The organism is Flavobacterium zhairuonense (genome assembly GCF_004352915.1).
GTDB classification, from domain to species: Bacteria; Bacteroidota; Bacteroidia; order Flavobacteriales; family Flavobacteriaceae; genus Flavobacterium; species Flavobacterium zhairuonense.
Map to the genome: position 1 here is coordinate 57,672 of NZ_SJSY01000068.1, position 115,343 is coordinate 173,014.

Sequence of the window (115,343 nt, forward strand, 5' to 3'; positions counted from 1 at the left end):
TAGCATTTGGAATAATTACAGGCCAAAGCCATTGATTAAAATCTCGATAGTCATTTAAAAAAATACCATAAATGACAAAACAGATACAGCCAAACATATTAATAAACCGAATTGTTCTGAGGTTTTTCAGCAAAAAACCTCCAACAATAAAAACCGATGCGAGATAACCAACATATTCTGCCATAGTCTTGATATTTAATTGTTTACAATAAATGTAGCGAAAGCAAATTATATAATCAAGAGTTGGAGCTGAAAATCAGTATTTTAGATTTTGAAGTTTTTTAGGTTTACGACTTGTATGTCGAATTCTTAAAATATGAATATCTTTCTCGGTTATTTTATAAGATATTCGATAATTGTAAATTTCGTAGGCTCGATAATTTACACTGTTGGGAATTTTCATCTCATCCAATTCATAAATTTCCCAATTTGTACTTAAGATTGATACTGAATTATAAATGGTGTCAATTACTTTGTTTGGAACATTTTTGCTTTTAGATTCTTTGAATAAATGGAAATAGATTTTTTCTAGTTGATTTTGACCAAATTATTTTTTTTTCCATTCCTCAATTTTATTTTTAACATCATCATGAGAATAAAAATTGCCTTCTCGAATGTCTTCTTCAGCAACTTTTAATTCTTCATTATATTGTTCTAAATAATCTTTAGGTGAAGTTTTACGGCTGTCTAAAATTGTTTTTAATGCAGATAAAAACATATCGTCATCAATTTTTTCAATTTCAGAAATCAAAATATTTTTAAGTTGAAGAGTGTTCATGATATTATAATTTACTCGAAGTTACAAAACATAATTTAATATGATACCTGAATAAATCTTAAAAATTTCCATGTTTTCTTCTCCGTTTCATTTAAAAAACTCCAGGCAACAATACGGCTGTTTTTTTGGCCTTGCGCCATATCAATAGTTTTGACAGAAACAGCATTTACTTTTTTCAGAGTTTTATAAATAGAAGAAAGATTTTCTTTTTTTGAAACCAATGTAGTAAACCATAAACATTGTGAAGCGTATTTTGCGCTTTCGTAAATCATTTGTGTAATAAATCCGATTTCGCCGCCATTGCACCATAATTCGGCATTTTGGCCACCAAAGTTTAAAACCGGATTTGTACTTCTTTTTTCTTTTGGATTTAAATTCGAAACTTTTCTTGAAGCACTTTTATTTGCTTCTTGTGCCGATGCATGAAATGGCGGATTGCACATGGTGAAAGTGAATTTATCTTCGGGAATAATGATGTTTTTGAAAATAAATCGGGATTCAGTTTGTTGCTGTAAACTGATTGTATCGATTAATTTTGGATTATTTTCTATTATTTTACTGCAGTTTTCAATTGCTTTTTTGTCAATATCTGTTCCAACAAAACTCCAATTGTAAATCGAATTTCCTAATATCGGATAGATCAAATTTGCACCCGTTCCGATATCTAAACCTAAAACCGAATTTCCTTTCGGAATGATTCCGTTGTTCGTTTCTGCCAATAAATCAGCGATATAATGAATGTAATCTGCTCTTCCTGGAATTGGCGGACAAAGATAATGTAAAGGAATATTCCAGTTTTGAATACTATAATAGGTTTGTAAAAGAGCTCTATTTAATGTTTTTACCGCGGATGGATTACTAAAATCTACGGTTTCTATTCCGTGTTTATTTATAGCAACAAAAGCTTTTAATTCAGGACAATTTGAAATTAAGAGTTCAAAATCATATCGCGAACGATGAAGATTTCTTGGATGTAAATTGCTTTTTTCAGAATTGTCGTTTGCTTTCATTTTGATTGATTTCGAATGCAAAGATAGGTATTCCTTTTTTTAGAAATGATTTTAGGAAATTATCCATTAAGGCTATTGCTCAAATCCGTTGTAGTTGACAGTTGTTGTTTTATTTCATACTTGGTGGCTGTACAATTTTCGGTAGATAATTAGATTTTTTGTGTTCGATTAGAACCCGCTTTTCTATTTCTTTAATTTTGAATTTTGGATTTTCAATTTCTGCATTTTCAGATTGTTTCAGTATAATATCTTCTAATTGGTTAAAAATTAAATTAAATGCCTTTGACATATATGGTTCTACAAAACACAATTCTTCGTTGTCGAAAGTAATAAAGTTATAACTTCCCGCATAATGTTTTCCAGCTTCCATTTTAGTTTTAACCAATTGTTTCTTTAAAGAATTTTTACCAATCATTAATGAATTAATTTGATTCATAAGTTCATTTGATAATTGGTACCGGTAAAATTTTAATCCATTGTTACCATTTAAATGAACAGTAACAATCCCGTATTCATTTATTTGTGCATAGTCTGTAACGTTAATTTTTAACGGATTTCCATTTGTTTCGTAATATATTAGTTCAATTCTTTTAAAATTAAGTTTTATTTTCTGTTGGGCACTTAGAATATTAAATGATAAAATAGTTAAGAAAACTATGATTTTTAATTTTAATGATTTCATATAAATCAGTTGTTGTTTGGATTCAGATTTTTTCCACAATAGTTGCTAACGTTGTATTAGCTGTTATCACTCGTATTCTATTCAGCTAATATTTTGTTTAAAATTCGATTAATATTTTTTCTTCCTTTTTCGCTCAATCCGCCATATTTCATATTCGGTGAAAAAGGAATTGATTTTATCATTCCGCAATCTTCTAAACACAACCAAATTTTGCCTATTTCCTTTTCTTCTTTATTATAAAATCTCAAAATATATTCTGAATCGGTAACTTCCCAAGTTGTTTCTGACCAATCAAAATTAACAGGATCATTAAAAAAAGAAATTATTTTTGTTTTACTTGATTCTGATAATGTTTTTGAAGTCAACCGACTTACTAAAAATGTATTTCTAAAAAGTTTTACTTCTGCAACTTCTTCTCTTGGAAAGTTATATTTTTCATTTCCAAAATTCTCTTCAGAGGCTTTTTCTTGCTCTTCAGTTGTTTTGTACATAAAAAACTCAGTAAGTTCTTCTTCCGGTGGGAATGTTGAGTAATATTGTCTTCTGTCGAAAACATCAGAAATAATTGCAAATCCAATTACTGAAATTATAACAATTGTAAATAGTATTTTCTTGATAATTTTCAATTGAAAGTTGCTTTATAAATGAGTGATAACGTTCCGGTACTGCAGTGGATTTGGGACTAAATTAAGCTCATTGTTTGGATTTGACAAATAATAACAAAATACAAATCCAACCAAATTCATATATAAATGGTAATATTTTAATTAAATCAAATTTATAAATAATCTTTTTAGACAATCAGAAAACAAATCAATCAAAACACTCCATCATCAAAAGATCGCCTTCTTGATGCGTGATTGTTACAAGTCCGTCCTGTTCAACCGAATTGCTGCTTCCGGTTCTGTAGCCCATTGTGAGCGTGTCGTTTTGTAATTCGTATTTTAAATTAGTAGAAGAAATACCGTTTACAACGCCAATTGGAATCAGCGAAATTGGAGTTTGCGCCGTGTACCATTTCTCGAATTTTCTAGGCAAAAGAAATATTTTTGAGTGATCATCGAGAATCACAATTTTCAGAGAATCACGATGACGAACAATGTTTGTAAGATTTGTTATGGTATGATCAGCGCGTTTTCCGGTTGCCCAAACAACATTTACTGCTGGAATTCCTCGTTCAACAAGGTAATCGCAAGCTTTTTCAAGATCGGTTTTTTCCTGATCTTCGGTGTGAACTATTTCAATTGGATACTGCGATGTTCTATAAATTTCGGGATCAAAACCTCGATCAAAATCGCCAAGTAGAACATCGACTTTTATGCCTAATTCAATAACTCGTTCAATTGCCGAATCCAGAACAACAACAAGAGGTGACCATTCCAGCAATTGTCCTAATAGTTCACTGCTACAGGCGGCTCCGTTAGCAATTATTAAAGCAGGTTCCTGATCGTCGCGAACTATATGATGTGATGACATACTTGGATTTTTGAATTTGATGCAAAGGTACGGTTAGAATTTTAGATTATAGATCGCAGATTTTAGATTTTTTTAGTTTTGAAATAATCTAAAATCAGAAATCTAAAAGTCTTCTGTGGTAATTTATCTGTCCTAAATGATACGCCAAATGTGTTGAAAGATGCACTAAAAAGAATCCCGTTGTCATTTCTTTTTCGAAAACAATCTGCGGATAAATTGCTTCTAAATCATTTTCTGTTAAAGAATTTAAGGCATTGTTTACGACAATTAATGTCTCTTCGATTTTTTGAATCAATTCTGCTTTTGGAATATCTTTTAAAGAAAATTCTAAAGGACGATTTCTAACATAACCAGTTTTCCCAATTTCTCCACCAATATAAGTATTGATATTCCCGATAAGATGCAGACAAAGATTTCCAGCCGAATTTGAAATGTTTTTGTCAATTTTCCAAAGATTGTTTTCATTTTGATACGATTCGATTTCAATTTTTAATTTGTTGAGATCGCGCTCAAATAATGATTTTAGGGTTTCAATCAGCATGATTTTATTTTTAGTTAAGGTCTGTTTTTTATCGGAATCCAGATTTCTTCTTCAGAATCAGGATCGTCTTTTTTGTATTTTTCATCCATTACGGCAAAATGAGGTCGATCGTCAACAGTATATTCAGAATTTGGGAGCCACTCTGCAAAAATTGTGTGATAGGTTTTATGACCTTCGCTTGCCGGGCCTTTATGAATAAAAACAGCATAGATTCCTGTTGGGATTATTAAAGTCTCCATTTCTTCTGGTATTACAGGAAAGTTTCTGACTTCGACTGCAGCCCATTTTTGAAAAGTCTTGCTGGCATCAAAATTGTCAAAATATCCGTTTGGGAAAACCTCCAGAGAATATAGATTAGCATCGACAGTATTTTTTATTTCCTTTCGTTTTGGCATAAAACTGCTCCATAATTGAAAGGTTTGATTTTCCATAAATGACATTATAATATGTTTGCCGACTAGTTTTTTTTCGGTCAAAATTTTAATTTGGGCTTCCATTTTTGGCGGTTTATTTTATAGTGTATTTTTTGAGATCGGTTTCGCTTAATGAAAAATATCCAAGCGGATAATTATCCTTATTTGTGTTGTTGATGATATTTCCTTTTACAGTTGCGGGAGGTGATTGAAAAGGCCCTCCAACATTGCTTCCCGCAATGCTTACGAGAATATTCATATAGTTGTAGTACTGCTTTGAGATTCCAATATGCGTTATTTCAATTTCATCGCCAGATTTTAATTCGTCATCATCTGAAAGGCTGAAAAATTCATTGCCTTGAAAAAATTTGTCTTCATCAACGTAATAATTGGATTTGATTTTATTCGAATAAACATATTTGTACAAATAGAAATTATCAGCATCTGCAGGATCATTAAAATAAGCCTTGATTTCGATATCTTTTCCAGTAAAACCGCCTTGATTGTTTTGTTCAATATGTGTAATAGGCGCAACAGACATCATGGTCTCGGTGGCTGTGTAAGTTTGCCCGTTTGAGATTACTGTCAGAGTGTATTCTTGATTTAAAGCTGGTTTGAAATTGGTACAGATATAACGACCAGTTTTTGGAACTTCGGTAAAATTAAATTGCTCGTTAGCACTGTTTTTTATATATATTTTAGCGCCAGAAACTGTCGGAATTACATTTTCGAAATAACCAGTTGTAGTGGTCAATTTTATTGTTTGTTGTCTTCCATTTGTACCTTTTTGCCAATTAATTGCGGCTTCAATAACTAATTTTGGAGGCGCAGTATCTAAATCAACATCGACAACTTCTTCACAGGCTGTAAAGAAAATCGAAATAAAAATTATCAGTAATAAAGCAATTTTTTTCATAGCTTTCTTTTTTAACAAAAAGTGATATTTAAAACCTAAAATTATAACTTACCGCAGGAACAATTCCGAAAATTGATGTTTTTACTGCTTCATTATCGCCTGTATCTGTATTTTGTCGGAAATTAATTGAAGCAGCATTTTTGCGATTATATAAATTATAGATACTAAAAACCCATTCTCCTTTCCAGTTTCGGCCTTTGTTTTTTCTTGGAGTCAAAGTAGCCGAAACATCTAAATGATGATAAGCTGGCAAACGATTTTCGTTTCTCAGGCCATAACTAGGAACCGTGATTCCTAAATATTGATATTGTCCGTTCGGGTAAGTGACTGGCATTCCAGATTGTAGTGCAAAGTTAGCACCAAACGACCATTTTTCGTTCAAATTATAAGCCGAAGTTATGGCTAAATTGTGTGTTTTGTCATAAGCTGAACTGTACCATTGGCCATTGTTGATTCCTGTTTCTTCTGGAGTTCTGCCCGGCGTCTGCTGTTCTGATTTTGATAAAGTATAAGAAATCCATCCATTGAATTTCCCTTCGTTTTTCTTTACCATGATTTCCAAACCATAAGCGCGCATTTGCCCGTTTAAAATTACTTGCTCAATGGCATTGTTTGCTATTAGATCAGCGCCATCAATATAATCAAGTCGGTTTTGAATTTCTTTATAATAGGTTTCGACTTCTAAAGAATAAGCGCCGTTTTTGATATTTCTGAAATATCCAACAGCAACCTGATCTGCAATTTGTGGTTTAATGTAATTGTCGCTTGGCATCCAGACATCTAATGGAGTAGGTGATGAGGTGTTTGAAATTAGTTGCAGATATTGCGCCATTCGGTTGTAACTTCCTTTTATAGCTTCTTCATCATTCAATTGATAAGAAACAGAAAAACGAGGTTCTAGATTATTATAATTTTTGATTGATTTGTTCTTGCCGTAATATTCAGTGCCAATGGGTGTCGCTTTTTCGTAAATCTGCATATCAGAATTGAAAATTACCGGATTGTTGTTTTCGTAAAGATTTACATAGGAAGGTCCCAAACGATAAAATAAGCTGTATCGCAATCCGTAAGCAATTGTAATTTTCTTTGACAGCTGATTTTCTGCATCAATATAAATAGAAGGTTCAAAAGCATATTTTTTATCCAATTGATCTGGATTGATTCCTGATTCTGGACTACTTGGTTTAATGGTTCCAGGATTGAATTTGTAATAAATTCCGTTTAAGCCATAGCTCAATTTAAATTTATCTGAGATATAATGTTTGAAATCGTATTTGATATTGTAATTCTGAATTCCCGAGTCCCATTTGAATCCAACGAAATCAAGATCCAAGCCGTAATAGTAATCGCTGTAGATCAACGATAAATTCGAAAATAATTTATCAGAATACAAATGATTCCATCGCAGGTTTAAAGTAGAATTTCCGTAGATATTCGTGAAACTTTTATTTAAACTGAAAACATCTCGCCCAAAATATCCTGATAAATACAAGCTGTTATTGTCATTCAGTTTATAGCTCAATTTGGTGTTCAAATCATAAAAATAAGCCGAATTATCTTTTTGATCCTCAGAAAGCTTTAGGAATAAATGTGCATAAGAAGCTCTTCCTCCAATTAAAAAAGAACCTTTATCTTTCACCAAAGGACCTTCGGCTAAAAGTCTGCTCGAAATCAATCCGATTCCTCCGTTTACATGAAACTCTTTGCTGTTTCCATCTTTTTGATAAATATCCAAAACAGAAGAAGCTCTTCCTCCAAAGCGCGCCGGAATTCCGCCTTTATATAATTTTAAATCTTTGATTGCGTCTGGATTGAAAACCGAGAAAAAGCCAAAAACATGTGAAGAATTAAAAATAGTTGCTTCGTCTAATAAAATCAAATTTTGATCAGCACCGCCACCGCGAACATTAAATCCAGATGCGCCTTCGCCAGCATTTGTAACGCCTGGAAGCAATAAAATAGATTTTAGGACATCGACTTCTCCCAAAACGACAGGCATTTTTTTAATGGTAGCAATGGAGAGCTTATTGGCACTCATTTCGGGAGATTTGATATTTATTTTGCCTTTGTTTTCCTTAATTACAACTTCCTGCAGTTCCTGACCTCCGCCTTCACTTAGGCTGAAATTCATTTTGGTATTTTGATTTAAAAGAACGGTTTGTTGCAATGTTTGATAGCCCACATAACTGATTTCGATTTGATGTTCTCCTTTCGGAATTGTCAGAGAGTAAAATCCGTATTCGTTTGTTGTAGTTCCAATTTTTAAAGAAGGAATATAGATATTTACGGCAATTAAGGTTTCATTGCTTTTGTTGTCTTTTATAGTGCCGCTTAGAGTGAATTTTTCTTGAGAATACGATGTAAACGCAGTTAAAATTAAAAAAATAAATATGCCAATCTTTCGTATAATCATCTTTTTTATTTTGGTTTACATAGTTAAGAATTCTTACTAATATATTAAAACGAATTGGTTGTTAAATGTTAGTTAAGATAAACAAAAAAGACAACCGTTTGAGGTTGTCTTTTTCTATTTATTTAAAGCAGTGCATTTGTAATGCTTTGAAATTATTTGATTTTAGCGATAATAGCGTTGAAAGTTTCGCTAGGACGCATTGCTTTGCTTACTAATTCTGGAGTTGGTTGGTAGTAGCCTCCAATATTTTGAGCTTTTCCTTGAGCACCAATTAATTCAGCATCGATTTTAGCTTCATTAGCTTCAAATTCAGCAGCAATTGGAGTGAAGATAGCTTTCAATTCAGCATCTTTAGTTTGAGCAGCCAAAGCCTGAGCCCAGTAGAATGCTAAATAGAAGTGAGAACCACGGTTATCGATTTGACCTACTTTACGAGCTGGAGATTTATCGTTTGCCAAGAATTTATCGTTTGCCTGATCTAATGTCTCAGATAAAACAATCGCTTTAGAGTTGTCTAAAGTTTGTCCTAAATGCTCTAAAGAAGCACCAAGAGCTAAAAATTCTCCAAGAGAATCCCAACGTAAGTATCCTTCTTCTGTAAATTGCTCAACGTGTTTAGGAGCAGAACCTCCAGCACCAGTTTCGAACAATCCACCACCATTCATTAATGGAACAATAGATAACATTTTTGCAGAAGTTCCAAGTTCTAAAATTGGGAATAAATCTGTTAAGTAGTCACGTAAAACGTTTCCTGTCACAGAGATAGTATCTAAACCTTTGATGATTCTGTCTAAAGTAAATTCAGTTGCAGCAACTGGGTTTAAAATACGGATATCTAAGTTTGTAGTATCGTAGTCTTTAAGGTATTTTTGAACTTTTACGATCAATTCTCTATCGTGTGCTCTGTTTTCATCCAACCAGAAAACAGCAGGAGTACTAGATAAACGAGCTCTGTTTACAGCAAGTTTAACCCAGTCCTGAATAGGTGCGTCTTTTGCTTGACACATTCTGAAAATGTCATTAGCTTCAACGTTTTGTTCCATTAAAACAGTTCCGTTTGCATCAACAACACGAACAACACCGTCAGCTTTCATTTGGAAAGTTTTGTCATGAGATCCGTATTCTTCAGCTTTTTGAGCCATTAATCCAACGTTAGGAACACTTCCCATTGTTTTTGGATCAAAAGCACCGTGTTTTTTACAGAAATCAATAGTTGCAGTATAAACTCCAGCATAAGAACGATCTGGAATAACAGCAAATGTATCTTGCGCTTTTCCTTCTTTGTTCCACATTTGTCCAGAAGTACGGATCATTGCTGGCATAGAAGCATCAACAATTACATCAGATGGAACGTGTAAGTTTGTAATTCCTTTATCAGAATTAACCATTGCTAAAGCAGGACCGTTTGCGATAGCTTGATCAATAGCAGCTTCAACTTCTGCTTGCTCAGGTCTTCCAGCAATTTTAGCATAGATATCGCCTAAACCGTTTCTTGTGTCAACGTTTAATTCAGCGAATAAAGAAGCGTATTTTTTGAAAACATCTGCAAAATATACTTCAACGATAGCGCCAAAGATAATTGGATCAGAAACTTTCATCATTGTAGCTTTTAAGTGTACAGAAAGTAAAACTCCTGCAGCTTTAGCTTCAGCAATTACATCAGCAGCAAAAGCTTTTAATTTGCTTACGCTTAAAACAGAACTGTCGATAATTTCTCCAGCTTTTAATGGAGTACTTGCTTTAAGAACAGTTGTAGTTCCGTCTTTAGCAACGAATTCAATTTTTACATCATTAGCTTCATTTACAGTCAATGATTTTTCACTTCCGTAAAAATCACCGCCTGACATAGAAGCCACTTTAGTTTTTGAGTCAGCAGACCAAGCACCCATTGAGTGAGGGTTTGCTTTTGCAAAGTTTTTAACTGCTCTTGGAGCTCTACGATCAGAGTTTCCTTCACGTAAAACTGGGTTTACAGCAGAACCTAAAACTTTTGCATATTTTGCTTTAATTTCTTTTTCAGTATCATTTTTAGGATCTTCTGGATAATTTGGAACGTTGTATCCATGAGATTGTAATTCAGCAATTGCCGCTTTTAATTGTGGTACAGATGCTGAAATGTTTGGTAATTTGATGATGTTAGCTTCTGGTTGAGTAGCTAATTGACCAAGTTCAGCTAATGCATCTCCTGTTTTTTGAGTATCTGTCAATGATTCAGGAAAGTTTGATAAAATTCTTCCTGCTAAAGAGATGTCTCTTGTTTCAATAGCGATACCTGCTGTCGAAGTAAACGCCTGCACAATTGGTAACAAAGAATAAGTCGCTAATAAGGGCGCCTCATCAGTTAAGGTGTAAAAAATTTTTGAATTCTGTGTCATTTTTTTTTTTTTTTATAATCGTGTCGTCAAAGGGTGACGATATGAAAAGTATAGTCGGCTCAAAACGAGCGGAGCAAATATAATAAAAACAGTCCGAAAACGGTGTAGTTTTGTTTATAAATGGATGAATTATCAGATTGTTATTTCGTGCTTCTTAAATTGTCAAATCGATGATTTTGATATTAAAAAATTACGGTTTTGATATTGGTTTAAATAAAGACATAAAAAAAACTCGTTTCAAATGATATGAAACGAGTTTTTTATAACAATTAGATAAATGATTATCTTCTTTTATCTTTAATCTTAGCTTTTTTACCAGTAAGTTCTCTGAAGTAGAAAATTCTAGCTCTACGTACGTGACCTTTCTTGTTGATTTCAATTTTTTGTAAAGCTGGCAAGTTTACTGGGAAGATACGCTCAACACCAACAGCTCCAGACATTTTACGGATTGTAAAAGTTTCTGTGTTTCCAGAACCTCTTCTTTGAATAACAACTCCTTTGAAAAACTGAGTTCTTGTTTTTTCACCCTCTTTAATTTCGTAGAAAACAGTGATTGTGTCTCCAGCTCCGAAATCTGGGAAATCTTTTTTAGCAACGAATTCGTCTTGAACGAATTTTAATAAATCTGCCATGATAATTTAAATTATAGTTTATTTCGAACAACATTCACGGATCTCGCCAGAGGTTGGTCAAATTCGGGTGCAAATGTAAAAAATAATTATAAATTATGAATTATAAATTGTGAATTATTTTTAGTTCGTTTTGTTTTAAGTTTCAGGTTTCAAGTTGTTGCTATCGAGAGTTTTAACTTGAAACAAAAATAACCTTAAACTTGAAACTAAATTTTAATGCTCTTCCAATAAATCCGGGCGTCTATTTTTAGTATGTTCAAAAGCCATGTCTTCACGCCATTTGTCAATTTTGGCAGCATGACCGCTGGTTAAAACTTCAGGAACTTTCCATCCTTTATAATCGGCGGGTCTTGTGTATATTGGTCCAGATAACAAATTGTCTTGAAAACTGTCTGTCAAAGCTGAGGTTTCATCACTCAAAACTCCTGGAATTAATCGGATTAAGGCGTCAGATAAAACAATAGCGCCCAATTCTCCGCCAGATAAAACATAATCGCCAATTGAAATCTCTTTGGTGATAAAATGATCTCGAACTCTTTGGTCAACACCTTTGTAATGGCCGCATAAAATGATAATGTTTTTGTACATAGACATTTTATTAGCCATTTTTTGATTCAAGGTTTCGCCGTCGGGAGACATATATATGATTTCGTCATATTCGCGCTGACTTTTTAAATGCGTAATACAGTCATCAATTGGCTGAATTGTCATCACCATTCCAGCGCCCCCGCCAAATGGATAATCATCAACACTTTTTTGTCTGTTGGTGCTATAATCACGAAGGTTGTGAAAATGTACTTCAACCAAACCTTTATCAATGGCACGTTTCATAATAGAAGCCTCAAACGGACTTCTTAATAATTCAGGTAAAAGTGTAATAATATCAATTCGCATTTCTCTTTTTCAAAAGTTTGGTTGCAAAGATACAAAGTAAATGCGGAGAAATTTTGAAAAAAGGATATTCAAAATTATTGCTTCGGCATTCTTACAAGTGATCTGGCGTGCTTTTGTTTAAATATCTGTTTTTCAAAACAATAAATAATAATTATATAACATTAAAAAGTTTTTGTGTAAGAAATAATGCTTAATTTTAATTACTATTACATAGTTTTTTTACTGATAAAAGTATTGCCTTAAATCTAAATCACACGCAAATGAAAAATATAATTTTATGTTTTGCTGTAATGCTACTATATGCATGCTCAAGCTCGAAAAATACTGGAGATAAATGGATTGGAATGACTAAACAAAGTCTTATGAAAAGTTGGGGAACTCCAGTGAGGACTTTTGATAATGCTGCAGACGGAGAAATTCTGGTTTATGCAGATCAGGTTTATGAAAAAGGAGAAAATGAAGATTCCAGAATTGCTGGCCCGCTGCATTGGAATTATACATATATGTATGTAGACAAAACAGGAAAAATAACTTCTTTTAGAAATGAAAAACAAAATTACTCTCCTCAATCTATTGATTCTGATAAATTAGCGGGAATGAGTTTGTTGACGGTGAAATAAATATAGTCCCTATGGGACAAAATTTCGCTATCATCCATATTTCTTTTCTACCGATATTTTATTCCTAGCGGAGCATCTTTCGTTTTCTGTTTTTTTTCTGCCGATATTTTGTTCCTAGCGGAACATCTTTCGTTTTCTGTTTTTTTTCTACCGATATTTTGTTCCTAGCGGAACATCTTTTGTTTTCTGTTTCTTTTCTACCGATATTTTGTTCCTAGCGGAACATCTTTCGTTTTCTTTTTTTTTTTTCTACCGATATTTTGTTCCTAGCAGAACATCTTTCGTTTTCTATTTTTTTCTGCCGATATTTTGTTCCTAGCGGAACATCTTTCGTTTTCTATTTTTTTTCTGCCGATATTTTGTTCCTAGCGGAACATCTTTTGTTCAAATCAGACTGATAAAACAATTTGAAAGATAATTCTTTATTTTTTATATTTGCAATGAGATAAATTATTCCGTTAGGAATAAAATATTGGTAGCTAAAATAAATATTTACATTAATGTCCCGTAGGGACTATATAAATGGCAAACACATATACACAAATACATATTCATTTTGTTTTTGCGGTTAAACATAGAAATGCTGTCATACAAATAAATTGGAAGGAAGAATTATATAGATATATCACAGGAATTGTTTAGAATAATAATCACAAACTTTTGGCAATAAATGGTATTTCAGATCATATTCATATTTTAATTGGAATACGACCTGCACAATCGATTTCAGAATTAATGAAAATTGTAAAACAGAATTCATCGAAATGGATAAACGAAAATAAGTTTACAAAGACTCATTTTGAATGGCAGGAAGGATATGGGGCTTTTTCATGCAGTAAATCGCAAATAAAAGCGGTTGTAAATTATATTGAGAATCAAGAATTGCATCATAAAAAGAAATCTTTTAAGGAAGAGTATATAAACTTTCTCGAAAAATTTGAAATTGATTATGAAGAAAAGTTTATTTTTAAAGACTTGATTTAAAAATCTTTTAAGCTAAAACAATGCCTTCTCACCAAATAAAAATTTTTGCCATTATTGGCAGTACCAGAAAAAACTCCAGCAATTTTAAAATTTTAAAACATATTTCTAAAAATATAAAAGAAGAATTTAAAGTTGAAATTTTTGAAGAAATAGATCAATTACCACATTTTAATCCTGATTTAGATCAGGAAACTCCTCCGAAGAAAGTTACTGAGTTCAGAAATAAAATTGCTCAGGCTGACGGCATTTTAATTTGCACACCCGAATATGTCTTCAGTTTGCCTGGAACTTTGAAAAACGCATTGGAATGGTGTGTTTCTACCACTGTTTTTTCGGGAAAAAGAACTGGTTTGATTACGGCTTCGGCATCGGGTGAAATGGCGCACGAACAACTTTTGCTTATTATGAAAACGGTTGAAGCTAAATTTGAAAATTCGGAACAAATCCTGATACAAGGTGTTCGCGGAAAAGTTAATGAGGAAGGGGAAATTGTAAATACAGCTACCGAAGCGGTTCTGGCATCTTTTATACATAATTTTGAAAATCAATTTTTGAACGAATCGTAGCGCGTTTCAATAAAAAGAGTAGATTTACTTTTGGATTTTTTTAAATTAAAATGGTAACAAGAAGAAACTTTATTATAAACACAAGCTTGGCTACAGCCGCAGTTCTAGCCGCTCCATCATTAGCTTTTACTATGAACAAAAAAGAAATTGGATTACAGTTGTACACTTTGCGTGATGAATTGCCAAAGGACGTAAAATCAACTTTAGAGAAAGTCGCAAAGGCAGGTTACTCAACCGTTGAAACGTATGGTTTTTCTATAAAAGATCAATTTTGGGGATTATCGCCAAAAGAATTGAAAAAGATTCTAGACGATAATAATCTAAAGGCGGTAAGCGGACATTATAATTTAGGAAGCTTTTTATACGATGGAAATACGGTTGAACTCGTGGCGGCGATTGAAGCAGCGAAGATCTTAAAGCATGAATTTTTGACTATTCCGTGGGTCGAGGAGCATTTTAGAAAAAGCATTGATAATTATAAAATAATAGCGGCACGTTTAAATGAAGCTGCAAAAATGTGCAAAAAAGCAGGTCTGAAATTAGCGTATCATAATCATGATTTTGAATTTCAAAAACATGATGGTGTTACAGGTTATGAAATTCTACTGAAGGAAACAGATAAAGATTTAGTTTATTTTGAATTGGATTTATATTGGGTCGCACGATCAGGAAATGATTCTTTAAAGCTATTTAGAGAAAATCCGGGCCGTTTTAAGATGTGGCATGTAAAAGATATGGATAAAGTAAATCAGGCACTGAATACTGAAGTTGGTTCAGGACTTGTCGATTTCAAACCTTTGTTTGCAGCAGCAAAACAATCTGGAATGATTCATTTTTTTGTAGAACAGGAAAATAATTATGTGCCAAATGCTTTTGAATCTATAAAAACGAGCTGTGATTTCATTTCTAAAAATATAATTTAATTCGTTGTTGATTTTATGAAGAAACTTTTTTTTCTAGTTTTTGTTATTCTTTGTTCATGCCAATCCAATAAAAAAGAAAATCCCGAATTAAATCTGCCCGAAGATCCATATTTTACGAAAATTAAAGCAAATGACGTAAAGCTTGGTGAACCAGTTTTTGGTGATTGGCTATATTCTCATCCAGAAAAAGGGCAAAGTTTTGAGCAATTCATAAATACAAAACATGTCGTCCCAACAAAAGAAGAAAATATTATTTATTTGCAACCAATAGGAAAATTTGATTCACAACAAGTGAAACAAATTGAATTGGTTCGTCAGTATTTAGAAGTGTTTTTTCAATTGAAGACGAAGGTTTTTAAAGAAGCTTCAAATGATATAATTCCGAAAAATGTGAGAAGAAAAGGCGATCTCGGTCAGGAACAATTTTTGGCAGGTTATATTTTAGACAGTGTTTTAAAGAAAGAGAAACATGAAAAAGGCATCGCTTTGATGGCAATAACAGAAATGGATTTATATCCAAAACCAGAATGGAATTATGTTTTTGGACTTGCATCTTATAGAGATAAAATTGCAGTAAGTTCGATTCACAGATTGTATGATAAAACGTTAGAAGGAGCAGATTTCAGTTTGTGTTTAGAACGATTATTGAAAATTTGTTCTCATGAAATAGGGCACATGTTTGGTTTGCATCATTGCATTGAAGCTGATTGTGTTATGAATGGTACCAATAGTTTGTCTGAAACAGATGAGCATTCGCTTAGATTATGTTCAGTTTGCCAAAGAAAACTAAATTCTGGATTTAAATATGATAATGAAAAAAGGCTGAAAGAGTTGGAGCAATATTTTAAAGAAAATAATTTGGCAGAAGGATTAGCGTTAATGAAAAAAGATATTGATAAAATTAAAAAGAAATAAGAATGGCAACTAGCAAAGAATTTATAAAAGGAGATAATATAGAGTGGGAAGTAGTAGGAGAAGGGATTAAACGCAAAATTTTGGCTTTTGATGACCGAATCATGCTTGTGAATGTTCACTTTGAAAAAGGAGGAATTGGGGTTTTGCACGATCATTATCACTCTCAGGTGACTTATATCGCAAGCGGAAAATTTGATGTAACCATAAGCGGTGTAACACAAACATTAAAAGAAGGAGACAGTTTTTACATTCCGCCTCATGCCGTTCATGGAGTGGTTTGTTTGGAAGAAGGAATGCTTACTGATGTTTTTAGTCCGGTTCGTGAGGATTTTTTAAAAGCATAAAGTCAGTTGAATGTGGTTAGATTTGGTCTGATTTGAGTTAGCTTTTTAAAAATTTATAGATTTTTTAAAGTTTTGCTAAAGATTAGATTGGTATTTTTGCACCATGAATTTATCTAAAACAAATGTCCTTTTTATGGCAGTTTGCACTGGTCTTATAGTTGCAAATCTTTATTACTGCCAACCTTTGATTGTGTTAATTGCCAACGAATTTAAAATTCCCGAAGCAGATGCTGGAACAATAACCTATTTAACTCAGGCAGGTTACGCCGTTGGGTTGTTTTTTATGGTACCGCTAGGAGATAAAATCGAGCGAAAAAAGCAAATTTTAATGACTACTTTTGCTTCTGTAATTGCATTGCTAATTGCGGCTACAGCAAAAAACTTTTTGATTTTGCAAATTGCGTCCTTATTGATCGGAATTACTTCGATTGTCCCGCAACTTATTTTGCCTTTGGCTGCATCATTAAGCACGCACGAACAGCGCGGAAAAGTCATCGGAACAATTATGAGTGGCCTTTTGGTCGGAATTTTGCTTTCGCGAACATTAAGCGGATTTATTGGTCAAGTTTTGGGTTGGAGATCAATGTTTTATATCGCGGCCGGAATTTGTCTTTTGATCTTTTTTGTAATTCAGAGCAAATTTCCAGTTAATAAGCCACAGTTTCAAGGAACTTATGGGCAATTAATTCAATCGCTTTTTACACTTATAAAAACACAGCCTGTTTTGCGTGAAGCAACTGCAATAAATGTTTTCAGCTTTGCTCAGTTTGGCGCTTTCTGGACTACAATGGTTTTATTGCTTTCTGGCGAGCCGTTTGGTTTTAATAGTGCTACAATTGGTTTATTCGGAATTGTAGGCGCTTCTGGAGCTTTGGCTGCGCCTTTGGTTGGAAAAATTGGAGACAAAGGAAATTCAAGAATTGCAGTTGGTTATGGCTGTTTGTTGATTTTAATCAGCTTTTTGATTTTTTATTTTTCGATTGAAAGTGTAATCGGTATTGCAATTGGAATTGTGTTTATTGATATCGGAATCCAAGGTGTTCACATTTCAAATCAAACCCGAGTTTATTCGTTATTGCCAGAAGCCAGAAACCGATTAAATACTGTATTTATGTCGTTCAGCTTTTTAGGAACCGCCGCTGGATCAGCATACGGATTATTGCTTTGGAAACTTGGCGGATGGCATGCTGTTGCAATAGGTTGTATGGTTTTATCGCTAATGTCATTGGCAATTTATGGTCTTACTTATAAATCAAAATCTAAAAAATAGAAAGACAAATTGATAAAAAATTAATTTGTAAATTTGCATTCAAATAAAAAAAATACAACAATGGAAAACGGAATATACGCTAAATTCAACACTAGCAAAGGTTCGATTTTAGTAAAATTGACACATGATTTGACACCAGGAACTGTAGGGAACTTTGTGGCTCTTGCAGAAGGAAATATGGAAAATAAAGTTAAACCTCAAGGGCAAAAATTCTACGATGGATTGAACTTTCACAGAGTAATCGCTGATTTCATGATTCAAGGTGGATGTCCTAAAGGAACTGGAACTGGAGATCCAGGTTATAAATTTGATGACGAATTTGTTTCAAGTTTAAAACACGATCGTCCAGGGGTTTTGTCTATGGCAAACTCAGGTCCTGGAACTAACGGTTCTCAATTTTTTATTACACACGTTCCAACTCCTTGGTTAGACGGAAAACACACTGTTTTTGGACATGTTGTTGAAGGACAAGATATAGTTGATGCAGTTGCTCAAGGCGATGCTTTAGAGTCTGTAGAAATTATCAGAGTTGGTGAAGAAGCTGAAAAATGGAATGCAATCGAAGCTTTTATTTCTTTGAAAGGTGCTCGTATGAAAAGAGAAGCAGCTTTAAAAGCAGAATCTGAAGCAAAAATGGAACAATTAGCAGCAGGTTTTGATAAAACTGAAAGCGGTTTGCGTTATAAAATGATCCAAAAAGGAGAAGGTAAAAAAGCTGAAGCTGGAAAAACAGTTTCTGTTCACTACGAAGGTTCTTTGGAAAACGGAAAAGTTTTTGATTCTTCTTACCCAAGAAAAAAACCAATCGAATTTAAATTAGGAATTGGGCAAGTTATCGAAGGATGGGACGAAGGTATTGCTTTATTGCAAGTTGGAGACAAAGCTCGTTTTGTAATTCCATCTGATTTAGCTTACGGACCATCAGGAGCAGGAGGAGTAATTCCACCACACGCGACATTGATTTTTGACGTTGAATTAATGGACGTAAAATAAGATTTACTAGCAATTTAGTATTGTTTTAAATAATGATCCCATACGCCGCTGCGTATGGGATTTTTTTATATTTACTTAAAATAAAAACAAAATCAAGCGATGAAATCAAAAATCTTAACTTTAACCGCAGCAGTATTAATGCTGGCTTCATGCGGTACAAAAAAAGCTCCAGCGGTCGCTGCAGATGCTCCAGCTACACCAAAGGAGTTGACTCCTGAACTTGCTGCAGGTAAGAGTTTATACGAAAACAATTGTGCGAAATGTCATAAATTGTTCGAACCAACGAAATTTACAAAAGAAGAATGGCAACCAATTTTGGTTCGCATGCAGAAAAAAGCAAAGTTAGATGATACTAATATGGCTTCAATAACAAATTATATTCATTCGCAATTGTAGTAGTTTACGATTGAGAAAAACATAAAAAAAACTATTCAGTATAAGTATTGAATAGTTTTTTTTTGTTTTCAGACAGATATAAAAAAACACCTTCACAATTGGAGGTGTTTAAAAATTCATGAAGCTAATACTTCTGTGTTGTCAACAGCGATTACCTTTAGAGTTTTGATTCCAGCAGGCAATTCCCAATCCACTTGGTCATTTTCCTTGAATCCAATAATGGCAACACTTAAAGGAGCGAGAATTGAAATTTTCGATTGTTTTAAATCGGCAGAAGATGGCAAAACAATCTGTACTTTCATTTGCTTTTGAGCCTTTACATCTTCAATAGTTACAAAAGAATTGATTCTGATTACCGAAGGATCAAGTTCGCTTTCTTTGCTGATTACAGCGCGATCCAATTCCTGCGAAAGTTGATTGGCTTCTTTTGTATTTGTAGAATTCTTGCTTTTTGATATCAATTCTCTTAAAAATTGATATTCTGATTTGCTAAAAGTGGGTGTTGGTTTCATATCTGTTTGAATTTATTATTATACGTGCGAGTGGCTTTTCTTCTTATTTGATAAATAAAGCATTATGCATTAGAACTTTCGTGAAGACTAAATTTCTGAAATGCTTTAAATATGGAAAAACAAAAAAATACCCGACCAAAATTGATTTTTGTCAAAGTAAAAAATGTTTAATGTTGAGGTAAATCCTCCGCCTGAAAGAAGAAAAGTGAAATAGACGGAGGCCTAATTAATAAAGGCCTTACTATGTGAAATAAATACAGCAGAAAGCGGTCTTCTTCTAAAAGAAAACAGCAAAGCAGAAACTGTAAGTATTGTTATAGTGTTCACAATGAGTGATTTTGTTGAATTTACAAAGATAAGAAACTTTTTTTAATAGGTAAAAGCTTTATTTTTATTTGATGGTGTAATTAAAAACAGCTGTTGATTTGATGGAATTAAGTACAAAATTGATAGGTTTGTAAATAAACAATTTTCAGAATGGATTTAACTTGGAACGAATTTGAAAGAACCGATATGCGTGTTGGGACAATTATTGAAGTGAATGATTTCCCCGAAGCTAGAAAGCCTGCTTTTCAATTGACAATTGATTTTGGTTCAGAAATCGGAATTCGAAAATCATCGGCACAAATTACAAAACGATATAAAAAAGAGGATTTAGTAAATCGCCAAATTGTCGCGGTGGTGAATTTTCCGAAGAAACAAATAGGAAAATTTATGAGCGAATGTTTGGTTCTTGGCGCTGTAGGCGAGGAGGGTGATGTTGTTTTATTAGCTCCGGATTTTAAAATAGAAAATGGATTAAGAATTGGCTAACTATAGAAGAATTTACTTGTGATATAAAATAAATAGAGAAATGCGATTTGTAATAACGCAATACACAAATTTAAATCAAGAACAGAATAGCTGGATAATTGCTCTATCTAATGAATTAGAGTCTTTTTTTGAGAATCGTGCTTATGGCGAAGATTTAAAAGAATTGTATTTTGGAGTTATTACTGTAAAGCCTGAGTTTGATCAATTCTTTAAGGCAAGAAGACCTAGATATAGACCGGGTGAGAGAACATCATTTGTTGATGGAATTGAAATAAATTCGAACAATTGTGCAGAACTTGATTGTAAGATTGAATTTGGCAAAATTTCAGAATTAGATAAAGAAGCTTTAGTTGAGCTAGTTTGTGAAGAGATATTAACTGCATCTAATTCTTTAACCCGATTGTCAAAATTAAAAAGATTTGATTTTAAAACTTACCAAAGCGATTTAGAAAATTATTTAATTGAAAAAAAGTATATTAAAGAAAAATAATCTATCAAATATTAGTCTCAATTTTCAGTCTCAGTTCAAAACTGAAAACTGAGACCGTGACTGAATACTTATTTAATTTTCTCGATCAACTGATTCAATATAAGCTGCCCTTCTTCCCAATACTTTAAATCAGAATCAGAATTGATGTGGCCTTGTTCGCCTACGTTTACAAAATCGCTTCCCCATTTTTCAGCAAAATATTTTTTTCTTTCAAAAGAAGCATGCGGATCGTTTTCACTTGCCACAACTATTGACGGAAATGGTAATGTATAAATTGGCATTGGCGAAAAATTTCTAACTTCTTCTGGTGTGTGTTCTGGTGAATCAACATCTGCAGGAGCAACCAACAAAGCGCCAATTATATTTTTATTAGAATTATGTTCTGCCCAATGCAAAACTAAAGAAACAGCCAAACTATGCGCAACTAAAACCGTAGGGCTTTCAAGTTTTGATACTTCTTCGTTTAGACGTGAAATCCAATCTTCGCGAAGCGGCTCGTCCCAATTATCTTGTACAATTCGAATAGAATTTTCGAATTTTTTGTGCCAAAAAGTTTGCCAGTGTTTCTCTCCAGAATCTCCAAGTCCTGGTATAATTAATAGTTGTGTCTCCATTGCCGTGGATTTATATTGTTATTTTTTGGTTTGTTTTTCTTTTAAAATGCGGTTTACTTCATTGACAAGCAATGGGAAACCAGGTTCTGTCATTCCGTGTCCGTAACCGTCAAGTTCATAAAGTTTTGTTTGTGTATGTCCAACAAGTTTCATCATTCTGGCCATGTATGCGTTTTCTTCATAGCGTCCTAACATTTCCAATTCACGATCGCCTGTAATCAATAAAAGAGGCGGAGCATCGGCACGAACATGATATAAAGGGGCAAAAGCATCAATTGTAGGTTGTTTTTCCGGAATTCCATTCTGTCTTCTAATTTCAAAATGCGTAATGCATTGTCCGCTAAACGGAATAAGTCCGGCAATTTTATTGGCGTCAATTCCTTCTTTTTGGAGCCATTTTTTATCCAATCCAGTCATTAAAGCCAGATAACCGCCAGCCGAATGCCCTGAAACGAAAATCTGCGAAGCATCGCCTCCATAATTAGAAATATTGTTAAAAGTCCAGGCTATTGCCACTGCGGCATCTTCAATTGCTTTTTCTGCTTTTACTTTCGGCGAAAGCCTGTAATTAACTCCAATAATAGCGAAACCTTTATTTTTTAAAGCTTCAGGAATTTCTTTGTTTCCGCCTGTCAATCCGCCACCGTGAAACCACACAATTGTTGCAAAGCCTTTAGTGTTTTTTGGATAATAAATATCTAAAACGCATCTTTCGTTGATGTAGCTGTCAGATTTATTTACTGAAGCATTATAATATTGAATATTTGATTTGGTTTCATATTCTGTTTTTTGACCAAACGAAGAAGCAGAAATGAATACGAAAGCAAATAGGAGAATTAATTTTTTCATTTTAAAAATATTGGGTTAATGTTGTCGAACTTAGGCAATTCCAGGAATCTAAAATCTAAAGTCTAAAATCTAAAATAATAAATTAATATATAAAAAAAGTCCAAAATGCTATACAAATTGGACTCGTACTTTTTTTAAAAGTTATCTGGAGACTAAATGTCGTCAAAATCAATATCGGTAAAGCTAGATCTTTGTGTTTCAGCTTTATCAGAACCGTATTCTTTTTTAAAATCTTTTTGGTGTCTTTCAGAGATCACTTCTTCGCCTTTGTGGTTCAAGACGTATGAAGTCATTTCTTCTAGTATTTCGGCAAAAGCACTAAAATCTTCTTTGTACAAATAAATTTTGTGTTTTTTAAAATGAAAAGAACCATCTTCTTCAGTGAATTTTTTACTTTCGGTAATTGTGATATAATAATCGTCAGCTTTTGTAGCTCTCACATCAAAGAAATAAGTTCTTCTTCCTGCGCGTAATACTTTAGAAAAAATCTCTTCTTTTTCTAACATGTCATTTTCTCTCATAATACGTTCTATCATTTTTTGGAATTAATAGTACTCAAAAATCATAAAAAATTATCTATTACACAACAATTAAAGTAATTCTTTTTCCGAAAGTTGTTTTAAATATAACGATGAATAATAACCGTCTTGATTTATTAATTGATTATGAGAACCTTGTTGAATAATTTTGCCATCCTCTAAAATGATAATCTTGTCAGCGTTTTTGGCTGACGATACTCTGTGGCTGACAATTATTGTAGTTTTATTTTTACAAATTTCAAATAAGTTGCTTAAGATGGTTTCCTCTGTTTCAGTATCAACTGCGGAAAGACAATCATCAAAAAGTAAAATTGCAGGATCCTTGATTATGGCTCGTGCAATAGATACACGTTGCTTTTGTCCGCCCGAAAGCGTAATGCCTCGTTCTCCCAAAATAGTGTCGTATTGCTTGTTGAATGCTATGATATTGTCGTGAACCACAGCGTTTTTAGCGGCTTCAATTACTTCTTCGTCAGTAGCATTTTCATTGCCGAATTTGATGTTGTTTTTGATGGTATCCGAGAATAAAAAAGCATCTTGAGGCACAATTCCGATATTGTTTCTGAGGTCGTTTAAATTCAAAGTGCTGATCTCATTTTGGTCAATTGTGATTCTTCCTTCTGTGACGTCATACAAACGAGAAATCAACGACAAAATAGTCGATTTTCCAGAGCCAGTTTTTCCTAAAATAGCTAATGTTTCTCCATTTTTCACTGAAAAAGTTACGTTTTTTAGCGCTTCGATATTGGTGTCTTCATAGGTGTAACTTACATTTTCAAAGGCAATTGAACCATGAATTTCAGATGAATTTGGATTATTGTTTTTAATTTCTGGCTCCAGTTTCAAAAATTCATTCAAACGTTTCTGAGACGCTTCGGCTTCTTGAACCATTGAAGAAACCCAACCTAATGATGCCACTGGCCAAGTCAGCATATTTACATATAATATAAACTCGGCAATAGTTCCAATATTTGGAATGCTTCCATTAATGTACATTACGCCTCCAAAATAAATTACAACCAAGTTACTGATTCCGATTAAAGCAATCATCAAAGGTCCAAAAAGCGATTGTACTTTGGCTAAATCCAAACTTTTCTTTTTGCTTTCATCAGCAAGATCAATCATATTGTTTTGATGCTGATTTTCTAATGAATAGGCTTTTATTACGCGAATTCCCGAGAAAATTTCCTGCGTAAAACTGGAAACTTTTGAAAGATATTGTTGAAAAGTCGTACTACGTTTATTGATTTCAGAACTTAATTTGAAAATGCAATACGATAAAATTGGCAACGGAAGAATTGTGTATAAAGTCAAAAGCGGCGAAACATTATACATATATATAATAACGATCGCAAAACGAATGAATGTATTGATGGTGTACATTACGGCCGGCCCGACATACATACGAACTTTTGAAACGTCTTCAGAAATTCGGTTCATTAAATCTCCAGTTCGGTTTTGTTTGTAGAAATTCTGCGAAAGGATTTCGTATTGTTTGAAAACTTCATTTTTTAAATCAAACTCAATATGACGCGACATTACAATTAAAGTTTGGCGCATTAAAAAGGTCAAGAACCCAGCAACAATGGCACTTCCTATGATTAACAGCACATTATGAATTAAATCTTGTTTGTAAAATTCTCTAATAATGGCTGAATTTTGATCTGCTTCTGAAAGTTTTAGAAATCGCTCAATAACGTCAAATGAATGGCTGACTAATTTTGGAGTAAACAAAAAGAATATTTGTGCGATTATGGTGATTAAAATTCCAAAGGAAAAACTGAATTTATATTTGATGAAATATTTGTTTAAATAGCTTAATTCTTTCATTTTTTTAAGAAATGTGATATTGAATTGATTTAAAATTATGAATTATTATTAATTAAAATTATAATAAAATGCAATTTAATCAAAACAATTATATTGTAAAATTGTTATTTTAAAGATAAAAAATTAGCACATGTGTATTTTTTAATTATGTTTGAGAAGTCTTTTTGACAAATTCATAATTTTAACTAATTAATACTAGCGCTATGGATGCAACTTTCGCAACTGGAAAGGAACTTCAAAAAATGGATCCTGTTTTTGGTCAATTATCTTTTGACGATCACGAACAAATTGTATTTTGCAATGACAAAGATACAGGTTTAAAAGCAATTATTGGTATTCATAATTCGGTTATGGGGCCAGCTTTAGGAGGTACTAGAATGTGGAATTATAACACCGAGTGGGAGGCATTAAACGATGTTTTGCGTCTTTCAAGAGGAATGACTTATAAATCTGCTATTACTGGACTTAATATTGGTGGAGGTAAAGCGGTTATTATTGGTGATGCTAAAACCCAAAAAACGCCTGAATTAATGCGCAAGTTTGGAGAATTTGTTCATTCTTTGAGCGGAAGATATATTACAGCTGAAGATGTTGGAATGGAAACAAAAGACATGGACACTGTAAGAGATGTTACACCTTATGTAACTGGAATTTCTGAAGAGAGAGGCGGATCTGGAAATCCTTCGCCTGTTACAGCTTATGGAGTTTATTTGGGAATGAAAGCAGCAGCTAAAAGCCAATTTGGTTCTGATGTTTTAGATGGCAAAAAAGTTTTGGTTCAAGGAATTGGACACGTAGGTGAGGCTTTAGTTGAATATTTGACTAAAGAAGGAGCACAGGTTACGATTTCTGATATCAACGAAGAAAAATTATATGAGGTAGCTCAAAAATACAACGCAACAATTTATACAGGTGAAGATTTGTACACTGCTGATGTTGATATTTATGCGCCATGTGCAATGGGAGCAATCATCAATGATAATACAGTAAACAAAATTAAAGCTAAAGTTATTGCTGGTGCTGCCAACAATCAATTAGCAGATGAGAATGTTCACGGTGCAAGATTGCAAGAAAGAGGAATTTTATACGCTCCTGATTTCTTGATCAACGCAGGTGGAATTATCAATGTTTATGCTGAATTAGCTCACTATGGCAAACCAGAAATTATGGCTAAAACCGAAAATATCTATAACACTACTTTAGAAATTATTGATTATGCTGTGAAAAACGGAATTACAACGCATAAAGCGGCTCTTACGATTGCTCAAAATCGTATTGATGCAAGAAAATTAGAAAACGCTAAAAAGTAATTTTTTTAGTTTATAGTCTCAGTCCCAGTTTTCAGTTTTTTCTGAAAACTGGGATTTTTTTTGCTTATAGTCATAGTATTCAGTCGTACTTTATTAGTTTTACTGGAATATTTTGACTGAGACTGGATGCTGAGACTGAGACTGAGACTAATTTTGAATTAAACGGAAAACTACGACTCTAAACTGTTACTTTTTTACGAAATAATTTTAAAATAAGCTTCAAAAGTTATACTTTTGCAGACTAATTTTTAAATGTTCTTACAAGGTGGTAAATAGAAGACACATACGCGTTAAAGTAATGCAATCCATTTATGCAATGCATCAAAGCGGTTCTGACAATATGGAAAAAGAAGAGAAATTTCTTTTTTACAGCATTGATAATATTCAGGACTTATACCTTATAATGCTTTCTTCATTGATTGAAATTTGCAAAAAAGAGTCTGTTTTTTTACATCTTTCAAGCAAAAAACATCTTGCAACTGCAGCAGAACGTAATCCTAACGAAAAGTTTGTCAAAAACAAAATTTTTCAACTTCTTGCCGAAAGCAATTCACTAAGCATCGCTCTAGAAACACGTAAAATCAATAATTGGTCATTAAATGATGATTATATCATTTTGCTTTTGAATGATATTAAAGCAAGTGATATTTACAAAAAATACATGACTAACAATGTGAATACATTTGAAGAAGACAGACAATTTATAATTGATTTGTTTGAAAATGTTATTGTTCCGAATGAAAAATTATACGAATATCTTGAAGATGATAAATTAACATGGGTTGATGATATTCCGGTTGTAAACACGCATATCGTTAAACAATTGAAAGCAATCAAAACAGAGGATCCAGATGCTTTTAGAGTTCCGAAATTATACAAAGATGTTGAGGATAAAGATTTTGCAAAAGATTTATTCAGAAGAACTGTTTTGAACGAAGCTGTTTTAGCAAAAGAATACGATGACAAAACACCAAATTGGGACAGTGAGCGTATTGCGGAAATTGATACTATTATCTTGAAAATGGCAATTTGCGAATTTTTGAAATTTCCATCAATTCCTGTAAAAGTAACTCTTAACGAATATTTAGAAATTGCAAAAGAGTATTCTACACCAAAAAGCAGTATTTTTATCAACGGAATTTTAGATAATCTGGTTAAAGAACTTACGGCTAATAAAAAGATGGTTAAAGTAGGACGAGGATTAATGTAAAAATAAATTAATAATCAATAATTATAAAATATAAAAAATGGGAAATTACATGTTGTATCTTCAGCTTGGTCTAATGGGAGTAATTATTTACTTATTTATGTTTCGACCAGCTCAGAGAAAAGCAAAAGCTGAAAAAGAATTCAAAGAATCTTTAAAAGTTGGAGATAAAATTGTTACGGTTGGAGGAATTCATGGAAAAGTAACTGAAATAGCAGAAGCAACAGTTGTAATTGAAACAATGTCAGGAAAATTGAAATTAGATAGATCGTCAATTTCAATTGAAAAAACGGCTGTTTTGAATGCTAAAAAAGCTTAAGGTTTTAAATTGAAAAAAATAGTAAATCCCAAATTCCAAATGGAGTTTGGGATTTTTTTTTTTTTTTTTTTGATTTTAGCTGATTCCCTACACAATCTTGTCATTCCGAGGAACGAGGAATCTTCGCAAGTAGCTCCGCAACGAAAATCGCCAATATTTGTAGAGTTTCTAGTAGAGATTACTTTGCCAGTTCGCTATCGCTCATGTCCTCGTTCCTCGGAATAACAAACTTTAGGAGTAAATTTTGTTGAAGAACAAAAAAGCAAAAACCTTTGTCAAAGTTTTAAACTTTGACAAAGGTTTAGTCTCGTATAGTTTTGGAATTTGGATTTTAAATATTGGAATTTAATCTACCTGTATTTATCATTCAATCCGACATTCGCCAAAATCATCGGAATCACTTTTTCGATTCTTGAAATCTTGGTTTTTTCCTGTTTTGCAGTTTCAATATATTCCAGAAATTCATATTGTTTGTAAGGAGAAAACTTTTGAAATGCCTCTTTTAAAGCAGGATTGTCAGTCATTTCTTTTTCAAGTAGTTCAGAAATAATCGCTTCTTTTTTTGAAGGCTTGATTACTTTTCCTTGTTTTTCATTTTCGATTGCTTCAGCTATATATTCTAAAATGTCTTTTTCGCTAATTTCTTCTTTAGACTTAAATCGCCATTGACGCAAGGATTTTGTTCTGTCTTCCTGAGCATTAATTAATTTCTTTTTTTCATCTTTTAGGAAAACGCCATTAAAAAACCACAAAGCAAAATAATCTTTAAATCCTCCAATACCAACAACATTTTTTTTGTCATAAACGTACACACAGCCACCCCATTTTGTAGTTTCAGTTAAAACTGTTTTGTCAATAATGGTTTTCAGCAGGATCAATTCTTCTTCCCACTGACCGCCATATTTCCACATGCCTTTATTTTCTGCTGTTGGTTCCAATGGTTACTTTTTTTTAGGTTTTTCGTTTGCGTCAAATATTCCTGGAATTGCAGTTAGCTCAGCAATTTTTACAATTACATCAGTAGCTTTTTGGATGCTTTCTGCAGGAACATATTCATATTTTCCATGGAAATTGTGTCCCCCAGCAAAAATATTCGGACAAGGCAATCCCATAAATGATAATTGCGATCCGTCGGTTCCGCCACGAATAGGTTTGATGATTGGTTTGATGTTTAATTCTCTCATCGCTTTTTCTGCAATATCTACAATATATTTTACAGGCAAAACCTTTTCTTTCATATTGTAATATTGATCTTTTACAACAGGAATTACAATATCTTCTCCAAACTTTTTGGCGTATTTTTTATTGAAGCTTTTCGCGATTTTGAAAATAAGTTCTTTTCGTTTTTCGAATTTCTTTTTATTGTGATCGCGAATGATCAGTTCCAAAACAGTTTCTTCGATATTTCCTTTAATATGATGAACGTGAAAAAATCCTTCGTAGCCTTTAGTTTCTTGTGGAGTTTCGCCCTTCGGAAGTTCATTGATAAACTCGTTTGCCAAAAGCATCGAATTGATCATTTTTCCTTTTGCATAGCCTGGATGAACGCTTTTTCCTTTGAAAGTGATTTTAGCTCCAGCGGCATTAAAATTTTCATATTCTAATTCGCCAATTTGACTTCCATCCATTGTATAAGCCCATTGTGCTCCAAATTTTTCAACATCAAAATGATGTGCACCTCGACCAATTTCTTCATCTGGAGTAAAGCCAACTCTGATTTTTCCGTGTTTGATTTCAGGATGCTGAATTAGATATTCCATTGCTGAAACGATTTCGGTAATTCCGGCTTTATCATCGGCTCCTAATAAAGTTGTTCCATCGGTAGTAATGATGGTTTGTCCTTTATATAATAATAAGTCTTTAAAGTAATTTGGAGATAAAACGATGTTTTTCTCAACATTCAAAACAATATCTTTTCCGTCATAATTCTCAACAATCTGTGGTTTTACATTTGCTCCGCTAAAGTCTGGAGAAGTGTCAAAATGCGAAACAAAACCAATTGTAGGAACTTCATGCTCAACATTGCTAGGCAAAGTGGCCATAATATAAGCTTTATCGTCAATTGTAACCTCTTGCATTCCAATGGTTTTTAGTTCTTCGACTAATTTATTGGCAAGATTCCACTGTTTTTCTGTACTTGGTGTTGTTTGAGAATTTGGATCTGATTCAGTATCAATTGTTACATAACTGATAAAACGATCTATAATATGTTGCATTTTGTTGTTTTTTTAGCAAATATAAAAATTTTTAAATGGTATGATTTTAAAATTTTATTTCCAGTTGAGGAATTAAAAAAGGGATTTATAAAAACTTATAAATCCCTTTTTGATTTTGTTGTTATTTGCTTTTAACGCATCTAAAACCGAGATGATTTGCAGCAGAGCGAATTTCGCCTTTTCCTCGAGTTCCAACCATATAGCGGGTGCAATACTGATCTGTGCACAAAAATGATCCGCCTCGATGAACTTTTTTGATTTGAGTTGGATCTGAAGGATCATTGTAAGCATTAGGCCCTTGAGGATTTTTGGCTATTCCTCCGTTTTCAGCAAGAGTTTTGTAATAATCAACGCTGTACCAATCGTTCACCCATTCCCAAACATTTCCGGCCATATCATATAAACCGTATCCATTTGGCGCATATTGTGCGGTTGGCGCAATTCCTTTGAAACCATCTTCGCCTGAATCGCCATCTTTAATTGGGAAATGTCCTTGATAAATGTTGGCTTGAAATTTTCCATTAGGCTTTAATGAATTTCCCCAAGCATAAAGATTGCCGGTTTTTCCACCTCTAGCGGCAAATTCCCATTCCGCTTCAGTTGGAAGTCTTTTTCCGGCCCATTTTGCATAAGCTTCGGCATCTTCATAAGCGATATGTACAACAGGATATTTTTCTCTCCCTTTTATACTGCTTTGCGGTCCTTCTGGATGTCTCCAATCTGTATTTGGTTCGTAACGCCACCATTGAAGAAAATTATTCAGATTTACTGCGCTTGGAGTAGGAGTGAAAATTACTGATCCAGTGACTAAATCTTCTTCATTAGCAGTTGGAAATTCCTCTTTTGTTGGTTTTTGTTCAGCAACCGTCACATATCCAGTTGCTTTTACGAATTTTTCATATTCTTCGTTGGTTACTTCGGTTTGATCCATATAATAACCATCAACATACACACGGTGAATAGGAGCGGCGTCTTTTGTAACGCCTTTTATGCTACATAAACTTTCATCTTCAACATTTGATCCCATAGAAAATTCGCCACCAGGAATCCACACCATACCTTTTGGAGCTTTTCCCGCAGGCTTGTTTTTGTTTTCAACAGTTGGTTTAAATGCAGATGCTTCTGAAGTATTTGGAATTTCGTGGCATTCTGCTGCTGCTATTTCAGCTGGTTTTTCTTTCGGTTTAATCAATTTTGTTACTCCGTAAGCAAGCGAAATTATTGAAATTGTCAATATTCCGAAGATCCAAAATGTTTTATTTTTCATTATAACAGTTTTTTATATGGGTATTGGTGTAAGTGACGTAAAAGTATAAAATTAACTTTAAAGTACAGTAATTTTATAGGATTAATAAAGTTTATTATTCTTTTTCAACAGAAACAACTTCATATTTATTTTTTCCATCAACTTGAACAGGCTGGTAATAGGTTTCACCAAATTTTACATATTTAGCATCTCCAATAGTTACTTCTTCACCTCCTTCAGGCAAATTATCTACCACTGTTCCTGCTGTTGGCGCTACTACTGTATATTTGCCACCGTCTTTTTCGTAGTAAGTTCCTCCGTAGTAATAATTATTTACCGTTCCTGTATTAACAGTTTCAGCTCCACTCGGAATATTGTTTACTGTGCCTCCAACTGGTGCAGGAACAGCTGTATAGCCTCCACTGGTAGAAGAGTACCAAACTCCTTGATCGTAATGGTATTTTTCGTTTTGTACACTAACAATAATTGCTGTAGTCGCTAATGTTGCTACGAAAAATCCCCATGGATGCCAAACTGGTCCCCAATAAAATGGCACGTAAGGACGTGGAAAATAAGGATGATAACAGTTGTATCTGTAGCCACCATATACATAAGGAGGACGAACATAAGGGCGAGGCCCAGGTCTTACAATGGTATTGCGATTATTTCGGACATGAACGCTGTTATTTACGTTAATATTTACATTGTTTCTGTTTCGATTAACGGTATTGCCACTAATATTTCTGTTGCCAGAATTATTAATTCTGTTTCCGTTGTTTTTATTGATGCCATTACCGTTATTATTTCGAATATTTGAAGTAGTTCCACCATTTATTCTGGTGCCGCTATTATTTGCACCCGGACGAGAAACCGCAGGTCTTGTCTGAGCAGAAGGTCTTGATTGCGTTGCTGGTCTCGCTTCTCTGGTAGGTCTTGCTTGTCTCATTTGTCCGCCTCCGCTTCCGCCATGAAGACCACCTCCACCACGAGCACCTCCGCCTCCCGCGCCATGAAAGCCACCTCGTCCTCGTTGTGCAAAACCGTCAACTGAAATCATAAAAAGTGATCCGATGAAAAGGATGCAAATCGTTTTTCTTAATGTAGAGCTTATATTTTTCATTTTCAGAGTTTTAGTTTTATAAAGTTATTAAAAAAAAGAATTCTGCTGTAAAAATTTAACTATAATTCAGTTTGGCTATTTTTGGATTTATAGCGAAATGTCCCACTGAATTCTAAATCGCCAACCTTGCTCTAACGGCAATGTTTTGTCTTGAAAACTAAAATAGCTGACTTCTGAAGTCAGTTTGTTTTTATGACCGTTGAAAAACCAGTTAAAAGCAATAGTGGTTTCTTCCTGAGAGTTTTCTTTGATTGAATCATCGGGTCTGTATCCAGAATGTCTGGCTGCCATTTCTAATTTTTTTGGCCACCATTCAAAAACATTACTAAAGAAATAGCCTGCCTGAACATAATAACCTCTTAATGTTGTAGTCTTGTCGAAGTTTAATTTATCTATAATGTCTTTTGTATGCAATTCGCTCTGCCATGAAAAGCCACGGTACATAAAGGCTGTTTCAATATTCCATTGATTTACACGATATTGTCCGGGTAGTCCATTTTCAAAACCTTCCAAAGATCCTCCTCCTGATTGCGAAAATCGAGTGTAAGGGCTTCGGTTTGTTAAACCTGAAATGGCAATAATTGGAGTAGGTTTTTCGTGAAATTCTAAATCACTGCCTTCAAAGTCAAGAAATCTTCCAAGAAAATTCCATTGAGCGCGTCCAAAATACATCAGATTTCCGTCGTCGTTTGCCGTATTTCCTCTCCCGGTTCCTGTAAGTGCTGCGGCCCAATAATTAAAATCAGCAATTCCGGCGCCTTTTAAATGTCCATAAACTTCGACTCCCATTTGCCTGTCGGCTGTAAAAGGGCGATTGATTAAGGATCGGTCAACTGTTTGCTGTTCGCCACTGCTTATAAAACGTTCACGGGTATATTCTACTTTCCATTGGCCAGCTTTAAAGCTAAGCCATTCCCATTTTTCAACCATCAGCCTAAAATCTAACAAATTAGATTGGCTGAGTTCGTATTCCCAATAATATTTCAACCACGGATGAAAAGCATGTCCACCCACTTTTAATCTAGCTCTATTGATTTTAAAAGTTGTTTTGGTATCTTGACTGTAATCGTCATAAGTTAAAGGATCTGTATCGTTGGGTGTCGAAAATCGAAACTGAAGTCGGCTCTGTAATTGAAAAAGGAATTTATTGTCTTTGGTCCTTAATTCGATTCCTTTGTTTCCATAGCTGACATTAATTAGCTTAGTAGTGTCTTTTTCCTTTTCAAGCTGCGCCATTCCATTTAAACCAATTAAAAGCATTAAGGATGTCAAAATAATTTTTGAAATCGAAATAGTTTTATTTGTTTTATATATCTGCATAATTGGTTTTTAAATCGTTTATTTTCCTCCAAAGTTTTTTGCAATTCCTAAGCCAATCCCCCAGCTGTCATAAGCATTCCATTTTAAATCATAACTAAAAGTTCCAAAAAGCTCCCAGTCTTTTGGCAGTTCATAGCCATATTCAACTCCGGCTCTTGTGAGGAAATAATTTTCTTCTTTTGCAAATTCACCTCCAAAGCCTAATAGGAAACTCCAATGTTCATTTGGTTTATATATTCCCATTAATGCTGGCGCAATTGGATAGCTTCTTTCGACAGTTTCTTTGTCTTCTTCGCTGTCATATACTTTTTCGACTTTATATTTTTCCACTATAAAATCGGTATGAAGACCAATAGCCCATTTTTCATGAAACTGATAAGTATAATCTACTCCCCATGCCGGAAGACTTAAAACTTCGCGATTTCCGTCGTCATCGATGCCTTCGAAAACGTGAACATGATTGATCGAAATGCCTATCTGATGATGCGGACGAAACGTTTTTTCTTCTTTTTCCTGCGAATTGATTTTATTAGAAAAAATAATTGTCAGTGAAAAAATAGCGGTAGAAAAAAAGATTTTTTTAAAATAAATTTTTGTGTAAAACATTGTGATTCATGGTTAATGAAACATTTATTTTAAGATCAAACATTTAAGCAATTATATAGAGAAAGAGGTATTACGGTCAGTTTTACTGTTCACTAAATACCTCTTTTCTTTTTTCTGAATTATTGATTAATCTCTTCCAAGTGCTCTTTTAGCTTCATTGTTTAAGTCAGAGTATTCAATTTTTCCAACGCTTACGCCAACACCAATGATTTCTCCTCCTTTGAAAGTACCTGGAGTTTTGTATTCTTTACTAACAGAATCTCCGCTGTCGAAACCAACACAAAGTCCATCTCCAGCTAGTGTGAATTTTCCAGATTGTGTTCGCATTGGTCCTGAAGCAACTTCTTTTCCGTCGATATAAAGTTTCATTTGACCAAGAGATTCTCCATTTGGACCTGCTTTTTCTCGAATAAATTCCATTCCAAAAACATGTTTTCCTGTTGTAATTGGCACATTTGAAGTGAATTTTTGTTCAGGAGCAATTCCTAAGAAATTGTACACATAATTCAATTTGCCATCTTTTACAAATAAAGTATGTCCTCCAAAACGAGATCCGTGGGCAAAAATTACCCCTGAAGCTTTAGCATCTTTTATATCAACATCGGCAAGAATTTTATAAGAACGGCCACGTACATTTACAGCTACACCTTCAGGTACTGGAGAAGTTCGTGGATAATATTTGTAAAGATCGCGAGGTGGTTCAGAAGAAGGTCTTTCTATACCCAAAACTTCAATTGCAGAACGATCATCTAGTGGTAATACAAGGTTTTTGGCTGCTTCGTCATTCCAATCTTTAATTAATTCTTTTAATTTATCTGGATATTTTTTAGCTAAATTATTTACTTCTGCTCGATCAATATCAGTGTTGTATAATTCCCATTCATCTTTGTCAAAGTTTCCTTTTCCAACTAATGGAGTATGTAGGGCAACAGCCTTCCATCCATCTTTCCATAAAGCTCGGCTTCCTAGCATAGCAAAATACTGAATGTGTTTTTGAGTTTTTGTATCAGGTGTGGCATCAAAAGTATAACGCATGGAGACTCCTGATAATGGATATTGCGGCACTCCACGATATACCTTTGGCATTTCAAGTCCGCAAATGTCCAAAATCGTAGGTACAATGTCCGTTGAATGATGAAATTGATCACGAACTACACCTTTTGCTTTGATTCCTTTTGGCCAAGAAATTACCAAAGGATCACAAGTTCCTCCCGCATATTCACTATATCTTTTGAACATTTTAAACGGTGTAGAAAAAGCAGCTGCCCAGCCTGTAGGATAATGTTCATAAGTATCAGGACTTCCCAATTTATCTAAATATTTTAAGTTTTCTTTTAATTCATCAGGATAACCATTGAAGAATTTATTTTCATTTACAGAACCTGTTGGAGAACCTTCGCCCGAAGCTCCATTATCAGCAGCATAAATTACAACTGTATTTTCTAATTGACCAGTTTGTTCTAGATAATCAATTACACGGCCTACTTGAGCATCAGTATATTCAGAGAAACCAGCATAAACTTCAGCTAATCTTGAGAATAATTTTTTTTCATCGGCACTCAATTTATTCCACTCTAATACTTCGTCACCTGGATTTGAAACATTTTTAGGAAGCGGATTAAAATTTGCATATTCTGTACCTTTAGGTATTACGCCTTTAGCAATCATACGTGGCAATACCCATTTGCGATAGGCTTCATAACCGCCGTCAAATTTACCTTTGTATTTTGCGATATATTCTTCCGGAGCTTGATGCGGTGCATGGTTGGCGCCCGGACAATACCACATATACCAAGGTTTAGAAGGATTTGTAGCCTTTTGATCTTTTAGGAATTCTATAGCATGATCTGTTAAATCCTTTGATAAGTGATATCCTTCTTCCGGAGTTGCTGGTGGTTCAACAAAGTGGTTGTCTTCAACTAAATCAGGGTACCATTGATTAGTTTCTCCTCCAAGAAATCCATAAAAACGATCAAATCCCATTTGTAGTGGCCAAGTGCTTCGATCTCCTCCCGAAGCTACGTCTTGCTCTGGAACGTTATGATCTTTTCCTATCCAAAAAGTACTCCATCCATTATCTTGCAATACTTGACCTATTGTAGCAGCTTGTTTTGGGAGTCTTCCGCTTCCACCAGGGAAACCTGCTGCAGCTTCTGTAATTGCAGCCATTCCATTTAGATGGTGGTTTCTTCCTGTTAGCAAGGTCGATCTTGTTGGAGAGCATAAAGCCGTTGTATGCCATTGCGAATAGGTAATTCCATTATCCGCTAATTTTTGCATGGTTGGCATATTAATAGCACCACCATAAGGTGACCAAGCGGCAAGTCCTGTATCATCATATAAAATAAATAAAATATTTGGTGATCCTTCAGGAGCTTTTTTAGGAGTATAAGGTGTCCAGTCTTCTTTCGAGTCTCTGACATCTAATGCTATTTTACCATGAAAAGTTTCCTTGGTTACTTGTTGAGGATCTGCTTGAGCAGATGCCTTTTGACTTATGCCTAGAAAAAGACATAAAAAGAATAACGTGACACTTATTTTAAATGTCTTGGTATTGCTGATCTTCATGATTTTAAGGTGTTAATTGTTATTTAATAGTGAAAAACACTTTTTGATTTTCTCGATAAAAAATTAATCCGTAAATAATAATGCAGCTTGAAAGGATATAGAATGTGAATTTTCTTAAAGAACTCAAAATTAAATAATAAAAGAGCCGAGTAGGATTGTTTAAAGGCTTTAAATGGTTTCATTTTATAATTTGCAACATCAAAAAAGCAGTTTTTTTAGAGGTTTGAAGCGAAAACAGGAAGTTTTTAATTTTAAAATCTTTTGAAGAGATTTTGAAGAATTGAACAAAATTGAAATGATTTGTTTCCAGAAAAAAGCACCTTTTTAAACTATAATATTTAAATTTGCAGCCAAAATAACAACAACACAACTCTTATGTATAAATTGATAATCCGTCCGATACTTTTTTGGTTTGATCCTGAAGAAGTGCATTATTTTACTTTTTCATTCGTTAAATTCATTTCAAAAATTCCAGGAGTTTCATCAATTATAAGAGCAATTTACGAAGTAAAAGACAGTCGTTTAGAGCGAGAAGTTTTCGGAATAAAATTCAAAAATCCGGTTGGACTTGCTGCAGGATTTGATAAAGATGCTAAGCTGTACAAAGAATTAGGCGATTTTGGTTTTGGTTTCATCGAAATCGGAACCGTGACTCCAGTTGGTCAGGAAGGAAATCCAAAAAAACGTTTATTCCGTTTAAAAGAAGATCAAGCGATTATTAACCGAATGGGATTTAATAATGGCGGAGTTCTGGAAGCTGTAGAACGTTTGAAGAAAAATTCAGGTGTTTTAATTGGAGGAAACATCGGAAAGAATAAAGTGACTGATAACGAAGATGCTGTTAAAGATTACATCATTTGTTTTGATGCTTTGTACGATCATGTTGATTATTTTGTGGTAAATGTGAGTTCACCAAATACGCCAAATTTAAGAGCGCTTCAAGATAAAGAGCCTTTAACGGCTTTATTGCAGACATTGCAGAACAGAAATGTTGAAAAGCAAAAAACAAGCACTCAAAAAGTAAAACCAATTCTTTTAAAAATTGCTCCAGACTTAACAGACGAGCAATTATTAGATATTATTGATATTGTAAAAACAACTCAAATTGCAGGTGTAATTGCAACAAATACTACAATTTCGAGAGAAGGTTTACAATCTGCTAATCAATCTGAAATGGGAGGTTTGTCTGGAAAACCATTAACAAAACGCTCTACAGAAGTAATTCGTTTTCTTTCAGAAAAAAGCAATAAAGCATTCCCAATTATTGGAGTAGGAGGAATTCATTCTGCCGATGATGCCATCGAAAAACTAAACGCAGGAGCAAGTTTAGTGCAATTGTACACCGGATTTATTTATGAAGGCCCAGCGTTGATTAAAGCAATCAACAAAAAAGTTTTAGCACAGTTGTAATAGTGCTTGAATTGCTAATCCGGTAAGGATAGAAATTCCGAAACTAATTAAAGTGCCAATCATTACATATTCGGTAAGTTTTCTGTCTTTGGCTTCTTGTAAATCTCCAAACCTAAAAATAGATTTTGCGGCCAATAAAAAACCGATTGCTTCGAAATGCCCTGTCAAAATAAAACAAACTACAAATAGACGTTCTAATATGCCAATGTAATTTCCTGCATTGGCAAGCGAATTGTCTTGATGGCTGCCCTGGCTCTCCGGACTCCAAATAGAAATGATGGTTTTGATAAAAATAGATGCGGGTTTTGTAACCAATATAAAACCTGTCGTTAAAATCCAAAATTCATTCGAAGGAAGAAAAGGGATAATGCTATTTCTCTGATATAAGAGTGCAATTCCAATTAAAATCAAAAGATGTGCAATTTGATCGACTACAAACCAAGTGCGTTTGTTTTCGGGTTTTTGAAAATTCAATTTGATTAAATCGATGATGCCATGAGTAACAGCAATCAAAATAGCATAAGGGATAAAGTAGATTTCTCCAACTAAAACGGCTGCCAGAACTCCATGAAGCAAAATATGAAGATATAGGTAGATACTTTTATATTTTTTGTTTTCCTTGTCGATAACCCAGGAATTAGGCTGCCAGATAAAATCGCCTAATAAATGTGCTAAAAGCAGTTTTATAAATATAATCATGGGGCAAGTTGTTTTATTTGAGTTCTAAAATATCGGTCTAAATTCATGACTAGATCAAATTGGGCGCGTTTTTGTCTTCGGCTTACGGCGGCTTGATTAATGCCTAATTTTTGTCCAAGCTCTTCCTGAGACAAATTTGGATTTTCAATTGCCAAAGCGACAAACTCAGCCGATTGTACCAGCCAACTGTCCATAAAAGTTAAAGCCAGTTGAAGCATCAAATTCATTTTTTCATCAAAAGCAAAATCACCAGTTCGCATGGCCAAGGTCACTTTTTGTTTTTTTAAAGTTTCAAAAAGTTCTCCCGAATGTATAAAGGCAGAACCATAACTTTCGGAGATTTTTTCAGCATCATGTGTTTTATCTCCAAAACCAATACTCATTCGTGCATCCGATTTTATTGCCCGTAAATGCGCTTTCACTAAAATTGTGGCCAATAAAGCATCTTCAGGATTTTTAATTTCAATTTGAAATTCATCTCCTCTATAAACCTCCCATTGATTGGGTGTTGTGCCAAATGGAGCTAAAATCTTTTTTAAATCCTCAACCCAATGATTTGATTTCTGTTGCCTTGAACCAATAATGTCGCCTGTAATTACACTAGTCATAACCAAATATAATTAAAAAAATATAAACTTTCTATTACAAATATAAGTAATGTTTTTTATTATTACGTTTTTTGGTAATATTTTTTGTTATTACATTTTTTGGTAATATTTTTTGTTATTACATTTTTTGGTAATAATTTTTCCAATTACAATTTCCCATAATAATTATAGCGAAGTATTGTAGTGAATTACAATTTAAATGAACTTATATTTCTTATATGGTTTCAAAAAAATAGAAATAGGACATAATTTTTATTTCTTTAAAAAAGAAACTAACTTAGCTTTACAAAAGAAAAAGTTTTGAATAAAGAAATCAAGATTATCGAATGTCCGCGAGATGCAATGCAAGGCATCAAGGATTTTATTCCAACAAAAAACAAGGCTACTTATATTCAAGCATTGCTTCGAGTAGGTTTTGATACTATTGATTTTGGAAGTTTTGTGTCTCCAAAAGCAATTCCGCAAATGCAGGATACAGCCGAAGTTTTGGCACAGCTTGACCTTTCGCAGACTTCAAGCAAATTACTTTCAATAATTGCCAATACGCAAGGCGCTGCTCTAGCTTCAGAATTTGAAGCTATTCAATATTTAGGATTTCCTTTTTCAATATCTGAGAATTTTCAGATGCGTAATACACATAAAACAATCGCCGAATCTTTAATTACTTTAGAAGAAATTCTAAATATTGCTGATAAAAAAAATAAAGAAGTGGTCACCTATCTTTCAATGGGTTTTGGAAATCCATATGGAGATCCGTGGAACGTTGAAATAGTAGGCGAGTGGACCGAAAAATTGGCTGGAATGGGCGTTAAAATCCTTTCGCTTTCAGATACCGTAGGAAGTTCAACACCGGATGTTATAACGCATCTTTTCTCTAATTTGATTCCGAAATACTCTCATATTGAGTTTGGTGCACATTTACATACTACTCCAGAAACTTGGTTCGAAAAGATTGATGCTGCTGCAAAAGCAGGCTGTACGCGTTTTGATGGTGCAATTCAAGGATTTGGAGGCTGTCCTATGGCAACAGATAAGCTTACAGGAAATATGCCTACAGAAAAACTGGTTTCTTATTTTACTGCCAATAAAAAAATTACAGGATTAAATTCCTTAAGTTTTGAAAGTGCTTATAATGAAGCTTCAAAACTCTTTGGCAAGTTTCATTAAAATAATTCTTATATTTACGTATCAAAGCAATAAAAGCAACAATCCCCAGTTGTTACTATTATTTTAAAAATTCTTTCATCCATGAAACAGAATTGCATCAATAGTATCTTAAGGGTTTTCGCAATAGCAATCTTGTTCTGTTCATGTTCAAGCGATTTAGATTTTGATCAGGTAAAAGATTTAAAACTTGAGCCTGTATATGTTGCCAATCTAGCCTATTTTGATGTTCCAGCAAATAAATTGATAAACGACGGCGGTAATCAGATTGCGTATGATTCCCGATATTTTGATGTTTTTAAAAAACAGTTTATCCGAGATTATCTGTCAAAAGCCGAATTTGATATCGAAATTGAAAATACTATTCAGCGTGGTTTTGTTGTAAACATGTTGCTTCTCAATTCAAAAGATCAAATTCTTATTACTAAGACTTTCGCCGTGCCTGCATACACCGGCGGGACAAACGTTATTAAATATCCTACTGAAGTTTTTGAAAATCAAAGATTAGAACTTTTAAAGCAAACCGAGAGAATTGGTTTTATTGTCCTGATGACATCTGGAGCCCCGCTGGATGAAAACAGCTTAGGAAGCCTAAAGTTACGATCAAGTGCAACAGCTTATTTTGAAATCGAAGTAGAATGAGAGTAAAATTCTTAATTTTAGGACTGCTTTTTCAGCTTTTTTGTTTTTCTCAAAATAAGGAAGTGTTGTACAATTTCACATCAATTCCGCAATCCTCATTGGTAAATCCTGGCGCGGATGTTTCGTATAAATATTATTTTGGATTTCCTGTATTGTCTGGAATTTCATTCAATGGAGGATCAAGCAGTTTTTCGGCTTATGATTTATTTGCAAATAATGGAGTCGACTTTAATCAAAAGGTGCGGGATGTTGTCAACAAATCTTCGCGAAATGACAAAGTAGTTACCAATGAGCAACTGGAAGTGTTTTCTGGCGGTTTCAGAGTTGGAGGAAGAGAAAGCCGATCTTATGTTTCATTCGGTCTCTATCAGGAATTTGATTTTTTTATGTACATGCCCAAAGACTTGGCAATACTAGCTTTAGACGGAAACAAAAATTATATGGGGAAAGTTTTTCATCTGGATGATTTAAACGTCAAAGCCGAAGTTCTCTCTGTTTTTCATGTAGGATTTCACAAAAAAATGAACGACAAATTGGTGCTTGGTAGTCGTGCCAAAATTTATTCCAGTGGTGCAAATGCAACTTCTGTTCACAATTCTGGTTATATATTTACTGCACAAGAACCTGGAACACCCAATCTTTATACCCAAATTATTTCGTCAAATTTAGAACTTAAGACATCTGGACTGGCTCCTTTTACGAAAGATGAATACGACGGAAATATTGCAAGAGATATTGCTCATAACACTTTTTTCAACGGAAGTTTGGGTTTGGGATTAGATGCTGGAGTGACTTATTATCCGAAAGAAAATCTTCAGTTTACTGCCAGTATTATTGACCTCGGATTTGTAAATCAGTCAAAAGACATTGAAACACTTACCTATAAAGGCACTTATCAATATCAGGGAGCAAATCCAGATTTTACAAATCCAGATGATCCAGAAAATGTTTTTGATGAATTTAAGAAAGCAATTCCGCGAGACACATTATACAATAAGTATACAACATGGCGACCTACAAAATTATATACATCAGTTGAATATTCATTTGGCATGTCACGCTCAAATGCCGATTGTAATTGTATGGGGCAAGTTAAGGAACGTTATAAAAATGCGGCAGGACTTCAGTTTTTTGCTATGACAGCCCCTAGAGAACCGCTCGTTGCCTTAACGGCTTTTTATAAGCGAAATATTTTTGAAAAATTAGATTTAAAAGCGACTTACACATTCGATACATTTTCGAGTACCAATATTGGTTTCGGTCTTTCGGGAACAATTTGGAAACTTAATATTTATGCTTTAGTAAATAATGTTTTAGAATATAAAGATATTTCAAAAGCTAGCAGCGCGGCATTTCAAGTCGGAATCAATTTTGTTTTTCAAGATTCAGAAGATTAAATATTAAAAAAAGAAATTCCAATAAAAAAAGAAATGAAGTGTAGCTTTTGGAATTTGGAACTTAGTTTTTGGAACATTAAATTCGTAAGATGATTCTTGTAAATGCAATTTTATGAATTAGTTAGTACTCAAGTTAGCAATTTATTCACTATATTTGCACGCAATTCAACTAGAAATTGCACCATGATAGCACACAACTCCAAGATTATCGGCGAAGGTTTAACTTACGACGATGTATTATTAGTACCTAACTACTCGAATGTGCTTCCTCGCGAAGTGAGTATCAAATCAAAATTTTCAAGAAACATCACATTAAATGTTCCAATTGTATCTGCAGCTATGGATACAGTTACGGAGAGCGCTATGGCTATTGCTATGGCACAAGAAGGCGGAATTGGTGTTTTACATAAAAATATGACTATCGAACAACAAGCAGGAAAAGTTCGAAAAGTAAAACGTGCAGAAGCTGGAATGATCATTGATCCAGTTACTTTGCCAATGACTTCGACAATTGCTGATGCAAAAAACGCCATGAAAGAATTCGGAATTGGCGGTATTCCAATCGTTGACGAAAACAAAATCCTTAAAGGAATTGTAACTAATCGTGACTTGCGTTTCGAAAAAAATGGTGCAAGACCAATCGCTGAGGTAATGACTAGCAAAAACTTAGTTACTGTTGCCGAAGGAACTTCATTAGAGCAAGCAGAAGTAGTCTTACAAGGTCATAAAATTGAAAAACTTCCGGTAGTAAACGCTAAAAACGAATTAGTTGGCTTAATCACTTTCAGAGATATTACAAAACTGACTCAAAAACCAATCGCAAATAAAGATTCTTTTGGGCGTTTGAGAGTTGCGGCTGCTATTGGAGTTACTGGAGATGCAGTTTTAAGAGCTGAAGCTTTAGTAAACGCTGGTGTAGATGCAATTATTATCGATACAGCACACGGACATACAGAAGGTGTGGTAAACACTTTAAAAGAAGTAAAATCAAAATTCCCTCAAATAGATGTAATTGTTGGAAACATTGCTACTCCAGAAGCTGCTAAATATTTAGTGGAAAATGGTGCTGATGGTGTAAAAGTAGGAATCGGACCTGGTTCTATTTGTACTACACGTATCGTTGCAGGTGTTGGTTTTCCTCAATTTTCAGCAGTTTTAGAAGTTGCGGCTGCTATCAAAGGAACTGGAGTTCCAGTAATTGCTGATGGTGGAATTCGTTATACAGGAGATATTCCTAAAGCAATCGCTGCAGGTGCTGACTGCGTAATGTTAGGTTCATTATTAGCAGGAACAAAAGAATCCCCAGGTGAAACTATCATTTTTGAAGGAAGAAAATTCAAATCTTATCGCGGAATGGGTTCTGTTGAAGCAATGCAAACAGGATCTAAAGACCGTTATTTCCAAGATGTTGAAGACGACGTTAAAAAATTAGTTCCAGAAGGAATCGTTGGACGTGTTCCTTACAAAGGTGAATTGAACGAAAGTATGCTTCAATTTATTGGTGGTCTTCGTGCAGGTATGGGATACTGTGGTTCAAAAGATATTCCTACTTTGCAAGAAACTGGGCGTTTTGTTAGAATTACTTCTAGCGGAATTACTGAAAGCCACCCACACAACGTAACTATTACAAAAGAAGCTCCAAATTATTCTAGATAATTTTAGTTTTCATTATAAAACAAAAGGCGTAAGAAATAAATCTTACGCCTTTTTTTATTTTTTTGAAATTTTGCAAATTTGTTTGAAATCACTTTTTGATTTCAATTGCAAAGAAAAATCAGTGTGTTTCAGGCCGAGACTAAATTCCATGTCTAAATTATTTTCAACCATAAAATGATTTGGAATGTCATAAATCAAATTTCCTTTTCCTTTTCCATTTCCATTTGTTTCAAATCTGTTGTCTGACATTTTCATTGTGTATGTTTGCACAATATCAAAATAAGCATTTTTTGAATCCATGCTTTTTAAGGTGTAATTTGTAGTAATCACCATTTCAAAGTTGATTCCGGCAATCGGTATGACTAGCGGATTATCTTGACTGAATGATTCTCCAATTTTTAGTTTTTTCTGTGGCAAAAGTAGTTGCGAAAAGGTACTTTGAACCATTTGGAAAACCGTATTTTTTAGGTTTTCTTCCATGCCTTTGGCAACAATAGAATCCATTTTAGGCATTGTAGTTAAAGAAGCTTTTCCATACAATAGAGTGCCACTCGGAATTATGGTTTTTCCATTTGCATCATAAGATTTTAGGTATTCGATAGTAATCGGAAAATTTCCATCAGGACCAGTTTTTCCAGTTTTAGAGACCGTCTCGACATTAAAAGTGTTTTTTATTTTCGTTGGATTTTCAGTTCCGTTTTTTTGTAATACTTCTAGAAATTTTTCTGATCCTGAATAAGCAATTTCATAATCTGAGGAATTACTTGTGTTTTGGTTATAGATGGTTTCTGGCGCATAACCTGCTTTGAAATCTAAAACTTGATTAGATTGTCCATAATTTAAAGCTGTTGTACAAATAAAAAGGAAAAGGAATATTTTTTTCATGGTCGTTTTTTATGCAGTTTTTTCTGCTTATTCAAAACGAAAATATGAAATTAAAACTTTACTCAACTCTACTACCTAAAATATCTTCTGCAGTTATGTCAGAATGTAGTAAATCTTCCATCTTTTTAGTCATTCGTTGTGCTTCTAGAGCATAGCCAAACATTTTTTTCTCATAATCTGCAATAGCGTCGTCAATTGTTTCAAATTTTCCGTTGGTCAGGTTTTCGGTTAAATGAAAAGCATCGTATAATCCCATATTCACGCCTTCGCCAGCAAACGGAGGCATTAAATGTGCGGCATCTCCAACTAATGTAATATTTGAATGTGATTTCCAAGATTCTTCTAAAGAAAATAATCGTAAAGGCAATCCAGAGAATTCTGTAGAAACTGAAAAGAATTTTTTGTAATCTTCACCCCAGTTTTTAAACATTTCATTTAGAAAAGAAATAACAGCTTTGTCATCTTCAAAATTGATTCCGTTGTTTAAAATCCAATCTTCATCAGCTTTAAAAGAAACTCCAAAATGCACAGAACCATCACCCATAGTATGTGTATAGAACATTTTTTGTTCGCCCATTGCCATGACATTTCCATTTCCGTATTTCGGTTTGAATTCTGGATAATCTTGTTCTGGATTTACAATTTCTCCCTGAATAATATAAGTTCCAGAAAGTTGAGGTTCTTGATCGCTTACAAATTTTCTAGCGTTTGAACGCCCGCCGTTGGCAACAATTACAAAATCTGCAGCCGTTATTTTACCATTTTTAAATTCTAAAATATACTGATTTTCAGATTTATCAATGTTGATTAATTGGCTGTCCCAAACCACTGTGTCTTCTTGAAGATTTTCAAGCATGATTTTTCGTAAATCGTTGCGATCAATTTCAGGACGTGAAAAAGCATTGGTTTCATCTGGCATTTCATCTGAAGTGATATTTCCGTCTATATCAGCCATTTTTTCCCCGGTTGGACGAGCATATTTGTAGAATTCATCCATTAATGCCGCTTTCTGAATTGCATATTGTCCTGAATCCGAATGAATGTCAAGAGTTCCTCCAGAAGTTCTCGCTTGTGCATTAATGTCTCTTTCATAAACTTTTACGTCAGCACCATTAATTTGTAAAATTCGAGCTGTTGTAAGTCCGACAGGGCCACCACCAATAATGGCAATTTTTTTATTTTGTATAAGTGAAGTTTTCATTTTATCAATAAGATTTAATTCGTAATAAAAAATTTGCTTGAATACTATCAAGTTGAATAATTCGATGCAAAGATATAATAATAAATGAATGTTTATTCATTTATTGTAAAAAAATGGAAATTTACTTGTTGAGATGTTTTAATAATACGTTTGAAATGACATACCAAACAAAATGAATTTTAAATAAGAAAGACCGCAACTTAAGCGGTCTTTCTTATCTGATAGGTATATGATATTTTAAAGTGTTTCTGTATGCTCAGATTCTCTAAGTTTTTGATTTTCTAATATTTGAGACAAAAAAGGCTTGGTTTGATTTTCAATTTCATTTTCTGAAATATTTAATGTTTTTGGATCTGAAGCCATTTTTAGCCAAGGTTTTGGTCCATCAAAATCATAACTTCCAAAAACAACCACGGGAGTTCCTTTAACTTTTACGTTTTCTTTGTCTTTTAGAATCCATTCATCGGCAAATTTGTAAAGAAATTTAGCATCTTTTTCTTGAAGTCTTAAGCAGGAATGAGAAGCTGGGTATCCAGGTAGTTCATATTCATGAAAACCAACTCCAAGTTTATTTTCGATATTGAAATTCCATTTTAAATCCCACTCGTCGTTGAATGTGCTTGTAGTTTGTTCGGCTTTCCAATTCGTGAAAAATAATCCAGTTGGAGTAGGATCTTTTTTTCTTCCCATACTCGTTGGACCAGTACGAACTAATTCGCCGTATTCATATGCACCAAAAGTTTGAGTAGGATAGGAGAAAATAATGATTTTAGACACATCTTCTAAAGCAGAAACATGAAGTGGAAATGGCATATAATAAACCAAATCTCCACTAAAATCTGCCGGAACTATAACCGAATCCAGTTTTTTAAAATTTGCTTTATCAGTTCGATTTAAAGCATAAACAAGATCCATTTTAGTGCTGTCAGCTTCATTTGCTTTTAGCCATTCTTTTGTATTTTGAATTTGATAAGAAACAGATGATTCGGGTTTTTTATATTCAATTACTTTTCTTTCTTTTTTATTTTCAGATAAATGTGTGGTTTCACTTTTTTTACAAGAACCTAGTAAAATTAACATCAATATAAGCGAGGCATTTGCTGTATAATATAACTTTTTCATAGCGAGTAATTTTATGAAAATAAAGTTATAAATAGAATTGGATAAATGCGTTACACAATTTTTTGAATTGGTTTCGGGATTTACATTTTGTTTGATATAAATTTGAAATGTATATGAAATCATTAATACATTACATTCCGAATATATACTTTTTGAAAAAATTGACCTTGATTAATATTTTGTAGGAAATAATAAATATAATTTCAAGGATAATTGTTAGAAGGTAAAATTTGAATAAAGATTCGGTTCCTATTAAATACTTAGAAATTAAGATTGGTAAAAAATGCCATAGGTAGATGCCTAAGGAGTTTGTTCCCAGCCACTGAATAGATTTAGATTCAAACAAGGAATTTGTCGTGGCAAGTTTTAATGAAAGATTCAAAATTAAAAGATTCAGTATGAAGAAATTTAAAATTGATAAAATCGCATTGTAATTGTAAAATAAATAAATAACAAGACCTAGAGAAATCACGGGTGCTACAATTTCAATTAACCTTGGTTTCTCAGCAATTTTGTTTCTATAGCTAATTCCAATTAGGAAAAATAAAATAAAATAGGGTCTGAAAGTATGAATGATATTCGATAAGATTTCATTCAAAAAAGGAATTTTTGTATAGAGAAACGGATATTTATACAAAATCAAAAAAACTATGGATAGTAAAAAGCCTAACAATAAAATAATATTGAAATTTGTAAAGAATTTTTTTAAAAGCCATGTTAATAGTATCCAGCTTAAAAAGCCCGGAATAAACCATAAATGGTATAAAGGATGAAGGATAAAGTTTTTAAATTTTGTGACAGAAAATAAATTTGTTCTTGTAATGCAGGATATTACATAATAGGATATTATGGCAATACTCCAAGGCAGTATTATTCTAAAAAGATATTTTTTAAAGCGCCCTCTCAGGTTTAATTTTGAAATTTTATCAATATTTAGAAGATATCCGGTTATTCCAATAAAGAGCGGCATATGAAAACTGTAAATTAAAGTTCGCCAAATTGATTCGTCTAACCCTCCCTGAATCACGTGGCCCGTTATCACTAGTATAATTAGTATTCCTTTTAGTAAATCAATGTTTTTGACTCTTGTATTTGTTTCTCCCACTATGATGAGTTTTTATTGAGGCTTAATAGGCTTATATGAATTGTTTAAATTAATCCTTTTATTTTAGCATGTTGCAACAAAATAATAGTTTTCGCATCGACAATTTCGCCAGTTTCAATCATTGCATACGCTTCATCAAAAGTATATTCTAAAACCTCAATATTTTCCTGTTCAGAAGCTAATCCTCCACCTTCGCTTACTTTCATGCTTTCATCATATTCTCCAAGAAAAAGATATAAAATTTCAGTTACAGCACCGGGCGACATATAGGTTTGAGTTACTTTTTGAACTTTGTTAATTCGGTAGCCGGTTTCCTCTTCTGTTTCTCGAATGATGCATTCCTCAGGATTATCTTCATCTAAAAGTCCTGCGCAAACTTCGATCATCATTCCTGTTTTGTTTCCGTTTAGAAAACTTGGCAATCGAAATTGGCGTGTTAAGATAACTGTTTTTTTGGTTGAATTATAAAGCAGAATTCCAGCTCCGTTTCCACGATCATATACTTCGCGCGTGTGTGTTTGAGGTGCTTCATTTTCATTCTGATAACTAAACGTAACTTTGTTTAAAATATACCAATTGTCTGATAATAACTTCGTTTCCCTAATTTTGATTTCTGGATTTTTCATAAGGCGAATAATTTTGTATAAAAAAACGCTCTGATTATCAGAGCGTTTAAATGTATTATTTTGTTATTGTTTGCTTTCTATCTGGTCCAACCGATACAATTTTGATTGGCACTTCGATTTCTTTTTCAATAAACTCAATATATTCTTTAAGCTCAATTGGCAATTGATCGTAAGTTGTCAAACCAGTTAAATCTTGTTTCCATCCTTTGAACTCTTTGTAAACAGGAGTTACATTTTCTGGCTCGATGTTGTATGGGAAATGAGAAATGTTTTGCCCTTTATAGTTGTATTCTGTACAAACTTTCAAAGTTTCAAAACCAGAAAGTACGTCACCTTTCATCATCATCAATTGCGTTACACCATTTACTTGAACAGCATATTTTAAAGCAACTAAATCTAACCATCCGCAACGTCTTTGTCTTCCTGTTACAGAACCAAATTCGTTACCAACTTTTGCCATAGTAGCACCAACTTCGTCAAAAAGTTCAGTTGGGAAAGGTCCGCTACCTACACGTGTAACGTAAGCTTTGAAAATTCCGTAAACTTCTTTGATTTTGTTAGGAGCAATTCCTAAACCAGTACAAGCTCCAGCAGCAGTAGTATTTGATGAAGTTACAAAAGGATAAGTTCCGAAATCAACATCTAATAAAGATCCTTGAGCTCCTTCGCAAAGAATAGATTTTCCAGCTTTTTGAGCTTGGTGCATGTATTCTTCACTGTCAATGAAATCTAATTTTTTCAATTCTTCAATAGCTTCAAAGAATTCTTTTTCAAGTTCAGCTAAATTATATTGAATGTTTACATCATAAAAAGCAATCATCGCTTCGTGTTTGTCAGCCAAAGCTCTGTAACGATCTTTGAAATCTTCTAATTCGATATCTCCAACACGTAATCCATTTCTACCTGTTTTATCCATGTAAGTTGGTCCAATTCCTTTAAGAGTTGAACCAATTTTTGCTTTTCCTTTTGATGCTTCAGAAGCAGCGTCAAGCAAGCGGTGCGTTGGTAAAATTAAATGCGCTTTTCTAGAAATGATTAATTTGCTTTTGATGTCAAGGTTGAATTTCTCCAAACCTTCAATTTCTTTTTGAAAAACTACAGGATCAATTACAACACCATTTCCGATGATATTTACTGAGTTTTTATGAAAAATTCCAGAAGGGATAGTTCTAAGTACATGTTTAATTCCGTCAAATTCTAATGTATGTCCTGCGTTTGGTCCTCCTTGAAAACGTGCAATAATATCATAATTTGAGGTAAGAACGTCAACAATTTTTCCTTTACCTTCATCTCCCCATTGTAATCCTAGTAATAAATCTACGGTCATTCTGTTTTAATTTGCGTTGGGACAATCAAAGTCGTCCTACTGATTAATGTAGTTAATTTTCTTTTTTTTTATTTTTTGAATAATTCCTTTTTGGATTATTGTTTTTCTTTTTTGTTTCCGTAGAAATAAAGTGAGTGATTGGTAATCTCAATATCAAATATTTCTTCGATTGTTTTTTTGATGGTTTGGATCCTTGGATCGCAAAATTCAATTACTTCACCCGAATCAGTCATAATGATGTGATCATGCTGTTTATCAAAATATGATTTTTCGTAGTAAGCCTGATTTTGTCCAAATTGATGTTTTCTAACCAAAGCGCAGTCTAACAATAACTCGATCGTGTTGTATAAAGTAGCTCTACTCACACGATAGTTTTTGTTTTTCATTTTGATATATAAGTTTTCAATATCAAAATGCTCTTCGCTATCGTAAATTTCCTGTAGAATAGCATAACGCTCAGGAGTTTTGCGATGCCCTTTTTGTTCAAGATACATTGTAAAAACATTTTTTACAATTTCTTGATTCTTAGTGTTGTCAGTTGAAATAAGTGTCATATCCTGCAAAGATAATTTTTTATTTTTAATCAATAAAAGTTTCGGCTTTAAAGTTTAACGTTCAAAATCATATCAGAATGGCAAAAATGTAATATTTACAGGGTTTGGCAATGATAAGTTTTGGAGAATCTAAAAAAGCTGAATTAACATAAATATTTTTAATTACAATAAAATTAACAAATTCCTATTTGCTTTTCGTCATGTACATGTACCAATTCCATTCCCAAGTTTTTCCGTTATCATCAGACATTGCTTGACTCCATACTGGATTATCTTGATCTCTGGCGTCCCAGCGAAAAACCTGAAGTACATTTTTTCCGTCATAAACATCTTTCGAAAAAAAGTGTCCAATATGATTTTCAAAAGAACCCACAACAGGTTTGTCTAAAACTCCTGTATTAGAATCTGACCAATAAATGCTCCACAATCTGGTTTTCGGATTAAATAGTCTAACGGTCATTCCTTCAAAAGGTTCTCCATCAAAAGTGGCTAGAAAATTATCAATATTTCCAATTCCGTTCAGGATTTTATACATTTCCTGAGTCGATGGAAATTCGATCCATTCGGTGCAATTGGCAAATCGTTGTTTTAATTTTTTATTTCGAATGAAAGACTTTCCTTGAAAAAAATCAAAATCATCTTTTGAAGAAGATTCAGAAGCGACAATGATAAGTTCGCCATTTTGATCAAAATTTATTTCAGGAATTTCTAAGTTTTCATTTTCCATAAAAAAATATTTATTTAAATAATTATGATGTTGTATTTCTTTTGATTTTAAGGCTTTAAGCTTTCGACTTATTTATGTTCTATATTCTCTTGTAACTTTGTCAACTCCATCGATTTTCTTGATTGCATTGATCATTTTTTTCAAAATAGTATTGTTTTTGACAATTACAGCAACTTGTCCATGAAAAATTCCAGCATCGGTACTCAGTGAAATACTTTGAATATTCACGTTCATATTGTTTGAAATTACTCGTGTTAATTGGTTTGTAAGTCCTAAAACGTCCATTCCGGTAATATTGATAATGGCCTTGAATTCTTCCTGAGAAGAGTCAATCCATTTTGCGCTCATGATTCGGTAGGCATAATTAGACTGCATTCCAATTGCGTTCGGACAATCTTTTTTATGCACTTTTATTCCTTCGTTAATCGTTACAAAACCAAAAACATCATCGCCGGGAATGGGGTTGCAACATTGCGAAAGCTTGTAATCAAGTTTGTCATGTTCAGTTCCAAAAACCAGCATGTCATAATTACTGCTGATGACTGGTTTGTGGATATCTTCGTCTGCAGTATCTTTATTTCTTTTGATTTTATTTTTAAAGAAATTGATGAACGAATTGCTTTTTTGTGCAGCGTAATCTTTTAATTGCTGATTTTCGATCGCGCCAATTCCGACTCTGTAAAATAAATCTAAACTTGTTTTTAGTTTAAAGAAGTTAACCAGCTCGTTTGTAACTTGCTCGTTAAGCGTAATTTTTAAGTGTTTTAATTTTCTAGTAAGAAGTTCTTTTCCTTCTTCGCCGATTTTTTTCGTGTTCTCGTTAAGAACGTTTTTGATTTTATTTTTGGCACGGGAAGTTGTAACATATTCCAACCAGTTTACGGTTGGTTTTTGGCTTGCCGACGTAATAACTTCAACCTGATCACCGCTTTTTAATTCGTGATTTAAAGGAACAAGGCGTCCGTTAACGCGCGTTCCTCTGGTTTTAATTCCAATTTCGGAGTGAATGCTAAAAGCGAAATCTAGTGAAGTGGCGCCTTTTGGAAGTGATTTTATTTCTCCTTTCGGCGTAAAGACGAAGATTTCTTTTGAATACAAATTCATTTTAAAATCTTCCACAAAATCAACTGCGTTTGTTTCTGGGTTTTCCAAAGCTTCGCGAAGCAGATTCAGCCAAGTATCCAGACCACTTTCTTCTGTTGCTCCGTTTTTATATTTGTAATGCGCTGCATATCCTTTTTCGGCAATTTCATCCATACGCTCGCTTCGAACCTGAACTTCGACCCAGCGTCCTTTTGGCCCCATAACTGTGATGTGAAGTGCTTCATAACCAGTTGATTTTGGAGATGAGATCCAGTCGCGCAGACGGCTCGGACTCGGTCTGTAATGATCAGTTACAATGGAATAGATTTTCCAAGCGATGAATTTTTCATCGTGAGAATCAGATTTGTAAACAATTCTAAGAGCGAATTTGTCATACACTTCGTCAAAACTCACATTTTGCGCACGCATTTTTCGACGAATCGAATAGATAGATTTCGGGCGTCCTTTTATGATATAATCGATATTTTCAGCATCAAGCGATTTTTTCAAAACATCCGAAATGTCTTTGATGTAAGCGTCTTGTTCTTCTTTTGTTTCTCTGATTTTGCTTACAATGTCGTTGTAGATTGCAGGTTCAGTATATTTTAATCCTAAGTCTTCTAGTTTGGTTTTAATGTTGTAAAGCCCTAAACGGTGGGCTAGAGGAGCATAAATATAAAGTGTTTCTGATGCGATTTTGGTTTGTTTGTATTCCGCCATCGAATCCATGGTTTGCATATTGTGAAGACGATCGGCCAATTTGATCAAGATTACACGTACATCATCATTCAACGTGAGGATCATTTTTCTAAAATTCTCGGCTTGCATTGAAGCATTCAAGTCTTTTTGAACCAATGAAATTTTAGTCAAGCCTTCAACAAGTTGTGCTACTTTCGGGTTAAATAATCGCTCAATTTCTTCGACAGTCATTGGCGTATCTTCGACAACATCGTGCAATAAGGCCGCGGCAATAGAGGTCGCACCCAGACCAATCTCTGAGGCAACAATTTTTGCAACTGCAATAGGATGAAAGATATATGCTTCGCCAGATTTGCGTCTTTGTTCTTTATGAGCATCAACAGCGACGTCAAAAGCTTTCCGAATTAATTTTTTATCGGCTGGGGTTAAAGTTTGGTAACTTATTCGAAGTAATTCCTTGTATTCCTGCGCAATCGCTTTGTTTTCTTTTTCAATATCTATTTCTATCATAACGGCATATTCAAGTACTAAAAATACGCATTAGTTTGAATATACGCAAGGTTTTTAGATTGTTGATTTGTGATTTTAGGTTTTAGATTTTTGAAGGACAAAAATCTTAGAAATTTGCAATGATTAATTTGATTTATATAGTCCCGAAGGGACAAAAAAAGATTATATCAGTTTGTTTGCCAATATGAAATCGCTACGAGATAATTTTTGAAGAGTTTGGTAATAAATGCTCCTTATAGGAGCTAAATATTGGTAGAAAAATACATGCACGCACGATATAAAATGTCCTGTAAGGACTAAATAAGCTTAGTGATATCTTTGTCAAAGTTTTAAACTTTGACAAAGATTAAACGACTAAATAAGTTTTATTGTATTTTCGAAAAATCCAAATCCTGAAAATCGTAGCTAAAGTCTGTTAATTCAGAGATTGGAAGCATTTTTAGATTAGTAACTTTTCCGCTTTCATCATATTTGAAGAGTAAATGAGCATCGGCATGAAAAAAAGCATTATTCCATTTTACAACATAATTTCCATCTTTATAAAAAGAAACTTCACCAGCTAATTGTGGAGATCGTTTTGAGGCAAAATATAACTTTCCTTTTTTCTCTATAATCGTGATTTCTCCAAACCAATTATCTCTATAAGTCCCAATAATTTTAGAAAAATCAGTTTTTATTTTATCTTTTTTATTCTTATCGACAACAGCCCAAACTTCATCTGTAACTTTATCTGCCTTTTCCTCGTTGGCTTTCATTCTGTTGCTGTAAACAGTCACATAATCATCAGATTTTATGCCTAAATAACTGTCTTTGATAGTATTCGTAATCGCATTAAAAGCAGCCCCGGACTGCTGATTCGTTAAAACAATAATTCCCAAACCAATTTCCGGAATCAAGGTTGTCTGTGTCACATTACCTTCTAAACCTCCTGTGTGTGATGCTTGTTTGTATCCTTTTACATCACTTAAAAACCAGCCTAATCCGTAACCAGAAAAATGAGTGTTATATGGTGGTCTGGTTTTGGCAGGAAGAATAGTTTGAAGTTGCCACATTTCATCATGCTCTTTTTCAGAGAATAATTGTTTGTTATCGCCGTATTTTCCATTATTGATTTGTAAAATTGCCCATTTGCTCAAATCATTTACACTTGAGTAAATTCCGGCCGCGCCATCAAAAAGCTGATTTTCGTAACGTTTTATTGTTTTTAGCTTTCCATCAATTGGAACGTGTGGTGTAATTACATTTGAAGTATCTTTTAAGCGTTTTATTGAAGCTACACTGTTGGTCATTTCCAAAGGTTTCATGATGCGCTCTTCGACAAAATCAGCCCAGGTTTTTCCGCTCACAACATGAACAATTTCGCCTGCAATAATGTACATTAGGTTATCGTAATCATATTTTGTTCTAAAGCTCGAAACTGGTTTCAAATAACGTAAATTATGCACTATGTCTTTTGCTGTAAAATCACTGCCGTCAGGCCAGATCATCAAATCTCCGGCACCAAGGCCAAGTCCGCTTCTATGCGTTAATAAGTCACGAATGGTGAATTCACGAGTGACAAAATCATCATACATTTTAAAATCTGGAAGATATTTTATCACTTTATCATCCCATTTTATTTTACCTTCCTCTACCAACATTGCCAATGCCGCAGTGGTAAAGGCTTTGCTGTTTGATGCAATTCCGAAAAGTGTATTAGCATCAACTTTTTGTTGTGTTACGATCGATTTTACACCATATCCTTTAGCTAGAACTACTTTTCCGTCTTTTACAATCGCAACTGAAATTCCTGGAACGTCAAACGCTTTCATCGTTCGTTCTACTAAATTGTCTACTTCTTGATTGGTAATTTGGGCAAAGGTTGCGAAACTGAATAATAGTGCTAAAAACGATAACTTGTACTTCATAACGTGATAATTTAAAATTACTTAAATTCTCTTTGGCGTTTGGCTTCAAAAATTAAAATTGCGGCAGCGACAGAAACATTCATACTGTCAATTTCGCCTTGCATCGGGATGATGATATTTTGGGTGGCGGCATCACGCCATTCTTGCGTTAATCCAGTTGCTTCTGTACCAACAACCAAAGCCGTAGGAGTTGTAAAATTTTGAGTGTGGTAAGAAGTTGAGTTTTGCAAAGTTGCGCTGTAGAAATTGATTTTTTTTTCTTTCAAAAAAGAAATGATTTCTGTAGTTGTTCCAGTTGCAATTTGGTTGGTAAAAAGACACCCAACACTAGAACGGACAATATTCGGGTTATATAAATCGCTTTTAGGATTGGCAATTAAAACGGCGTCCAATTTAGCTGCATCTGCTGTTCGCAAAACAGCTCCAATATTTCCGGGTTTTTCCAAAGATTCTACAACTAAAATCAATGGGTTTTCAGATAATTTTAAATCGGATAATTTAAGGGATTTAGTTTTGGCTACGGCCAAAATACCTTCCGTTGTATCACGATAAGCCAGTTTTTGGTAAACTTCTTTGTTGATTTCTACGATTTGAAAAGGATTAGAAATCAGTTTGTTGATTTCTGATTCAGAAACCAATTCAGGCAAAAATAAAACAGTTTCAATTTCGTAACCGCCTTTTGTGGCTAATGAAATTTCACGTAAACCTTCAATCAAAAATGTTCCGGTTTGCTTTCTGGCCTTCGATTTTTCTTGAAGTAAAACCAAAGATTTGATAAACGGATTTTGAACTGAAGTGATTTGTTTCATTTTTTAAAGGCTCAAAGTTGCAAAGGAGCAAAGGTACAGAGTTTTTTCAAAAAAGTTGTTTAATGTTTGCCACGAATTACACTAATTTCCACAAATTTAAATTAGTGTAATTCGTGCAATTCGTGGCGGAAAAAACTATTTCTCAAAAACTTCTTTTATCTCTTCATTGACTGGATGATCTGTTGTGAAATTATAACCCATGATTTTTGCCAAAGTTTGAGCAAACTGTTTTTGATAGATTTGAGAGTCTGTTTTGATTTCGCCTTTTGGAGCAATTTCTGGACCTATTGTGGCGAACCAAATTTGCGACGCGCCTTCAACATCTGAACCATGATCTGTCCATTGTTTTTTGTTTTTGTCGCCTCGGCCGTGATCAACAGTTATAAATAAAGTCGTTTTGTTTTTGTATTGCGGATCATTTTGAACAAAATTCCAGATTTCCTGAATCCATTTATCTACTTGGTTTGCAGCATCCAAGTAGGAACGATATTGACCATGATGCGCCCATTCATCAGTTTCTCCATAAGCAATATAAAGTACTTTTGGCTTTTTGGTTTTAAGTTCATCCATGGCTTGATAATGTGTAAAAACATCAAGACATTCATCTTCATGAAATGGCTTATAAGAGTTGTCGCGCATTTCGTTTAATAATTTTTGAGATGGAGTTGGTTTATTTCCACCAACTTTGTCAAATGCTGAAATTACTGGAAACTCGCTTCGTTCTTCATTTAGAATTCGGTCAAAAGCATCCCATGCGCCAAATGCTGCAACTTTTCCTTTAAGTTTGGCTTGTTTGTTCAAAAACTCCAAAACATTTACATTCGGATTTGCTTTATAGCCGTTTGAATTTACTGCTACATCAACATTTCCGGTCATAATTTCGCTATAACCAGGATAACTAAACCAATATGGATTGGCAACATCGACTTTGTTTCCAAGATCACGATTGCCATAAATTTGCCCTTTCAGCGCCATTTCCGACCAGAAAAATGGCATTAGATTTTTACGCGAAACCTTTAAATCAGAATTGGCATATTTTTTATAAATGTAAGCGCTGTCGCCTTGATTGAATTTTTTGTCATTGGCAATTGCCTGATCTACACCTTTAAAAACTTCCTGCCATCTAAATCCGTCTGTTGTGATGATGATGATGTTTTCTGTTTTTTGAGCGTGAGATTTGAAGCCTAATAAAATGAGCAGAATTAAGATTGTTTTTTTCATTTTTGATAAGTTTGAAATTTGTTCAGATTTCGTTTATTCCAAAACTAATTTATAAAATTGATCGAATTGGATTCTATTTATAAAATAACAATAAGATAACAAATCTTGAAATTTACAAAATCCCTCTAGCCTTAATTTCCAAATACTTATTAATAGCATCCAAAGTCAGGTTTTCAGGTTGTGTTAAAACCGAGTGAATTCCATATTTCTTTAATTCATTGACAATTAAACGTTTTTCAAACATGAATTTTTCAGCGATTATTTTGTCATAAACTTCTTGAATTGTATCGGTTTTTTTGTTGATGATCGAATTCAATTCTGTGTTTTGGAAAAAGACTACAACTAACAGATGGTTTTTTGCAATTCCTTTCAAATAAGGCAATTGACGGTTCAATCCATCCATTGTTTCGAAATTCGTATATAAAATAATCAAACTTCTCTGATTGATATTTTTCTTGATATCTACATACAATCGGCTGTAATCGCTTTCAAAAAAATCTGTTTTGATGTTGTACAAAGATTCTAGGATTTTTTGCATTTGCGAGCCTCTTTTTTCTGCAAAAACTCTGTTTTCTACTTTTTTAGAAAAAGAAAAAAGTCCAGCTTTGTCTTGTTTTTTCAGAATTACATTTGATAAAACCAAAGTCGAATTGATTGCATAATCCAGCAAACTTAAACCGTCAAAAGGCATTTGCATAACGCGTCCTTTGTCAATCGCCATATAAACTGATTGCGATTTTTCATCCTGAAATTGATTGACCATTAAAGCATTTTTCTTTGCAGTTGCTTTCCAATTCAGCGTTCGCAAATCATCGCCTTGAACATATTCTTTGATTTGCTCAAATTCCATCGTGTGGCCAATTCGGCGAATTTTTTTGATTCCGTATTGATATAAATTGTTTGAAAAAGCCAACAAATCGTATTTTCTTAATTGGATGTAAGAAGGATACGTTGGAACCATTTGATCGTTATTAAACGTAAATCTTCTTGAAATCAATCGCAAAGGCGAAGAAACGTAAATGTTTAAATATCCAAAAAAATATTCGCCACGTTCTGTCGGGCGCAGGTCATAACTGATTTCTTTTTGCTCAGAAGCTTTTACACTCTTTATGATTTTAAAATCACGAACCTGAAATTGAAACGGAATCTCATCAATTATTTTTACCGAAACCGGAAACGTATAATGATTTTTCAGAATCAAATTTATCGGATTCAAATCTCCATTTGATAATTTTTCAGGAGTAATTCGATCTGCTTCAAATCCCGTTTTGGTCATATATAAAAGCAAAATATCAAGACCCAAAAAAGTAAGCAAAACCAAAACTCCAAACCAAACTGCATTATAGATATTCGGAAAAATAAAAGCACAAACAAATAGTCCTATAATGCCTACAAGCACATAGAAAAAGAAGTTGTTGAGATATAGACTTTTTATGAATTTCATCTTTTTTAGTTTTCAGTCGCGGTTTTCAGTCTCAGTTTGCAGTCTCAGTTTTCAGTTTTGAACTGTGACTGCAAACTGAGAGTGAATACTTATCGCGGAATTTCCACCGTTTCGATAATTTGTTTGATAATTTCAGAACTTGTAATTCCTTCCATTTCTCTTTCTGGCGCTACAATTACACGATGTTGTAAAACCGGAATAGCCGCTTCTTTGATGTCTTCTGGAGTAACAAAATCGCGTCCACGGATGGCAGCAAAACCTTTTGCTGCGTTCAAAATGGCGATTGAAGCACGAGGAGAAGCACCTAGATACAAAAAAGCGTTTTCACGAGTATTTACCACAATTCTTGCAATATATTCCAGTAAATTCTGCTCCACTCTGATTTGTTTTATCAGTGCTTGATATTCTTTTATTTCTTTAGCAGAAAGTACTGCTTTTATAGCTTCTAATTTGCCATGATTTTCTAATAAATGCTCACGCTGAATAATCAGGATTTCTTCATTTAATTTTGGATAATCAACAGCGATTTTGAATAAAAAACGGTCCAGTTGCGCTTCAGGCAAGCGATAAGTTCCTTCCTGTTCAATTGGGTTTTGAGTTGCGATTACTAAAAATGGTGCATCTAATTGGTATCCAGAACCATCAATTGTAATTTGGCGTTCTTCCATAACTTCAAAAAGAGCCGCTTGCGTTTTTGCCGGCGCACGGTTGATCTCGTCAATTAAAATTAAATTAGAAAAAATAGGCCCTTTTTTAAATTCAAATTCTGAAGTTTTTAAATTAAAAATTGAAGTTCCTAAAATGTCTGATGGCATCAAATCTGGTGTAAACTGAATTCGGCTAAAATCAATATTTACCGTTTTTGCCAGCAATTTTGCGGTAATAGTTTTGGCAACACCAGGAACACCTTCCAACAAAACATGTCCGTTTGACAAAATAGCAACCAAAAGTTGGTCAACCATTTTATGTTGTCCCACAATTACAGTTTCTATTTCTTTTTTGATGGCATTTACATGCTCTAAAAGAGGCGTTAAATTTATTCGGGTTTCAAAATTCACATTTTCGTTTGTGATTTCGTTTTCTGTGATGCTATTTTCGTCCATGTTTTGGTATGTTTTTTTGTGGTGGATTTCGGTTAAAAATACTAATGTATAACTTTTTCGATTGCATTATTAATTCGGATCAAATCTTCTTCAAGACTTCCATGATAACTTTTTCGATGTTCATTAATCAAAAAGACAAGCTCTTGAATGTCGGCAATGTTTTTTCCTGTTTTGTGTTGCAGTTTTTTAATAAAATCATCGTCAAGCTTTGTGGTGTCAATCAAATATTCGTTTCGCATTTTTTCAAGGAAAAAAATGATTTTTTTGTCGATGATATTCGTGTGATCGCCTTCTTGATAATATAAATTCCCGATTGTTTTAGTAAAATCAACTGTTAAGTTTGCCAATGGTTTTAGTATTGGAACAATGCGCTGTTTTCGTTTGGCATTGAAAATAATGAAAATTAGTATTCCAAATATTGCAAACAAATATGCCCATTTTAATGCCGGCTGACTAAAAATATAGCGCAACGGCGAACCTGAAACCGATTCGTTGTTTTGCCCTTTTGTGTACCAAAAAATAGCTCCTTTTGGAATTTGAGACAACAAGTTTTCGACATATTGATAGTGATTGTCTCTCAGCAAATGAAAATTAGTAAAAGCGGCCGGTTGTGTATGCAAATAAAAAGAACCTCCGTTGTAATTGACTTTTATAAAATTGATATGCTTTTCATTTTTTGCCGTACTTTGATAGCCCAAAACAGTAGTTTCAGCCGTATCAATTTTTGAAAAATAATCTTCAATGGCTTGTTTAAAAATGTATTTCTTTTTGCTTGCTTTTGGATTTGCCATCCAAATTGTAGTATTGTGAATAGGCTTTAAATCATTTTGAACTTTCAGTTTTAAACTGTCTAACAAAATTTTTGGAAAAGTTCGCATGCTTAAAAACGCACTATTCCCGCGCGACACAAAGTAAAAAAGTTCTTTTACAGATTGCTCGTCAATATCGCCGTTGTTGGCAATATTCATAAAAGTACCTTTTATTCTGTAATCTTCAACTAAAGTATCAGGATTGTATTTTGAGTCTAAATATTCGTAAGGCGTTACGGTTGAAATTCGTTCAACTTTCTGATTTTTTAAAATTTTGTTGATTTCTTGATTAAATACAAACAGTCCATAAGGAATTTTGTCATGTACAGAAAAAGTAGGGCGCCAGTCAATTGGTTTTGGCTCTTTTTTGCCTGCAAACAAAATGACGCCAAAAATAAAAACCAGAACTCCTAGGTAAATTTTTATAGGTCTATCCATGGTTAAAGGTTTTTATAGCTGTTTTAAATCGGTTTTCGGCTTTCAAGAAAATAGGTTCATTAATTTCAAATTCACCGTACCAAATATAATTGTACAAATAAGATAAATACGTGAATTCTTCTTTATGAGCAGGACTTTTAATCTCGTATAAATAATCCGAATTGGTTTTTTCAATATCCCAATCGATGTAATTATTTTGTGCCATCACTTTTAGCAGCCACAAATAATAATATCGAATTGCAATTCTTTTTTCACCAGATTGAATGTTTTCGGCAATCAGTTTTTCAAAATCCAAAAGGTGTATATTTTTTTCTATATCAGAATAATAGATATTCTTTTTTTGTGAATTTTTGCCAAAAATCCATTGACCTTCTTTGTTGATTAAAGCTTTTACAATCAAGAAAATAACAACAACAACAAGTATTCCAGCTAGAGTTTTGAAAAGTATCGCTACAAAATTTACTGAAGATTTATGATCGCTGAAAGTAAATATCTTGCTCAAGAGGCGAGCAAGCCATTCCAGAAAATCATCCCAAAGTGTTTTTTCTGGAGGTTTTACCTCATAAACAAAGTCTTCGCCTTGGTATCGCTCTTTGAATTTTTTGTCAAAAGTTTTAGGTTCAACCGTTGCCGAATCGATTTGAATATCTTTTTCGGTATATTTTATCGAGGCCATTTTTGGCGGTTCTTCAGTCACAAGAGAATCCTGTGCATTTGAAAAACTGCAGTTGAAAACAAAAAGTAAAATGAAGAAAATTTTATTCATTATGGTTTCCGATTAAGTCAATTTAGGCTGCTAATTGTTGAGTTTTTTTGTGGACGATAAAAGGATAAACCAAATAATAAAATGAAATTATTCCTAAGGTAAATAATATAATAAAACTGCTTAGCCAATTTGGCATATCAATAGAATATCTCGTAATGTAACCTTCTAAAAATCCCGCCGCGATGGTAAAGGGAAATGTGCTTAAATAGATTTTGAAACTATTTTTGAAGCCAATTTTAAACGAATTTAGTCTTGAAAATGTCTTTGGAAACAAAATAGAAGCGCCTAAAATAAACCCACATGCGGTTTCGATTACAATTCCGAAGATTTCCATCGAGCCGTGAATCCAAATTCCTCTTACACTTTTCCAGAAAACTCCTTGTTCATAAAAGAAGTATTGAAAAGAACCCAACATAATTGAATTCTGCATGCTAATGTAAAAGGTCCCGATTCCTGCAATAAGTCCAAAAAAGTAGCATTTCGCACCCACAAAAAGATTATTTACTGTGATGGAAATAAAACTTCCCCAATTGCTTCCAGAGCCATAAACGGCCATTGGATTTCCTTTTTTAATGTTTTCCAAAGTTTGATTGACATAATCATCGCCAAGAATAAGACGAACAAAATTTGGGTCGTATTTTGCAGAAACCACTCCAATAGCAACCGTAACAAAAAATAAAGTAAAGGCATAAATCAAGTAACGTCTGTATTGATATACCTGCAATGGAACTTCGGTTACAAAAAACTCGAGAATTCTGTTTTTTTCTGTTCTCTTGGTTTTGTAAATTTTTTGGTAAATCTGCGATGCAAGGTGATTTAAGTAAATAACGGTTTTACTTTTAGGATAATACGTTTGTGCATACGACAAATCATTCATCATTTGAATGTATAAATTAGCTAATTCGTCAGGATTTTTTTTAGCTTTACCAAAAATAGCTAGCTCAAATTCCAGCCATTTTTCTTTATTTTGTTTTATGAAGGCAACTTCTCTCATTGAAGGCTAAAATATAAAATATGTCAGAATTATCTATTAACACAACACAAAATGTCAAAATAAATTTTATATCTGCTTCGGTAGGAGAGCGTCTAGGTGCTTATTTTATTGATTTAGGAGTTAAAATTGCCTATATTCTTGTGGTTTGGTTTGTCTTTTTTAGTTGGCTAAAACTGGGACGTATAGTTGATAATTTAGACAGTTGGTCAGAAAGAGCTATTGTGTTATTGTTTGGCATTCCGCTTATATTTTACTCACTTGCTTTAGAAAGTTTTTTTGAAGGACAATCAATCGGGAAAATATTGGTGAAGATAAAAGTTGTCAAAATTGATGGCTATCAGGCAGGGTTTGGCGATTATTTAATTCGCTGGTTTTTTGGAACAGTTGACTTTTTTATTCCACCATTTTATGGGCTAGTAGCATTGATTACCGCAATTTCAAATAGTAAAACGCAACGTTTTGGCGATATGGCAGCAGGAACGGCCGTTATTACGCTGAAAAACAAAATCGATATCAGTCATACGATTTTAGAAGATATCGGAACGGCTTATGTGCCAACATATCCTTTGGTGATTAAATTGTCTGATAATGATATGCGAATCATTAAAGAGACTTTCAAAAAAGCGGCGGCTAAAAATGATTTTGAGATTATTGGAAAACTGGTCGCAAAAATTGAAAGCGTTACCGGAATCAAAAATCAATCGGGTAACAACAGCGATTTTATTCGTGTGGTTTTGAAAGATTATAATTTCTATACGCAAAATATGTAAAGAAAAGATTCTAAGCTTCTGAGTTGCTAAGATCTTAATTTTTAAATAGTTGATTGGCTATGTTTTGGATTTAATTTTTTAAATTTAACAAGTTTAATATTTAGAAAAGGAGTAACCGAAAAGCCAAAGAGTAGGAAAACCTAAGCGTAAATACCATGAAAATTAAGAAAGCTGCCACGTTATTATTATTGTTTTTTGTCTGTGTTTTTTCTTTCGCTCAAGGCGGAAAAAAATTAGATAAAATTATAAAAAGAGATTATACGATTATTGAGGGTACAATTTCTAAGATATCGGATAAAACAGTTGAATATTCTTTGCCTGGAGAAACTCTTTTAATAGTTCTAGATGTTTCGCAAATTGCCCGAATTGATTTTGCCAGCGGACGCTCCCAAACTTTTGATGTAACACCGTCAAATTCTGTTTCTGATAATTCGGGACAAACTATTGTTGCGGGCGAAATGAAGCCAAATACAATTGCAGTGCTTCCAGTTCCTTTTTTAAACTCAGATACACAGCAAAGTTCGGAGGAAATGGCAAAGTTTGCTCAAAACGATATGTATAACAAATTACTGGATAAATCTGGAAATATTGCACCGCTGACCGTTCAGGATTTAAGAACAACCAACAGTTTATTGAGCAAAGCAGGAATAGATTACCGCAATATCGATTCGACCCCGATTGAAGATCTTGAAAAAATATTGGGCGTTGATAATATTGTCGCTGCAAAAGTTTCGTTTACAATTGGAACCGCTACAACAGCAACCACTTACAATAGCGGAAATGCAAAAGTGAGTGATAATAATAAAAAAGTGACCACAAATGATTATTCGACTACAACCGCAAATAATCAGCAATATTATTATTACACCGTTTATTTTGATATGTATAAAAATACGTCAAAAATATACTCTCAAACGCGTAAACCATTTTTGGCCGTTAAAGATAGTTGGATGGAATCTGTTCAGTATTTATTGAAAAGAAGTCCAATTTACGTTAAAAAATAAGAAAGCAAAAAATGGTAAAATTTAAATCTAAAATTGATATCTGGCTTGTTCTTTTTTTAAGTCTTGTTCTAGGCGGGGCTTTAATAAATGCACTTTATAATAAAGTTTGGGGCGCTAGTATAGTTTTAGGTATTATTATTGTTTTTATTGTTCACATGTTTTTAAATACTTTTTACACAATCGAAGAAGGAAAGTTGAAAATAAAATGCGGTTTTTTAATCAATTCAACAGTTTATACTCAAAAGATAAAAAAAATCTCCGAAACAAATTCAATAATGAGTTCTCCTGCACTTTCTTTTGACAGGCTTGAGATTGTATACAATAAATTTGATACCGTCATCATTTCTCCAAAAGACAAAAACGGATTTTTTGAAGCAATAAAAAAAATAAACCCTGAAGTAGAAATAGTGTTAAAAAATAAGAAGAATTAAGGATAACCTTTGCACCTTTGCAACTCTGAACCTTTGCAACTTTAAAAAATGTTCCACATATTAGATATTATCGGTACAATGGCTTTTGCCATGTCTGGCGCTTTAACGGCAATGCATAAAAAACTCGATCCGTTTGGGGTTTTTATTATTGCGTTTGTAACTGCAGTAGGAGGAGGAACGCTCCGTGATGTCTTAATTGGACGAACTCCGGTTGGCTGGATGCGTGATATACAATATGTTTATGTGATTATTTTAGGATATTTTCTGGCTATTCTTTTCAGAAAAAGGTTTGACAAACTTCGAACTTCTTTGTTTCTTTTTGATACAATTGGTCTTGGGGTTTTCACTTTAATTGGTTTAGAAAGAGGACTTATAACGGGACTTCATCCCGTAATTTGCATTGCGTTGGGAACCATGACAGCTTGCTTTGGAGGTGTTATCAGAGATATTTTATGTAACGAGATTCCGAATGTTTTTAGAGAAGAAATTTACGCTACAATCTGTATTCTAGGAGGAATAATTTTCTTTGGACTAAGAAAACTAAACCTGAACGACGATATTTTATATCTGGTTACTTCATTGGTTATCATTGTAGTCCGATTAATGGCGGTTAAATACAAATGGCATTTAAAAGCATTTGATCATAAGTAATCTAAAAATGGAATTTAAAGTAAAAAAATACGACCCAAACGATTATCATATTTGGAACGATTTTATCGCTCTGGCTAAGAACGCTACTTTTTTATTTCATCGCGATTTTATGGAATATCATAAAGATCGTTTTGAAGATTTTTCGCTTTTGATTTTTGAAGAAGAAAAATTAAGAGCAGTTTTGCCCGCAAACAAACAAGGAAATACAGTTCATTCTCATCAGGGTCTTACTTATGGAGGGTTAATTTTTTCATCTAAACTAAAGGTAGAAAAAGTAGAAGCGATTTTGGATGAAATTTTATTTTTTTTGAAAGAAAACAAAATCGAAACTTTTTATTATAAACCAATTCCAGATTTTTATTTTTCAAAAGGAAATCAGGAAATAGACTTTTTTTTATTTAAAAGAAATGCGATTCCGCATAGAAAAGAAATGAATTTGGCGATTAATTTACAAGTGCCGTTAAAGATTTCAAAAAGTAAAATGAAACATTTCAGACGAATTGAAAATCTCGATTTAGATATAGTCGAAGAACATGAGTTTCATTCTTTTTGGGAAAAAGTTCTAGAACCAAGATTGGAAGAAAAATTTAATGCAAAACCAGTTCATTCGAAAGAAGAAATAACTCTTTTAAAAGAAAAATTCCCGAAAAATATTAAACAATATTCCGTTTATCAATACGATGAAATTATAGCCGGAATTACGATTTTTGAAACTGAAAATGTGATTAAATCGCAATACGGCGCGACTTCAAAAAAAGGGGAAGAAGTAAGAGCTTTAGATTTTTTATTCATTAATTTGATCCATAAATACAAACGAAAAGGAAAACATTTCTTTGATATGGGAATTGTAAATTCTGATCACGAAGATTATAATTCAGGTCTTTTAAATCAAAAAGAAGAATTAGGTTGTTCTGTTTACAATCAGGATTTTTACAAAATTGATTTAAAATGATAATATTTCGGTATCTTAGAAAAATAAGCACATTGGGTGAAACTGCTTTTCAGGAAAAATTGAAATTGGTTTTAAATGACGATTACATCGAACTTAGAAAATTCTATTAAAAAAATCGTGTCAGATAAAAAATCATATCAGCAGATTTTAAAAACAACTTCACTTTTTGGAGGTGTTCAGTTTTTTTCGATTTTAATTTCAATAATTCGTACCAAATTAATTGCTGTTTTTATCGGTCCGGCCGGAATGGGAATTATCGCTTTGCTGAACTCGACTTTAGGAGTTTTAAGCAGTATTTCAGGTTTCGGAATTGAAACGAGTTCGGTGAAAAATATCTCCGAAAATTATAAAAATGAAGATTTGAAAACGGTTGCGAAAACCATTCAAATCGTAAAAAAGATTGTTTTTTTTACCGGAATTTTTGGAATGCTTCTGACTTTTGTTTTTTCGAAAGCGCTCAGTATAATGACTTTTGGAGATTCCAGTCAGACATTTGCTTTTGCAGTGCTTTCCATAACCGTTTTTTTCAAACAATTATCATCAGGACAATTGGCCGTTTTGCAAGGGTTGCGATCTTTTCGACTTTTGGCGAAAGCCAATTTATACGGTAATTTATTTGGACTACTTTTTTCGATTCCGTTGTATTATTTTCTGAAAATCGATGCGATTCTTCCAACTATTATAATTGCTTCATTGTCGGCGTTTATTTTTTCATTTTATTATTCAAATAAAGTAAAAACAGAAAAGGAGAAAATTCACAACTCCGAATTATTATTAGAAGGAAAAGCAATTGTGAAATTGGGTTTTATGTTGACAATCAGCAGTGTTTTAACGCTTTTGTCGACTTATTTAGTTCAGATTTTTGTTGGAAAAATAGGTGGCCTTGAACAAGTCGGATTTTATAACGCCGGATTTACCTTGCTGAATTCCTATGTCGGGATTGTTTTCACCGTTATGAGCACGGATTATTTCCCAAAATTAGCCTCTATAAATACAGATAATGATAAAGTCAGAGAAAGCGTTCAGCAACAGGCTTTTATTTCGGTTTTGATTATTACACCTATTATTGTTTCGTTTATTGCTTTCAGTTCGTTAATTATAAAACTCCTTTATACTTCAAAATTTGAAGCGATTATTCCCATGATTTGTGCCGGAATTATCGGGATGTTATTTCGCGCCGTTTCCTGGTCAATGGGATTTATTTTGATTGCAAAAGGCGATTCGAAAATGTTTATTAAAACCGCTATTGGTTTCAATACTTTGTCTTTATTAATGAATATTGCAGGGTATTATTTTTATGGTTTGCAAGGTTTGGGAATTAGTTTCTGCCTTTACTTTTTATGTCATTTTATCGGATTAAAAATCATTACCAAAAACCGTTACAATTTTTATTTTGAGAAGCATTTTTACATGCTATATTTTATCTATTTTATGATGTGTACCGTTTCATTTTTATTGCAATTTATCGAAGTCCCGATTTTAAAATATGGTTTGTATGCCGTTATGATTTTATTGTCTTTCGGATTTAGTTTATTCGAAATCAATAAAAAGATGAATTTAAGCGAAATATTTACGTCATTTGTTCAGCGAAAAAAAGATGAAAATGATTAAGAATACGTATAGAAAATGTCGCTCATTTTATCACAAATTCCGGTTTTACTATTCAGTAAATTGGACCAAAACACTGTATTTTAATTTCAAGAAGTTTCCTTTTGAAATTGCAAAAAAGCTTCCGGTTTTCTTTTATAAAAGAGTAAAATTAACTTCCATTTCTGGAGAAATTCAAATTGAGGGAAATATAAAAAGAGGAATGATCGGTTTTGGTCAGCCTTATGAATTGAATACGGTTCATCGTGGAATTGCAGAAATCAATATTCAGGGAAAACTAATTTTTAAAGGAAAATTTCAATTCGGAAAAGATTATTTTCTTTTTGTTGGCGAAAATGCGGTCTGCGAATTAGGGAACATGTCTTCAATGGCTTCAAACGCCAAATTAATTTGTCTTGAAAAAGTTGTTTTAGGAAATTATGTTCGTTTAGGCGCTGAAAGCCAAATTATTGATACTAATTTTCATGATATGATTGACACGGTTACTAGAGAAAAACAACAGAAAACAGGACCAATTTTTATTGGAAATTACAATTTTAGCGGAAGCCGAATTTCGATAATGAAAAACACCCAAACGCCTGATTTCTGTACTATTGCAACAAATAGTTTTTGTAATAAAGATTATACTTCCTGGGGAAATAACATTTTAATTGGTGGTATTCCTGCCAAGCTTATTCGTGAAAATATTTCAAGAGATTGGGAAGGAGAAAAAGAACTATTAGACGATTTTTTGACTATTTAATTAAGTCCCAGCGGGACGATATATTTATAGAAAAATATAAGATTATTGTGTTAAAATCCCATCGGAGTGACATATTTGGTGAGCTATGTCGCTCCTCTGGAGCTTTTTGATTCGTGTAAATTCCTAGCTATAAATATTTTGCTCCTCTGGAGCTGTTTACTAAATATCAATTAATAAAAACAATTCGGAGCCGTTGTTTTATTTCCAGTATAATATATTTAAAAAACAACTTAAAATTAGAAGTCTTAAAAGCCAAGATCATTTCAAAATGCATTCTTTTCAAAATCGCTTGATGTTCTTCTTTTGTCCGGTTTAATTGAATTGCTTTTTTGACAATCAAATACGTAGAATAATTTATTTTTCTGGATCGTTCATCGTTTTTAATAAAGAAATGAGTTCCTAAAGAGTTGTCAGAAATTCGTTTTTTGATCAAAATTTCATCAATAAAATCAAATTCGTATTTGCGAGAAGCACGAATCCAAAGGTCTAAATCTTCATACGCCAGATTTTCATCATAACCATTTAAATCATCAAAAACAGATTTTTTAACCATCGAAGAAACAGAGCAAATGCTGTTTCCACCTGAAATTACGCTTAAATAAATATCGCCGGTTTTTCTATTTTCGATCACTCTTTTGCTTGAATTAATCGGAAAATAATAGGAATCAAATGCTCCGTTTTCGGTAATTAATTCGGCGTTTCCATAAACTACGCCCAAGTTTTTAAATTTACTTTCAGCAAAAGTATTCAGTTGTAATGAAACGCAATTTTGGAACAAAACATCATCGCAGGCCAAATCAATTATAAAATCGCCTTTGGCAAGTTTCAATGCTTTATTAAAAGATTTTGTACTTCCCACATTTATCTCATTTTCAATAAACTGAATTTGAGGATAATCGACAAGGAATTTTTTAATGACATTTCTGGAATTATCAGTGCTAAAATCATCAACAATAATAATTTCAATAGCTGAATGATCTTGATTTAGAGCAGATAATAAACTCTCCACAACAAATTTTTCGTGATTGTAGCACAAGCAAATAATAGTCACTAATGAATTATTCTGCATATTTTTTCTTTTATCATTAAGATATTAAGGAAATTAAGTTAAACATAAGCTTAATTTTCTCCGTTAAGAAAATTAAGCCAAAAGCTTTATGCAACTTAATGCCTTAATGGTTCTAAATCTTATTTTATTTTAAAGAGTTATATTTGATACGAAAATAAGAAATCAAGAATGATATCGACTCACAAAAAAAAGAAAATTGCTTTAATTGGCTACCGTTTGAGCGGAGGCGGAAGTGATAAAGTAATGGCAAATTTGTCAATCTTTTTTCAGCATAAAGGTTTTGAAGTCGATATTATTATTGTTTTGGATGAAGTAAGTTTTCCGTATTTGGGGAAATTGGTTAATTTGGGTTTGATGAAGAATAAATCAAATGGAATTTTTAATAAAATTAAACGTTTAAAGGCCCTAAATTCTTATTTAAACCAAAATGATTTTGATTTTATAATTGATTTTCGTTTTCGAACAAAAGTTATTCAGGAGCTTATTTTAGCCCGATTTATCTATAATACCAAGACAATTTTTACCGTTCATAGTTTTTTGATTGATCATTATATGCCTAATAATTCATGGCTGACACGATTAATGTACAATCATTGTTTTGCCAATGTCGCGCTTACAGATGAAATGAAAACGCTGATTGAGACAAAACATAAATTGCAAAACGTGGTCACAATTCATAATCCCGTTTATTTGGAAGAAATTGTGAAAAAGCAAATTGAAAAAATAGATATTGAATTTGATTATATAATTGGAATTGGACAATATGAAAACGGGATAAAACAGTTTGATCAATTGATTTCGAGTTATGCTAAGTCTGATTTGAAAGAAAAACAAATCCATTTGGTAATTCTTGGAAATGGCGACGAATCAAAACTTCAAAAAGCAATTTCAGATCATCAAATTCAAGATTTCGTGCATCTTTTAGGTTATCAAAATAATCCTTTTAAATATTTAAGCAAAGCTAAATTTTTAGTTTTGTGCAGTAAAAATGAAGGTTTCCCAAATGTGATTTTAGAAGCTTTGGCTTGTGAAATTCCTGTTGTTTCTTTTGATTGCGATTTTGGACCGAGAGATATGATTGTTAATTTTGAAAATGGTATTTTAGTTGAAAACCAGAATTGGGAAAAAATGACTGAAGCTTTAAATTTATTGATTTCTAATGAAGATTTATATCAAAAATGCAAGCAAAATTCGCAGAATAGTATCGATCCATTTTTATTGGAAAAAATTGGACAGCAATGGCTAAATTTGTTGCAGGAAGCATAAAATATGACGACAATTCATGACATAAAATTATTGAAAATTCCCGTTGTCGAAGACTTGAGCGGTAATTTGGCTTTTATTCAAAATGACGTTTTGCCTTTTGAATTCAAACGCGTTTATTATCTTTTTGATGTTCCGAGTACTGCTTTTCGTGGCGGACATTCACACATTGAGCAACATGAAGTTTTGATTGCTTTGAGTGGCAGTTTTGAAGTAATTGTAAACGATGGAAAAGACAAAAAAAGCTATTTGCTGAACAAGCCAAATATTGGCTTGCATTTGCCAAAAGGAATTTGGCGCGAATTGGAGAATTTTTCTTCAGGTTCAGTTTGTCTTGTTTTGGCATCAGATGTTTTTGAAGAAACGGATTATATTCGGAATTATGAAACTTTTCTGAAATCTAAAAAATGAAGCTTCTTTATATTGTTCCCAAAATAAAAAATGCCGGCGGAGTTTCGCGTGTCTTGTCGATTAAGGCGAATTATTTTGTTGAACATTTCAATTATGAAGTTCATATTTTATCTCAAAATGAAGAAAATGAATTGCCTTTTTATGACTTCAATTCTAAAGTTGTTTTCCACAATATAATCTTAGAAGGAAATGCTTTTCGGTTTTTGCAATCCTATAAAAATCAAATAAATTGCGCTATTCAGGAAATCAGACCAAACATAATTTTAGTTGCCGATAATGGTTTGAAAGCTTTTATTTTTCCTTTTTGGATAAAGACAAAAAGCCCGATTGTTTTTGAATCTCATGGTTCTAAGTTTATTGAAGAAAATCCGTTGAAATCTGATTTTTTATCGAAGTTTATTTCAAAAATAAAATATCGATTTAAAGATTTTGGGATCAAAAAGTATAATAAAGTTGTGGCTTTGTCTAAAGCAAATTTGAAAGAATGGGATGTTAAAAATGGAATTATAATTTCAAATCCTTCCTGGGTTCAAACTGAAATTTACTCTGATTTAAAGCATAAAAAAGTGATTGCGATAGCCCGGAATTCTTATGAAAAGGGACTAGATAAGTTATTGCATATTTGGAAAGAAGTTACAAAAAAACATCCAGATTGGATTTTAAATATTTATACAGATGATTTTGATTGCCTCAACAGTAAAGTTTCTGATTTAGGAATTGCATCAACTGTTTTTGTTTCCGGCTTTGTCAGAAATATTGAAGATAAATATCTCGAATCTTCAATCTACACAATGACTTCAAGATCAGAAGGTTTTCCGATGGTTTTGTTGGAAGCAATGTCCTTTGGTTTGCCATGTATCGCCTTTGATTGCCCGACAGGGCCGAGATCGCTAATCAAAAATGAAGAAAATGGTTTTTTAATTCCGAACCATGATTTTGAAAAATATGTGAATAAGCTTTCTATTTTGATAGAATGTGAGGATATAAGAATAAAATTGGGTAAAAATGCCAAACAAACTGCAGTGAATTTTTCGGTTGAGAAAATAATGGGTCAGTGGAAGTTGTTTCTGGAAAGCTTAATAAAAGCTTAATCCCAGCGGGATGAAATATTTATAGAAAAAAAAATAATTTCGCTCCGCTGGAGCTCTTCTCACATGATTTAATTGTTTCTATAAATATTACGCTCCTCTGGAGCTTTTAGAACACAAAAATATCCTAATTTGTAAATATCAAAAAAGAATAATGAAGGACTTTCCGAAATTAAATTTTGTTCGATTTTATTTTTATTCTTGTCGAAAATAAATTTCAAAAGACCAGTTAATTTTAAGCTTTTAAGAAATTCAAAAGCTTTAATGATTTTACTGTCTGCTTTTGAAATTTTATTCGAATTATAAAGAAAAACTAAGTTCTCTAAAGCCGTTTTAGTCTTTTTCAAAAATACTTCAGACGTCTCTAAATTCAAATGAAAAGTTGGGTTTTCAATACGGGAAACTTTAAACTGATTCTTCTTCAAAAGAGAGAAAAAACACAAATCTTCATAACCATATTTAGTTATCGATTCATCAAATGGAAACTGAAGAAAAACATCTTTCTTAATGAATAAATTAGAAGTTAAAATCGATGTGGTTTCTCGTTTTTGCCCATAAATCCAACGCAAAAGCTGTTCTTTTTCAGGCTTTTTTTCTTCATAAAGAATCCCGCCAAAAAAGATCTTTTCTGCCGAATTTGAAATCAAATCAATATATTTTTTGATAAAATCTTTTTGAGTGGGAAAAGTATCGCAATCTAAAATCAACAACCAATCATGTTTTGCTTTTTTTGATAACGAATTGATATTTTTTCCTCTTCCTAAATTAGTTTCATTTGTAAAAAATGAAACATTAGGAAAAGAATTAATTTCTTGGTTTTGAATGTTTTCTATTGAATTGGATGCATCGTCCTGGCAAAGAATTTCAAAAGTAATTCCGCACGAATTGCATTGCTTTACGAGTTCGTTAACGAGTGGTAAAACATTATAATTAAAAACCGGAATTAAAATAGAAAGCATTACACGCTTCTTTGCACTACTTCGAAGATTCTTTCATCTTCGCATTTCAATGTTTTTGATGGGAATTTCATCAATAAAGCATAATCGTGCGTCGCCATGATAACCGTTTTGCCATTAGCATTGATGTTTTTTAAAACTTCTAAAACCTCAGAACTTGTTTGAGGATCAAGGTTTCCTGTAGGTTCATCAGCAAGGATAAATTCTGGATCGTTAAGCAAAGCTCTTGCAATCGCAACACGCTGTTGTTCACCTCCAGAAAGCTGGTGAGGCATTTTGTTCAAGAAATCTTTCATTCCAACTTTATTCAAAACTTCATCGATTTTATGCTCCATTGCTTCTTTTTCTGTCCACCCAGTTGCTTTCAAAACAAAAATCATATTGTCTTTTACAGAGCGGTCTGGAAGCAATTTGAAATCCTGAAACACAATCCCAATTTTACGTCTCAAATACGGAATATCATTTTCTTTTAAAGTTGCCAAATCAAATTCTACAATGTGGCCTTCACCTTCAGTTAAAGGCAAATCTGCATATAAAGTTTTTAAGAAACTACTTTTTCCAGAACCTGTTTTTCCAATGATGTAGATAAATTCACCATGTTGAACATCTAAATTAATATGAGATATAATTTTTCTTCCTTCTTGATATATAGTGACTTCTTTAAGAGATAGTACGGTTTGTGACATAATAAAATTGATTTGATTGGTAAAAGTAATAAGATAACGATTGGATTCAAAATAAATTTCAATCATTTCTTAAGAAAAATTCTAGAAAACGAAATGGAAATTTTAACCATATAAGTAATATAAGTTCATTTTAGTAAATGATGTAAGCGATTTTTTATTTACTAAAGCTTATATGATTTTGAAATAAAAAACAGATTATGAAAACAGCTAGCTTATAATTACTTATATGACTTATATGGTTTAAAAACGTTTTTTATTGGCTTCTAAATTATGCTCTGTTAAAGATTTTTTTATAATAAAAGCTGGAAACGTTTCGTTATAAACGGTATAAAATGATAAATTTGAATACTAAATAAAACTAAAATGCGTAGACTTTCCTGGTTCTTTTTACTCCAAATTATTCTTATTTCGACCACGGTTTCGGCACAAAAATCAGCTATATATACTTACGAATTAAAGGATTTTGATAAAGCAGTGACTTTATACAATGACAAACAATATGCATCGGCACAACATATTTTTGAATATGTAAAAAATAATACAGCGCCAACTGAAGAAGTAAAATCAGATTGCGCTTATTATATCGCAAATTGTGCTATCAGGACCAATCAGCCAAATGCGGATGCCTTGATGGAAAAGTTTGTGGATGATTATCCAACAAGCACCAAACAAAATCAGGCGTATATTGAAGTAGCACAATATTTCTTCGAACAAGGAAATTATCCAAAAGCTTTGCAATGGTTTGATAAAGTGGATGAAAGCTACATGAGCAAAGCTGATTCAGATAAATTTAATTTCCAAAAAGGATACAGTTTTTTTAATGCTAAAAAGAAAAAGGAAGCGACAACGTATTTTAATAAAGTGGTAAATTCTCCAGAATATGGTTCTCAAGCCAAATATTATTTAGGATTCATGGCTTATGAAGGAGACGATTATAAAGAAGCAACCAAATATTTTGATGAAGTTTCGGGAGAAGAAAAATACAAAGAAAAGCTTTCGTACTATCAAGCTGATATGAATTTCAAGTTAGGAAACTTCCAAAAAGCAATTGATTTGGGCCAAAAAGCTATGGCAAAATCAAATGAAATGGAAAAGTCAGAATTGAATAAAATAATCGGAGAAAGTTATTTCAATTTAAAACAATATGGAAAAGCAATTCCGTATTTAGAACTTTACGCAGGCAAAAAAGGAAAATGGAATAATACCGATTTTTATCAATTGGGTTATGCTTATTACGAGCAAAAAGACTACGAAAAGGCGATTTCTCAGTTCAACAAAATTATTGAAGGAAAAGATTTTGTGGCTCAAAACGCCTATTATCATTTAGGTTTAAGTTATTTGAATACAGGCAAAAAACAAGAAGCTTTAAACGCGTTTAAAAATGCTTCAGAAATGGAATTCAATGCTCAAATCCAAGAAGATGCGGCGTTGAATTATGCTAAATTGAGTTATGATATTGGAAATGCGTATCAAACTGTTCCTGGAATTTTGCTTGATTTCTTAAAAAAATATCCAAACAATTCTAGCAGAGCTGAAGTTGAAAAACTCTTGGTTGATTCGTATATTTCAACAAAAAACTACAAAGAAGCTTTGGCTTTATTAGAAAAAAACAGAACTGCTGAAAATAAAGCGGCATATCAGAAAGTTCTGTTTTATAGAGGTTTGGAGTTGTATAATGAATCGAATTATACAGAAGCAGGAAAGATGTTCAAAAGCGCTATGAGCGAACAAAAAACGCCAGAATTTACGGCGCGCGCTACTTTCTGGAAAGCAGAAACAGAATATCTTTCAGATGATTTTAAAAATGCTTTATTAACTTATAAACAATTCGCCGGACTTTCTGCGGCAAAATCTACAGAAGAATATAAAAACATCAATTATAACATTGGATATACTTATTTCAAGCTGAAAGAATATGATTCGGCGGCAAGTTCGTTTCAAGCTCAGATTGATAATTCGCCTTCTGATAAATCGCGTTTAACTGATTCGTATTTGCGTTTGGGAGATTCTCGTTTTGTAAATTCGAAATATTCTCAGGCAATGGAAGCGTACGGTAAAGCAATTGACGCAAAAGGAGTTGATGCCGATTATGCGCAGTTTCAAAAAGCACTTTCATATGGTTTCATGTCAAAAAATGATCAAAAAATCAATGAGTTGAACAACTTTTTGAAAATGTATAAAAAATCAGAATATCGCGATGATGTTTTGTTTGAATTGGGAAATACGTATGTAGCCGACAAGAAAAATGATTTGGCAATTAAAACCTATGATCAGCTGATTTCGGAATATCCAAATGGTTTGTTTACTTCAAAATCAATCTTGAAACAAGGATTGATTTATTACAATTCAGATCGTGATGAATTGGCTTTGGCCAAATTCAAAAAAGTGGCGGCCGATTTTCCTAAAACACCAGAAGCTTTAGAGGCGGTTTCAACAGCAAGATTAATTTATGTTGATTCTGGGAAAGTAGATGAATATGCAACTTGGGTGCGCACTTTGGATTTCGTTTCGGTTACAGATGCAGAATTGGACAATGATACTTATGATGCCGCTTACAAACAGTACAGCCAAAGCAACAGCAAGGCTGCAATCACAGGTTTTGCGGGTTATGTAAGCAAATTTCCTTCGGGATTGCATGCCTTAGAAGCAAATTTCTACCTAGCTCAATTGTATTATGCTGATGGTTTGGAGACAAAGTCGATTGCAAATTATCAATATGTAATCGGACAGCCACGAAATGAATTTAGCGAACAATCATTAAACAAATTGGCACAAATTTATTTAAAAACAAAAGATTGCGATAAGGCAATTCCGGTTTTAGTTCGTTTGGAAAATGAAGCAGATAATTCTCAAAATAAAAACTTCGCGCAAGCTAATCTGATGAAATGTTATTATGACAAAAAAGATTATGACAATTCGGTTATTGCGGCTGATAAAGTGTTAGAGAATCCAAAAGCAGATGCAGGCGTAAAAGCAGATGCACAAATTATTGTGGCTCGCGCGGCTATGCAAACAGGAAATGAAGACAAAGCAAAAATAGCTTACGCAAAACTTTCGACAACTTCAAAAGGAGAATTAGCTGCCGAAGCGCTGTATTATGATGCTTATTTTAAAACCAAAGAAGGAAAATTTGATGCTTCGAATGTTGCAGTTCAAAAACTGGCAAAAAATTATTCGGCATACAAATATTATGGAGCAAAAGGACTGGTTTTAATGGCGAAAAATTTCTACGGATTAAAGGATAGTTATCAGGCAACTTATATTCTTGATAACGTGATCAATAACTTTACGGATTTTCCAGATGTTGTTGAAGAAGCAAAAAGAGAATTGACGGCGATAAAATTAGAAGAATCAAAAACGAATTCGTCGATTAATAAGTAAAGATAATGTAGAAGCAAGAAACAAGAAGCAAGATTTTATGAAAGTCTTGTTTCTTTCTTCTTGATTCTTTAGAAAAAAGAAAGAAATGAGTTTACCTTTTTATATAGTTGATGTTTTTGCCGATAAAAAATATGCCGGAAACCAATTGGCAGTTTTTATGGATGCAGAAAATTTGAGTACAACAGAAATGCAAAATATAGCGCGCGAAATTAATTTTGCTGAAAGCACTTTTGTGACCAAATTGGACAAAGAAAACAACAAAGCTGAAATCAGAATATTTACTCCGGCGCATGAAATGCAATTTGCAGGACATCCGATAATTGGTACTTCATGGGTTTTGATGAATAAGATTTTTAATAATTCACCTGAAGAAATTAAACTGGAAGTTCCGATTGGGCCAATCGCGATTCACAAATCAGAAGACTTGATTTGGCTAAAAGCGGCACAGCCAAAGTTTTGGGATATTTTTTCAAAAGAAGATTTCTCAACTTTCAGCAATCTGACTATAAGCGATTTTGAAAATCAATTTCCAATCCAGGAAGTAACAACCGGAAGCGCTTTTGTAATGGTTGGTTTAAGCAGTAAAAGAGCATTGGAAAATTTGGTTTTGGACAAAGACAAAACAGATCAATGGCTGAAAAAACATTGCAAAACTGATCACCGAGGTTTGTATTTCTACTATTTAGAAGGATCAAAACTATTTAGCCGAATGTTGTGTATCGAACACAATCAGTTGGTTGAAGATGCCGCAACGGGAAGCGCAAGTACTTGCCTTCAAGCTTTTTTATTGAAATATCATAAGCCAGAAATCGAATTGACAAATTATCAAGGAGATTATATTAATCGTCCATCTGAAATTTATTTTAAAGGAAAATTATCTGGAGAACAATTTGATATCAAAATAGGAGGAAAAGCCCAGTTTGTTGCCAAAGGAGAGTGGGAAGCTTAGATTTTGAAAATAGAAGAAAGAGTAAAGAGCCTAGATATTAGAAATTAGAATAAAAAGATATAGAAAAATGCAACAATAGGAGTGAAGTCTTTCTTCTTGATTCTATTGTCTTTTCTCTAAAAAAGAAAGAAATATGAAATTAAACTGCCGAAATAAAATTGTCGTTTTACTAGTGTTGTTTGCTTGCCAGCTTTCGTTTTCTCAGAAAAAAAATGAAAACATCGGAACTGAAACAGTCAACGTAGTAAAACCCTATTCGCCAACAGTATCTGATGCTTTTAAAGTGAAAGAAACGCCTTCGCTTGACGACAGCGGTAATCAGCCAAAAGAAACTATTAAATATAGTATTTTGTCGGTTCCGGTCGCATCGACTTTTACGCCTTCAAAAGGAAATGCCCAAGCTGTCGACAAATCTAAAAAAGAACGTTTGTTCAATAATTATGCAACTTTGGGTGTTGGAAATTATGGAACTCTAAATGCTGAATTGTTTGTAACGCAAGATTTAGGAAACAATGATTATGTGGCTGGAATGTTGCGCCATCATTCTTCGCAAGGCGGTATCAAAGATGTGAATTTGAATGATGAATTTTATGACACAGCATTAAATGTTGGTTATGGAGTTATCAATCGCGATATGTCTTGGGGAGTTGATTTAGGATATCAAAATCAGCTTTACAATTGGTATGGTCTTCCAGCTGATTTTGGAATGACGTTGCCTCCAGAAACGCAGGAAGATTTGATTAGAGGAATTAATCCGAATCATTCGTACAATACGATTTCACTTGGCGGAAATGCTGAATTTACAGAGGGAATTTTCAGCAAAATTGCAACTCGATTTACGCATTTCTCAGATAGTTTTTCTTCTTCAGAAAATCGTTTTTACTTAAAGCCAACTTTTAAAGTTGATGTAATGGATCAAGCGATAACTACAAATGTTATCGTAGATCATGTCAGCGGTTCGTTTGAGCATAATTATGCGAGAGATAATACCGAGCCATTAAAATATAGCTTGACCAATTTTGGAATTGAGCCAAGCTTTGTGATTCATGAAAATGAATGGACTTTAGAATTGGGAGCTGGATTGTTTTACGGTTTGGATTCTGAAAATAGTGGAAACAAATTTTTTGTTTATCCAAAAATCAATGCATCATATAAATTAGTTGGTGATTTAATGATTTTCTATACGGGGGCAAACGGAAGCTTAAATCAAAATTCCTATGCCGATTTCGTAAGCGAAAATCCATTTTTGTCTCCAACTTTAAATATGAGGCCAACAAGCAATCAATATACTGTATTTGCTGGTTTAAAAGGAAAATTAGCAAATAATGTCAGCTATAATTTGACAGGTTCTTATTTAAATGAAAAAGATAAAGCGTTATTCAAAAGCCAAGATTATACAGAAGATTTTTCGAACCAAAATTATGCTTTCGGAAATTCTTTTGACGTTGTGTATGATGATGTGAGAACTTTCCGTTTCTACGGAGAATTAAAAGCCGATTTCTCTCAAAATGTTTCTTTTGGAATTAATGGAACATTCAACAGTTACAAAACAGACGGTTTAGAAGCGTGGAATTTGCCTTCAATGAAATTAAGTTCAAATCTTGACGTTAATATTACTAAACAATGGTACGCAGGTCTTAATGTGTTTTATGTTGGAGAGCGAAAAGACATGCAGACTAATCTAGATTTAGGTGTTGCTCCATCTGTGGTGACTTTGAAAAGCTATTTTGATGCCAATGCACATTTAGGATATAAATACAATGAACGTCTGACTTTCTTTTTAAAACTAAATAATATTGGAAATCAGGCCTACGAAAGATGGCTGAATTATCCTGTTCAAGGATTCCAAGTTTTAGTAGGAGGAAATTATAAATTCGATTTTTAGGAAGATTTTGCCTTAAAGGCACTCAGCCCCAGATCCCACTTTAAATCTGGGACTTTTTAGCCATGATTTCATGAGTTTTTTGGAGTAAACTCGTGTTTTCATGGCTAATTTTTTATAATTTTATTTTTATGGATATTAAAATAAGACAAGAAAGAAAAGACGATTTTGAAAGTGTTTTTCGATTGATAGAAAAAGCCTTTGAAAAAGAAGAATACAGCGATCACAAAGAGCAATTTTTGGTAGAAAGATTGAGGGAATCTGAAGCTTTTATCCCAGAATTGTCAATTGTGGCCGAAACTGAAAACAAAATTGTTGGACATATTTTATTTACTAAACTGCAAATAAAAAATGAATCACAAACTTTTCATTCATTAGCATTGGCGCCAGTTTCTGTTCTTCCAGAATTTCAGGGAAAAGGAATTGGTTCAAAACTTATTTTGCATGGACATGAAGTAGCAAAAAAGTTAGGTTATAAATCTGTTATTTTATTAGGACATGAAGATTATTATCCAAGGTTTGGCTATGAACTCTGCGAAAAATATAACATAAAAATGCCTTTCGAAGTTCCAGCCGAAAATTGTATGGTTATTAGTTTGACAAAAGATGGTTTAAGCAATGTAAGCGGAGAAGTAGTTTATCCAAGTGCTTTTTTCGAATAAAAATTTAGACAAAGAAGAAAAACCTTTGCACCTTTGTCACTTAGAACCTTAGTACCTTTTAAAAAATGATTTTCAAAGAAAAAATATATACACATTACACCCAAATGGTTCAAGATCGAATTGATGTTTTTAAAGACATGATTTCTGGTTTGACCGAAGATTCTAAAAACGATGCAAAAGGTTCTGCTGGCGACAAGCACGAAACTGCCTTGTCAATGATGCATATCGAACAGGAAAAACTGACTAACAAACTAAAAGAAGCAATCGGGCAGAAGGAAATTTTAGATAAAATAGATCCTGTAAAAACCACTGAAAATATTGTTCTGGGAAGCTTGGTAAAAGCAAACGGAATTTATTTATACGTTAGTGTCGCGCTTCCAAAAATTGAAATTGACGGAATTAATGTGATTGCGCTTTCTCCACAATCTCCGTTGGGAAATCATTTAATGGGAAATAAAGTAGGGTTTCAGTTTGAGATAAATAAGACGCATTATACGATTCAGAGTGTTGAATAATTTGTAGTCCTTTCGGGACCATTGTATTGGGATGTTTATGTTTCTGCCAATGTTAAACTCCTTATGGAGTGGGGAATTCCTAGGCAAAACAGGTTGTTTTTTAAATCCTAAAGAAGCATATCTCGTAGAGATTAAATATTGGTAGAAAACACACACGCAAAGTAAAATTGTCCCGTAGGGACTGCATTAATGATAATTTTGTCTAACGAAAAATCATACGGCTAATTCTGTATGCAAATTCGCCAATCTTGGTCGAGTTACTAGTGTGATTTCTCCCTTCGGTCGAAATGACAAGATTGAGTAAAAAATAGTTTCTGAATAGTTTTATACTTCCTTGTTGTGAATTTTTCATGAATATTTGAATATCGTGAAATTTAATTCAAACATTTCTTTAAAACCTTAAATTTTAAGCGCATTTTATCCTCAAAATTGAAATTTTCAAGTTTAGGCCTTTTTTTTATGTTAAAATTTTACATTTTATATGTAAAATTAAATTTATGATTTTAAATTGTAACTGAAATAAGGATTTGTGTTTTTCAATTGTAACCATTACCGCATCTTTGCCTTATCAAAATAAAATTTCAGAATAAAAAATATTAAAATATAGAATTATGTGCGGAATCGTATGTGCCTTTGATCTAAAACAAAAAGCCGAAACTTTAAGACCTCAAGTATTAGAAATGTCTAAAATTATTCGTCACCGTGGACCAGACTGGAGCGGTATTTACAGTAATGATAAAGCAATTCTTTCACATGAACGTTTGGCTATTGTAGATCCAGCTTCAGGAAAGCAACCTTTATTTACAGAAGATAAAAAATTGGTTTTGGCTGCAAATGGTGAGATATACAACCACAGAGATTTGCGTAAACAATTTGAAGGGAAATATAACTTTCAAACAGAAAGTGACTGCGAAGTTATCTTAGCATTATACAGAGAAAAAGGAGTAAGTTTTGTTGATGAATTAAACGGAATCTTTGGATTTGCGATTTATGACGTTGATAAAGATGAATATTTTGTTGCTCGTGACCATATGGGAATTATTCCATTGTACATTGGTTGGGATCAACACGGAACTTTCTATGTTGCTTCAGAATTGAAAGCTTTAGAAGGATACTGTACAAAAATCGAATTATTTCCTCCAGGACACTATTTGTCAAGTAAAGATGGAGAATTTGTGCAATGGTACAAAAGAGATTGGACAGAGTATGATGCCGTAAAAGATAACGAAACAAGTATTCCTGAAATCAGAAAAGCGCTTGAAGCAGCGGTTCACAGACAATTAATGAGTGATGTTCCTTACGGAGTTTTACTTTCAGGAGGTTTAGATTCTTCTATTACTTCTGCTGTAGCCAAAAAATTTGCACAAAAACGTATTGAATCAGATGATACTACAGATGCTTGGTATCCACAATTGCACTCTTTCTCAGTTGGTTTAGAAGGTTCTCCAGATTTAGCGGCTGCAAGAAAAGTAGCAGATCATATTGGAACAATTCACCACGAAATCAAATTTACAATCCAAGAAGGTTTAGATGCGGTTCGTGATGTAATTTACAACCTTGAAACGTATGACGTAACTACTGTTAGAGCTTCAACTCCAATGTGGTTAATGGCGAGAGTGATCAAATCAATGGGAATCAAAATGGTTCTTTCGGGAGAAGGAGCAGATGAGTTGTTTGGAGGATATTTATATTTCCACAAAGCGCCAAATGCTAAAGAATTCCACGAAGAAAACGTTCGTAAATTAGGAAAACTTCATATGTACGATTGCTTACGTGCAAACAAAAGTTTAGCGGCTTGGGGAATCGAAGGTCGTGTGCCATTCTTAGATAAAGAGTTTATGGATGTTGCAATGCGCATCAACCCACAAGATAAAATGATCAACAAAGAACACCCGATGGAAAAATGGGTTGTTCGTAAAGCTTTTGAAGATATGCTTCCAGAAAGTGTTGCATGGAGACAAAAAGAACAGTTCTCTGATGGAGTAGGATATAGCTGGATTGATACTTTGAAAGAAGTAGTAGCAAGAGAAGTTTCGGATGAGCAATTGGCAAACGCTAGATTCAAATTCCCATTACAGACACCAACTTCAAAAGAAGAATATTACTATCGTTCAATCTTTACAGAGCATTTCCCAAGTGATGCAGCAGCGTTATGTGTTCCTCAAGAGGCAAGTGTGGCATGTAGCACAAAAATCGCTTTGGAGTGGGATGAAGCTTTCAAAAACTTAAACGATCCATCAGGAAGAGCGGTTGCAAACGTTCACGATGACGCTTATGTGAAAGCATAAACAAGTTAATTTATTAGATTTAGTATATATTTTTTCGAAAAACGTTCTCAATTCAGAGGACGTTTTTCTTGTCTTAAGTTTAAGTTGTAATATTTCAGAGAGTTACATGTTGTTTTTGACAATTATTAGGCTTTCTTTTTTATATTTGGCATCCGCCGAAATAAAGTTAAATGCTTGATATTATAATAAGATTGTAAATAAAAAACAGAAAATAATATTTAGTTTTGCAGCAGATTATAGAGTATAATCGTTTTTGCAGCTAATAGGCTTCATATAGTGAGTTTGAAGAAAATATTAAGTAAAAAAATTAGAATATGTCTGGATTATTGGCCGTTATAGGCAAAGGAAAAGACCCTAAACTCGTAAAAGAGCTTTCAGCGAGAATGTCACATCGAGGACCTGATGAGAGTGATGTTCATATTATGGATAACGGAAGCGTGCTTTGCCACGAAAGTTTATCAATTGTTGATTTACAAACAGGCAAACAGCCTATTCAGGGAACAAATCGTGCGTGGGTGATTCACGATGGTGAGATTTATAATTATGAGGAATTAAAAAACACCGTTTTAAAAGATCACACATTCAGAACCAATTCAGATTCAGAGGTGATTGTACATCTGTATGAAGAATTTGGATATAACTTCTGCAACAAACTAGAAGGAGACTTTGCTTTTGTGGTAATCGACGGAGACGATTACATCGCAGGAAGAGATCCTATTGGGGTGAAACCATTATATTATGGATTGGACGAAAGAGGAAGAATTTATTTTTCTTCTGAAATGAAATCAATTGCAGATCAGTGCAAATCATTTTCGACTTTTCCTCCAGGACATTATTATACCGCAAAAACTGGTTTTGTAAAATATTACCAGCCAGAATGTGAAGATCATAAAAAAGCTGTTGAAAGTTTAGATTTAGGTTTAATTCGTGAGAGTTTGATTGAATCTGTTCGCAAGCGTCTACTTAGCAATGTTCCGTTAGGAGCTATTTTATCTGGAGGTTTGGATACTTCTTTGATTTCTTCGATTGCTTCAAAACTTTTGAAAGAAAAAGGAGAAAAATTACATACATTTTCGATTGGTCTAAATGCTGATGCACCAGATAATATTGCAGCAAGAAAAGCGGCCGCATTTTTAGGAACAGATCATCATGAAATTCATTTTTCTTTAGAAGAAGGAGTTCAGGTTTTGGAAAAAGTGATCTATTATATTGAGACTTACGATATTATTTCTGTTCGCTCTAGTGTTCCAATGTATTTATTGTCAAAAGCAATTGCAGATCAGGGAATAAAAGTGCTGCTTTCAGGTGAAGGCGCCGATGAAATTTTTGGTGGACATTTATATTTTAGAAATGCTCCATCAACAGAAGCATTTCAAGATGAGACCATAGAAAGAGTACAAAAGCTTTTTACTGCCGATTTATTGCGTGTTGATAAAACGACAATGGCGCACGGTTTAGAAGCGAGAGTTCCGTTTTTGGATACTTCATTTTTAGATGTCGCAATCCGAATCAAACCAGAAGAAAAACAGCCAAAAACATATGACGGCATCGAAAAATATATTTTAAGAAAAGCATTTGATACTACAGAAGATCCGTATTTGCCAGCCGAAGTTTTATGGCGTCAAAAAGAACAGTTTTCAGATGGAGTGGGCTACAAATGGGTTGACGAATTGATTGAATACTGTGCAACACAAGTGACAGACGAGCAATTGGCTGGTGCAAGTGCAGAGTTTCCATACAATTCACCAACAACAAAAGAAGCGTATTTGTACAGATCTATCTTTCATAAATTCTATCCACAAGTAAGCGCCGCGCAAACAGTGAGAAAATGGATTCCGAAATGGCAGGATAATCTTGACCCAAGCGGAAGAGCAAATGCGGCTCACGTAAAAGTGCCAGGTGTTGAACTTTTGAAATCTTAAATTTCAATTTAAAAGAAATTTTAAAACTATAATTCTTAAAAACCGAGACAACTTATAATTGTCTCGGTTTTTTTATTTTAACGTTTAGTATTTATAATAGGTGTTTTTACGGGATTCCGTAAAATATTAAAAGTAAGTTAATAAGGGTTTTCTGTTTAAGAAAAATATTATATTTGATTATACCAAGAATAATATAAATTCAAACCATTTAACAATCTATGAAAAACCTATTACTAAGCGGGATTTTATGCTGCTCGTTAATCTCGATGAGCTCGGTTTATGCACAAAAATCGGTGGCGCCTAAAGAGACGCCTAAATTTATTACGAATGTCGAAGGCGTTAAAGAATATTCTTTAAAAAATGGATTAAAAGTTTTGTTGATTCCAGATGCTTCTCAAAGCAATATGGTGGTCAATATTGTTTACAATGTAGGTTCTAGAAATGAGGGTTATGGTGAGAAGGGAATGGCACATTTGCTGGAACATATGCTTTTTAAAAGCACAAAAAATTTGGGAGACATCAAAAAAATGCTTTCGGATAAAGGAGGAAATGCCAATGGAACTACTTGGTATGACCGAACAAATTATTATGAAGTTTTCCCATCAAACGACGAAAATCTGAAGTGGAGTATTCAAATGGAAGCAGACAGAATGGTAAATGCCACTATTTTGCAAACTGATCTTGATAAAGAATTTTCTGTTGTTAGAAACGAATTTGAAATTGGAGAAAATGATCCAGACCGTATTTTGCAGGAAAGAATTGTATCGACTGCTTATTTGTGGCACAATTACGGAAACAGTACTATTGGAAGTAAAGAAGATATTGAGCGTGTAAAAGCTAATACGCTTAGAGTTTTTTATGAAAAATATTATCAGCCAGATAACGCTACACTAATTGTTGCTGGTAAATTTGACGAGCAAAAAACATTGCAGTATATTGGTCAGTATTTTGGTGCTGTCCCAAGACCGAAGAGGGTTTTGGATAAAACCTATACAATTGAGCCAGCACAAGATGGAGAGAAGTTTGTAGAGTTAAAAAGAGCTGGAGAAAGCAAGAATGTGGGGGCACTGTACCACACAGTTTCTTATGCCGATAAAGATTATGCTGCGCTAGATGCTTTAGGTGAAATTTTGACTGCAGATCCATCTGGATATTTATATAAATCATTGGTTGAAACTCAAAAAGTTTCTAGTCTGTATTTTTGGCAACCAACAGTTAGGGACGCAAGTTATATGTATTTTGGATTTGCTGTAGCAAATGATAAGGATATTAAGGCAACGCAAGATATTGTAAGAGCAGAACTGGATAAAATTGTTACGACAAAATACACAGATCAGGATGTAAGCAGAGCTCAGGCGAAAATTATTAAGCAAATAGACGCTGTTAAAAACAATACTATTTCATTTGCAATCAATTTGACTGAAATTATAGGTTCTGGAGATTATAGATTAGGGTATCTATATCGTGATGCTGTCGAAAAATTGACAAAAGAAGATATTCAGCGCGTTGCCGAAAAGTATTTTAGAAGCAACAATAGAACAGTTGGTATTTTTATTCCGTCAAAAGATGAGCAAAGATTAAAACCTGTAGAATATACTGATGAGCAAATTGTAGCACTTACTAAAGATTACAAAGGAAAAGCTTTAGAAAAAGAAGTTGCGTCTTTTGAAGCTTCAATCAAAAATTTAAAACAGAATTTGACAGAAGGAAAACTGACAAACGGAATAAAATATGGCGTAATAAAAAAGGAAATTAAAGGTGGAAAAGTTAACGCGAGTTTTAAATTTCCGGTTAGTAATGAGAAAGATTTAGCTGGTAAAAGTGATGTTGGGGGAATTCTTGCTCAATTGCTAAAAACAGGGACAAAAACGCAAACTAAAGAGCAAATTCAAGATCGTTTAGATAAATTGAAATCTTCTGTTAATTTTAATTTTTCAAGACAAACATTATCTTTAAGTATCAGTACTTACAAAGAAAGTTTTAAGGAAGTAATGGGAATCGTAGCTGATTTATTAGCTAATTCAACTTTTCCAGAAAATGAATTGACTAAAACGATAGCTGAATATAATACGTATTTAGAGGCTAATTTGAATGATCCACAGTCGGTTGCATTTACTGAAGTTAATAGACAGACTACAAAATATCCAAAAGAAAGTATTTTCTATACACCAACTATTCAGGAACAAATGGATGCTTTTAAGAAGATCAAGCAATCAGAAATTGTTGATTTTTATACGAATATTTTAGGTGGAAACAATGGTATTGGAAGTGTAGTTGGTGACCTAGATCCAAAAACTACAGGAGAAATTCTCGAAAGTACTTTTGGAAAATGGAATTCTAAATCGAAGTATGAACTTGCATTGCCAACTTATTTTGAAACAACCAAAGAGGATAAAGATATCATAACGCCAGATAAAGAAAATGCCGTTGCTTTAGGTAGAATAAGCTTTAAAATGAAAAGAAATAGTGCCGATTATCCTGCGTTTGTAATGGCAAATGAAATATTAGGAAGTGGAGGGTTTTTAAGCGCTAGAATCCCGATGCGTTTAAGAGAAAAAGAAGGTATTAGCTACAGTGCAGGTTCGTTTATCGATGTGCCAATTACAAATGATGTTGCGGCTTGGAGTTATTATGCATTCTTAAATCCGACGAAAAAGAATGCTGTTGAAAGTGCTGCAAAAGAAGAAATTGCAAAAGCATTGAAAGACGGATTTACAGCTGAAGAATTAAAATCAAATTTAGTAAGCTGGCAAAACGAAAGAAAGACCAGATTAGGAACTGATTATACTTTGATGGAACTGACAAATACATACCTTCAGTATGGAATTCCTTTGGAAGATTATGATGATCTTGAAACTAAAGTTAAAGCGCTGAAAGTTGAGGAAGTAAATAGTGTTTTAAGGAAATATCTTTCCCTAGATAAAATGACTTCAATCTACGCGGGAGATTTTAATAAAAAACAATAAAACTTGATGATACGGGTTCCTTGAATTCCAAATTCAGTTTGGGACTTTAAAAATAAAAAGCCGAAATGCATTTTTGAATGTCATTTCGGTTTTTTTTTATGCTGATTTTAAAAAGAGATTTTGGGCTTTGAGATTTGTAAAACCAATTGTTTTTTTATTGCATTTGTATTTTTGGAATTTGGAATTTGTGAAATTTGGAATTTGAACCATCTTTTAGGATTATTTTTTGGTTTTTCAGACAATTGTGTTAATAACTTAAGCGCTTTAAATGGGATTTTAACGGATATATAGTTTGCGTTTTTATATATTTGCGTGTTAGACAATAATTACATTTTTTAGAATAAATTATATGAGCGAAGAAATCAAGAAGAACAATTATTCAGCAGATAGTATTCAGGCATTAGAGGGAATGGAGCACGTAAGAATGCGTCCGTCGATGTATATTGGAGATGTAGGGGTTCGAGGGCTGCATCATTTGGTTTATGAAGTTGTTGATAACTCTATTGATGAGGCGATGGGAGGACATTGTGATACGATTAGTGTTGCAATAAACGAAGACGGTTCGGTAACAGTTGAAGATAACGGACGTGGTATTCCAGTAGATTTACATAAAAAAGAAGGAGTTTCGGCACTTGAGGTTGTAATGACGAAAATTGGAGCCGGTGGTAAATTCGACAAAGATTCATATAAAGTTTCAGGAGGTCTTCACGGAGTTGGGGTTTCAGTTGTAAACGCCCTTTCTGTTCATATGAAATCTACTGTTTTTAGAGAAGGAAAAATCTACGAACAAGAATATGAAAGAGGAAAAGCCTTATATCCTGTAAAACAAATCGGTGAAACAGAGAAAAGAGGTACACGCCAGACTTTCTTTCCAGATGATACTATTTTTCAGCAGACTACGGAGTTTTCATACGATACGCTTTCAGCTCGTATGCGTGAGCTTTCTTTCTTAAATAAAGGAATCACAATTACGTTTACAGATAAAAGAGAAGTTGATGAAAAAGGGGAATTCAGAAGTGAAGTTTTTCATTCTGACGAAGGTCTTAAGGAATATATCCGTTATTTAGATGGAAATCGTGAGCCAATTATTTCTCACGTAATCAGTATGGATCACGAAAAAGGTGAAATCCCAGTTGAGGTTGCCTTGATCTATAATACAAGTTATACTGAGAATATTTTTTCTTATGTAAATAACATCAACACGCACGAAGGAGGTACGCACCTGCAAGGTTTTAGAAGTGGTTTGACAAGAACGCTTAAAAAATATGCCGATGCTTCTGGAATGTTGGATAAATTGAAATTCGAAATTTCGGGAGATGACTTCCGTGAAGGATTGACGGCTATTATTTCGGTAAAAGTTGCAGAGCCTCAGTTCGAAGGGCAAACCAAAACGAAATTAGGAAACAGAGAAGTAGTTTCTCCAGTTTCTCAAGCAGTTGGAGAGATGTTAGAGAATTATTTGGAAGAAAATCCAAATGATGCTAAAGTAATTATCCAAAAAGTAATCTTAGCCGCTCAGGCACGACATGCGGCGAAGAAAGCTCGTGAAATGGTGCAGCGTAAAACCGTTATGGGTGGCGGAGGGTTGCCAGGAAAATTATCTGATTGTTCAGAACAAGATCCTGCAAGATGTGAGGTTTACCTTGTCGAGGGAGATTCGGCTGGTGGAACAGCAAAACAAGGACGTGATCGTAACTTTCAAGCAATTTTGCCGTTACGTGGTAAAATCTTGAACGTGGAGAAAGCGATGCATCATAAAGTGTTCGAAAACGAAGAGATCAGAAATATCTTTACGGCTTTAGGAGTAACAGTTGGTACTGCAGAAGATAGTAAAGCGTTAAATCTTGAGAAATTAAGATATCATAAGGTAATCATCATGTGTGATGCCGATGTCGATGGTAGCCACATTTCTACCTTAATATTAACGTTCTTCTTCCGTTTCATGAAAGAGCTAATTGAAGAAGGTCACGTTTACATTGCTGCTCCACCTTTGTACTTGGTTAAAAAAGGAAATAAAAAGGAGTATGCATGGAATGATGTTCAGCGTGATCAGGCAAACGAAAGAATGGGAGGGAGCGCCAATATTCAACGTTATAAAGGTCTTGGAGAGATGAATGCGGAGCAATTATGGGAAACTACAATGGATCCAAACTTCAGAACATTACGTCAGGTAAATATCGATAGTCTTGCAGAAGCAGATCAGGTTTTCTCTATGTTGATGGGGGATGAAGTACCACCTCGTAGAGAATTTATCGAGAAAAATGCAGTTTATGCAAATATTGACGCATAAAATAAAAAATTAATAATTCCAATTCGTTTAATTGTTTAAATTTACTAGACAATTAAACGAATTGTCTTTTTAAGGAATAGACAAATAATTAATAACCGATAAAGTAAAAAATATGAAAGTTACCATTGTAGGAGCAGGAAATGTTGGAGCTACGTGCGCAGATGTTATTTCTTATAGAGGAATTGCTAGCGAAGTAGTATTGTTGGATATTAAAGAAGGTTTTGCCGAAGGTAAAGCATTGGACATTATGCAATGTGCTACAAATACAGGCTTTAATACCAAAGTATCTGGTGTTACCAACGATTATTCTAAAACTGCTGGAAGTGATGTAGTAGTGATTACATCAGGAATTCCAAGAAAACCAGGAATGACAAGAGAAGAATTAATAGGGATTAATGCCGGAATTGTAAAAACAGTTGCCGAAAATGTATTAAAATACTCTCCTAATACTATAATTGTTGTTGTTTCTAATCCAATGGATACAATGACATATCTGGCTTTAAAAGCAACAGGGTTGCCAAAAAACAGAATAATTGGTATGGGTGGCGCTTTAGATAGTTCTCGTTTTAGAACCTATCTTTCTTTAGCTTTAGATAAACCTGCAAATGACATTTCAGCAATGGTAATTGGAGGACATGGTGATACTACTATGATTCCGTTAACACGTCTGGCATCTTATAATGGAATACCGGTTTCGCAATTTCTTTCTGAAGAAGTGCTGCAGAAAGTTGCGGCTGACACAATGGTAGGAGGTGCAACACTGACAGGTTTGTTAGGGACTTCTGCTTGGTATGCTCCTGGAGCCTCTGTGGCTTATTTAGTAGATAGTATTTTGAACGATCAGAAAAAAATGATTGCATGCTCTGTTTTTGTAGAAGGCGAGTATGGGCAAAACGATATTTGTATAGGAGTACCTTGCATAATTGGTAAAAACGGGGTTGAAGAAATAGTTGACATCAATTTAAACGAGCAAGAAAAGGCGTTATTTGCTAAAAGTGCAGATGCGGTTCGTAGCATGAATGATGCCTTAAAGACTATATTAGTATAATAAAAACGATAAAAAAAAGAAAAGGCTGCACTTTTGCAGTCTTTTTTTTGAGATTTAATTAATAAATTAATTGGTTAATATTTTCGTTAATTATATATTTGCTCGGTTTAAAAAAAAATTGGTAATTCGTGATCTCGTATTTTTGTTTTAAAAAATCATGTCAGGGCTTATTTTTTCAGGAATTTAAAACAAAAACAAATAATAAAACTTAATTAATTTTTAGTAATAATGCAGAATAAAGGACTTATTAAATTTTTCGCAATTCTATTTGCATTGGTAAGTATTTACCAACTTTCATTCACTTTTGTGGCAAATAATGTCAAAGGTGAGGCTAAAGCTTTTGCAGGAGATAATCCTGATAAAGAGCTAAAATATTTAGATTCTATTGGTAAAGAGAAAGTATTTGATCTTGGTTTTACTGATTATACTTATAATGAAGTAAAAAACAAGCAACTTAATAAAGGTCTTGACTTAGAAGGAGGAATCAACGTAATTCTTCAAATTTCTATTAAAGACGTTTTAAAAGGTTTGTCAAATAACTCTAAAAATCCAGTATTTAATAAATCATTAGCTGATGCAACTGCGAACTTAGAAGGAAATAAAACCTATTTAAATAAGTTTTTTGAAGCTTTTGAAGCAAATTCAAACGGAACTGTGAAGTTAGCTTCGCCAGATATTTTTGCAAACAGAAGTTTACAAGGAGAAGGTGGAATTGATTTTCAAATGACTGATGCGCAAGCTCAAAAAGTAATTAAAAGAAAAGTTGACGAGTCTGTAGAAAGTGCTTATAAAGTATTAAGAGAGCGTATCGACAAATTTGGTGTAACACAACCAAACATTCAAAAATTAGGAGAAACAGGAAGAATCTTAGTTGAGCTTCCAGGTGCTAAGGATGTTGACAGAATCAAAAAATTATTGGGTGGAAAAGCTCAATTAGAGTTTTGGGAAACTTTCAAAATTGAAGAAATCGGAAACTTCTTAGTAGCTTCTAACGAGGCTTTGAAGAAAACTGAAATTAAGAAAACAGAAACTAAAGCTGTTGCTAAAGATTCATTGAATGCTTTATTGACTGATGCTAAAGATTCTGTAGATACTAAAAAAGGAAACAATCCATTATTTGACAAAATGATTGGTCAAGGTGGTGGACCAGTTTTGGGATATTTTGCTCCTAAAGATACTGCAACTGTTAATGCTTATTTCAAAAGAGCAGATATCAGAGTTTTATTGGGTGCTGACCAACATTATGCAAAATTTGTTTGGAGCAAGCCAACGACTTTAAAAGATGCTAAAGGTAAAGAAGTTGAAGCAGTTGAATTGTATGCTTTAAAAGGAAACAGAGATAACACACCAGCTATGAGTGGAGGTGTTGTAACGGATGCAAAAGATACTTTTGACCAATTAGGAAAACCAGCTGTTTCTATGCAAATGAACAGCCAAGGTGCTAAAGTTTGGGAAGAATTGACTGGAAGAGCTTTTGCTCAAAAAGGTTATATCGCGATTGTATTAGATGATATCGTTTATTCTGCTCCGGGTGTTACTAGCGGACCAATCGCTGGAGGAAGATCTGAAATTACAGGTTCTTTTGATGTTGCTGAAACTAAAGATTTAGCTAACGTATTAAATGCAGGTAAATTACCAGCTTCTGCAGATATTATTCAATCAACTGTTGTTGGACCATCTTTAGGTCAGGCTGCAATTGATGCTGGTACAATGTCTTCTGTAATTGGGTTTTTATTAGTTTGTGTTTGGATGGTATTCTATTATGGTAAAGCTGGTTGGTATGCAAACCTTGCATTATTATTGAACTTACTATTCTTATTCGGAATTATGGCAAGTTTTGGTTTTGTATTGACATTACCAGGTATCGCAGGTATCGTATTAACATTAGGAACTGCGGTAGATGCTAACATCATTATATATGAAAGAGCAAAAGAAGAATTGCGCGAAGGAAAATCACTTTCTGAAGCTGTTCAAGCTTCTTACGGATGGCATGGTGCAATGCGTTCTATTATTGATGCTAACGTAACTCACGTTTTAACTGGAGCTATCTTATTCATCTTTGGAACAGGACCTATTAAAGGTTTCGCATTGACATTATTGATTGGTATCGTAACTTCATTGTTTACATCTATCTTTATTGCTAGAATTTTTATTGACAGAAACATTGCTGGAAAAGCTGATTTGACTTTCTGTACAAACATTACTAAAAACTGGTTTACTAATTTCCACTTTGATTTTATCAAAATCAAAAAATTCACTTATATCTTCTCTTCAATTGTAGTTGTAGTAAGTTTAGTTTCTATCTTCTTCGTTAACGGATTAGATGAAGGTGTTGATTTTGTTGGAGGTAGAACTTTCCAAGTTAAATTCGAAAAACCAATTGATGCAACTGCAGTTTCAGATGAATTATCTGCAGCTTTCGGAACTCCAGTTGAAGCTAAAGTTTTAGGTGATGATGATCAATTGAAAATCACGACTAAATATAAAATTAAAGAAGATGGTGTTGCTATTGATGAGGAAGTAAACCAAAAATTATACGCTGGATTACAGAAATATTTCCCAAATACTACTTATGATAAATTCATCAACTCTTTTGATGGTAAAAAAGTAGGAGTATTGCAAGCTTCTAAAGTTGGAGCTTCTATTTCTGAAGATATCAAAACTAACTCTTACTGGGCAGTTCTTGGTGCAATGGCAGTTATTTTCTTATACTTAATGGTTTCTTTCCGTAAATGGCAATATTCATTAGGTGCAATTGCAGCTGTTGCGCATGACGTAATCTTTGTATTAGGAATTTACTCTTTATGCTATAAATTCATGCCTTTCCACATGGAAATGGATCAGCACTTTATCGCTGCGATTCTTACGGTAATTGGTTACTCTATGAACGATACTGTAATTGTATTTGACAGAATTAGAGAATTTATCATCGGAAACCGTAAAGGAAGTTTTGAAGATATCGTAAACGCTTCGATTAATACTACATTATCTAGAACATTGAATACGTCATTAATGATGATTATTGTATTGTTGACAATGTTCGTTTTTGGTGGTGAGTCAATTAGAGGATTTATCTTCGCTATGTTGATTGGTATTATTGTAGGTACTTATTCTTCATTATTTATTGCGACGCCAGTATTGGTTGATACGATTTCAAGTGAAGATAAACACACAATTGAAGACAAACACAATAAGGCTTAATTAAAACCTTGTTTTTAAATAGAAAAAGATCCAGTGAAAACTGGATCTTTTTTTTTGTGCCATAATATAATATTTGAGTCTTTTGTTTTTAAGTAGAATTGTATCTGTAAGTTTAGATTAAAATCTCACTAAAAGAAATTTGTTTTTCTTCGTTTCCAGTTTAAATTGGATTTGATCAAACGTTTGAATGCGGTTTGGCAATAAGAGCTTTTGAAAACAAAAACTTCTAGTCTAGCCCCGATGGGAGCGGCATCCTTTTTATCCGCTTTTTTGAGGATAAAAAGATATAGCGGACAGCGGGACAATACTTCTTTTGAAAAGATAAATTTCTGCTTCTAAATAATTCGGTAAGTAAGAGAAATTGCTAAGGCATTTAGAATGATGTGTTTTTTTGAAAGGAAAACCTTATTACAAAAAAAAGCCCAATATTTTTAAATATTGGGCTTTTTTGTAATTATTTGATTTTTTAAGATGTTGCTAAAGGATTTCTTTGTGCTCTAATGATGAAGAAAAGGCCGATAACAATAAAAGGTATGCTTAGCCATTGCCCGGTTGAGAAATAGCCTAATTCGCTCTCAAAACCGCCTTGGCTCTCTTTTACGAATTCAACAATAAAACGTACAACAAACAAAAGAACTAAAAACAATCCAAAAAGATAGCCTGATTTAAGCCTTGCGTTTGTTTTCCAATATAAGAAGAATAAAATTGCAAATACAAAAATGTAGCAAAATGCTTCGTATAATTGTGTTGGGTGTTTTGCTGGAACTTGCGCTAGTAAATCGGCAAATTTTGGATCATGTGCGATTGCGTTATAAGCATCTTTTGGGTTAGCAATTCCAGTTTTCTGTACAGCATCATTTTTAGTGAATGTGTCATGTAAAAAACGAATTCCGAAAGCAGATGTTGTTTCGTGCCCGATGATTTCAGAATTGAAAAAGTTTCCTAAACGAACAAAAATAGCACCGCTCGCAACTGGAATAACAACACGATCTAAAATCCATAACAAAGGACGTTTTAAAATCATTTTGCTATAGAAATACATTGCTACAATGATTGAAATTGCTGCCCCATGACTTGCTAGACCTTGATAACCTGTGAATTCGAATTTTGGTTCAAATCTGAAAGGAAGAATGATTTCTAGTAAATGGTTTCTGAAATATTCCCAGTCGTAAAAGAAAACATGCCCTAAACGCGCACCGGCTAAAGTAGCAAGAACCGTCCAAACAAATAAAGAATCCAGTTTGTCAAGTGATTCGTTTTCGCGTTCAAAAATCTTTTTCATTAGGTACCATCCTAAACCAAAAGCAATTACGAACATTAAACTGTAATAGCGAATCATAAAAAATCCTAAATCGATTCCTTCTGAAGGATTCCAAACCATGTTTAAGGCGTGTGTCATGTAGTATTATGTTTTGTATTAATTGTAAAAATAAATATTTAAAGCCGAGTTCCTCTTTATAAAAAGTTAATGTTTGTGTGAACATTTCTTTTCTGGAACGGGATCATAGCCAGTTCTTCCCCAAGGATGACAGCTCATAATACGCTTCATCCCGAGATAACCTCCATAAAATAATCCGTGTTTTTGAAGGGCTTCGATCATGTAACTTGAACATGTAGGCTCAAATCGGCAGGACGCTGGTGTAAATGGCGAAATGGCGGTTTGATAAAAGCGCACTAATAAAACAAATGGAGTGATTGCTTTCATGGTTTTATGAAATGACTTTTTTAAATAGAAAAGCTGGTGCCTTCTTTTCCGTCTTTCAATTGGATGCCTAAAGCGATCAATTGATCACGGATTTGGTCAGAAAGTGCGAAGTTTTTATCTGCTCTGGCTTGATTTCTCATTGCGATTAGCATATTTACAACGCCTTCTAATTTATCGTTATTGCTGTCAGAGCCTTTTTCATCGCTTAAGCCTAAAACATCAAATACAAAAGCATTGATTGCTGTTGTAAATGTTTTTAGATCTTCGGAAGAAATGGTTTCTTTTCCATCTTTCAATAAATTAATATAACGAACGCCTTCAAATAATTGAGCAATTAAAATTGGTGTATTAAAGTCGTCGTTCATGGCGTCGTAGCACAATTGTTTCCAAGCTTCAACATCAATAGAACTTGAACTTCCTGCAACAATATTTGGCAATGCATCAAGCGCTTCCATTAATCTTTTGTATCCTTTTTCAGCAGCGGTAATGGCGTCATCAGAGAAATCCAAAATACTTCTATAATGTGCTTGCAACATGAAAAAACGAGTCACAGAAGCTGAAAATGCTTTGCTTAGAATGGTATTGTCTCCACTTAAAATTTCGCCTGGTAAAATATTATTTCCAGTAGATTTAGCCATTTTCTTTCCGTTTAAGGTAAGCATATTGGCGTGCATCCAGTAATTTACTGGAGATTGTCCTGTGCAAGCTTCATTTTGTGCAATTTCGCATTCGTGGTGAGGGAATTTTAGATCCATTCCGCCTCCATGAATGTCAAAATGATTTCCTAAGTATTTTGTACTCATTGCTGTACATTCTAAGTGCCAGCCCGGAAAACCGTCGCTCCAAGGCGAAGGCCATCTCATGATATGTTCTGGTTCAGCTTTTTTCCAAAGTGCGAAATCCTGAGGATTTCTCTTGTCAGATTGTCCGTCTAGATCGCGAGTATTGGCAAGCATATCTTCAATATTACGGCCACTTAAAATACCGTAATTATTAGTCTCATTGTATTTTACAACATCAAAATAAACCGATCCGTTGGCAACATATCCAATTCCTTTGTCAATGATTTTTTTGATGATTTCGATTTGTTCAATAATATGGCCAGTTGCAGTTGGCTCGATGCTTGGTGGCAAAAAGTTAAAGGATTTTAGAATATCGTGAAAGTCAACAGTATAGCGCTGTACAACTTCCATAGGCTCTAATTGCTCTAAACGTGCTTTTTTGGCAATTTTATCCTCACCTTCATCAACATCATCCACAATATGTCCTACGTCAGTGATATTTCGAACGTAACGAACTTTATAATCCAAATGAAGAAAATACCTAAAGATTACGTCAAAAGACATAAAAGTTCTTACGTTTCCTAAATGAACATTGCTATATACTGTAGGTCCACAAACATACATTCCAACATTTCCTTCATGGATTGGTTTGAAATCTTCTTTTTCACCCGAAAGTGAATTGTATATTTTAAGCGGTTGCGTTGTATATAAAGGCATATTCTTTTTGCTGTTTAATCGTTTAATTGTTGATTTGTTTAATCGTTTTTATCAACATTCTTTATTCTTGTGAAAGATAATATTTTTTTAGATTATTTATTTGATTGCAGATTTTTTCAATTTTTTCTCTTGATGCTATATATTCTGTTTCTGAAACATAATTTAAATCTTTTGAAATAATTAAATGATTTAAAGTTTCCATGGCAGATGAATAAGAAATCGTCAGAAAATGCGCTTTATCCTTATTCGTGCTTCTTGAAGTTCCTTCTGCAATATTTGTTGCAATTGATGATTAGCTTCTTTTATTTGGGAAGTTATTCCGAACAATTCATTTGATGGAAATTTAGTAGTTAATTTATAAATATCCAAAATAAACATTCTTGCATTTTGCCAAACTTCAAGCTTTTCAAATGAAAAAACATACATTTTTTATTCTGTTTAATTGTTGATTTGTTTAATCGTTTAATCGAAATTTAGACTTAGTGATGAAGCGATTAAACAAATTAACGATTTACCGATTAAACTAAAATTGAGTATCCAGTTTAATGTAATCCAAAAATTCTCTTTTCGTTTGAGGTTCTTTGAATTTTCCACCGAATTCAGATGTTACTGTACTGCTTTCAATGTCTTTAATTCCTCTTGAATTTACGCAAAGGTGTTTTGCATCGATAACACAAGCCACATCTTCTGTTCCTAAAGCTTTTTGAAGTTCTTGAACAATCTGCATAGTTAAACGCTCTTGTACTTGAGGTCTTTTTGCATAATATTCAACGATACGGTTCATTTTTGACAAACCAATAACGCGTCCGCTTGAGATATAAGCTACGTGAGCACGCCCAATGATTGGCAATAAATGATGTTCGCAAGTAGAATAAACCGTAATGTTTTTTTCTACCAACATTTCTCCATATTTGTAATTGTTGTCAAAAGTTGAGGCTTTTGGCTGTTTTGCAGGGTTTAAACCGCCAAAAATTTCTTTTACAAACATTTTAGCAACTCGGTTTGGAGTTCCTTTTATGCTGTCGTCTGTTAAATCCATTCCAAGAGTTTGAAGAATGTTTTCAACATCTTTTTTAATTTTTTCTATTTTTTCTTCATCAGTTATGTCAAAAGCGTCCGCTCTTAAAGGGTTTTTTGCATTACTGCTGAAATGACTGTCACCTATTTCGTCTAAAAAATCTTCGTTGTTTATCATTAAAAACTACTATTATAATGGGTATATCTTTTTAAGGCGGTAAAGATAATTAATAAATAGGAAACCTTTTCTATGGTTTTTATTATTTAATCGATCCTTTTTGGATATAATCTAAATTAATGCGGATTAAATGTGTTTTGGTCCAACGTTTTTCGTTATAGATTTTTATTAATTGAAAAAAATGGCATAAGTACGTATGAAATCAATTGAAAAATCTGCAAATGCAAATTTGTGAGTAGAGTTGGTTTCTCCAGGAGGAAATTTTTTCGCAGACTGATATTTTGCTATTTCGCTTTCTGGACTTGTAAAACCGTAATTATATGCTGTTGCATAAAATCTGATTTTGTCTTGAGTGGTTTTGAAAGCAATATTTTGATATTTATATTCAGCGACAAACCAAAATACTTTTAGGTATCTTAATTGCCATTGAAAATTTTCTAATCGGGTTATTCTTTCTTTTCGAGCTTCTTTTTCATTTTTATTTTGGATGATAATCCATTGATAAGATTTTAGACTTTCGGTACTAGCAACATAATTTTCTAAGTTTTCTAAAAATGAAGGTTTCATCTGAAAATAACCAGTTGAGAAATCAGATGCTTCTTTTCCCTTATTTACATATAAAATTCTGTTTGAAGACGTTTCCAGGTAATCAGAATAAGAATCATATCTAAGAATTTCTGGAAAAGGAATAGATAAAATTTGTGCTTTTTCGGTTGTATCGAGTTCTAAGTCTATAAATTTCTTTTTCTTTTTTAATAATGAAACAGCGCGATTCATTTCTTTTCGGTAATATTCGATGCCTTCACTTTTGAGATTAAAAGCAAATCTGATTTTAGAATCGTACACTGCATCGTTGTTATTTTTGTTTACAGCGAATGCAGATAGTAGAAATAGAAATAATATTACAGTTAACTTTTTCATGTTAAAAGCCTTTATGTCTATGGCTAAATTACTAATAATCAAATGATATAAAGGTTGTTTTGAAGTTGTTTTCAAAAAAAAAATCTGTTTCAACAATAAGCTGAAACAGATTTTTATAATAAGAAGTTTAATTTTTATCTTTTATTGTAAACTAAAAGCGCTTCTTTTAAAATATTTACTGCTGTAATCAAGTCTTTTTTGTTTAAAACATAAGCAATTCTTACTTGATTTAATCCCATTCCTGGAGTAGAATAGAATCCTTTTGCAGGAGCAACCATAACAGTTTCTCCATTTAAATCATAACTTTCTAAAAGCCATTGTGCAAAATCATCTGAATCAGCGATTGGCAATTGGGCAATGCAATAAAATGCACCTTTTGGTTTGGTAACAATTACACCTTCAATTTTGTTCAATTCAGCAATTAAAGTGTCACGGCGCTCTTTGTATTCGCCAATTACTTCATCAAAATAACTTTGAGGCGTGTCGATTGCCGCTTCGCATGCAATTTGTTCAATAGTTGGTGGACTCAAACGAGCTTGTGCAAATTTCATTACAGTTGCTAAAACATCTTTGTTTTTGGTAACCAAACAGCCAATTCTAGCACCGCACATGCTGTATCGTTTTGAAACAGAATCGACCATAATTACGTTTTGTTGTACATCTTCTAAATTCATTACAGAAAAATGTACATCAACTCCATCATATAAAAATTCGCGATAAACTTCATCTGCAATCAAATACAAATCGTGTTTTTTGATTAAACTCGCTAATTGTTTGATTTCTGTTTCAGAATATAAATAACCAGTTGGATTGCCTGGATTACAAATTAAAATCGCTTTTGTTCTTGGTGTGATCAGCTTTTCAACTTCTTCAATACTTGGCAATGCAAATGCAGTTTCAATTGTAGAAACGAGAGGCACAACAGTTGCACTTGTAGAAGAAGCGAATGCATGGTAATTAGCATAAAAAGGTTCCGGGATGATGATTTCGTCTCCAGGATCCGTAATTGTGGCCAGTGCAAAAAGTAAGGCTTCAGAACCACCAGTTGTAACAATGATGTCTTCTGGGTTAACGTTTACATTTTGGCGCTGGTAAAAATGAGCTAATTTTTTTCTATAGCTTTCATATCCGGCAGACGGACTATATTCTATAATACTCAAATCAATATTTTTTACCGCCTCGATGGCCACTTCCGGTGTCTTGATATCCGGTTGACCAATGTTTAAGTGATACACCTTGTGTCCTTTTTTCTTTGCTAGATCAGCAAAAGGAGCAAGCTTGCGTATCGGAGATTCGGGCATGTTTCTTCCCTTGTGTGAAATTGTCGGCATGAGTATAAATTATTGAAGTGCAAATTTGCATATTTTTTTCGAATTTAACGTAAACATTATGGGGTGTTATGGAAATGTAACAATTATCAATATTTTTATTAATTTTATATTAAAATATTATCAATGAAAAAATATTTTATGTTGTTTTTTGGGCTTTTGGTATCTTTCGCTATTCAAGCTCAAGATGATTTTTTGATTCACAGCCACAGTAGTAAGATTACCATTCCGTTTAAAATGATAAATAATCTTGTTTTTATTCCGATTAAAGTAAACGGAATAGAGCTGAATTTCTTATTGGATTCTGGCGTAGAAGAAACAATTTTGTTCAGTATGGATGAGAAGAAAGAAGTCAGTTTTAATAATGTTGTTAAAATAAAACTGAGAGGCCTAGGAAGTGAAGATGAAATCGAAGGACTAAAATCAACGAATAATATTTTTGAAACACATGGTTTGAAGTCAAATAATCATTTGGTTTATATAATATTAGATCAAAATTTTAATTTGTCGTCTCATATCGGAATTCCGGTTAACGGGATTATTGGATATAAATTTTTTAAAAATAATTTAGTCGAAATAAATTATTCGAAGAAAAAAATCTACGTTTATCCAAACACTGATGCTATTAAAGAAAGATTGGACAAGAAATTTAAAGCTGTTCCAATTACGATTGAAAGATCGAAACCTTATATTACCACAACTGCAGTAGTGGATAGCGTGCAGATTTCGGCTAAATTATTAATAGATATTGGTAATAGTGATGCTTTTTGGATATTTGAGAATGACAAAATAAAATTGCCTAAGAAGAATTTCCCTGACTTTTTAGGAAAAGGATTTAGCGGAGATATTGAAGGGCATCGTGCAAAAATTGCGAAGTTTTCAGTTGACGAATTTGATTTTAAAAATCCGATAGTCGCTTTTCCTGATTCAAGTTCGATTCGAAATGTAAAAATGGTGCCTGGACGTATTGGTTCAATTGGAGGGGAAGTCCTAAAGCGCTTTACGATTGTTTTGGACTATGCAGATCAGAAGCTGTATCTGAAAAAAAATAATAAGTTTTCTGAACCTTTTACGTATAATAAAAGTGGTATAACAATACAGCATAATGGTTTGCAATGGGTGCAAGAAACAGTACATATGGAGACCGTTCAAGTTGCCAACTCAATGTCTGATGTAGGGTATGATGCAAAAAAGGATGATAATTTCAAATATAAATTCTCATTAAAACCAGTATATGAAATCGTCAACATCAGAAAAAAATCAGCGGCGGAAAAATGTGGTTTAAGAAAAGGCGATATTATTATCAGTATAAATAACGCACTGCCTTATAAATACTCGTTACAACAAATAAATAGCCTTTTGAAATCTGAAGATGATGTTTGGATTGTCCTTGAAGTTGAACGTGATAGTGTAGTTTTGAAATTTAGGTTTAAACTTGAGGATGAGTTGTAATTGAGATATTTAAGAAAGTTTTTTGTGTCATAATAAAGAGATTCACTATTTTTGGAACGCAAGCACACTTTTGTGAAAAAATAATTGTTAAATTGCTAAACGCATTTAATATTGCTAATCATAACGCTTATTTCCAAAAAACATATTTATGGTCGAAAAATACATTAAATTCTTACGAATCACGTTGTTTTTTGTTTTTTTATCTCTATTTCCAACTACAATTTATGCGCAGTGTGCGGGTGAAGACGGAACATTAACCGTTTGTGATATTCCAGCTGCTAGTAGTAAATCAATTGACTTATTTAATTATTTAACAGGCTCACCGCTTAGTGGCGGAGTTTGGACAGATACTGATGGCTCTGGTGGATTATTAGATCCTGACACTGGAATTCTAAATGCACAACTAATACGTACTAGCGGTGTTTTTCGCTATACTTATACTGTTGAGGGAATTGGGCTTTGTCCAGACAATAATGCGGTTGTTACGGTTACAATTGGAGGATATTCTGGTGTGACCTCTCCAAATGTTTCGGTTTGTAGTGCAGTTGGTGAATTCAATCTTTTTTCTGCTTTTAACGGGCAATTTTTAGGTCCGCATTCTAATGGGAAATGGCATAATGATACAACAAATCATGATGAAGAAAAGCCTGTTATAAGTGTAAGTGATATGGAAGGAACTTTTCAATACACTTATACAATGCCTGCAAGAGGAACTTGTCCAGCCATGTCATCGACAGCCGTAGTTACGATTTTTAAAGCGCCAAAATCAGGTGATGCAAGGCTTTTAAGATTATGTGCTAGTGATGGTTTGTCAGCTTATACTGATTACGATTTATTTAACTCGATTTCAGGTCAAGATCCGGGTGGTACATGGAAAGAAAATAGCAATACTGGTGAATTAACTTTTGTGGGAGATCATTCTATAAATATTCAGCGTATTTTTAATAATCGAGGCGCTGGGAACTATTATTTTACATATACTGTAAAATCTACTAACCCAATTTGTTCAGATGAACAGACCATGATTAGGATAGCATTAGAACAAAAACTTGATTTTACTGGAGCAAAGCTTAAGGTTTCAGTCAATAATATTTGCGAAACTGAAATTCCTACTGCTACTTATGTGGCAACTATTACAAAAGGTCCAGCTGCTATACCAAGTGGAGACTATAATGTTTCATTTACTGTTTCGGGGCCAAATGGAGGGAGCGAAACTTTGCCAGCAAATTTTATTAACGGTATTTTGGTATTTCCATTGAAATCAGATTATTTCCAGCGAGTAGGCAGTTATACGGTAACTATTACAAGTTTGTACCCCGTGGGTAGCGCGCGTGCTTGCCAAAATATTATGGATAATCTTTCAGAAGTTGTATATATATATCCAATTCCAGATTTAGCAGGTGCAAAAATAACTCCTGTAATTGCCTGTCAAAACACGGCAGCAGAAGTCAAAATTACTGATGCAGTAAAAATTGTTGACGGGACTTACGATATTCTCTATAATGTTTCGGGTGCCAATAATGCATCATCGCAAACGGCAACAGCGATTTTTTCAGGAGGAAATGCAACATTTACTATTCCGGCAATTTTAAATTCTCAAAGCGGAAATGGTGCAATCAAAATTGTAAAGATTACGCATGCAGTTTCGGGTTGTACAAATTCGGCAAACATTGATGGTGAGATTACCGTAAATCCGTTACCGAACGTGACAAATCTAAGAATACAAGTACCAACGGTTTGCTTTGGATCGGCTGTAACGGCTTCGGTTTCTGGTTTAGGAACCTTAACTGATGTTACGTTGTCTTATTCGCTTTCAAACAGCAATGTTGCGCCGACACAAACAATTGTTTTGTCTCCTGTAAGTGGAAATGCGAGTTTTGTAATTCCTGCAGCTTTGCTGGCAAATACAGGTGCGACAACAATTAAAATTGAAAACGTAAAAAATAATATTACAGGTTGCGATAGTCCAGTAACTACGGTATCGGCTAATTTTTCAATAAACCCAATTCCAGCAGCTCCAGTATCTACAGATCAATCTTTTTGTAAGTCGGAAGGTGCCATTATAGGGAATTTAGCGCCGAGCGGACCGCAATTTAAATGGTACAATTCGCCAACAATGACAACACCGCTTCCTAATACGTATGTCCTTAAAGATGAAACGTTATATGTGACCGAAACAACTCTGTCTTGTACCTCTGCAGCGACGACGATTAAAGTGACTTTGAGAGATACTCCCGCTCCGGAATTAAATACAGATGGGCAAAATTTCTGTGGATTAGATGCGCCAACTCTTGCTGATTTATCAAATAATACAAATGTGCCTTCCTCTGTAGTTTGGTATGATGCGCCAAAAGGCGGAACTCTTTTGCCAGCAACAACAGCTTTAATTGATAAAAGGATATATTACGGATTTGATTTTTCGTCAAGCGAAAACTGTCTTTCTTACGACTATCTTGAGGTGACGGTATCATTAACAGATTGTCCTGATGTACCGCCAGATTTCTTTATTCCTGATGGGTTTTCTCCAAATGGGGATGGAGTAAATGATACTTTTGTAATTCCTAATATTGATTTTTTATTTCCGGATTATTATCTTCAAATTTTCAACAGATACGGAAACAGAATGTACGAAGGATTTAAAGACAAAGCAGGTTGGGATGGTACAAACTGGCAAACTGGCGGATTTGCTCATGGAATAGCGCCAAATGGAGTTTATTTTTACACACTCCAGTTTAATAAAGGCAATAAACCGCCGATACAAGGACGTCTTTATTTAAACCGATAATTCCTTTTGCACTATTTTAATATACTTCAAATGAAAAAAATAATACTCTATATAACTTTTCTCTTTTGCTTTACAATTGTTTCAGCACAACAGGATCCCGAATACACGCATTATATGTATAATATGAGTGTCGTAAATCCTGCCTACGCAACTGGAACTCCTTTGATGATGAATTTTGGCGGACTGTACAGGACACAGTGGGTTGGGGCAGTAGGAGCACCAAAAACTTTTACATTTTTTGGACATACGGCTTTGTCAGAAAAAGTTGAAGTAGGTCTTTCGTTTATTTCTGATGATATTGGCGATGGCGCAAAAAAAGAAAATAATATTTACGCGGATTTTGCTTATATATTGAATTTAGGAGGGAAAAATAAACTTTCGCTGGGTTTGAAAGCAGGAGTGTCATCAATGCAGACTAATTTTAACGGATTTAAATTTAGTGATCCCGCAACTGATTTTGCTTTTTCGGAAAATATAAATGCCACAAAACCTAATATTGGTGTTGGAGCGTATTATTTTAGAGATAATTTATATGTCGGATTTTCTGCTCCTAATTTGATAAAATCGAAATACATCGAAGAAAAATCGGGAGTCAATGCTTTTGGAGCTGAAGAAATTCACATGTTTTTTACCGGAGGATATGTTTTTCAAATTAATGATAACTTGAAATTAAAACCCGCCTTTATGTCAAGATTTGTAAAAGCGGCTCCTGTTTCTATTGATTTGACAGCAAATGTTTTGTATAACGAAAAGTTTGAGTTTGGTGCGGCGTATAGGATCGATGATTCGGTAAGTGCTTTGTTTAATTTTAATGTAACACCATCGCTAAGAGTGGGTTATGCTTACGATTATACACTTTCAAATTTAGGTCAGTTTAATTCGGGGACGCATGAAATAATGCTTCTTTTTGATTTGGATTTATTAGGAAAAGGATATGATAAATCACCTAGATTCTTTTAAAATGAAAAATATGAAAAAACTACTCGTTATTATATTCGTATTTTCAATACAATTTATAGGCGCCCAAGACAAAGATTTGGCAAGAGCCAAACGATTCTTCGATAAGACATTTTACAGCGAAGCTATTATTTTATACGAAAGATTAGCCGAAGAAAAACCTTCGCAAGAAGTGATAAAAAACTTGGCCGATTCGTATTATTTCACAAATAATTTAGTAAAAGCGCAACGTTATTACCGACTTTTATTTCAGAATTATAATAAGGATTTGAATCGAGAATATTATTTTAGATATGCGCAGACCTTAAAAGCAACAAATAGTTATGCCGATGCAAATGCATCGCTAAAGCAATATTATGCGTCATCGACTAACGGAAAAGATTCGATTTATTTTAAAAATGAGTTGAAAGAACTTGAAAATGTTTCGGCAATTGGAAATCGATTTGAGATAAAAAACCTAGGAATCAATACACCAAATTCTGAATTTGGGGCAGTTCCATACAATGGAAAATTAGTGTTTGCAGCTGTTAAATTAAAACCGGGGTTATTTGATAAAAAATTTAAATGGGACAATGAAACTTATTTGAACTTAGTTTCTGTTCCTTTGAGTGAAATAAATGCTGTAGAACCAAACATAGACTATTTTTCTCAGGAATTAAAAACTGGAATGCATGAATCAAATGCCGTTTTTACGAAAGATGGCAAAACCGTTTATTTTACGCGCAATAATTCAAAGAATAAAACCAGAAAAACAAACGATCAGAAAGTTTCGAATCTTCAAATTTTCAAGGCAGAATTAATTGATGGGAAATGGAAAAATGTTACGTCGCTTCCGTTCAATAGTTCAAATTATTCAGTCGAGCATCCTGCTCTTAGCGTTGATGAAAAAGTGTTGTATTTTGCTTCAGATATGCCCGGATCTATTGGTTCTTTTGATATTTATTCTGTAAACATCAATAAAGGTGCTTTTGATACGCCAAAGAATTTAGGTCCAATTGTTAATACAGATAAAAGAGAACAATTCCCGTTTGTTTCCGCAGACAATAAGCTTTATTTTTCTTCTGATGGACATTTGGGGTACGGATCATTGGATGTTTTTGTTTCAGAAATCAAAGTAAATGAATATTCAGAACCAGTAAATATAGGATTGCCGTTGAATTCCAATTTAGATGATTTTTCTTTTACGATTAACTCAGAAACCAAAGAAGGATATTTTGCATCAAATAGAGATGGCGGAAAAGGAAAGGATGATATTTACCAATTCAAGGAAACTAAAGATTTGATTGTTGAAGATTGCAAGCAATTTATTGCGGGAACAATTACAGATATTGATACCAATTTACCGCTTGAAAATGCAACAGTAATGCTTCAAGATTCTTCTAAAAAGACTTTAAATACGATTTCGGTTGCATCCGATGGAAAATTCAGTTTTACGGTTGCTTGTGAAAGTTCGTATACAATTGTTGCTTTCAAAGAAAAATATACCAACGAATCAAAAACGCTTGAAATTGGAAAAACCAGAAACGCAACAAGCGATGGTTCATTGGCATTAAGATCTTTAGAGGCAATTAAACTAGAAGAACAACAAATTGCCGAAAAAAGAAGAAAGCAGGAAATTCAGATAGAACAAGAGAAAAAAGAAAAAGAAGCGCTGGCGATTATTGCACTAAATGAAGCAGCAAAAAAAGCCAAAGCAGATGAGATAAAAGCGGCAGAAATCAAGAAAAAGGAAAAAGAAACTGAGATTTTAAAACAAGAAAAAGATGTTGTAAAAGATGATAAGGACCGATTAATTATTAAAACAGATCCTATTTATTTCGATTACAACATGTGGTACATTCGTAAAGAATCAAAAGTAGTTTTAGGACGAGTGGTTGCTTTAATGAACAAATACCCGGGAATGGTTATAGGAATAGGTTCACATACAGATTCACGGGGGAATGCAAAATTTAATGAAGAACTTTCTCAAAAAAGGGCAAATTCAACCAGAGAATTTATAATTCAGTCGGGAATTAACGCAAGCAGAGTTTCGGCAAAAGGCTATGGAGAATCGGTTCCGATTATAAAATGCAAAACAGACGATGCTTGTACAGAAGAAGATCATGAGCTGAACCGAAGATCTGAATTTGTAATCAAGAAATTGTAATAGTATTGTCTTAATAATATTCTGTAGAGGCTCACTGCAGTGCGTCTCATTCATGAGTTGATATTGCTCATGAAAAAATAAATTTTTAATCAAGAAGCCTTTTTTTTGGCTTCTTTTTTTTTATTTTTATATGAAATTAAAAAATTCAGTTATGAAAAAAATAGTATTGTCTTGTATGCTTTTGTCTTTTGTTGGACTTCAAAGCTGTAAAAATGAGGAAAAACAAAAAGCTGAAGCGGCAGCTAAAGCCGAAGGTGAAAAAGTTGTGAGTACAGAATGTTATAAAGCAATTTATGAAAACGATACTTTGGATCTCAAATTGAATATACTTAAAAACGGAAAAATAAGTGGGGATATGACAATGAAAGTTGAATCTTCGCCACTAAAAAAAGGTGAAATTGCTGGAGAATTTCACGGTGATACTTTGTTTGTTGATTATACTTTTGTTGATGGAACAAATAACAATGCAAAGTTCAAAAACCCAATGGCATTATTGAAGCGTGACAAACAGCTTATTTTAGGAAATGGAACAATGCAGACGACAATGGGAGTAACTTATTTGGTTAAAGATAAGCCGATTGATTTTGATCGTGTTAAATATAAATTTGAAAGTGCTGAATGCGCTGATAAAAAATAAAGATGATTTAAAAGATAACGATCTTTGTCAAAGTTTTAAACTTTGACAAAGATTTGACAATTCTCAAATAAAAAAGCCGTTTCTAATTCAAGAAACGGCTTTTGTTGTTTTAGATTTAAAAATTCTTATAAAACTTCACCTTTGATTTTTAAAGCAACTCTTCCGTCAGGATAATTGACAGCGTTGGTTTCAACAGTAATTGTTTTACGAATAGGGCCAGAAGCCATGTTGTATTTTACATCAATTTTTCCTTTTTTTCCAGGCTGTATTGCAGAGGTAGGTTTAGTAACTACAATAGAACTCACTGTTGATTCTGCGCCAATGATCATTAGCGGTGCATCTCCAGTATTAGTGAATTCAAAGGAGCGAACTCCATTATCACTTTTCGAAATTTTTCCATAATCAATAGTATTGTCCTGAGCCGAAAATTCAATTTTCGGGCCATTTTGCGCAAAACCGATTGCACTAAACAATACGATTGCAATAAAAGAGGCAACATTTTTCATTTGAAATTATTTTTAATTGTAAGTAAATATACATTCTTTTAATTAACACACAAATTAATAATTCGCTTTTTATAGTGTCTTTAATTATTTACTTTTGCTGTCAGTTATAATTACAAAAATTGAACCAGTTTTTCTGTTTAATTGTTTAATCGTTAATTCGTTTAATCGATTGACGATATGAAAAAGGAAAAATCAATTAAATAGTTAAACAAAAAACGATTAAACAGTTAAACGATTAAACAACCCTAATAAATGACAATTCCAGCACAATTTGACGCTAAAGCGATTGAGAACAAATGGTATGAGTATTGGATGAAAAACAACTATTTTCATTCAGAACCTGATCATAGAACACCGTATACAATTGTAATCCCGCCACCAAACGTCACTGGAGTCCTTCACATGGGACATATGTTGAATAATACAATTCAGGATGTTTTAATTCGTCGTGCACGTCTTAAAGGATTCAACGCTTGTTGGGTACCAGGAACAGATCACGCTTCTATTGCTACTGAAGCAAAAGTGGTAGCAAAATTAAAAGCAGAGGGAATCAATAAAAACGATTTGACCCGCGAAGAGTTCCTAAAACATGCTTGGGAATGGACAGATAAATATGGCGGAACAATCTTGGAGCAACTTAAGAAATTAGGAGCTTCATGCGATTGGGAACGCACTAAATTCACGATGGATCCAGATATGTCTGCATCTGTAATTAAATCGTTTGTAGATTTATACAACAAAGGTTTGATCTACAGAGGATACCGAATGGTAAACTGGGATCCAGAAGCAAAAACTACTCTTTCTGACGAAGAAGTAATTTACGAAGAACAGCAAGGAAAATTATTTTTCTTAAAATATAAAATTGAAGGAACTGAGGAATTTTTGACCATTGCCACAACGCGTCCAGAAACTATTTTTGGAGATACTGCAATTTGTATCAATCCGAATGATGAGCGTTTTACACATTTAAAAGGAAAAAAAGCAATCGTTCCAATCTGCGGAAGAGTTATTCCAATTATTGAAGACGAATATGTAGATGTAGAATTCGGAACAGGATGTTTGAAAGTAACGCCTGCGCACGATATGAATGATAAAACTCTTGGTGAAAAACACAATCTTGAAATCGTTGATATTTTTAATGAAGATGCTACATTAAACAGCTTCGGATTACATTATCAAGGAAAAGACCGTTTTGTGGTTCGTACTGAAATTGCAAAAGAACTGGAAGAAATTGGAGCTTTAGCAAAAACAGAAACTCACTTAAATAAAGTTGGAACTTCTGAAAGAACAAAAGCGGTAATCGAACCAAGATTATCTGACCAATGGTTCCTAAAAATGGACGATTTGGTAAAACCAGCAATCAAATCGGTTTTAGAAACGGGAGATATTAAATTGCATCCAAAACGTTTCGAAAACACGTATGCGCATTGGTTAAACAATATTCGTGATTGGAATATTTCTCGTCAATTATGGTGGGGACAACAAATTCCAGCGTATTATTATGGAGACGGAAAAGAAGATTTCGTAGTTGCTGAAAACATTGAAGACGCTTTAGCTTTAGCAAAAGAAAAAACCAACAACCAACAACTAACAGCTGACAACTTAAAACAAGATGTTGATGCCTTAGATACATGGTTCTCATCTTGGTTATGGCCAATGTCAGTTTTTGGCGGAATAATGGATCCAGAAAGTCCAGATTTTAAATATTACTATCCAACAAACGACTTGGTAACAGGCCCGGATATTTTGTTTTTCTGGGTTGCGAGAATGATTATCGCAGGTTATGAATATGCAGGTGAAAAACCATTTACAAATGTGTATTTAACAGGTTTAGTTCGTGATAAACAACGTCGTAAAATGTCTAAATCATTAGGAAACTCTCCTGATCCTTTAGACTTAATCGATAAATTTAGTGCCGACGGTGTTCGTGTAGGATTGCTTTTAAGTGCTTCTGCAGGAAACGATATTATGTTTGATGAAGAATTGTGCAGTCAAGGAAAAGCGTTTTCTAACAAAATCTGGAATGCTTTCAAATTGATTAAAGGATGGGAAGTTTCAGAAACTATTCCGCAGCCAGAATCATCAAAAGTAGCAATCGAATGGTACGAAGCTAAATTACAGCAAACTTTGGTTGATATTGAAGATAATTTTGAGAAATACAGAATTTCAGATTCATTAATGGCAATTTACAAATTGGTTTGGGATGATTTCTGTTCTTGGTTTTTAGAGATGATCAAACCGGCTTACCAACAACCAATTGACAGCGTAACTTTTGCGAAAGCAATCGAAATGTTAGAAAGTAACTTGAAATTATTACATCCTTTCATGCCTTTCTTAACTGAGGAAATTTGGCAGTTAATTGCTGAAAGAACTCCAGAAGAAGCTTTAATTGTTTCGACTTGGCCGGAATTAAAACCGTTTGATGCAAAATTAATTGCTGATTTTGAAAATTCAATTGAAGTAATTTCTGGAATTAGAACGATCAGAAAAGACAAAAATATTCCGTTTAAAGATGCAATCGAATTAAAAGGAATCAATAGCGAAAATGTTTCTACTTATTTTGATTCAATCATAACAAAATTAGGAAACGTTTCTGCTTTCGAATATGTTTCAGAAAAAGTAGACGGCGCATTGTCTTTCCGTGTAAAATCAAATGAATATTTCATTCCGATTACTGGAAACATCGATGTTGAAGCTGAAATTGCAAAACTGACAGAAGAATTAAATTACACTAAAGGATTCTTGAAATCTGTTGAAGCAAAACTTTCTAACGAGAAATTCGTAAACGGAGCTCCAGAGAAAGTTCTTAATTTAGAAAAACAAAAACAAGCTGATGCTTTAGCAAAAATTGCTACAATCGAGCAGAGTTTGGCTGGTTTGAAATAAGAAATCAAACTCAGTTTATCATACAAAACCCGACAGATTTTTGAAATTTGTCGGGTTTTTATATTTTGTAAAAATTATCTTTTATATAGAAAACGGTATCTATAAATTGAAGAATACCATTTTCGGTCAATACATTTTCGTCGTGAAGATCTTCAAGAATAATTCCTAAGTCAGGATTATAGTAGTCGTTATTTTTGGTATTTAAAAATCCGTTTACAAGCATAAACTCTTTTACGACTTCTAGATCTGTTGGTTCAGTTGCTTTAACAAAAGGCTGTTCGACAACCGCATATATAATATCTTCATTTTTGAAAAAGCCTAATAAACGGTATGCTGTATCTGGGAAAAAGAAGTTATTTAATAATAAATTATTGAAGTAATCTATCCAGGAATTGTAATAAATAGAATCATTAAGCTTGATTACATGCTTTCCGTCTTTCAAATAGACTTTTTGCTCTGCTCCTTCAGAAAGGTAATCTTCAAGATTAATATCTAGAATCCAAAGACTATTTAATTCTATAAACCTTTCTAAGGTCTCTTTTTCTTGTTTTTTGAAATGCTTGAATTCTTTAGCCATTGTACTTGAGCTTTGGCTTCTTCTAAGGTAACTGGCTGCTGCTTGGATAATTGTTCCATGCTTAACTTTGCTCTTTCCTGAAATGATAAGTTGTAATTCATGTTTCATATTGTTAAATGCAAAAATAGTGAATTTTATTAAAAAATAAAACAAAAGTAAGTTTTGTATTACTTTTTCTTCTTCAAAACCAAAAACAAAGGATAAGAAACAATTGCAATTACAACAATAATTATAAAACTTTTAGGATCGCTGTAAATAAATCCTGCCAGTAAAGCGATAGAGGCAATTATGGCAATAATAGTTGTCCAAGGATACCAAAAAGAATGATAAGGTCTTGGTAAATCTGGTTCTGAAGTTCTTAGTTTTAAAAGCGAATAATAAGCCAATCCCCAAACAATTATAGAGATA

General features: G+C 33.4%; 104 protein-coding genes and 1 pseudogene (2 of these 105 cut by a window edge). 46 read left to right on the plus strand and 59 right to left on the minus strand.

Annotated features, from left to right (window positions below):
* The 14 genes from EYY60_RS06095 to trmD all read right to left on the minus strand — a co-directional run.
* Positions 1 to 184 carry the 5' portion of a uroporphyrinogen decarboxylase gene (locus EYY60_RS06095; RefSeq protein WP_132988501.1) on the minus strand. Its footprint begins 53 nt before the window's first position, so only the first 184 of its 237 coding nucleotides appear in the window; the start codon lies at positions 182 to 184; the stop codon falls past the left edge of the window.
* Between the two features lie 72 nt (positions 185 to 256).
* Entirely contained in the window at positions 257 to 523 is a 267-nt protein-coding gene (locus tag EYY60_RS06100; RefSeq protein ID WP_235832300.1) for a type II toxin-antitoxin system RelE/ParE family toxin, read from the minus strand.
* A 24-nt stretch (positions 524 to 547) separates the two neighbouring features.
* The gene (locus EYY60_RS06105) at positions 548 to 778 is read right to left on the minus strand and encodes a hypothetical protein (RefSeq protein WP_132988502.1); all 231 of its coding nucleotides are present in this window, start codon (positions 776 to 778) and stop codon (positions 548 to 550) included.
* A gap of 35 nt (positions 779 to 813) precedes the next feature.
* Positions 814 to 1,788 carry a 23S rRNA (adenine(1618)-N(6))-methyltransferase RlmF gene (gene rlmF, locus EYY60_RS06110; protein ID WP_132988503.1) on the minus strand — a complete coding sequence of 325 codons (975 nt, stop codon included), beginning with the start codon at positions 1,786 to 1,788 and terminating at the stop codon, positions 814 to 816.
* 109 nt (positions 1,789 to 1,897) lie between these two features.
* Positions 1,898 to 2,470: a hypothetical protein gene (locus EYY60_RS06115; RefSeq protein ID WP_132988504.1), complete on the minus strand. Its 573-nt coding sequence runs from the start codon at positions 2,468 to 2,470 to the stop codon at positions 1,898 to 1,900.
* Between the two features lie 77 nt (positions 2,471 to 2,547).
* Positions 2,548 to 3,096 (minus strand): hypothetical protein, encoded by a 549-nt coding sequence (locus EYY60_RS06120; RefSeq protein ID WP_132988505.1) that lies wholly within the window; start codon positions 3,094 to 3,096, stop codon positions 2,548 to 2,550.
* A gap of 187 nt (positions 3,097 to 3,283) precedes the next feature.
* A complete protein-coding gene (locus tag EYY60_RS06125) occupies positions 3,284 to 3,946 on the minus strand; it encodes a thiamine diphosphokinase (protein ID WP_132988506.1) in 663 nt (220 codons plus the stop codon).
* Positions 3,947 to 4,040: 94 nt separating this feature from the next.
* Positions 4,041 to 4,487, minus strand: coding sequence for a DinB family protein (locus EYY60_RS06130; RefSeq protein WP_132988507.1), 447 nt, complete (start codon positions 4,485 to 4,487; stop codon positions 4,041 to 4,043).
* A gap of 14 nt (positions 4,488 to 4,501) precedes the next feature.
* Positions 4,502 to 4,984 (minus strand): GyrI-like domain-containing protein, encoded by a 483-nt coding sequence (locus EYY60_RS06135; protein ID WP_132988508.1) that lies wholly within the window; start codon positions 4,982 to 4,984, stop codon positions 4,502 to 4,504.
* Between the two features lie 10 nt (positions 4,985 to 4,994).
* Positions 4,995 to 5,816 carry a DUF4249 domain-containing protein gene (locus tag EYY60_RS06140; protein ID WP_132988509.1) on the minus strand — a complete coding sequence of 274 codons (822 nt, stop codon included), beginning with the start codon at positions 5,814 to 5,816 and terminating at the stop codon, positions 4,995 to 4,997.
* Positions 5,817 to 5,844: 28 nt separating this feature from the next.
* On the minus strand, positions 5,845 to 8,229 hold the full coding sequence (locus tag EYY60_RS06145) for a TonB-dependent receptor (protein ID WP_132988510.1): 2,385 nt from the start codon (positions 8,227 to 8,229) through the stop codon (positions 5,845 to 5,847).
* 152 nt (positions 8,230 to 8,381) lie between these two features.
* On the minus strand, positions 8,382 to 10,604 hold the full coding sequence (locus EYY60_RS06150) for an NADP-dependent isocitrate dehydrogenase (protein WP_132988511.1): 2,223 nt from the start codon (positions 10,602 to 10,604) through the stop codon (positions 8,382 to 8,384).
* A gap of 281 nt (positions 10,605 to 10,885) precedes the next feature.
* Positions 10,886 to 11,236: a 50S ribosomal protein L19 gene (gene rplS, locus EYY60_RS06155; protein WP_132988512.1), complete on the minus strand. Its 351-nt coding sequence runs from the start codon at positions 11,234 to 11,236 to the stop codon at positions 10,886 to 10,888.
* Positions 11,237 to 11,449: 213 nt separating this feature from the next.
* A complete protein-coding gene (gene trmD, locus EYY60_RS06160) occupies positions 11,450 to 12,130 on the minus strand; it encodes a tRNA (guanosine(37)-N1)-methyltransferase TrmD (protein ID WP_132988513.1) in 681 nt (226 codons plus the stop codon).
* Between the two features lie 260 nt (positions 12,131 to 12,390).
* On the opposite strand from trmD, the gene EYY60_RS06165 reads away from it, so the two are divergent.
* The 9 genes and pseudogenes from EYY60_RS06165 (at position 12,391) to EYY60_RS06205 (ending at position 19,141) form a co-directional block, all read left to right on the plus strand.
* Positions 12,391 to 12,750: a hypothetical protein gene (locus EYY60_RS06165; RefSeq protein ID WP_132988514.1), complete on the plus strand. Its 360-nt coding sequence runs from the start codon at positions 12,391 to 12,393 to the stop codon at positions 12,748 to 12,750.
* 522 nt (positions 12,751 to 13,272) lie between these two features.
* A pseudogene (gene tnpA / locus EYY60_RS06170) lies at positions 13,273 to 13,734 on the plus strand (IS200/IS605 family transposase).
* 20 nt (positions 13,735 to 13,754) lie between these two features.
* Entirely contained in the window at positions 13,755 to 14,300 is a 546-nt protein-coding gene (locus EYY60_RS06175; RefSeq protein WP_132988515.1) for an NADPH-dependent FMN reductase, read from the plus strand.
* 50 nt (positions 14,301 to 14,350) lie between these two features.
* A complete protein-coding gene (locus EYY60_RS06180) occupies positions 14,351 to 15,223 on the plus strand; it encodes a sugar phosphate isomerase/epimerase family protein (RefSeq protein ID WP_132988516.1) in 873 nt (290 codons plus the stop codon).
* Positions 15,224 to 15,238: 15 nt separating this feature from the next.
* Positions 15,239 to 16,138: an archaemetzincin family Zn-dependent metalloprotease gene (locus EYY60_RS06185; RefSeq protein WP_132988517.1), complete on the plus strand. Its 900-nt coding sequence runs from the start codon at positions 15,239 to 15,241 to the stop codon at positions 16,136 to 16,138.
* Between the two features lie 2 nt (positions 16,139 to 16,140).
* Entirely contained in the window at positions 16,141 to 16,482 is a 342-nt protein-coding gene (locus tag EYY60_RS06190; protein WP_132988518.1) for a cupin domain-containing protein, read from the plus strand.
* 133 nt (positions 16,483 to 16,615) lie between these two features.
* Positions 16,616 to 17,752: an MFS transporter gene (locus tag EYY60_RS06195; RefSeq protein WP_235832297.1), complete on the plus strand. Its 1,137-nt coding sequence runs from the start codon at positions 16,616 to 16,618 to the stop codon at positions 17,750 to 17,752.
* A gap of 60 nt (positions 17,753 to 17,812) precedes the next feature.
* Positions 17,813 to 18,745, plus strand: a complete 933-nt coding sequence (locus tag EYY60_RS06200; protein WP_132988520.1) for a peptidylprolyl isomerase — start codon at positions 17,813 to 17,815, stop codon at positions 18,743 to 18,745.
* A 99-nt stretch (positions 18,746 to 18,844) separates the two neighbouring features.
* Complete coding sequence (locus EYY60_RS06205; RefSeq protein WP_132988521.1) at positions 18,845 to 19,141, plus strand: c-type cytochrome; 297 nt, start codon at positions 18,845 to 18,847, stop codon at positions 19,139 to 19,141.
* 116 nt (positions 19,142 to 19,257) lie between these two features.
* On the opposite strand, the gene EYY60_RS06210 is transcribed toward EYY60_RS06205, so the two are convergent.
* Positions 19,258 to 19,653: a GreA/GreB family elongation factor gene (locus EYY60_RS06210; RefSeq protein ID WP_132988522.1), complete on the minus strand. Its 396-nt coding sequence runs from the start codon at positions 19,651 to 19,653 to the stop codon at positions 19,258 to 19,260.
* 477 nt (positions 19,654 to 20,130) lie between these two features.
* Between EYY60_RS06210 and EYY60_RS06215 the strand changes: the two genes are divergently transcribed.
* Together EYY60_RS06215 and EYY60_RS06220 are read left to right on the plus strand one after the other, a co-directional pair.
* Positions 20,131 to 20,466, plus strand: coding sequence for a tRNA-binding protein (locus tag EYY60_RS06215; protein ID WP_132988523.1), 336 nt, complete (start codon positions 20,131 to 20,133; stop codon positions 20,464 to 20,466).
* Positions 20,467 to 20,506: 40 nt separating this feature from the next.
* Positions 20,507 to 20,956 carry a hypothetical protein gene (locus tag EYY60_RS06220; RefSeq protein WP_132988524.1) on the plus strand — a complete coding sequence of 150 codons (450 nt, stop codon included), beginning with the start codon at positions 20,507 to 20,509 and terminating at the stop codon, positions 20,954 to 20,956.
* A 68-nt stretch (positions 20,957 to 21,024) separates the two neighbouring features.
* On the opposite strand, the gene EYY60_RS06225 is transcribed toward EYY60_RS06220, so the two are convergent.
* From EYY60_RS06225 to EYY60_RS06240, 4 genes are all read right to left on the minus strand, one after another.
* A complete protein-coding gene (locus EYY60_RS06225; protein WP_132988525.1) occupies positions 21,025 to 21,570 on the minus strand; it encodes an RBBP9/YdeN family alpha/beta hydrolase in 546 nt (181 codons plus the stop codon).
* Between the two features lie 18 nt (positions 21,571 to 21,588).
* Positions 21,589 to 22,419, minus strand: a complete 831-nt coding sequence (locus EYY60_RS06230; RefSeq protein ID WP_132988526.1) for an alpha/beta hydrolase — start codon at positions 22,417 to 22,419, stop codon at positions 21,589 to 21,591.
* Between the two features lie 152 nt (positions 22,420 to 22,571).
* Positions 22,572 to 22,940 (minus strand): PUR family DNA/RNA-binding protein, encoded by a 369-nt coding sequence (locus EYY60_RS06235; RefSeq protein ID WP_073416862.1) that lies wholly within the window; start codon positions 22,938 to 22,940, stop codon positions 22,572 to 22,574.
* A 69-nt stretch (positions 22,941 to 23,009) separates the two neighbouring features.
* Positions 23,010 to 24,788 carry an ABC transporter ATP-binding protein gene (locus EYY60_RS06240; RefSeq protein ID WP_132988527.1) on the minus strand — a complete coding sequence of 593 codons (1,779 nt, stop codon included), beginning with the start codon at positions 24,786 to 24,788 and terminating at the stop codon, positions 23,010 to 23,012.
* Between the two features lie 203 nt (positions 24,789 to 24,991).
* Here EYY60_RS06240 and EYY60_RS06245 point away from each other — a divergent pair, with 203 nt between their 5' ends.
* From EYY60_RS06245 to yajC, 3 genes are all read left to right on the plus strand, one after another.
* The gene (locus EYY60_RS06245) at positions 24,992 to 26,098 is read left to right on the plus strand and encodes a Glu/Leu/Phe/Val family dehydrogenase (RefSeq protein ID WP_132988528.1); all 1,107 of its coding nucleotides are present in this window, start codon (positions 24,992 to 24,994) and stop codon (positions 26,096 to 26,098) included.
* 298 nt (positions 26,099 to 26,396) lie between these two features.
* On the plus strand, positions 26,397 to 27,308 hold the full coding sequence (gene nusB / locus EYY60_RS06250; RefSeq protein ID WP_132988529.1) for a transcription antitermination factor NusB: 912 nt from the start codon (positions 26,397 to 26,399) through the stop codon (positions 27,306 to 27,308).
* Between the two features lie 37 nt (positions 27,309 to 27,345).
* A complete protein-coding gene (yajC, locus tag EYY60_RS06255; protein WP_132988530.1) occupies positions 27,346 to 27,624 on the plus strand; it encodes a preprotein translocase subunit YajC in 279 nt (92 codons plus the stop codon).
* A gap of 350 nt (positions 27,625 to 27,974) precedes the next feature.
* On the opposite strand, the gene EYY60_RS06260 is transcribed toward yajC, so the two are convergent.
* From EYY60_RS06260 to EYY60_RS06290, 7 genes are all read right to left on the minus strand, one after another.
* Entirely contained in the window at positions 27,975 to 28,535 is a 561-nt protein-coding gene (locus EYY60_RS06260) for a YdeI/OmpD-associated family protein (RefSeq protein ID WP_162847856.1), read from the minus strand.
* A gap of 30 nt (positions 28,536 to 28,565) precedes the next feature.
* Positions 28,566 to 29,840, minus strand: coding sequence for a peptidase T (pepT, locus tag EYY60_RS06265; RefSeq protein ID WP_132988532.1), 1,275 nt, complete (start codon positions 29,838 to 29,840; stop codon positions 28,566 to 28,568).
* Between the two features lie 121 nt (positions 29,841 to 29,961).
* Positions 29,962 to 31,107, minus strand: a complete 1,146-nt coding sequence (locus tag EYY60_RS06270) for a formylglycine-generating enzyme family protein (RefSeq protein ID WP_132988533.1) — start codon at positions 31,105 to 31,107, stop codon at positions 29,962 to 29,964.
* A gap of 94 nt (positions 31,108 to 31,201) precedes the next feature.
* Entirely contained in the window at positions 31,202 to 32,206 is a 1,005-nt protein-coding gene (locus EYY60_RS06275) for a DUF6515 family protein (protein ID WP_132988534.1), read from the minus strand.
* An 87-nt stretch (positions 32,207 to 32,293) separates the two neighbouring features.
* Positions 32,294 to 33,526: an OprO/OprP family phosphate-selective porin gene (locus EYY60_RS06280; RefSeq protein WP_132988535.1), complete on the minus strand. Its 1,233-nt coding sequence runs from the start codon at positions 33,524 to 33,526 to the stop codon at positions 32,294 to 32,296.
* A gap of 18 nt (positions 33,527 to 33,544) precedes the next feature.
* A complete protein-coding gene (locus EYY60_RS06285; RefSeq protein ID WP_132988536.1) occupies positions 33,545 to 34,132 on the minus strand; it encodes a hypothetical protein in 588 nt (195 codons plus the stop codon).
* Positions 34,133 to 34,258: 126 nt separating this feature from the next.
* Complete coding sequence (locus tag EYY60_RS06290) at positions 34,259 to 36,700, minus strand: arylsulfatase (protein WP_132988537.1); 2,442 nt, start codon at positions 36,698 to 36,700, stop codon at positions 34,259 to 34,261.
* A 375-nt stretch (positions 36,701 to 37,075) separates the two neighbouring features.
* Here EYY60_RS06290 and EYY60_RS06295 point away from each other — a divergent pair, with 375 nt between their 5' ends.
* Positions 37,076 to 38,110, plus strand: coding sequence for a quinone-dependent dihydroorotate dehydrogenase (locus tag EYY60_RS06295; protein ID WP_132988538.1), 1,035 nt, complete (start codon positions 37,076 to 37,078; stop codon positions 38,108 to 38,110).
* Here the strand turns inward: EYY60_RS06295 and EYY60_RS06300 are convergent.
* Complete coding sequence (locus EYY60_RS06300) at positions 38,096 to 38,809, minus strand: DUF3307 domain-containing protein (protein ID WP_132988539.1); 714 nt, start codon at positions 38,807 to 38,809, stop codon at positions 38,096 to 38,098. The genes EYY60_RS06295 and EYY60_RS06300 overlap by 15 nt on opposite strands.
* Entirely contained in the window at positions 38,806 to 39,417 is a 612-nt protein-coding gene (locus EYY60_RS06305; protein ID WP_132988540.1) for a hypothetical protein, read from the minus strand. The genes EYY60_RS06300 and EYY60_RS06305 overlap by 4 nt, the downstream gene beginning before the upstream one ends.
* Before the next feature lie 300 nt (positions 39,418 to 39,717).
* Here EYY60_RS06305 and EYY60_RS06310 point away from each other — a divergent pair, with 300 nt between their 5' ends.
* The 4 genes from EYY60_RS06310 (at position 39,718) to guaB (ending at position 44,276) form a co-directional block, all read left to right on the plus strand.
* Positions 39,718 to 40,584, plus strand: a complete 867-nt coding sequence (locus EYY60_RS06310) for a beta/alpha barrel domain-containing protein (RefSeq protein WP_132988541.1) — start codon at positions 39,718 to 39,720, stop codon at positions 40,582 to 40,584.
* 81 nt (positions 40,585 to 40,665) lie between these two features.
* Positions 40,666 to 41,223: a hypothetical protein gene (locus EYY60_RS06315; RefSeq protein WP_132988542.1), complete on the plus strand. Its 558-nt coding sequence runs from the start codon at positions 40,666 to 40,668 to the stop codon at positions 41,221 to 41,223.
* Complete coding sequence (locus EYY60_RS06320; protein ID WP_132988543.1) at positions 41,220 to 42,620, plus strand: DUF5723 family protein; 1,401 nt, start codon at positions 41,220 to 41,222, stop codon at positions 42,618 to 42,620. Before EYY60_RS06315 ends, EYY60_RS06320 begins: the two co-directional genes overlap by 4 nt.
* Before the next feature lie 183 nt (positions 42,621 to 42,803).
* Entirely contained in the window at positions 42,804 to 44,276 is a 1,473-nt protein-coding gene (gene guaB / locus EYY60_RS06325) for an IMP dehydrogenase (protein ID WP_132988544.1), read from the plus strand.
* A 54-nt stretch (positions 44,277 to 44,330) separates the two neighbouring features.
* Here guaB and EYY60_RS06330 read toward each other — a convergent pair whose 3' ends face one another.
* From EYY60_RS06330 to EYY60_RS06410, 17 genes are all read right to left on the minus strand, one after another.
* Positions 44,331 to 45,161, minus strand: a complete 831-nt coding sequence (locus tag EYY60_RS06330) for a hypothetical protein (RefSeq protein ID WP_132988545.1) — start codon at positions 45,159 to 45,161, stop codon at positions 44,331 to 44,333.
* A gap of 58 nt (positions 45,162 to 45,219) precedes the next feature.
* Positions 45,220 to 46,362, minus strand: coding sequence for an FAD-dependent oxidoreductase (locus EYY60_RS06335; protein WP_132988546.1), 1,143 nt, complete (start codon positions 46,360 to 46,362; stop codon positions 45,220 to 45,222).
* A 237-nt stretch (positions 46,363 to 46,599) separates the two neighbouring features.
* Complete coding sequence (locus tag EYY60_RS06340; RefSeq protein ID WP_132988547.1) at positions 46,600 to 47,484, minus strand: L,D-transpeptidase; 885 nt, start codon at positions 47,482 to 47,484, stop codon at positions 46,600 to 46,602.
* Between the two features lie 130 nt (positions 47,485 to 47,614).
* Positions 47,615 to 48,589, minus strand: coding sequence for an acyltransferase family protein (locus EYY60_RS22575; RefSeq protein WP_162847854.1), 975 nt, complete (start codon positions 48,587 to 48,589; stop codon positions 47,615 to 47,617).
* A 44-nt stretch (positions 48,590 to 48,633) separates the two neighbouring features.
* Positions 48,634 to 49,215 carry an NUDIX domain-containing protein gene (locus EYY60_RS06350; RefSeq protein WP_132988548.1) on the minus strand — a complete coding sequence of 194 codons (582 nt, stop codon included), beginning with the start codon at positions 49,213 to 49,215 and terminating at the stop codon, positions 48,634 to 48,636.
* A 55-nt stretch (positions 49,216 to 49,270) separates the two neighbouring features.
* Positions 49,271 to 50,542, minus strand: a complete 1,272-nt coding sequence (locus EYY60_RS06355; RefSeq protein ID WP_132988549.1) for an adenylosuccinate synthase — start codon at positions 50,540 to 50,542, stop codon at positions 49,271 to 49,273.
* Positions 50,543 to 50,637: 95 nt separating this feature from the next.
* Complete coding sequence (locus tag EYY60_RS06360) at positions 50,638 to 51,096, minus strand: Fur family transcriptional regulator (RefSeq protein WP_057119866.1); 459 nt, start codon at positions 51,094 to 51,096, stop codon at positions 50,638 to 50,640.
* Positions 51,097 to 51,280: 184 nt separating this feature from the next.
* Positions 51,281 to 51,823, minus strand: a complete 543-nt coding sequence (locus EYY60_RS06365; protein ID WP_132988550.1) for a hypothetical protein — start codon at positions 51,821 to 51,823, stop codon at positions 51,281 to 51,283.
* 72 nt (positions 51,824 to 51,895) lie between these two features.
* Positions 51,896 to 54,115 carry a RelA/SpoT family protein gene (locus tag EYY60_RS06370; protein ID WP_132988551.1) on the minus strand — a complete coding sequence of 740 codons (2,220 nt, stop codon included), beginning with the start codon at positions 54,113 to 54,115 and terminating at the stop codon, positions 51,896 to 51,898.
* A 365-nt stretch (positions 54,116 to 54,480) separates the two neighbouring features.
* Positions 54,481 to 56,022 carry a serine hydrolase gene (locus tag EYY60_RS06375; RefSeq protein WP_132988552.1) on the minus strand — a complete coding sequence of 514 codons (1,542 nt, stop codon included), beginning with the start codon at positions 56,020 to 56,022 and terminating at the stop codon, positions 54,481 to 54,483.
* A gap of 17 nt (positions 56,023 to 56,039) precedes the next feature.
* Complete coding sequence (locus EYY60_RS06380; RefSeq protein WP_132988553.1) at positions 56,040 to 56,831, minus strand: TrmH family RNA methyltransferase; 792 nt, start codon at positions 56,829 to 56,831, stop codon at positions 56,040 to 56,042.
* Positions 56,832 to 56,966: 135 nt separating this feature from the next.
* Positions 56,967 to 58,052, minus strand: a complete 1,086-nt coding sequence (locus EYY60_RS06385; protein WP_132988554.1) for an alkaline phosphatase family protein — start codon at positions 58,050 to 58,052, stop codon at positions 56,967 to 56,969.
* Positions 58,053 to 58,164: 112 nt separating this feature from the next.
* Entirely contained in the window at positions 58,165 to 59,496 is a 1,332-nt protein-coding gene (locus EYY60_RS06390; RefSeq protein ID WP_132988555.1) for a DUF58 domain-containing protein, read from the minus strand.
* An 89-nt stretch (positions 59,497 to 59,585) separates the two neighbouring features.
* Positions 59,586 to 60,599 (minus strand): AAA family ATPase, encoded by a 1,014-nt coding sequence (locus EYY60_RS06395; RefSeq protein WP_132988556.1) that lies wholly within the window; start codon positions 60,597 to 60,599, stop codon positions 59,586 to 59,588.
* Between the two features lie 41 nt (positions 60,600 to 60,640).
* Positions 60,641 to 61,846 carry a DUF4350 domain-containing protein gene (locus tag EYY60_RS06400; RefSeq protein ID WP_132988557.1) on the minus strand — a complete coding sequence of 402 codons (1,206 nt, stop codon included), beginning with the start codon at positions 61,844 to 61,846 and terminating at the stop codon, positions 60,641 to 60,643.
* Complete coding sequence (locus EYY60_RS06405; RefSeq protein ID WP_132988558.1) at positions 61,839 to 62,612, minus strand: DUF4129 domain-containing protein; 774 nt, start codon at positions 62,610 to 62,612, stop codon at positions 61,839 to 61,841. Before EYY60_RS06405 ends, EYY60_RS06400 begins: the two co-directional genes overlap by 8 nt.
* Positions 62,613 to 62,634: 22 nt before the next feature.
* Positions 62,635 to 63,606, minus strand: a complete 972-nt coding sequence (locus EYY60_RS06410) for a stage II sporulation protein M (protein WP_132988559.1) — start codon at positions 63,604 to 63,606, stop codon at positions 62,635 to 62,637.
* A 20-nt stretch (positions 63,607 to 63,626) separates the two neighbouring features.
* Between EYY60_RS06410 and EYY60_RS06415 the strand changes: the two genes are divergently transcribed.
* The 7 genes from EYY60_RS06415 to EYY60_RS06445 all read left to right on the plus strand — a co-directional run bounded on the left by EYY60_RS06415 (position 63,627) and on the right by EYY60_RS06445 (position 69,764).
* On the plus strand, positions 63,627 to 64,376 hold the full coding sequence (locus tag EYY60_RS06415; protein WP_132988560.1) for an RDD family protein: 750 nt from the start codon (positions 63,627 to 63,629) through the stop codon (positions 64,374 to 64,376).
* Between the two features lie 155 nt (positions 64,377 to 64,531).
* Complete coding sequence (locus EYY60_RS06420; RefSeq protein ID WP_132988561.1) at positions 64,532 to 65,380, plus strand: hypothetical protein; 849 nt, start codon at positions 64,532 to 64,534, stop codon at positions 65,378 to 65,380.
* An 11-nt stretch (positions 65,381 to 65,391) separates the two neighbouring features.
* Positions 65,392 to 65,811 (plus strand): PH domain-containing protein, encoded by a 420-nt coding sequence (locus tag EYY60_RS06425; protein WP_132988562.1) that lies wholly within the window; start codon positions 65,392 to 65,394, stop codon positions 65,809 to 65,811.
* A 48-nt stretch (positions 65,812 to 65,859) separates the two neighbouring features.
* A complete protein-coding gene (locus EYY60_RS06430) occupies positions 65,860 to 66,462 on the plus strand; it encodes a trimeric intracellular cation channel family protein (RefSeq protein ID WP_132988563.1) in 603 nt (200 codons plus the stop codon).
* A gap of 7 nt (positions 66,463 to 66,469) precedes the next feature.
* Positions 66,470 to 67,414, plus strand: a complete 945-nt coding sequence (locus EYY60_RS06435; RefSeq protein ID WP_132988564.1) for a FemAB family protein — start codon at positions 66,470 to 66,472, stop codon at positions 67,412 to 67,414.
* A gap of 75 nt (positions 67,415 to 67,489) precedes the next feature.
* Positions 67,490 to 69,025 carry an O-antigen translocase gene (locus EYY60_RS06440; RefSeq protein ID WP_132988565.1) on the plus strand — a complete coding sequence of 512 codons (1,536 nt, stop codon included), beginning with the start codon at positions 67,490 to 67,492 and terminating at the stop codon, positions 69,023 to 69,025.
* Positions 69,018 to 69,764, plus strand: coding sequence for an acyltransferase (locus EYY60_RS06445; RefSeq protein ID WP_235832298.1), 747 nt, complete (start codon positions 69,018 to 69,020; stop codon positions 69,762 to 69,764). The genes EYY60_RS06440 and EYY60_RS06445 overlap by 8 nt, the downstream gene beginning before the upstream one ends.
* Before the next feature lie 166 nt (positions 69,765 to 69,930).
* On the opposite strand, the gene EYY60_RS06450 is transcribed toward EYY60_RS06445, so the two are convergent.
* On the minus strand, positions 69,931 to 70,833 hold the full coding sequence (locus EYY60_RS06450; protein WP_132988566.1) for a glycosyltransferase: 903 nt from the start codon (positions 70,831 to 70,833) through the stop codon (positions 69,931 to 69,933).
* Between the two features lie 168 nt (positions 70,834 to 71,001).
* On the opposite strand from EYY60_RS06450, the gene EYY60_RS06455 reads away from it, so the two are divergent.
* Genes EYY60_RS06455 through EYY60_RS06465 form a run of 3 tightly spaced genes read left to right on the plus strand, consistent with a single transcriptional unit; the run spans position 71,002 to position 73,598 of the window.
* Entirely contained in the window at positions 71,002 to 72,099 is a 1,098-nt protein-coding gene (locus EYY60_RS06455; protein ID WP_132988567.1) for a glycosyltransferase, read from the plus strand.
* Between the two features lie 3 nt (positions 72,100 to 72,102).
* A complete protein-coding gene (locus tag EYY60_RS06460; protein ID WP_132988568.1) occupies positions 72,103 to 72,507 on the plus strand; it encodes a sugar 3,4-ketoisomerase in 405 nt (134 codons plus the stop codon).
* The gene (locus EYY60_RS06465; protein WP_132988569.1) at positions 72,504 to 73,598 is read left to right on the plus strand and encodes a glycosyltransferase family 4 protein; all 1,095 of its coding nucleotides are present in this window, start codon (positions 72,504 to 72,506) and stop codon (positions 73,596 to 73,598) included. The genes EYY60_RS06460 and EYY60_RS06465 overlap by 4 nt, the downstream gene beginning before the upstream one ends.
* Before the next feature lie 68 nt (positions 73,599 to 73,666).
* Here the strand turns inward: EYY60_RS06465 and EYY60_RS06470 are convergent, their stop codons facing one another.
* Positions 73,667 to 74,554 (minus strand): glycosyltransferase family 2 protein, encoded by an 888-nt coding sequence (locus EYY60_RS06470; RefSeq protein ID WP_132988570.1) that lies wholly within the window; start codon positions 74,552 to 74,554, stop codon positions 73,667 to 73,669.
* The gene (locus EYY60_RS06475; RefSeq protein WP_035649442.1) at positions 74,554 to 75,237 is read right to left on the minus strand and encodes a cell division ATP-binding protein FtsE; all 684 of its coding nucleotides are present in this window, start codon (positions 75,235 to 75,237) and stop codon (positions 74,554 to 74,556) included. The genes EYY60_RS06470 and EYY60_RS06475 overlap by 1 nt, the downstream gene beginning before the upstream one ends.
* A gap of 363 nt (positions 75,238 to 75,600) precedes the next feature.
* Here EYY60_RS06475 and EYY60_RS06480 point away from each other — a divergent pair, with 363 nt between their 5' ends.
* The 11 genes from EYY60_RS06480 to secDF all read left to right on the plus strand — a co-directional run bounded on the left by EYY60_RS06480 (position 75,601) and on the right by secDF (position 96,341).
* The gene (locus EYY60_RS06480) at positions 75,601 to 78,618 is read left to right on the plus strand and encodes a tetratricopeptide repeat protein (RefSeq protein ID WP_132988571.1); all 3,018 of its coding nucleotides are present in this window, start codon (positions 75,601 to 75,603) and stop codon (positions 78,616 to 78,618) included.
* 85 nt (positions 78,619 to 78,703) lie between these two features.
* Positions 78,704 to 79,567 carry a PhzF family phenazine biosynthesis protein gene (locus EYY60_RS06485; RefSeq protein WP_132988572.1) on the plus strand — a complete coding sequence of 288 codons (864 nt, stop codon included), beginning with the start codon at positions 78,704 to 78,706 and terminating at the stop codon, positions 79,565 to 79,567.
* A 133-nt stretch (positions 79,568 to 79,700) separates the two neighbouring features.
* The gene (locus tag EYY60_RS06490) at positions 79,701 to 81,452 is read left to right on the plus strand and encodes a TonB-dependent receptor (protein ID WP_132988573.1); all 1,752 of its coding nucleotides are present in this window, start codon (positions 79,701 to 79,703) and stop codon (positions 81,450 to 81,452) included.
* Between the two features lie 128 nt (positions 81,453 to 81,580).
* The gene (locus EYY60_RS06495) at positions 81,581 to 82,111 is read left to right on the plus strand and encodes a GNAT family N-acetyltransferase (protein WP_132988574.1); all 531 of its coding nucleotides are present in this window, start codon (positions 81,581 to 81,583) and stop codon (positions 82,109 to 82,111) included.
* A gap of 65 nt (positions 82,112 to 82,176) precedes the next feature.
* Positions 82,177 to 82,626 carry a hypothetical protein gene (locus EYY60_RS06500; RefSeq protein WP_132988575.1) on the plus strand — a complete coding sequence of 150 codons (450 nt, stop codon included), beginning with the start codon at positions 82,177 to 82,179 and terminating at the stop codon, positions 82,624 to 82,626.
* Between the two features lie 611 nt (positions 82,627 to 83,237).
* Complete coding sequence (gene asnB, locus EYY60_RS06505) at positions 83,238 to 84,914, plus strand: asparagine synthase B (protein ID WP_026729029.1); 1,677 nt, start codon at positions 83,238 to 83,240, stop codon at positions 84,912 to 84,914.
* 314 nt (positions 84,915 to 85,228) lie between these two features.
* Positions 85,229 to 86,836, plus strand: coding sequence for an asparagine synthase B (asnB, locus tag EYY60_RS06510; RefSeq protein ID WP_132988576.1), 1,608 nt, complete (start codon positions 85,229 to 85,231; stop codon positions 86,834 to 86,836).
* Positions 86,837 to 87,054: 218 nt separating this feature from the next.
* A complete protein-coding gene (locus tag EYY60_RS06515; protein ID WP_132988577.1) occupies positions 87,055 to 89,802 on the plus strand; it encodes a M16 family metallopeptidase in 2,748 nt (915 codons plus the stop codon).
* A gap of 349 nt (positions 89,803 to 90,151) precedes the next feature.
* Entirely contained in the window at positions 90,152 to 92,092 is a 1,941-nt protein-coding gene (gene gyrB / locus EYY60_RS06520) for a DNA topoisomerase (ATP-hydrolyzing) subunit B (RefSeq protein ID WP_132988578.1), read from the plus strand.
* A 112-nt stretch (positions 92,093 to 92,204) separates the two neighbouring features.
* A complete protein-coding gene (gene mdh / locus EYY60_RS06525; RefSeq protein ID WP_132988579.1) occupies positions 92,205 to 93,140 on the plus strand; it encodes a malate dehydrogenase in 936 nt (311 codons plus the stop codon).
* A 228-nt stretch (positions 93,141 to 93,368) separates the two neighbouring features.
* Positions 93,369 to 96,341 carry a protein translocase subunit SecDF gene (gene secDF, locus EYY60_RS06530; protein ID WP_132988580.1) on the plus strand — a complete coding sequence of 991 codons (2,973 nt, stop codon included), beginning with the start codon at positions 93,369 to 93,371 and terminating at the stop codon, positions 96,339 to 96,341.
* A gap of 466 nt (positions 96,342 to 96,807) precedes the next feature.
* Here the strand turns inward: secDF and lgt are convergent, their stop codons facing one another.
* From lgt to EYY60_RS06565, 8 genes are all read right to left on the minus strand, one after another.
* A complete protein-coding gene (gene lgt, locus EYY60_RS06535; RefSeq protein ID WP_132988581.1) occupies positions 96,808 to 97,740 on the minus strand; it encodes a prolipoprotein diacylglyceryl transferase in 933 nt (310 codons plus the stop codon).
* Between the two features lie 66 nt (positions 97,741 to 97,806).
* A complete protein-coding gene (yidD, locus tag EYY60_RS06540; RefSeq protein ID WP_132988582.1) occupies positions 97,807 to 98,046 on the minus strand; it encodes a membrane protein insertion efficiency factor YidD in 240 nt (79 codons plus the stop codon).
* 20 nt (positions 98,047 to 98,066) lie between these two features.
* The gene (gene cysS, locus EYY60_RS06545; protein ID WP_132988583.1) at positions 98,067 to 99,545 is read right to left on the minus strand and encodes a cysteine--tRNA ligase; all 1,479 of its coding nucleotides are present in this window, start codon (positions 99,543 to 99,545) and stop codon (positions 98,067 to 98,069) included.
* Between the two features lie 61 nt (positions 99,546 to 99,606).
* Positions 99,607 to 99,831 (minus strand): four helix bundle protein, encoded by a 225-nt coding sequence (locus EYY60_RS22550; protein ID WP_317128852.1) that lies wholly within the window; start codon positions 99,829 to 99,831, stop codon positions 99,607 to 99,609.
* Positions 99,768 to 99,971: a four helix bundle protein gene (locus tag EYY60_RS22555; protein WP_317128851.1), complete on the minus strand. Its 204-nt coding sequence runs from the start codon at positions 99,969 to 99,971 to the stop codon at positions 99,768 to 99,770. Before EYY60_RS22555 ends, EYY60_RS22550 begins: the two co-directional genes overlap by 64 nt.
* A gap of 97 nt (positions 99,972 to 100,068) precedes the next feature.
* Entirely contained in the window at positions 100,069 to 100,740 is a 672-nt protein-coding gene (gene folE, locus EYY60_RS06555) for a GTP cyclohydrolase I FolE (protein ID WP_066032379.1), read from the minus strand.
* 168 nt (positions 100,741 to 100,908) lie between these two features.
* Positions 100,909 to 101,661, minus strand: coding sequence for a hypothetical protein (locus EYY60_RS06560; protein ID WP_132988584.1), 753 nt, complete (start codon positions 101,659 to 101,661; stop codon positions 100,909 to 100,911).
* A gap of 134 nt (positions 101,662 to 101,795) precedes the next feature.
* Positions 101,796 to 102,992 carry a pyridoxal phosphate-dependent aminotransferase gene (locus EYY60_RS06565; protein WP_132988585.1) on the minus strand — a complete coding sequence of 399 codons (1,197 nt, stop codon included), beginning with the start codon at positions 102,990 to 102,992 and terminating at the stop codon, positions 101,796 to 101,798.
* A 123-nt stretch (positions 102,993 to 103,115) separates the two neighbouring features.
* Here EYY60_RS06565 and EYY60_RS06570 point away from each other — a divergent pair, with 123 nt between their 5' ends.
* The 5 genes from EYY60_RS06570 to EYY60_RS06590 all read left to right on the plus strand — a co-directional run bounded on the left by EYY60_RS06570 (position 103,116) and on the right by EYY60_RS06590 (position 110,966).
* On the plus strand, positions 103,116 to 104,441 hold the full coding sequence (locus EYY60_RS06570) for a PDZ domain-containing protein (protein ID WP_132988586.1): 1,326 nt from the start codon (positions 103,116 to 103,118) through the stop codon (positions 104,439 to 104,441).
* Positions 104,442 to 104,589: 148 nt separating this feature from the next.
* On the plus strand, positions 104,590 to 107,226 hold the full coding sequence (locus tag EYY60_RS06575) for a T9SS type B sorting domain-containing protein (RefSeq protein ID WP_132988587.1): 2,637 nt from the start codon (positions 104,590 to 104,592) through the stop codon (positions 107,224 to 107,226).
* A gap of 30 nt (positions 107,227 to 107,256) precedes the next feature.
* Positions 107,257 to 108,186 carry a PorP/SprF family type IX secretion system membrane protein gene (locus EYY60_RS06580; protein ID WP_132988588.1) on the plus strand — a complete coding sequence of 310 codons (930 nt, stop codon included), beginning with the start codon at positions 107,257 to 107,259 and terminating at the stop codon, positions 108,184 to 108,186.
* Positions 108,187 to 108,196: 10 nt separating this feature from the next.
* Positions 108,197 to 110,329, plus strand: a complete 2,133-nt coding sequence (locus tag EYY60_RS06585; RefSeq protein ID WP_132988589.1) for an OmpA family protein — start codon at positions 108,197 to 108,199, stop codon at positions 110,327 to 110,329.
* A 151-nt stretch (positions 110,330 to 110,480) separates the two neighbouring features.
* A complete protein-coding gene (locus EYY60_RS06590; protein WP_132988590.1) occupies positions 110,481 to 110,966 on the plus strand; it encodes a hypothetical protein in 486 nt (161 codons plus the stop codon).
* A 125-nt stretch (positions 110,967 to 111,091) separates the two neighbouring features.
* Here the strand turns inward: EYY60_RS06590 and EYY60_RS06595 are convergent, their stop codons facing one another.
* A complete protein-coding gene (locus EYY60_RS06595; RefSeq protein ID WP_132988591.1) occupies positions 111,092 to 111,472 on the minus strand; it encodes a DUF1573 domain-containing protein in 381 nt (126 codons plus the stop codon).
* Between the two features lie 252 nt (positions 111,473 to 111,724).
* Here EYY60_RS06595 and EYY60_RS06600 point away from each other — a divergent pair, with 252 nt between their 5' ends.
* Positions 111,725 to 114,358, plus strand: a complete 2,634-nt coding sequence (locus EYY60_RS06600) for a valine--tRNA ligase (protein WP_132988592.1) — start codon at positions 111,725 to 111,727, stop codon at positions 114,356 to 114,358.
* A gap of 58 nt (positions 114,359 to 114,416) precedes the next feature.
* Here EYY60_RS06600 and EYY60_RS06605 read toward each other — a convergent pair whose 3' ends face one another.
* Complete coding sequence (locus EYY60_RS06605; protein WP_132988593.1) at positions 114,417 to 115,043, minus strand: putative polyvalent protein kinase domain-containing protein; 627 nt, start codon at positions 115,041 to 115,043, stop codon at positions 114,417 to 114,419.
* Positions 115,044 to 115,102: 59 nt separating this feature from the next.
* Positions 115,103 to 115,343: the 3' portion of an APC family permease gene (locus EYY60_RS06610; RefSeq protein WP_132988594.1), read on the minus strand. The gene runs 1,073 nt beyond the window's last position; the window shows 241 of its 1,314 coding nt (coding positions 1,074–1,314); the start codon falls outside the window, past its right edge; the stop codon is at positions 115,103 to 115,105.

Excerpts from the sequence above, each read along its gene's own strand:
- EYY60_RS06395 (WP_132988556.1), bottom strand. The coding sequence starts at position 60,599 with ATGGACGAAAATAGCATCACAGAAAACGAAATCACAAACGAAAATGTG.
- guaB (WP_132988544.1), top strand. The coding sequence starts at position 42,804 with ATGATAGCACACAACTCCAAGATTATCGGCGAAGGTTTAACTTACGAC.
- EYY60_RS06360 (WP_057119866.1), bottom strand. The coding sequence starts at position 51,096 with ATGACACTTATTTCAACTGACAACACTAAGAATCAAGAAATTGTAAAA.
- EYY60_RS06385 (WP_132988554.1), bottom strand. The coding sequence starts at position 58,052 with ATGAAAAAAACAATCTTAATTCTGCTCATTTTATTAGGCTTCAAATCT.
- EYY60_RS06585 (WP_132988589.1), top strand. The coding sequence starts at position 108,197 with ATGAAAAAACTACTCGTTATTATATTCGTATTTTCAATACAATTTATA.
- EYY60_RS06340 (WP_132988547.1), bottom strand. The coding sequence starts at position 47,484 with ATGAAAAAGTTATATTATACAGCAAATGCCTCGCTTATATTGATGTTA.
- EYY60_RS22555 (WP_317128851.1), bottom strand. The coding sequence starts at position 99,971 with ATGTATGTTTTTTCATTTGAAAAGCTTGAAGTTTGGCAAAATGCAAGA.
- EYY60_RS06150 (WP_132988511.1), bottom strand. The coding sequence starts at position 10,604 with ATGACACAGAATTCAAAAATTTTTTACACCTTAACTGATGAGGCGCCC.
- EYY60_RS06260 (WP_162847856.1), bottom strand. The coding sequence starts at position 28,535 with ATGTGGAAATATGGCGGTCAGTGGGAAGAAGAATTGATCCTGCTGAAA.
- EYY60_RS06280 (WP_132988535.1), bottom strand. The coding sequence starts at position 33,526 with ATGCAGATATATAAAACAAATAAAACTATTTCGATTTCAAAAATTATT.
- folE (WP_066032379.1), bottom strand. The coding sequence starts at position 100,740 with ATGATAAACAACGAAGATTTTTTAGACGAAATAGGTGACAGTCATTTC.
- EYY60_RS06230 (WP_132988526.1), bottom strand. The coding sequence starts at position 22,419 with ATGAAAAAATTAATTCTCCTATTTGCTTTCGTATTCATTTCTGCTTCT.
- EYY60_RS06315 (WP_132988542.1), top strand. The coding sequence starts at position 40,666 with ATGAAACAGAATTGCATCAATAGTATCTTAAGGGTTTTCGCAATAGCA.
- EYY60_RS06290 (WP_132988537.1), bottom strand. The coding sequence starts at position 36,700 with ATGAAGATCAGCAATACCAAGACATTTAAAATAAGTGTCACGTTATTC.
- EYY60_RS06335 (WP_132988546.1), bottom strand. The coding sequence starts at position 46,362 with ATGAAAACTTCACTTATACAAAATAAAAAAATTGCCATTATTGGTGGT.
- EYY60_RS06415 (WP_132988560.1), top strand. The coding sequence starts at position 63,627 with ATGTCAGAATTATCTATTAACACAACACAAAATGTCAAAATAAATTTT.
- lgt (WP_132988581.1), bottom strand. The coding sequence starts at position 97,740 with ATGACACACGCCTTAAACATGGTTTGGAATCCTTCAGAAGGAATCGAT.
- EYY60_RS06365 (WP_132988550.1), bottom strand. The coding sequence starts at position 51,823 with ATGGAAAATGAAAACTTAGAAATTCCTGAAATAAATTTTGATCAAAAT.
- EYY60_RS06135 (WP_132988508.1), bottom strand. The coding sequence starts at position 4,984 with ATGGAAGCCCAAATTAAAATTTTGACCGAAAAAAAACTAGTCGGCAAA.
- EYY60_RS06500 (WP_132988575.1), top strand. The coding sequence starts at position 82,177 with ATGATTTTCAAAGAAAAAATATATACACATTACACCCAAATGGTTCAA.
- nusB (WP_132988529.1), top strand. The coding sequence starts at position 26,397 with ATGCAATCCATTTATGCAATGCATCAAAGCGGTTCTGACAATATGGAA.
- EYY60_RS06140 (WP_132988509.1), bottom strand. The coding sequence starts at position 5,816 with ATGAAAAAAATTGCTTTATTACTGATAATTTTTATTTCGATTTTCTTT.
- EYY60_RS06440 (WP_132988565.1), top strand. The coding sequence starts at position 67,490 with ATGACGATTACATCGAACTTAGAAAATTCTATTAAAAAAATCGTGTCA.
- EYY60_RS06125 (WP_132988506.1), bottom strand. The coding sequence starts at position 3,946 with ATGTCATCACATCATATAGTTCGCGACGATCAGGAACCTGCTTTAATA.
- rlmF (WP_132988503.1), bottom strand. The coding sequence starts at position 1,788 with ATGAAAGCAAACGACAATTCTGAAAAAAGCAATTTACATCCAAGAAAT.
- EYY60_RS06405 (WP_132988558.1), bottom strand. The coding sequence starts at position 62,612 with ATGAATAAAATTTTCTTCATTTTACTTTTTGTTTTCAACTGCAGTTTT.
- EYY60_RS06275 (WP_132988534.1), bottom strand. The coding sequence starts at position 32,206 with ATGAAAAATATAAGCTCTACATTAAGAAAAACGATTTGCATCCTTTTC.
- EYY60_RS06305 (WP_132988540.1), bottom strand. The coding sequence starts at position 39,417 with ATGACTAGTGTAATTACAGGCGACATTATTGGTTCAAGGCAACAGAAA.
- rplS (WP_132988512.1), bottom strand. The coding sequence starts at position 11,236 with ATGGCAGATTTATTAAAATTCGTTCAAGACGAATTCGTTGCTAAAAAA.
- EYY60_RS06285 (WP_132988536.1), bottom strand. The coding sequence starts at position 34,132 with ATGTTTTACACAAAAATTTATTTTAAAAAAATCTTTTTTTCTACCGCT.
- EYY60_RS06105 (WP_132988502.1), bottom strand. The coding sequence starts at position 778 with ATGAACACTCTTCAACTTAAAAATATTTTGATTTCTGAAATTGAAAAA.
- EYY60_RS06245 (WP_132988528.1), top strand. The coding sequence starts at position 24,992 with ATGGATGCAACTTTCGCAACTGGAAAGGAACTTCAAAAAATGGATCCT.
- asnB (WP_132988576.1), top strand. The coding sequence starts at position 85,229 with ATGTCTGGATTATTGGCCGTTATAGGCAAAGGAAAAGACCCTAAACTC.
- EYY60_RS06425 (WP_132988562.1), top strand. The coding sequence starts at position 65,392 with ATGGTAAAATTTAAATCTAAAATTGATATCTGGCTTGTTCTTTTTTTA.
- EYY60_RS06445 (WP_235832298.1), top strand. The coding sequence starts at position 69,018 with ATGATTAAGAATACGTATAGAAAATGTCGCTCATTTTATCACAAATTC.
- EYY60_RS06475 (WP_035649442.1), bottom strand. The coding sequence starts at position 75,237 with ATGTCACAAACCGTACTATCTCTTAAAGAAGTCACTATATATCAAGAA.
- EYY60_RS06145 (WP_132988510.1), bottom strand. The coding sequence starts at position 8,229 with ATGATTATACGAAAGATTGGCATATTTATTTTTTTAATTTTAACTGCG.
- EYY60_RS06450 (WP_132988566.1), bottom strand. The coding sequence starts at position 70,833 with ATGCAGAATAATTCATTAGTGACTATTATTTGCTTGTGCTACAATCAC.
- EYY60_RS06590 (WP_132988590.1), top strand. The coding sequence starts at position 110,481 with ATGAAAAAAATAGTATTGTCTTGTATGCTTTTGTCTTTTGTTGGACTT.
- EYY60_RS06180 (WP_132988516.1), top strand. The coding sequence starts at position 14,351 with ATGGTAACAAGAAGAAACTTTATTATAAACACAAGCTTGGCTACAGCC.
- gyrB (WP_132988578.1), top strand. The coding sequence starts at position 90,152 with ATGAGCGAAGAAATCAAGAAGAACAATTATTCAGCAGATAGTATTCAG.
- EYY60_RS06465 (WP_132988569.1), top strand. The coding sequence starts at position 72,504 with ATGAAGCTTCTTTATATTGTTCCCAAAATAAAAAATGCCGGCGGAGTT.
- EYY60_RS06270 (WP_132988533.1), bottom strand. The coding sequence starts at position 31,107 with ATGAAAAATAAAACATTTTGGATCTTCGGAATATTGACAATTTCAATA.
- EYY60_RS06175 (WP_132988515.1), top strand. The coding sequence starts at position 13,755 with ATGCCTTCTCACCAAATAAAAATTTTTGCCATTATTGGCAGTACCAGA.
- EYY60_RS06490 (WP_132988573.1), top strand. The coding sequence starts at position 79,701 with ATGAAATTAAACTGCCGAAATAAAATTGTCGTTTTACTAGTGTTGTTT.
- cysS (WP_132988583.1), bottom strand. The coding sequence starts at position 99,545 with ATGCCTTTATATACAACGCAACCGCTTAAAATATACAATTCACTTTCG.
- EYY60_RS06575 (WP_132988587.1), top strand. The coding sequence starts at position 104,590 with ATGGTCGAAAAATACATTAAATTCTTACGAATCACGTTGTTTTTTGTT.
- EYY60_RS06240 (WP_132988527.1), bottom strand. The coding sequence starts at position 24,788 with ATGAAAGAATTAAGCTATTTAAACAAATATTTCATCAAATATAAATTC.
- EYY60_RS06480 (WP_132988571.1), top strand. The coding sequence starts at position 75,601 with ATGCGTAGACTTTCCTGGTTCTTTTTACTCCAAATTATTCTTATTTCG.
- EYY60_RS06115 (WP_132988504.1), bottom strand. The coding sequence starts at position 2,470 with ATGAAATCATTAAAATTAAAAATCATAGTTTTCTTAACTATTTTATCA.
- EYY60_RS06370 (WP_132988551.1), bottom strand. The coding sequence starts at position 54,115 with ATGATAGAAATAGATATTGAAAAAGAAAACAAAGCGATTGCGCAGGAA.
- EYY60_RS06435 (WP_132988564.1), top strand. The coding sequence starts at position 66,470 with ATGGAATTTAAAGTAAAAAAATACGACCCAAACGATTATCATATTTGG.
- pepT (WP_132988532.1), bottom strand. The coding sequence starts at position 29,840 with ATGCAACATATTATAGATCGTTTTATCAGTTATGTAACAATTGATACT.
- EYY60_RS06605 (WP_132988593.1), bottom strand. The coding sequence starts at position 115,043 with ATGAAACATGAATTACAACTTATCATTTCAGGAAAGAGCAAAGTTAAG.
- EYY60_RS06600 (WP_132988592.1), top strand. The coding sequence starts at position 111,725 with ATGACAATTCCAGCACAATTTGACGCTAAAGCGATTGAGAACAAATGG.
- EYY60_RS06330 (WP_132988545.1), bottom strand. The coding sequence starts at position 45,161 with ATGAAAAAAATATTCCTTTTCCTTTTTATTTGTACAACAGCTTTAAAT.
- EYY60_RS06595 (WP_132988591.1), bottom strand. The coding sequence starts at position 111,472 with ATGAAAAATGTTGCCTCTTTTATTGCAATCGTATTGTTTAGTGCAATC.
- EYY60_RS06495 (WP_132988574.1), top strand. The coding sequence starts at position 81,581 with ATGGATATTAAAATAAGACAAGAAAGAAAAGACGATTTTGAAAGTGTT.
- EYY60_RS06430 (WP_132988563.1), top strand. The coding sequence starts at position 65,860 with ATGTTCCACATATTAGATATTATCGGTACAATGGCTTTTGCCATGTCT.
- asnB (WP_026729029.1), top strand. The coding sequence starts at position 83,238 with ATGTGCGGAATCGTATGTGCCTTTGATCTAAAACAAAAAGCCGAAACT.
- EYY60_RS06165 (WP_132988514.1), top strand. The coding sequence starts at position 12,391 with ATGAAAAATATAATTTTATGTTTTGCTGTAATGCTACTATATGCATGC.
- EYY60_RS06205 (WP_132988521.1), top strand. The coding sequence starts at position 18,845 with ATGAAATCAAAAATCTTAACTTTAACCGCAGCAGTATTAATGCTGGCT.
- EYY60_RS06200 (WP_132988520.1), top strand. The coding sequence starts at position 17,813 with ATGGAAAACGGAATATACGCTAAATTCAACACTAGCAAAGGTTCGATT.
- EYY60_RS06215 (WP_132988523.1), top strand. The coding sequence starts at position 20,131 with ATGGATTTAACTTGGAACGAATTTGAAAGAACCGATATGCGTGTTGGG.
- EYY60_RS06225 (WP_132988525.1), bottom strand. The coding sequence starts at position 21,570 with ATGGAGACACAACTATTAATTATACCAGGACTTGGAGATTCTGGAGAG.
- EYY60_RS06390 (WP_132988555.1), bottom strand. The coding sequence starts at position 59,496 with ATGAAATTCATAAAAAGTCTATATCTCAACAACTTCTTTTTCTATGTG.
- EYY60_RS06195 (WP_235832297.1), top strand. The coding sequence starts at position 16,616 with ATGGCAGTTTGCACTGGTCTTATAGTTGCAAATCTTTATTACTGCCAA.
- EYY60_RS06235 (WP_073416862.1), bottom strand. The coding sequence starts at position 22,940 with ATGAGAGAAAATGACATGTTAGAAAAAGAAGAGATTTTTTCTAAAGTA.
- EYY60_RS06515 (WP_132988577.1), top strand. The coding sequence starts at position 87,055 with ATGAAAAACCTATTACTAAGCGGGATTTTATGCTGCTCGTTAATCTCG.
- EYY60_RS06295 (WP_132988538.1), top strand. The coding sequence starts at position 37,076 with ATGTATAAATTGATAATCCGTCCGATACTTTTTTGGTTTGATCCTGAA.
- EYY60_RS06570 (WP_132988586.1), top strand. The coding sequence starts at position 103,116 with ATGAAAAAATATTTTATGTTGTTTTTTGGGCTTTTGGTATCTTTCGCT.
- EYY60_RS06560 (WP_132988584.1), bottom strand. The coding sequence starts at position 101,661 with ATGAAAAAGTTAACTGTAATATTATTTCTATTTCTACTATCTGCATTC.
- EYY60_RS06410 (WP_132988559.1), bottom strand. The coding sequence starts at position 63,606 with ATGAGAGAAGTTGCCTTCATAAAACAAAATAAAGAAAAATGGCTGGAA.
- trmD (WP_132988513.1), bottom strand. The coding sequence starts at position 12,130 with ATGCGAATTGATATTATTACACTTTTACCTGAATTATTAAGAAGTCCG.
- EYY60_RS06190 (WP_132988518.1), top strand. The coding sequence starts at position 16,141 with ATGGCAACTAGCAAAGAATTTATAAAAGGAGATAATATAGAGTGGGAA.
- EYY60_RS06300 (WP_132988539.1), bottom strand. The coding sequence starts at position 38,809 with ATGATTATATTTATAAAACTGCTTTTAGCACATTTATTAGGCGATTTT.
- EYY60_RS06470 (WP_132988570.1), bottom strand. The coding sequence starts at position 74,554 with ATGCTTTCTATTTTAATTCCGGTTTTTAATTATAATGTTTTACCACTC.
- EYY60_RS06220 (WP_132988524.1), top strand. The coding sequence starts at position 20,507 with ATGCGATTTGTAATAACGCAATACACAAATTTAAATCAAGAACAGAAT.
- EYY60_RS06460 (WP_132988568.1), top strand. The coding sequence starts at position 72,103 with ATGACGACAATTCATGACATAAAATTATTGAAAATTCCCGTTGTCGAA.
- mdh (WP_132988579.1), top strand. The coding sequence starts at position 92,205 with ATGAAAGTTACCATTGTAGGAGCAGGAAATGTTGGAGCTACGTGCGCA.
- EYY60_RS06375 (WP_132988552.1), bottom strand. The coding sequence starts at position 56,022 with ATGAAGTACAAGTTATCGTTTTTAGCACTATTATTCAGTTTCGCAACC.
- yidD (WP_132988582.1), bottom strand. The coding sequence starts at position 98,046 with ATGAAAGCAATCACTCCATTTGTTTTATTAGTGCGCTTTTATCAAACC.
- yajC (WP_132988530.1), top strand. The coding sequence starts at position 27,346 with ATGGGAAATTACATGTTGTATCTTCAGCTTGGTCTAATGGGAGTAATT.
- EYY60_RS06185 (WP_132988517.1), top strand. The coding sequence starts at position 15,239 with ATGAAGAAACTTTTTTTTCTAGTTTTTGTTATTCTTTGTTCATGCCAA.
- EYY60_RS06580 (WP_132988588.1), top strand. The coding sequence starts at position 107,257 with ATGAAAAAAATAATACTCTATATAACTTTTCTCTTTTGCTTTACAATT.
- EYY60_RS06420 (WP_132988561.1), top strand. The coding sequence starts at position 64,532 with ATGAAAATTAAGAAAGCTGCCACGTTATTATTATTGTTTTTTGTCTGT.
- EYY60_RS06485 (WP_132988572.1), top strand. The coding sequence starts at position 78,704 with ATGAGTTTACCTTTTTATATAGTTGATGTTTTTGCCGATAAAAAATAT.
- EYY60_RS06380 (WP_132988553.1), bottom strand. The coding sequence starts at position 56,831 with ATGAAACAAATCACTTCAGTTCAAAATCCGTTTATCAAATCTTTGGTT.
- EYY60_RS06320 (WP_132988543.1), top strand. The coding sequence starts at position 41,220 with ATGAGAGTAAAATTCTTAATTTTAGGACTGCTTTTTCAGCTTTTTTGT.
- EYY60_RS06400 (WP_132988557.1), bottom strand. The coding sequence starts at position 61,846 with ATGGATAGACCTATAAAAATTTACCTAGGAGTTCTGGTTTTTATTTTT.
- EYY60_RS06350 (WP_132988548.1), bottom strand. The coding sequence starts at position 49,215 with ATGAAAAATCCAGAAATCAAAATTAGGGAAACGAAGTTATTATCAGAC.
- EYY60_RS06455 (WP_132988567.1), top strand. The coding sequence starts at position 71,002 with ATGATATCGACTCACAAAAAAAAGAAAATTGCTTTAATTGGCTACCGT.
- secDF (WP_132988580.1), top strand. The coding sequence starts at position 93,369 with ATGCAGAATAAAGGACTTATTAAATTTTTCGCAATTCTATTTGCATTG.
- EYY60_RS06130 (WP_132988507.1), bottom strand. The coding sequence starts at position 4,487 with ATGCTGATTGAAACCCTAAAATCATTATTTGAGCGCGATCTCAACAAA.
- EYY60_RS06355 (WP_132988549.1), bottom strand. The coding sequence starts at position 50,542 with ATGACCGTAGATTTATTACTAGGATTACAATGGGGAGATGAAGGTAAA.
- EYY60_RS06210 (WP_132988522.1), bottom strand. The coding sequence starts at position 19,653 with ATGAAACCAACACCCACTTTTAGCAAATCAGAATATCAATTTTTAAGA.
- EYY60_RS06565 (WP_132988585.1), bottom strand. The coding sequence starts at position 102,992 with ATGCCGACAATTTCACACAAGGGAAGAAACATGCCCGAATCTCCGATA.